Annotated in this window: 95 protein-coding genes and 1 riboswitch (2 of these 96 cut by a window edge); of the genes, 41 read left to right on the top strand and 54 right to left on the bottom strand. The window is 72.4% G+C overall.

Features of this window, described 5'->3' with window-relative positions; genetic code table 11:
- Together mnmA and ACZ4UX_RS13785 are read right to left on the bottom strand one after the other, a co-directional pair.
- On the bottom strand, positions 1 to 850 hold the 5' portion of the coding sequence (mnmA, locus tag ACZ4UX_RS13790) for a tRNA 2-thiouridine(34) synthase MnmA (protein WP_329489701.1). 287 nt of this gene lie to the left of the window's left edge; the window shows 850 of its 1,137 coding nt (coding positions 1-850); its start codon is at positions 848 to 850; its stop codon lies beyond the left edge, outside the window.
- A gap of 44 nt (positions 851 to 894) precedes the next feature.
- Positions 895 to 2,082: a cysteine desulfurase family protein gene (locus ACZ4UX_RS13785; protein ID WP_465706734.1), complete on the bottom strand. Its 1,188-nt coding sequence runs from the start codon at positions 2,080 to 2,082 to the stop codon at positions 895 to 897.
- A gap of 275 nt (positions 2,083 to 2,357) precedes the next feature.
- Here ACZ4UX_RS13785 and ACZ4UX_RS13780 point away from each other — a divergent pair, with 275 nt between their 5' ends.
- Positions 2,358 to 3,116, top strand: a complete 759-nt coding sequence (locus ACZ4UX_RS13780; RefSeq protein ID WP_465706733.1) for an IclR family transcriptional regulator — start codon at positions 2,358 to 2,360, stop codon at positions 3,114 to 3,116.
- On the opposite strand, the gene ACZ4UX_RS13775 is transcribed toward ACZ4UX_RS13780, so the two are convergent.
- From ACZ4UX_RS13775 to ACZ4UX_RS13740, 8 genes are all read right to left on the bottom strand, one after another.
- Positions 3,052 to 3,711, bottom strand: a complete 660-nt coding sequence (locus tag ACZ4UX_RS13775) for a trimeric intracellular cation channel family protein (RefSeq protein ID WP_329489698.1) — start codon at positions 3,709 to 3,711, stop codon at positions 3,052 to 3,054. The two genes, ACZ4UX_RS13780 and ACZ4UX_RS13775, sit on opposite strands and share 65 nt — an antisense overlap.
- A 133-nt stretch (positions 3,712 to 3,844) precedes the next feature.
- Positions 3,845 to 4,924: an ABC transporter ATP-binding protein gene (locus tag ACZ4UX_RS13770; RefSeq protein WP_465706732.1), complete on the bottom strand. Its 1,080-nt coding sequence runs from the start codon at positions 4,922 to 4,924 to the stop codon at positions 3,845 to 3,847.
- Positions 4,925 to 4,958: 34 nt separating this feature from the next.
- Positions 4,959 to 6,026 carry an ABC transporter ATP-binding protein gene (locus tag ACZ4UX_RS13765; RefSeq protein ID WP_352295271.1) on the bottom strand — a complete coding sequence of 356 codons (1,068 nt, stop codon included), beginning with the start codon at positions 6,024 to 6,026 and terminating at the stop codon, positions 4,959 to 4,961.
- A complete protein-coding gene (locus ACZ4UX_RS13760; protein WP_329489696.1) occupies positions 6,023 to 7,033 on the bottom strand; it encodes an ABC transporter permease in 1,011 nt (336 codons plus the stop codon). Before ACZ4UX_RS13760 ends, ACZ4UX_RS13765 begins: the two co-directional genes overlap by 4 nt.
- 98 nt (positions 7,034 to 7,131) lie before the next feature.
- The gene (locus ACZ4UX_RS13755; RefSeq protein WP_329489695.1) at positions 7,132 to 8,901 is read right to left on the bottom strand and encodes an ABC transporter substrate-binding protein; all 1,770 of its coding nucleotides are present in this window, start codon (positions 8,899 to 8,901) and stop codon (positions 7,132 to 7,134) included.
- A 55-nt stretch (positions 8,902 to 8,956) separates the two neighbouring features.
- Complete coding sequence (locus ACZ4UX_RS13750) at positions 8,957 to 9,946, bottom strand: ABC transporter permease (RefSeq protein WP_352289530.1); 990 nt, start codon at positions 9,944 to 9,946, stop codon at positions 8,957 to 8,959.
- A 708-nt stretch (positions 9,947 to 10,654) separates the two neighbouring features.
- The gene (locus tag ACZ4UX_RS13745) at positions 10,655 to 11,596 is read right to left on the bottom strand and encodes an enhanced serine sensitivity protein SseB C-terminal domain-containing protein (RefSeq protein ID WP_352289527.1); all 942 of its coding nucleotides are present in this window, start codon (positions 11,594 to 11,596) and stop codon (positions 10,655 to 10,657) included.
- 146 nt (positions 11,597 to 11,742) lie between these two features.
- A complete protein-coding gene (locus ACZ4UX_RS13740; protein WP_465706731.1) occupies positions 11,743 to 12,537 on the bottom strand; it encodes an enhanced serine sensitivity protein SseB C-terminal domain-containing protein in 795 nt (264 codons plus the stop codon).
- Between the two features lie 252 nt (positions 12,538 to 12,789).
- A riboswitch (glycine riboswitch) is annotated at positions 12,790 to 12,896 on the top strand.
- Between the two features lie 229 nt (positions 12,897 to 13,125).
- Here ACZ4UX_RS13740 and gcvT point away from each other — a divergent pair.
- The 4 genes from gcvT to ACZ4UX_RS13720 all read left to right on the top strand — a co-directional run bounded on the left by gcvT (position 13,126) and on the right by ACZ4UX_RS13720 (position 17,680).
- Positions 13,126 to 14,247, top strand: a complete 1,122-nt coding sequence (gcvT, locus tag ACZ4UX_RS13735) for a glycine cleavage system aminomethyltransferase GcvT (protein ID WP_329489691.1) — start codon at positions 13,126 to 13,128, stop codon at positions 14,245 to 14,247.
- Positions 14,248 to 14,380: 133 nt separating this feature from the next.
- The gene (gcvH, locus tag ACZ4UX_RS13730) at positions 14,381 to 14,758 is read left to right on the top strand and encodes a glycine cleavage system protein GcvH (protein WP_329489690.1); all 378 of its coding nucleotides are present in this window, start codon (positions 14,381 to 14,383) and stop codon (positions 14,756 to 14,758) included.
- 140 nt (positions 14,759 to 14,898) lie between these two features.
- Positions 14,899 to 16,167 carry a serine hydroxymethyltransferase gene (glyA, locus tag ACZ4UX_RS13725; protein ID WP_465706730.1) on the top strand — a complete coding sequence of 423 codons (1,269 nt, stop codon included), beginning with the start codon at positions 14,899 to 14,901 and terminating at the stop codon, positions 16,165 to 16,167.
- A gap of 145 nt (positions 16,168 to 16,312) precedes the next feature.
- Positions 16,313 to 17,680: an L-serine ammonia-lyase gene (locus ACZ4UX_RS13720; protein WP_329489688.1), complete on the top strand. Its 1,368-nt coding sequence runs from the start codon at positions 16,313 to 16,315 to the stop codon at positions 17,678 to 17,680.
- Positions 17,681 to 17,934: 254 nt separating this feature from the next.
- Here the strand turns inward: ACZ4UX_RS13720 and ACZ4UX_RS13715 are convergent, their stop codons facing one another.
- From ACZ4UX_RS13715 to ACZ4UX_RS13705, 3 genes are all read right to left on the bottom strand, one after another.
- Positions 17,935 to 19,245 carry a cytochrome P450 family protein gene (locus ACZ4UX_RS13715; protein WP_465706729.1) on the bottom strand — a complete coding sequence of 437 codons (1,311 nt, stop codon included), beginning with the start codon at positions 19,243 to 19,245 and terminating at the stop codon, positions 17,935 to 17,937.
- Between the two features lie 96 nt (positions 19,246 to 19,341).
- Entirely contained in the window at positions 19,342 to 19,512 is a 171-nt protein-coding gene (locus ACZ4UX_RS13710) for a hypothetical protein (RefSeq protein WP_465706728.1), read from the bottom strand.
- Positions 19,509 to 21,443, bottom strand: a complete 1,935-nt coding sequence (locus ACZ4UX_RS13705) for an alpha/beta hydrolase family protein (RefSeq protein ID WP_465706727.1) — start codon at positions 21,441 to 21,443, stop codon at positions 19,509 to 19,511. Before ACZ4UX_RS13705 ends, ACZ4UX_RS13710 begins: the two co-directional genes overlap by 4 nt.
- Before the next feature lie 231 nt (positions 21,444 to 21,674).
- On the opposite strand from ACZ4UX_RS13705, the gene ACZ4UX_RS13700 reads away from it, so the two are divergent.
- Positions 21,675 to 22,952, top strand: a complete 1,278-nt coding sequence (locus tag ACZ4UX_RS13700; protein WP_465706726.1) for an MFS transporter — start codon at positions 21,675 to 21,677, stop codon at positions 22,950 to 22,952.
- Positions 22,953 to 23,168: 216 nt separating this feature from the next.
- On the opposite strand, the gene ACZ4UX_RS13695 is transcribed toward ACZ4UX_RS13700, so the two are convergent.
- Positions 23,169 to 23,789, bottom strand: a complete 621-nt coding sequence (locus ACZ4UX_RS13695; protein ID WP_465706725.1) for a MerR family transcriptional regulator — start codon at positions 23,787 to 23,789, stop codon at positions 23,169 to 23,171.
- 85 nt (positions 23,790 to 23,874) lie between these two features.
- Here ACZ4UX_RS13695 and ACZ4UX_RS13690 point away from each other — a divergent pair, with 85 nt between their 5' ends.
- Complete coding sequence (locus tag ACZ4UX_RS13690) at positions 23,875 to 24,282, top strand: DUF3291 domain-containing protein (RefSeq protein ID WP_465706724.1); 408 nt, start codon at positions 23,875 to 23,877, stop codon at positions 24,280 to 24,282.
- Positions 24,283 to 24,331: 49 nt separating this feature from the next.
- On the opposite strand, the gene ACZ4UX_RS13685 is transcribed toward ACZ4UX_RS13690, so the two are convergent.
- The gene (locus tag ACZ4UX_RS13685) at positions 24,332 to 25,087 is read right to left on the bottom strand and encodes a S1 family peptidase (protein ID WP_465706723.1); all 756 of its coding nucleotides are present in this window, start codon (positions 25,085 to 25,087) and stop codon (positions 24,332 to 24,334) included.
- Between the two features lie 759 nt (positions 25,088 to 25,846).
- Here ACZ4UX_RS13685 and ACZ4UX_RS13680 point away from each other — a divergent pair.
- The gene (locus ACZ4UX_RS13680; protein ID WP_465706722.1) at positions 25,847 to 27,139 is read left to right on the top strand and encodes a helix-turn-helix domain-containing protein; all 1,293 of its coding nucleotides are present in this window, start codon (positions 25,847 to 25,849) and stop codon (positions 27,137 to 27,139) included.
- 78 nt (positions 27,140 to 27,217) lie between these two features.
- Here the strand turns inward: ACZ4UX_RS13680 and ACZ4UX_RS13675 are convergent, their stop codons facing one another.
- Positions 27,218 to 28,717, bottom strand: a complete 1,500-nt coding sequence (locus ACZ4UX_RS13675; protein WP_465706721.1) for an MFS transporter — start codon at positions 28,715 to 28,717, stop codon at positions 27,218 to 27,220.
- 137 nt (positions 28,718 to 28,854) lie between these two features.
- On the opposite strand from ACZ4UX_RS13675, the gene ACZ4UX_RS13670 reads away from it, so the two are divergent.
- Positions 28,855 to 29,580 (top strand): TetR/AcrR family transcriptional regulator C-terminal domain-containing protein, encoded by a 726-nt coding sequence (locus ACZ4UX_RS13670; protein ID WP_465706720.1) that lies wholly within the window; start codon positions 28,855 to 28,857, stop codon positions 29,578 to 29,580.
- Positions 29,581 to 29,613: 33 nt separating this feature from the next.
- On the opposite strand, the gene ACZ4UX_RS13665 is transcribed toward ACZ4UX_RS13670, so the two are convergent.
- Positions 29,614 to 30,912, bottom strand: coding sequence for a glycosyltransferase 87 family protein (locus ACZ4UX_RS13665; RefSeq protein ID WP_465706719.1), 1,299 nt, complete (start codon positions 30,910 to 30,912; stop codon positions 29,614 to 29,616).
- Between the two features lie 195 nt (positions 30,913 to 31,107).
- Positions 31,108 to 31,518: an ATP-binding protein gene (locus tag ACZ4UX_RS13660; protein ID WP_465706718.1), complete on the bottom strand. Its 411-nt coding sequence runs from the start codon at positions 31,516 to 31,518 to the stop codon at positions 31,108 to 31,110.
- A 162-nt stretch (positions 31,519 to 31,680) separates the two neighbouring features.
- Between ACZ4UX_RS13660 and ACZ4UX_RS13655 the strand changes: the two genes are divergently transcribed.
- The 6 genes from ACZ4UX_RS13655 (at position 31,681) to ACZ4UX_RS13630 (ending at position 35,179) form a co-directional block, all read left to right on the top strand.
- A complete protein-coding gene (locus ACZ4UX_RS13655) occupies positions 31,681 to 32,493 on the top strand; it encodes a helix-turn-helix domain-containing protein (protein ID WP_465706717.1) in 813 nt (270 codons plus the stop codon).
- The gene (locus ACZ4UX_RS13650; protein ID WP_465706716.1) at positions 32,490 to 32,750 is read left to right on the top strand and encodes a DUF397 domain-containing protein; all 261 of its coding nucleotides are present in this window, start codon (positions 32,490 to 32,492) and stop codon (positions 32,748 to 32,750) included. The genes ACZ4UX_RS13655 and ACZ4UX_RS13650 overlap by 4 nt, the downstream gene beginning before the upstream one ends.
- A gap of 231 nt (positions 32,751 to 32,981) precedes the next feature.
- Positions 32,982 to 33,842 (top strand): hypothetical protein, encoded by an 861-nt coding sequence (locus ACZ4UX_RS13645; protein WP_465706715.1) that lies wholly within the window; start codon positions 32,982 to 32,984, stop codon positions 33,840 to 33,842.
- A 61-nt stretch (positions 33,843 to 33,903) separates the two neighbouring features.
- Positions 33,904 to 34,263 carry a type II toxin-antitoxin system RelE/ParE family toxin gene (locus ACZ4UX_RS13640; RefSeq protein WP_359803073.1) on the top strand — a complete coding sequence of 120 codons (360 nt, stop codon included), beginning with the start codon at positions 33,904 to 33,906 and terminating at the stop codon, positions 34,261 to 34,263.
- Positions 34,264 to 34,325: 62 nt separating this feature from the next.
- Positions 34,326 to 34,736 carry a helix-turn-helix domain-containing protein gene (locus ACZ4UX_RS13635; RefSeq protein ID WP_329489670.1) on the top strand — a complete coding sequence of 137 codons (411 nt, stop codon included), beginning with the start codon at positions 34,326 to 34,328 and terminating at the stop codon, positions 34,734 to 34,736.
- The gene (locus ACZ4UX_RS13630; protein ID WP_352289468.1) at positions 34,736 to 35,179 is read left to right on the top strand and encodes a hypothetical protein; all 444 of its coding nucleotides are present in this window, start codon (positions 34,736 to 34,738) and stop codon (positions 35,177 to 35,179) included. Before ACZ4UX_RS13635 ends, ACZ4UX_RS13630 begins: the two co-directional genes overlap by 1 nt.
- A 384-nt stretch (positions 35,180 to 35,563) precedes the next feature.
- Here ACZ4UX_RS13630 and ACZ4UX_RS13625 read toward each other — a convergent pair whose 3' ends face one another.
- The 4 genes from ACZ4UX_RS13625 to ACZ4UX_RS13610 all read right to left on the bottom strand — a co-directional run bounded on the left by ACZ4UX_RS13625 (position 35,564) and on the right by ACZ4UX_RS13610 (position 40,446).
- Positions 35,564 to 36,040, bottom strand: coding sequence for an ATP-binding protein (locus ACZ4UX_RS13625; protein ID WP_465706714.1), 477 nt, complete (start codon positions 36,038 to 36,040; stop codon positions 35,564 to 35,566).
- 198 nt (positions 36,041 to 36,238) lie between these two features.
- Positions 36,239 to 37,516 carry a L,D-transpeptidase gene (locus tag ACZ4UX_RS13620; RefSeq protein ID WP_465706713.1) on the bottom strand — a complete coding sequence of 426 codons (1,278 nt, stop codon included), beginning with the start codon at positions 37,514 to 37,516 and terminating at the stop codon, positions 36,239 to 36,241.
- Between the two features lie 202 nt (positions 37,517 to 37,718).
- Positions 37,719 to 38,942, bottom strand: coding sequence for a L,D-transpeptidase (locus ACZ4UX_RS13615; protein WP_465706712.1), 1,224 nt, complete (start codon positions 38,940 to 38,942; stop codon positions 37,719 to 37,721).
- 268 nt (positions 38,943 to 39,210) lie between these two features.
- Positions 39,211 to 40,446, bottom strand: a complete 1,236-nt coding sequence (locus ACZ4UX_RS13610) for a L,D-transpeptidase (protein WP_396488493.1) — start codon at positions 40,444 to 40,446, stop codon at positions 39,211 to 39,213.
- Between the two features lie 289 nt (positions 40,447 to 40,735).
- Between ACZ4UX_RS13610 and glgX the strand changes: the two genes are divergently transcribed.
- The 4 genes from glgX (at position 40,736) to ACZ4UX_RS13590 (ending at position 47,632) form a co-directional block, all read left to right on the top strand.
- Entirely contained in the window at positions 40,736 to 42,940 is a 2,205-nt protein-coding gene (glgX, locus tag ACZ4UX_RS13605; RefSeq protein ID WP_465706711.1) for a glycogen debranching protein GlgX, read from the top strand.
- Between the two features lie 101 nt (positions 42,941 to 43,041).
- On the top strand, positions 43,042 to 44,877 hold the full coding sequence (locus ACZ4UX_RS13600) for an ABC transporter ATP-binding protein (protein WP_465706710.1): 1,836 nt from the start codon (positions 43,042 to 43,044) through the stop codon (positions 44,875 to 44,877).
- A complete protein-coding gene (locus ACZ4UX_RS13595; protein ID WP_465706709.1) occupies positions 44,874 to 46,751 on the top strand; it encodes an ABC transporter ATP-binding protein in 1,878 nt (625 codons plus the stop codon). Before ACZ4UX_RS13600 ends, ACZ4UX_RS13595 begins: the two co-directional genes overlap by 4 nt.
- 128 nt (positions 46,752 to 46,879) lie before the next feature.
- Positions 46,880 to 47,632 (top strand): class I SAM-dependent methyltransferase, encoded by a 753-nt coding sequence (locus tag ACZ4UX_RS13590; protein WP_465706708.1) that lies wholly within the window; start codon positions 46,880 to 46,882, stop codon positions 47,630 to 47,632.
- A gap of 57 nt (positions 47,633 to 47,689) precedes the next feature.
- Here the strand turns inward: ACZ4UX_RS13590 and glgP are convergent, their stop codons facing one another.
- Positions 47,690 to 50,401 (bottom strand): alpha-glucan family phosphorylase, encoded by a 2,712-nt coding sequence (gene glgP / locus ACZ4UX_RS13585; RefSeq protein ID WP_359803090.1) that lies wholly within the window; start codon positions 50,399 to 50,401, stop codon positions 47,690 to 47,692.
- Between the two features lie 1,098 nt (positions 50,402 to 51,499).
- Between glgP and ACZ4UX_RS13580 the strand changes: the two genes are divergently transcribed.
- The 7 genes from ACZ4UX_RS13580 (at position 51,500) to pyk (ending at position 64,676) form a co-directional block, all read left to right on the top strand.
- Positions 51,500 to 53,455: an alpha-1,4-glucan--maltose-1-phosphate maltosyltransferase gene (locus ACZ4UX_RS13580; protein ID WP_380387466.1), complete on the top strand. Its 1,956-nt coding sequence runs from the start codon at positions 51,500 to 51,502 to the stop codon at positions 53,453 to 53,455.
- Positions 53,452 to 55,176: a maltose alpha-D-glucosyltransferase gene (treS, locus tag ACZ4UX_RS13575; RefSeq protein WP_329489659.1), complete on the top strand. Its 1,725-nt coding sequence runs from the start codon at positions 53,452 to 53,454 to the stop codon at positions 55,174 to 55,176. Before ACZ4UX_RS13580 ends, treS begins: the two co-directional genes overlap by 4 nt.
- 239 nt (positions 55,177 to 55,415) lie before the next feature.
- Positions 55,416 to 56,903, top strand: a complete 1,488-nt coding sequence (locus tag ACZ4UX_RS13570) for a maltokinase N-terminal cap-like domain-containing protein (protein WP_329489658.1) — start codon at positions 55,416 to 55,418, stop codon at positions 56,901 to 56,903.
- A 105-nt stretch (positions 56,904 to 57,008) separates the two neighbouring features.
- Positions 57,009 to 59,537 (top strand): 1,4-alpha-glucan branching protein GlgB, encoded by a 2,529-nt coding sequence (gene glgB, locus ACZ4UX_RS13565; RefSeq protein WP_465706707.1) that lies wholly within the window; start codon positions 57,009 to 57,011, stop codon positions 59,535 to 59,537.
- Between the two features lie 234 nt (positions 59,538 to 59,771).
- On the top strand, positions 59,772 to 61,943 hold the full coding sequence (gene pta / locus ACZ4UX_RS13560) for a phosphate acetyltransferase (protein ID WP_465706706.1): 2,172 nt from the start codon (positions 59,772 to 59,774) through the stop codon (positions 61,941 to 61,943).
- Positions 61,940 to 63,154: an acetate kinase gene (locus ACZ4UX_RS13555; RefSeq protein WP_465706705.1), complete on the top strand. Its 1,215-nt coding sequence runs from the start codon at positions 61,940 to 61,942 to the stop codon at positions 63,152 to 63,154. The genes pta and ACZ4UX_RS13555 overlap by 4 nt, the downstream gene beginning before the upstream one ends.
- A 94-nt stretch (positions 63,155 to 63,248) precedes the next feature.
- On the top strand, positions 63,249 to 64,676 hold the full coding sequence (gene pyk, locus ACZ4UX_RS13550; RefSeq protein ID WP_329489654.1) for a pyruvate kinase: 1,428 nt from the start codon (positions 63,249 to 63,251) through the stop codon (positions 64,674 to 64,676).
- A gap of 75 nt (positions 64,677 to 64,751) precedes the next feature.
- On the opposite strand, the gene ACZ4UX_RS13545 is transcribed toward pyk, so the two are convergent.
- The 4 genes from ACZ4UX_RS13545 to ACZ4UX_RS13530 all read right to left on the bottom strand — a co-directional run bounded on the left by ACZ4UX_RS13545 (position 64,752) and on the right by ACZ4UX_RS13530 (position 69,257).
- Positions 64,752 to 66,143 carry a hypothetical protein gene (locus ACZ4UX_RS13545; RefSeq protein ID WP_465706704.1) on the bottom strand — a complete coding sequence of 464 codons (1,392 nt, stop codon included), beginning with the start codon at positions 66,141 to 66,143 and terminating at the stop codon, positions 64,752 to 64,754.
- Complete coding sequence (locus ACZ4UX_RS13540) at positions 66,140 to 66,766, bottom strand: DUF6114 domain-containing protein (protein WP_465706703.1); 627 nt, start codon at positions 66,764 to 66,766, stop codon at positions 66,140 to 66,142. The genes ACZ4UX_RS13545 and ACZ4UX_RS13540 overlap by 4 nt, the downstream gene beginning before the upstream one ends.
- A 131-nt stretch (positions 66,767 to 66,897) precedes the next feature.
- A complete protein-coding gene (locus tag ACZ4UX_RS13535; protein WP_359803105.1) occupies positions 66,898 to 67,563 on the bottom strand; it encodes a DUF6230 family protein in 666 nt (221 codons plus the stop codon).
- Between the two features lie 698 nt (positions 67,564 to 68,261).
- Positions 68,262 to 69,257, bottom strand: a complete 996-nt coding sequence (locus ACZ4UX_RS13530) for a tetratricopeptide repeat protein (RefSeq protein WP_465706702.1) — start codon at positions 69,255 to 69,257, stop codon at positions 68,262 to 68,264.
- A 367-nt stretch (positions 69,258 to 69,624) separates the two neighbouring features.
- On the opposite strand from ACZ4UX_RS13530, the gene ACZ4UX_RS13525 reads away from it, so the two are divergent.
- Positions 69,625 to 70,320 carry a TetR/AcrR family transcriptional regulator gene (locus ACZ4UX_RS13525; RefSeq protein ID WP_465706701.1) on the top strand — a complete coding sequence of 232 codons (696 nt, stop codon included), beginning with the start codon at positions 69,625 to 69,627 and terminating at the stop codon, positions 70,318 to 70,320.
- A 70-nt stretch (positions 70,321 to 70,390) separates the two neighbouring features.
- Here ACZ4UX_RS13525 and ACZ4UX_RS13520 read toward each other — a convergent pair whose 3' ends face one another.
- The 3 genes from ACZ4UX_RS13520 to ACZ4UX_RS13510 form a co-directional block, all read right to left on the bottom strand.
- A complete protein-coding gene (locus ACZ4UX_RS13520) occupies positions 70,391 to 72,076 on the bottom strand; it encodes an acyl-CoA mutase large subunit family protein (RefSeq protein WP_329489648.1) in 1,686 nt (561 codons plus the stop codon).
- Between the two features lie 254 nt (positions 72,077 to 72,330).
- A complete protein-coding gene (locus tag ACZ4UX_RS13515; RefSeq protein ID WP_329489647.1) occupies positions 72,331 to 72,672 on the bottom strand; it encodes a DUF3817 domain-containing protein in 342 nt (113 codons plus the stop codon).
- A 101-nt stretch (positions 72,673 to 72,773) separates the two neighbouring features.
- The gene (locus ACZ4UX_RS13510; protein WP_329489646.1) at positions 72,774 to 73,301 is read right to left on the bottom strand and encodes a MarR family winged helix-turn-helix transcriptional regulator; all 528 of its coding nucleotides are present in this window, start codon (positions 73,299 to 73,301) and stop codon (positions 72,774 to 72,776) included.
- 499 nt (positions 73,302 to 73,800) lie between these two features.
- Between ACZ4UX_RS13510 and ACZ4UX_RS13505 the strand changes: the two genes are divergently transcribed.
- On the top strand, positions 73,801 to 75,441 hold the full coding sequence (locus ACZ4UX_RS13505; RefSeq protein WP_465706700.1) for a M4 family metallopeptidase: 1,641 nt from the start codon (positions 73,801 to 73,803) through the stop codon (positions 75,439 to 75,441).
- A 443-nt stretch (positions 75,442 to 75,884) separates the two neighbouring features.
- Entirely contained in the window at positions 75,885 to 77,498 is a 1,614-nt protein-coding gene (locus ACZ4UX_RS13500) for a M4 family metallopeptidase (protein WP_465706699.1), read from the top strand.
- Between the two features lie 104 nt (positions 77,499 to 77,602).
- Here ACZ4UX_RS13500 and ACZ4UX_RS13495 read toward each other — a convergent pair whose 3' ends face one another.
- Complete coding sequence (locus tag ACZ4UX_RS13495; RefSeq protein ID WP_329489643.1) at positions 77,603 to 77,935, bottom strand: DUF3817 domain-containing protein; 333 nt, start codon at positions 77,933 to 77,935, stop codon at positions 77,603 to 77,605.
- Between the two features lie 242 nt (positions 77,936 to 78,177).
- Here ACZ4UX_RS13495 and ACZ4UX_RS13490 point away from each other — a divergent pair, with 242 nt between their 5' ends.
- The 4 genes from ACZ4UX_RS13490 (at position 78,178) to ACZ4UX_RS13475 (ending at position 81,088) form a co-directional block, all read left to right on the top strand.
- Positions 78,178 to 78,816: an AIM24 family protein gene (locus ACZ4UX_RS13490; protein WP_329489642.1), complete on the top strand. Its 639-nt coding sequence runs from the start codon at positions 78,178 to 78,180 to the stop codon at positions 78,814 to 78,816.
- Complete coding sequence (locus ACZ4UX_RS13485) at positions 78,816 to 79,466, top strand: AIM24 family protein (RefSeq protein ID WP_329489641.1); 651 nt, start codon at positions 78,816 to 78,818, stop codon at positions 79,464 to 79,466. Before ACZ4UX_RS13490 ends, ACZ4UX_RS13485 begins: the two co-directional genes overlap by 1 nt.
- A 257-nt stretch (positions 79,467 to 79,723) precedes the next feature.
- Positions 79,724 to 80,533: an AIM24 family protein gene (locus ACZ4UX_RS13480; RefSeq protein WP_465706752.1), complete on the top strand. Its 810-nt coding sequence runs from the start codon at positions 79,724 to 79,726 to the stop codon at positions 80,531 to 80,533.
- Positions 80,534 to 80,572: 39 nt separating this feature from the next.
- Positions 80,573 to 81,088, top strand: coding sequence for a MarR family winged helix-turn-helix transcriptional regulator (locus tag ACZ4UX_RS13475; protein WP_465706698.1), 516 nt, complete (start codon positions 80,573 to 80,575; stop codon positions 81,086 to 81,088).
- 207 nt (positions 81,089 to 81,295) lie between these two features.
- Here ACZ4UX_RS13475 and meaB read toward each other — a convergent pair whose 3' ends face one another.
- Positions 81,296 to 82,252, bottom strand: coding sequence for a methylmalonyl Co-A mutase-associated GTPase MeaB (gene meaB / locus ACZ4UX_RS13470; RefSeq protein ID WP_329489639.1), 957 nt, complete (start codon positions 82,250 to 82,252; stop codon positions 81,296 to 81,298).
- Positions 82,253 to 82,323: 71 nt separating this feature from the next.
- A complete protein-coding gene (locus ACZ4UX_RS13465; protein ID WP_465706697.1) occupies positions 82,324 to 83,532 on the bottom strand; it encodes an acetyl-CoA C-acetyltransferase in 1,209 nt (402 codons plus the stop codon).
- A 245-nt stretch (positions 83,533 to 83,777) separates the two neighbouring features.
- Between ACZ4UX_RS13465 and mce the strand changes: the two genes are divergently transcribed.
- The 3 genes from mce to ACZ4UX_RS13450 all read left to right on the top strand — a co-directional run bounded on the left by mce (position 83,778) and on the right by ACZ4UX_RS13450 (position 90,368).
- A complete protein-coding gene (gene mce / locus ACZ4UX_RS13460; RefSeq protein WP_329489637.1) occupies positions 83,778 to 84,221 on the top strand; it encodes a methylmalonyl-CoA epimerase in 444 nt (147 codons plus the stop codon).
- A gap of 526 nt (positions 84,222 to 84,747) precedes the next feature.
- Positions 84,748 to 89,331 (top strand): hypothetical protein, encoded by a 4,584-nt coding sequence (locus ACZ4UX_RS13455; RefSeq protein ID WP_465706696.1) that lies wholly within the window; start codon positions 84,748 to 84,750, stop codon positions 89,329 to 89,331.
- A 107-nt stretch (positions 89,332 to 89,438) separates the two neighbouring features.
- Entirely contained in the window at positions 89,439 to 90,368 is a 930-nt protein-coding gene (locus ACZ4UX_RS13450; protein WP_218201876.1) for a coiled-coil domain-containing protein, read from the top strand.
- A gap of 144 nt (positions 90,369 to 90,512) precedes the next feature.
- Here the strand turns inward: ACZ4UX_RS13450 and ACZ4UX_RS13445 are convergent, their stop codons facing one another.
- On the bottom strand, positions 90,513 to 90,833 hold the full coding sequence (locus ACZ4UX_RS13445) for a hypothetical protein (protein WP_329489635.1): 321 nt from the start codon (positions 90,831 to 90,833) through the stop codon (positions 90,513 to 90,515).
- A complete protein-coding gene (locus ACZ4UX_RS13440) occupies positions 90,830 to 91,624 on the bottom strand; it encodes an alpha/beta fold hydrolase (protein WP_352289403.1) in 795 nt (264 codons plus the stop codon). The genes ACZ4UX_RS13445 and ACZ4UX_RS13440 overlap by 4 nt, the downstream gene beginning before the upstream one ends.
- A 92-nt stretch (positions 91,625 to 91,716) precedes the next feature.
- Here ACZ4UX_RS13440 and ACZ4UX_RS13435 point away from each other — a divergent pair, with 92 nt between their 5' ends.
- Both ACZ4UX_RS13435 and ACZ4UX_RS13430 read left to right on the top strand, forming a co-directional pair.
- Positions 91,717 to 92,724 carry an ABC transporter ATP-binding protein gene (locus ACZ4UX_RS13435; RefSeq protein WP_465706695.1) on the top strand — a complete coding sequence of 336 codons (1,008 nt, stop codon included), beginning with the start codon at positions 91,717 to 91,719 and terminating at the stop codon, positions 92,722 to 92,724.
- A gap of 1 nt (position 92,725) precedes the next feature.
- Complete coding sequence (locus ACZ4UX_RS13430) at positions 92,726 to 93,493, top strand: ABC transporter permease (RefSeq protein ID WP_352289397.1); 768 nt, start codon at positions 92,726 to 92,728, stop codon at positions 93,491 to 93,493.
- 28 nt (positions 93,494 to 93,521) lie between these two features.
- On the opposite strand, the gene ACZ4UX_RS13425 is transcribed toward ACZ4UX_RS13430, so the two are convergent.
- The gene (locus tag ACZ4UX_RS13425) at positions 93,522 to 93,845 is read right to left on the bottom strand and encodes an ATP/GTP-binding protein (protein ID WP_465706694.1); all 324 of its coding nucleotides are present in this window, start codon (positions 93,843 to 93,845) and stop codon (positions 93,522 to 93,524) included.
- Positions 93,846 to 94,072: 227 nt separating this feature from the next.
- Between ACZ4UX_RS13425 and ACZ4UX_RS13420 the strand changes: the two genes are divergently transcribed.
- On the top strand, positions 94,073 to 95,380 hold the full coding sequence (locus ACZ4UX_RS13420) for an LLM class flavin-dependent oxidoreductase (RefSeq protein WP_465706693.1): 1,308 nt from the start codon (positions 94,073 to 94,075) through the stop codon (positions 95,378 to 95,380).
- A 117-nt stretch (positions 95,381 to 95,497) separates the two neighbouring features.
- Here the strand turns inward: ACZ4UX_RS13420 and ACZ4UX_RS13415 are convergent, their stop codons facing one another.
- Complete coding sequence (locus tag ACZ4UX_RS13415; protein ID WP_329489629.1) at positions 95,498 to 95,890, bottom strand: SCO5389 family protein; 393 nt, start codon at positions 95,888 to 95,890, stop codon at positions 95,498 to 95,500.
- 486 nt (positions 95,891 to 96,376) lie between these two features.
- Here ACZ4UX_RS13415 and nucS point away from each other — a divergent pair, with 486 nt between their 5' ends.
- Positions 96,377 to 97,036, top strand: coding sequence for an endonuclease NucS (gene nucS / locus ACZ4UX_RS13410; RefSeq protein WP_465706692.1), 660 nt, complete (start codon positions 96,377 to 96,379; stop codon positions 97,034 to 97,036).
- Between the two features lie 18 nt (positions 97,037 to 97,054).
- Here nucS and ACZ4UX_RS13405 read toward each other — a convergent pair whose 3' ends face one another.
- The 5 genes from ACZ4UX_RS13405 to ACZ4UX_RS13385 form a co-directional block, all read right to left on the bottom strand.
- On the bottom strand, positions 97,055 to 99,373 hold the full coding sequence (locus ACZ4UX_RS13405; RefSeq protein WP_465706691.1) for a P-loop NTPase family protein: 2,319 nt from the start codon (positions 99,371 to 99,373) through the stop codon (positions 97,055 to 97,057).
- Between the two features lie 207 nt (positions 99,374 to 99,580).
- Positions 99,581 to 99,925 (bottom strand): STAS domain-containing protein, encoded by a 345-nt coding sequence (locus ACZ4UX_RS13400; RefSeq protein WP_329489626.1) that lies wholly within the window; start codon positions 99,923 to 99,925, stop codon positions 99,581 to 99,583.
- Positions 99,926 to 100,289: 364 nt separating this feature from the next.
- Entirely contained in the window at positions 100,290 to 101,159 is an 870-nt protein-coding gene (locus ACZ4UX_RS13395; RefSeq protein ID WP_359803136.1) for a 3-hydroxyacyl-CoA dehydrogenase family protein, read from the bottom strand.
- A 183-nt stretch (positions 101,160 to 101,342) separates the two neighbouring features.
- Positions 101,343 to 101,993: a response regulator transcription factor gene (locus ACZ4UX_RS13390; RefSeq protein WP_329489624.1), complete on the bottom strand. Its 651-nt coding sequence runs from the start codon at positions 101,991 to 101,993 to the stop codon at positions 101,343 to 101,345.
- Positions 101,990 to 103,201, bottom strand: a complete 1,212-nt coding sequence (locus ACZ4UX_RS13385; protein ID WP_465706690.1) for a sensor histidine kinase — start codon at positions 103,199 to 103,201, stop codon at positions 101,990 to 101,992. The genes ACZ4UX_RS13390 and ACZ4UX_RS13385 overlap by 4 nt, the downstream gene beginning before the upstream one ends.
- A 157-nt stretch (positions 103,202 to 103,358) precedes the next feature.
- Here ACZ4UX_RS13385 and ACZ4UX_RS13380 point away from each other — a divergent pair, with 157 nt between their 5' ends.
- Positions 103,359 to 103,949, top strand: a complete 591-nt coding sequence (locus ACZ4UX_RS13380) for a hypothetical protein (protein ID WP_352289382.1) — start codon at positions 103,359 to 103,361, stop codon at positions 103,947 to 103,949.
- 43 nt (positions 103,950 to 103,992) lie between these two features.
- Here ACZ4UX_RS13380 and ACZ4UX_RS13375 read toward each other — a convergent pair whose 3' ends face one another.
- The 12 genes from ACZ4UX_RS13375 to ACZ4UX_RS13320 form a co-directional block, all read right to left on the bottom strand.
- Positions 103,993 to 104,565: a cob(I)yrinic acid a,c-diamide adenosyltransferase gene (locus ACZ4UX_RS13375; RefSeq protein ID WP_352289379.1), complete on the bottom strand. Its 573-nt coding sequence runs from the start codon at positions 104,563 to 104,565 to the stop codon at positions 103,993 to 103,995.
- Positions 104,566 to 104,749: 184 nt separating this feature from the next.
- The gene (locus ACZ4UX_RS13370) at positions 104,750 to 105,250 is read right to left on the bottom strand and encodes a DUF2550 domain-containing protein (RefSeq protein WP_329489620.1); all 501 of its coding nucleotides are present in this window, start codon (positions 105,248 to 105,250) and stop codon (positions 104,750 to 104,752) included.
- 148 nt (positions 105,251 to 105,398) lie between these two features.
- Positions 105,399 to 105,782, bottom strand: a complete 384-nt coding sequence (locus ACZ4UX_RS13365) for a F0F1 ATP synthase subunit epsilon (protein WP_148642910.1) — start codon at positions 105,780 to 105,782, stop codon at positions 105,399 to 105,401.
- A gap of 186 nt (positions 105,783 to 105,968) precedes the next feature.
- Positions 105,969 to 107,414, bottom strand: coding sequence for a F0F1 ATP synthase subunit beta (atpD, locus tag ACZ4UX_RS13360; protein ID WP_329489619.1), 1,446 nt, complete (start codon positions 107,412 to 107,414; stop codon positions 105,969 to 105,971).
- Between the two features lie 2 nt (positions 107,415 to 107,416).
- Positions 107,417 to 108,331 carry a F0F1 ATP synthase subunit gamma gene (locus ACZ4UX_RS13355; RefSeq protein WP_465706689.1) on the bottom strand — a complete coding sequence of 305 codons (915 nt, stop codon included), beginning with the start codon at positions 108,329 to 108,331 and terminating at the stop codon, positions 107,417 to 107,419.
- A gap of 32 nt (positions 108,332 to 108,363) precedes the next feature.
- Complete coding sequence (atpA, locus tag ACZ4UX_RS13350) at positions 108,364 to 109,938, bottom strand: F0F1 ATP synthase subunit alpha (protein WP_329489617.1); 1,575 nt, start codon at positions 109,936 to 109,938, stop codon at positions 108,364 to 108,366.
- Between the two features lie 151 nt (positions 109,939 to 110,089).
- On the bottom strand, positions 110,090 to 110,905 hold the full coding sequence (locus ACZ4UX_RS13345) for a F0F1 ATP synthase subunit delta (protein ID WP_329489616.1): 816 nt from the start codon (positions 110,903 to 110,905) through the stop codon (positions 110,090 to 110,092).
- Entirely contained in the window at positions 110,902 to 111,459 is a 558-nt protein-coding gene (locus tag ACZ4UX_RS13340; RefSeq protein ID WP_329489615.1) for a F0F1 ATP synthase subunit B, read from the bottom strand. Before ACZ4UX_RS13340 ends, ACZ4UX_RS13345 begins: the two co-directional genes overlap by 4 nt.
- A 34-nt stretch (positions 111,460 to 111,493) precedes the next feature.
- A complete protein-coding gene (atpE, locus tag ACZ4UX_RS13335) occupies positions 111,494 to 111,730 on the bottom strand; it encodes an ATP synthase F0 subunit C (protein WP_030235786.1) in 237 nt (78 codons plus the stop codon).
- Between the two features lie 91 nt (positions 111,731 to 111,821).
- Positions 111,822 to 112,637, bottom strand: coding sequence for a F0F1 ATP synthase subunit A (gene atpB / locus ACZ4UX_RS13330; RefSeq protein ID WP_329489614.1), 816 nt, complete (start codon positions 112,635 to 112,637; stop codon positions 111,822 to 111,824).
- 285 nt (positions 112,638 to 112,922) lie between these two features.
- The gene (locus ACZ4UX_RS13325) at positions 112,923 to 113,297 is read right to left on the bottom strand and encodes a hypothetical protein (protein ID WP_465706688.1); all 375 of its coding nucleotides are present in this window, start codon (positions 113,295 to 113,297) and stop codon (positions 112,923 to 112,925) included.
- Between the two features lie 378 nt (positions 113,298 to 113,675).
- On the bottom strand, positions 113,676 to 114,075 hold the end of the coding sequence (locus ACZ4UX_RS13320) for an MraY family glycosyltransferase (protein ID WP_352289373.1). The gene runs 944 nt beyond the window's last position; 400 of the gene's 1,344 nt are visible here — the last part of the coding sequence; the start codon falls outside the window, past its right edge; its stop codon occupies positions 113,676 to 113,678.

Raw genomic sequence — 114,075 nt, 5'->3', positions numbered from 1 at the left:
CGGTGTTGTTCACCGGGGAGATGTCGAGCACGTAGCGGGGCTTGCCGTCGGCGGCCGGGCGGCCGATCCGCAGGCCCTTGCGCTGGCCGATGGTGAAGCCGTAGGCGCCGTCGTGCTCGCCGAGCTTGGTGCCGTCCGCGTCGACGATGTCGCCGGGGGCCCGGCCGAGGTGCTTGGCCAGGAAGCCCTGGGTGTCGCCGTCCGCGATGAAGCAGATGTCGTGGCTGTCCGGCTTCTTCGCGACGGCCAGGCCGCGGCGCTCGGCCTCCTCGCGGATGACGTCCTTGGTGGTGTCGCCCAGCGGGAAGAGCGAGTGGGCGAGCTGGTCGGCGTCGAGCACGCCCAGCACGTAGGACTGGTCCTTGGCGGCGTCGACGGCGCGGTGCAGCTCGCGGCGGCCGTCCGGGAGGTCGACGATCCGGGCGTAGTGGCCGGTGCAGACGGCGTCGAAGCCGAGCGCGATCGCCTTGTCCAGCAGCGCGGCGAACTTGATCTTCTCGTTGCAGCGCAGGCAGGGGTTGGGGGTGCGGCCGGCCGCGTACTCGGCGACGAAGTCGTCGATGACGTCCTCGCGGAACCGCTCGGCGAGGTCCCAGACGTAGAACGGGATGCCGATCACGTCGGCCGCCCGGCGGGCGTCGCGGGAGTCCTCGATGGTGCAGCAGCCGCGGGCGCCGGTGCGGAAGGACTGCGGGTTGGCGGAGAGCGCCAGGTGCACGCCGGTCACCTCGTGCCCCGCTTCGGCCGCGCGGGCGGCGGCGACGGCGGAGTCCACCCCGCCGGACATCGCCGCGAGCACACGCAGGCGGCCAGTGGACGGGGCGGTCGGGGCACCGGGGAAGTCAGTCATGATGCCCACAAGAGTACGTGGTCGCGGCGGAGTCCCGGCCGGGTTTACCGGGCGCGCGCGGCCGCCGCCAGCCCCGCGTTGCGGGCCCGCTGCACGACCGGGGCGATGGCTCCGGCGAGCGCGGTGACGTCCTCCCGGGTGGAGGTGTGGCCGAGCGAGAACCGCAGTGAGGCGCGGGCCAGCAGCGGGTCCACGCCCATCGCCAGCAGGACGTGGCTGGGCTGCGGCACCCCCGCCGAGCAGGCCGAGCCGGTCGAGCACTCGATGCCCTGGGCGTCGAGCAGCATCAGCAGCGCGTCGCCCTCGCAGCCGGGGAAGGAGAAGTGCGCGTTGGCGGGCAGCCGCCCCTGCGTCGTCGGGTCGCCGTTGAGGACCGCGTCCGGGACGCCGGCCAGCACCGAGGCGACCAGTTCGTCGCGCAGCGTGCCGAGCACCGCCGCGTGCTCGTCCCGCCGCTCGACGGCGAGCGCGGCGGCGGCCGCGAAGCCCGCGGTGGCCGGCGCGTCCAGCGTGCCGGAGCGGACGTCCCGCTCCTGGCCGCCGCCGTGCAGCAGCGGGACGGGCGTGGCCCCGCGCGACAGCAGCAGGGCGCCGACGCCGTACGGACCGCCGACCTTGTGACCGGTGACGGTGAGTGCGGTCAGCCCGGACTCCGCGAAGGAGACCGGCACCTGACCGAGCGCCTGGACCGCGTCGGCGTGCATCGGAATGCCGAACTCGGCGGCGACCGCGGCGAGTTCGGTGACCGGTTGGATGGTGCCGACCTCGTTGTTGGCCCACATCACGGTGACCAGCGCGACGGAGGCCGGATCCCGCTCGATCGCCTCGCGCAACGCCGCCGGGTGGACCCGGCCGTAGCCGTCCACCGGGAGGTAGTCGACCCGGGCGCCCTCGTGCTCGGAGAGCCAGTGCACCGCGTCGAGCACCGCATGGTGCTCGACCGGGCTGCACAACACCCGGGTCCGGGCCGGGTCGGCCCCCCGCCGGGCCCAGTACAGGCCCTTGACGGCCAGGTTGTCGGACTCGGTGCCGCCGCCGGTGAGGACGATCTCGCTGGGGCGGGCGCCGAGCGACTCCGCCAGCGACTCGCGGGACTCCTCGACCACGCGGCGGGCCCGGCGGCCGGACGCGTGCAGGGAGGAGGCGTTGCCGACGACCCCCAGGTGCGCGGTCATCGCGGCGATCGCCTCGGGCAGCATCGGCGTGGTCGCCGCATGGTCCAGGTATGGCATAACCATCCGATTGTAGAGGGCCACCGCGCGACGCTCGGGCCACCCGGCGGATCCGGCCGCCGCGCAGCGCGCGCAAACGCCCCGATCCGGCCAACCGTCCGCCACCCGCCCGCCATCCGGCCGCCGCTCCCCCGCCACCCGCGGCGCCGGGCACCGGCCCGGCCCCCGACGGCCAAGCCGGGACGGCCGGGGGCTCGTTGGTCTCCCGCCCGGCCGAACGGTTAGCCTGTCGGGCACCGCAAATCGGCCGGACCGGATCAGGACTGGGGGGCGCCATGTCGCAGTCGGTCGACCGCGCCCTCACCCTCCTCGGGTCCCTCGGCGACGGGCCGGTCACCCTCGACCAGGCCGCCACCAGCATCGGGGTGCACAAGTCCACGGCCCTGCGGCTGCTGCGCACGCTGGAGGAGCACGGCTTCGTCCACCGCCAGTCCGACCGGCGCTACCGGCTCGGCGGCCGCGTCCTCTCGCTCGCCCACCGGGCGCTGGAGGAGATCGACGTCCGCCAGATCGCCGCGCCCTACCTGGCCGCCCTCCACCGGCGCTGGGGACTGACCGTCCAGCTGGCCGTGCTCCAGGACGGCGAGGTCCTCTACCTGGACGAGCTGGCCGGCCGCTGGCCGGGGAGCGACACCGCCCGGCCGACCCGGATCGGGCGGCGCGCCCCGGCGGCCGGCACCGCGATCGGCCGGGTCCTGCTGGCCGGTCTGCCCGACGACGGGGCCGGCGAGGACGAGCTGCCTCCCGAGCTGGCCGCCGTCCGCCGCCAGGGCTGGGCGGCCGAGTCGGCCGAGCACCGGGAGGCGGTGGCCTGCGTGGCGGCCCCGGTGGCCGGCAGCGCCGGGCGGCCGGTCGCCGCCTGCGCGGTCAGCGCCCCGACCGACCGGGTCCCGCCGGCCGAACTGGTCCGGCTGCTGCCCGAGCTGCTCTGCACCGCCGAGGCGATCTCGCTGGCGTACGGGGGCTCGCCTACTCCTCGCTGGTGCGAGAACCGTTGCGGTGCCAGGCCCGCGGTGCGCGCCAGCCGTACTTGAGGGCGAGCATCCGCAGACCGAAGGCGGTCAGCGCGGCCGCCGTCCCGGTGAGCGCGGTGAGCCGGTCGAGGCCGATCAGGATCACCACGAGGGCCGAGCCGACCAGGGCCGGGACGGCGTAGATCTCGCGGTCCCAGCGCAGCAGCGAGGGGATCTCCCCGGCGAGCATGTCGCGCATCACGCCGCCGCCGGCCGCCGTCACCATGCCGAGCGCCATCGCGGCCACCGCGCCGAGGCCGTAGTCGTGCGCCTTGGCCGTACCGGTGACGCAGAACAGCCCGAGGCCGAGCGCGTCCAGGGTCTGCACCGCGCGGTTGATCCGCTCGACCTCCGGGTGCAGGAAGAAGACCACCAGGCCGGCCGCCAGCGGCGTGCTGAAGTAGCCGAGGTTGGAGAAGGCCGCCACCGGGGTGGCCCCGATGACGAGGTCGCGCATGACCCCGCCACCCAGCGCGGTCACCTCCGCCAGCACACAGATCCCGAAGATGTCCATGTTCTTGCGCACGGCCAGCAGCCCTCCGGAGAGGGCGAAGACGAAGATGCCGACCAGGTCCAGGCTCTGCTGCACGTCGGAGGGGAAGATCTGCGATGTCACCGGACAACTATGGACCCCCCGGGCGCCGCGCCCGGACGACCGTCACGGTCGCGCCATCGGCCGTCACAGCATGTGACGGCCGATGGCGCGCAGAGGGGATGCGGCCGCGAGCCGGCGACCGCACCCCGGCCCGTCACGCGGTGGCGAGCACCTTCTCGCCACCGGCAGGACTGTTCTCAGGGAAGTGACACGCCACCTGGTGCCCGGTCTTCAGCGCCGCCAGCGGCGGCTCCTGGGCCGCGCAGACCTCCTGCGCCTTCCAGCAGCGGGTGCGGAACCGGCAGCCGGACGGCGGGTTGATCGGCGAGGGCACGTCGCCCTTGAGCAGGATCCGCTCCCGGCGCTGCCGGCGGCGCGGGTCCGGCACCGGCACCGCGGACATCAGCGCGGTGGTGTACGGGTGCATCGGGGACGCGTAGAGCGAGTCCCGGTCGGCGATCTCGACGATCTTGCCGAGGTACATCACCGCGACCCGGTCGGAGACGTGCCGGACCACCGAGAGGTCGTGCGCGATGATCAGGTAGGTCAGGCCCAGCTCGCGCTGGAGGTCGTCCAGCAGGTTGACCACCTGCGCCTGGATGGAGACGTCGAGGGCGGAGACGGGCTCGTCCGCGATGACCATCTTGGGCCGCAGGGCGAGCGCCCGGGCGATGCCGATGCGCTGGCGCTGGCCGCCGGAGAACTCGTGCGGGTAGCGGTTGTAGTGCTCGGGGCTGAGCCCGCACAGCTCCAGCAGCTCCTGGACGGCCTTCTTGACGCCGCCCTCGGTCTGCACCTTCTGCAGCCGGAACGGCGCGCCGACGATGGTGCCGACGGTGTGCCGGGGGTTCAGCGAGGAGTACGGGTCCTGGAAGATCATCTGGATGTCGCGCCGGAGCGGCCGCATCGCACCCGTGCCCAGGTGGGTGATGTCGGTGCCCTCGAACTCGATCTTCCCGCCGGTGGGCTCGTCGAGACGGGTGACCAGCCGGCCCATCGTCGACTTGCCGCAGCCGGACTCGCCGACGACACCCAGGGTCTCCCCTGCGTTGACGGTGAAGTCGATGCCGTCGACGGCCCGGACCGCCCCGGCGTTGCGGCGCAGCAGGCCGCCCGTGATCGGGAAGTGCCGGGTCAGGCCGGTCACCCGGAGCAGCGGCTCGCGGTCGGGGGCGGGCGCGGGCGCGGGCACCTTCTTCATGGGCTCGGGGGCCGCCGCCTGAGTGTCCGTCATCGGTTCTCTCCAGAATGGTGATACGAAACCGGGCTCACAGCCGGGGCGCGATCTCTTCGGTGAAGATGCGGCGCCGGTCGGCGGCGGCGAGGTGGCAGGCCGCGTGGTGCCCGGGCGCTGCCTCGGTCAGGACGGGGACCTCGTCGGCCGAGCGCCCGCCGGTCAGCCCGGCGTACGGGCAGCGCGGGTGGAAGGCGCAGCCGGACGGCACGTTGATCAGGCTGGGCGGGGTGCCCTTCACCGGGACGAGCCGCTCCTGGAGCTCACGGTCGAGACGCGGCATCGAGCCCAGCAGGCCCCAGGTGTAGGGGTGCTGGGGCGCGTCGAAGAGGGTCTCGGCGGGGCCGCGCTCGACGCACTTGCCGCCGTACATGACCAGGATGTCGTCGGCGAGTTCGGCGACCACCCCGAGGTCGTGGGTGATGACGATGACGGCCGAGCCGAACTCCTCCTGGAGGTCCCGGATGAGGTCCAGGATCTGCGCCTGGACGGTGACGTCCAGCGCGGTGGTGGGCTCGTCGGCGATCAGCAGCGACGGGTCGTTGACCAGGGCCATCGCGATCATGGCGCGCTGGCGCATGCCGCCGGAGAACTGGTGCGGGTAGTCGTCCACCCGGCGGTCGGGCTGCGGGATGCCGACCCGGTCGAGCATCTCGACCGCGCGGGCCCGGGCCTGCTTCTTGGTCGCCTGCGGGTGGTGCACCCGGTAGGCCTCGATGATCTGCGCCCCGACGGTGTAGTAGGGGTGCATCGCGGTCAGCGGGTCCTGGAAGATCATCGCCATCTCGCGGCCGCGCAGCTGGCGGACCCGCTCGGGGCCGGCCGCGACCAGCTCCTCGCCGTCCAGGTGGATCTCGCCGCTGATCCGGGCCCGCTTGGAGCGGTGCAGGCCCATGATGCCGAGCGAGGTGACCGACTTGCCGGAGCCGGACTCGCCGACGATCCCGAGGGTCTTCCCCTTGTGCAGGTCGAAGCTGACCCCGTCCACCGAGCGGACCAGGCCGTCGTCGGTGTCGAAGTGGATCCGCAGGTCCCGGACCGAGAGGAACGGGTCCCCGGTCGCGGCGGCCACCGGCGCCGGGGTCTTCTGGAGCTCGGTCACGACAGCCTCACCCGGGGGTCGACAGCGGCGTACAGGAGGTCAACCACGAGGTTGCAGAGGACGATGAAGAACGCGGCGAGCAGCGTGACGCCGAGGATCTTCGGCAGGTCGTTGTCGGAGATCGCCGAGACGGCGAAGGCGCCGACGCCCTGGAGCGAGAAGACCTGTTCGGTGATCAGCGCACCGCCGAGCAGCAGACCGAGGTCCATGCCGAAGATGGTGACGACCGGGGTGAGCGCGGAGCGCAGCCCGTGCTTCACGACCACCTTGCGCTCGGCCAGGCCCTTGGCCCGGGCGGTGCGGATGTAGTCCTCGCTCATCGTCTCCAGCATGCCGGCGCGGGTGAGCCGGGCGTAGAGCGCGGAGTAGAGGAAGGCCAGCGAGATCCACGGGAGGATCAGGTTGCGGGCCCACATCAGCGGGTCGTCGGTGAAGTTGACGTACTGGAGGTTGTCGAGGATCGGCCACTCGTAGCTGAAGAGCGTGAGTAGCAGCGCACCGGTGAAGAAGACCGGCAGCGAGACACCGGCCAGCGCGACGCCCATGGAGAGCCGGTCGAAGATCGACTTCGGCTTGAGCGCGGAGATGACACCGGTGGTGACGCCGGAGACCAGCCAGAGCACGGCGGCGCCGATGGCCAGCGACAGCGTGATCGGGATGCGCTTGGTCAGCTCGGGCCAGACCTCCAGGTGGTTCTTGAAGGAGTAGCCGAAGCAGGGCACGTGGCAGGTGGCGGCGTCCGGGCCGAACTTGTACTCGGCCCCGGTGACGAGCGCCTTCAGGAAGCGCCCGTACTGGACGTAGATCGGCTGGTCGAAGCCGAGGTTCTTCTTGACCGCCGCGACCGCCTCGGGGGACGGGTTCTTCCCGATGTACTGCGTGGCCAGCTGGTCGGTCGTCTCACCGGCCAGGCGCGGCAGCAGGAAGAAGATCGCGAAGGTGACCGCGCTGACCACCAGCAGCAGCACCACGGCCGCGAGCGTCCTGCGGAGGATGTAGGCAAACACAGTTGGTCGGCTCCGGCGGCCCGCCGCCGTCCGGGATCTTCCGGACGGCGGCGGGCGCCGCTGCCTTCACCTGCCTTCAGGGATACGGAGCCAGGCTCTTACTTGGTCGTACCGATGTTCAGGTAGTCGTACTCACCCGAGAAGGCCGAGGTGGAGACGACGTTGGTGGCGGTGTCCGAGCGGTACAGGAACACCTTGAAGTAGGTCAGCGGGACGTAGACCGCCTGCTCCATGACCTTCTTGTCGATCTCCGCGTAGATCTTCTCGCGGGCCGCCTTGTCGGTGTTGACGGCGGCGTCGTCGAGCAGCTTGTTGATCGCCGGGTCGTTCAGCGAGGCCAGGTTGCTGTTACCGGCCTCCTTGATGGCGCGGCCGTCGACGATCTGCTGCAGGAAGCCGTAGCCGGTCGGCCAGTCGGCGCCCCACTGCATCATCATCAGGCCGATGTTCTTCTCCTTGTTCTTCGCCGGCACGCCGACGTTGTCGGAGAGGTACTTGCCCTGCGGGTACTGCTGGATCTCGGCGTTGATGCCGACCTTCTTCAGCGCGGCCTGGATCGAGGTCGCGGCGGCGATCTCGGTGGCGCGCTCGGTCCGGGCGCTCAGGACGGTGTTGAAGCCGCCCTCCTTGCCGCAGGCCTTGAGGGCTTCCTTGGCCTTGGCCTCGTCGCCCTTGTTGTCCTTGGTCTCGTACAGGTTGATGTCCTGGTGACCGGGGATGTCCGCCGGCAGGACGGAGTTGGCGATCTGGCCGCGGATCGGGCCGCCGACCGCGGTCTGCACCGAGACCTTGTCGATCGCGTACTGCACGGCCTTGCGGCACTCGACGTTGTCGAACGGCGCGACCTGGCTGTCGATCGCGGTGTAGACCAGGCGGCCGCCGTAGGCGTTGTCCGTCTTGGCCTTCAGCTTCGGGTTCTGCAGGATCTGCGCCTGGGTCTGCGGGTCGACGCCGCCGCCGACGAGGTCCACCTGGGCGTTGCCGGCCAGCAGGTCCTTGTCGATGGTGGACTGCTCGATGTTCATCTTGAGCACGATCTTGTCCGCGAGCTGCTTGCGGATCGTGTCGGTGCTCGCGTCCCAGCTGGTGTTCGGCACCAGGGTGAGCTGCTTGCCGTCCTCGTAGGACTCGAACTTGTAGGAGCCCGAGGCCATCGGGTGCTTGACGTAGTCGGCGCCCTTGTCCTTGTCCTTGGGGACCGGGACGGTCTGCGGGGCCGAGACCAGGTAGTCGAAGTCCGCGAAGGCGTGCTTCAGGTGGAAGACGACGGTCAGGTCGTCCGGCGTCTCGATGGACTTGAGGTCGCCGGCCGCGTCCTTGTACGGGCCCGCGTACGGGGTCGGGTTGTCGACCAGGAGGTCCTTGAAGTACGTCGGACCGTTGGAGAACACGTCCGGCGCGAAGTTGGAGCGCTCCACCGCGTACTTCACGTCCTTGGACGTGATCGCGCTGCCGTCCTCGTACTTCAGACCGGCGCGCAGCTTGTACGTCCAGGTCAGGCCGTCCGCGCTGGGCTGGCCCATGGACTCGGCGAGGTCCGGGACGAGCTTGTTGCCCTCGTCGCCGGGGCCCGGCGCGAAGGTGGTCAGCGGACGCCCGTACAGGCGCGAGAAGTTGTAGATGTAGGCGTAGTACGTGTTGCCGGGGTCGAGCGAGTCCGGCGTGCCCTTCATCTCGTAGGTGACCGTCCCGCCCTTCTTGTCCGAGGCGTTGACGATGCCCTTGGTGGCCGCGTCGGCGCCGCCGCCGGACGCGGCGGAGGACGACGAGTCGCCCCCGCTCTTGGATGAACCGGAGGTACACCCGGTGACGACCAGGACAGCGGCGGCGGCCACTGCGGTCAGTCCGACGGTACGGGACCTACGCATGGTGAGATCAACCCCTTGAGGAAGTGGTGGCGGATCGGAGGGTCCTGACGGAATGTCAGTTGCTCTTGGGATCGAGGGCGTCACGCAGCCCGTCGCCGAGCAGGTTGAAGGCGAGCACCGTGAGGAAGATCGCCATACCGGGGACCACCATGTACTGGGGGTCCACCTGGTAGTACTTGATCGCGTCGTTGAGCATCCCGCCCCAGGAGGCCTGCGGGGCCTGGATGCCGACGCCGAGGAAGCTGAGGCCCGCCTCGAAGAGGATGTTGGTCGGGATCAGCAGGGTCGAGTAGACCAGGATCGGACCGACCAGGTTGGGCAGCAGCTCCTTGAACAGGATGAACGGCCCCCGGGCGCCCAGGCTGCGGGCCGCGTAGACGAACTCGCGCTCACGCAGTGAGAGGGTCTGGCCGCGCACGATCCGGCCCATGTAGGGCCAGTTGAAGAAGCCGATCACGAAGATCAGCACGCCGATGTGCAGCGGGAGGCCGTGCAGGCCGAACGCGCCGCCCTGGAGCGAGGCGGAGATCGCGATGGCGAAGAGCAGCAGCGGGAACGCCAGGAAGACGTCCATCACCCGGCTGATCAGGGCGTCCACCCAGCCGCCGTAGTAGCCGGCCATCACGCCGAGCACGGTGCCGAGGGTGTTGGAGAGCAGGGTCGCCCCGAAGGCGACGAGCAGCGAGACCCAGGAGCCCTCGATGACCCGGGAGAGCAGGTCACGGCCCTGCAGGGGGTCCACGCCGAGCGGGTGGTCGAGGCTCATGCCGCCCCAGTCGCCGAACGGCAGACCACCGAGGTTGGCGTCCAGGAGGTCCTGGTTGAGGGCGTCGGGGTCCAGGCCGAACATCGACTCGATCGGCTTGGCCAGCACGGCCAGCAGGACGAGCAGGATCACCACGACGGCGCCGGCGACGGCGGCCTTGTCCCGTTTGAAACGGGTCCAGGCGATCCGGCCGAGCGAGCGGCCCTCGATCTTCGTGGCCGGGCTCGCGGCGGCGGCTGCCTCCGGCGTGTTCCCGGCGGTCTTGATGGGTGCGGTCATGGTCAGTTCGGTCCCCTCGCCGACGGTGGCCGGCCCACGGGTGCCGGTCGCCGGTTCGGCGGTACGGCTGGTGCGGACGTGCGGAGGTTCAGGTGCGGGTGTTCAGCGGTGCGACGTGCTCGGGTACTGCGGCCGCGCGGGATGGGCGTCGCGAGGCTCAAGCGGTCCGCCAGCGCGTTCACCCTCGTGGGGCACCCAGTACGCGCGGTGCGTTGCGCAGAACTCTCTGCCATCCGAACTGGCTTGCGCCAGCCCTGACAACCGAGAGATGCCCAACTGTGATCTGTCGGCATGCACCTCTGGATCTTCGGCATATCCCTCTTCACACAGCTGTTACATGCATGTCAAGAGGCTGCACCGAACCAGCCGGAAATCCGACCGGAAATGCCAGGACCGACATGACGGATCGTCATGTCGGTCCTGGTGGAGGGCTTTGGGTGCATACACCCGGACTACCCGTTACCGCGCCGAGAACACCCGAACATCCGTGCTTGCGACAGGTGTCCGAAGTGCCCGTAGTTGGGACACGAACACCGGGTCTGCCCGGAGTTGCGGCACGGTCGCCGGAATGCCCGGCGTGCGGTGCCGGCGCCCGAATGCCCGGCGTGCGCTGCCGACACCGCCATGCCCGGAGCCCCGGCACGGGCGCCGGAACGCCCGGCGTGCGGCGCGGGCACCGCGGCGCCCGCCGCGTCGTCCGTGCGGGCGTCAGCGCCCCGGGTAGCCGGGCCAGGGCTGCTGCGGCGGCGGCTGCTGCCCCGGCCACACCGGGCCGGGCGCCTGGGTGCCGTAGCCGTACGCCGGGCCCGCCTGCGAGGCGTAGGGCGGCGGCGGCACCGGCGGGTACGGCGCGGCCTGCGAGCGGCCGTGGCCGCCCGCCTCGCGGTCGTAGAACGGCCGCGCGTTGGCCCGCATCCAGAGCGCCACCGGGTCGTACTCGTCCCCCATGGCGACGGTGGAGACCGCGAGCCCCTCCGGCGCGACCGCGATCGCGCGCTGCATCAGCGCCCGGACGGCCTCCACCGTGGGCGGCGAACTCTCGTACAGCTCAAGCCCGATGGCCAGGTACGGTTCGCCCACGGAGGGCTGCACCCAGGCCCGGCGCAACGCCTTGACCGCCCGCACCTCGACCGCCTGCCGCTCCAGCAGCGCGAAGAACTGCTGGGCCTGCACCTGCGGTTCGCTCAGCTTCAGCGGCCCGGCCGGCAGCCGGTCCAGGCCGGCCGCGATCCGGCGCAGGTCCGCCCAGGGCACCCCGACGCCGCCGCCGGGGGCGTGCGGGTTCAGCCAGAGGCCCCAGCGGGTGCGATAGAGCGAGGCGGCGATCTCACGCCCCGAGATCACCTCGTGCGCCCGCGCCCAGCCGGACGCCGCCAGCTGCTCGGGCGAGGTGACGGCCGGCGCGTAGCCGTGACCGCTGATCTCCATGTTCCCGTACTGGGCGTCCGGACTGCCCGGCGTGCCGTGCCAGAGCAGCATCCAGACCTGCCCCGCGGCCAGCGCGTGCAGCAGTGCCTCGTACGCCTCCCAGCGTTCCGGCGCGACCTCGCGCAGGGCGTGCTCCAGCGCTCTCGGATCCGCGCCGGGGCGCCCGGCGGGTGCCTGGCCCCAGGGCCCCGGTGCACCGCCCGCTACCGCTCCCGCACTCATGCGCCCACCTCGCTGCGCCTCTTCTTCTCTCACCTGCCGCCGGCCCGGCGGTCATCTGCAGGCACCCTATGGGGCGCCACCCGCCACCGCCACGCCGACGTGCCCGGCGGTGGCCTCCGGCCCGGTGCCGGGCGAGGAGGAACGCGTCACATCCGTGCGTAGAACGGCTGGACCCGGTTGAGCAGCCACTCGACCACGGGGTCCTCCGCGAGGTCGAGCAGTACGAGGTGGACGCCGCCGGGCAGCGGCGCGGTTCCCAGCGCACGGCCCAGGGCCTCGTTCACGGCCGCCGGTTCGGCCGGGGCCGCCGGATCGAGCTGGACGCCGACGAACATCACCGTCGGCTCGCCCTCCACGCTGGCCAGCGCCCGCCTGGCGGTCAGGACGCCGGGCAGGCCCGAGAGCTCGTACCGGCAGGCGGCCAGGAAGGCCTCCGGGTCCTCGCCCGGTACCGGTTCGCGCAGCGCCACCCGGCCGCCGGTCGGCGCCTCCGGGGCGTCCCAGCGGTCCTCGCGCGGCCCGCGCCGCAGCTCGGCGACGCCCTGCGGCGGCACCGGGATGCCCACCGGCGCCTCCGGGTTCACCGCGATGCCCACGCCCAGCGGCAGCCCGCGGGCGAACTCCCAGACCGGCGCGATCGCGAAGGCCATCCCGGGCGCCTGCTGGAGGAGCACCTCCTGCGAGGAGAAGACCGGGACGTAGGGGTCGCCGGCCAGCTCGATGGTCGGCAGGTCCAGGGCCTGGCCCTGGGGGTCGCCGCCGGCCGGCAGCGGGATCCACACCTGGCTGCGGGCGAGCACCTCGAACACCCGGGGGGTCGCGCCGGGATCGCCGAGCGCGGCCGTGAGCACCTGCTCCAGCTCGTTCGCGGGCCATCCACCGCCGGGCAATGCCGCCTCCGGGCCGCCCCACCCCTGCTGCTGCTCCACCGGGTACCCCATCCGCCGCTGTACCGTCCTCTGTTCGCCGACGCCGAGCAGCCTAGCGGGCCCGCGGCCGGGGCCGCGGTGCGCGCCGGTACCGGTCGGTACGGGGCCGGGGCGGTACCGGTGGGCTGGCGGTGGCGGGTGCGGGCCGAGCCCGCCGGGCGGGGCCGGGCCCGGGGCCCCTCTCCCGTCTTCCGCCGGGACGTGCCATGATGTCCGCGTCTGCGGGTGTTCCCCGCCGAGAACCTCAACTCCATACCGGCCGCTCGAACCCGCGCGGGAGAGTCCGGAGTACCCCCGAGAGGCGGTACAGCCGGCGCCGAAGGAGCAAGTCCTCCCCGGAATCTCTCAGGCCCCCCTACCGCACGGGTTAGGCACATCTGGAAAGCGGCGCACGGCCCTGTCGCGCGCCCACCCACGGTGCAAGCCGCCATGCTGTCCTGTTAGCTGTGAAGCGCTGCGGGCCCGCGTGCGGTGAAGCTCTCAGGTTCGACGACAGATGGGGAGACCCAGCCGCCGCATGCCCGCGCGCAGGCTCGGTCCCCGAGCGGGTCCGGTCCGGCGTGCGCACACCTGAGTGCCCAGACCGAGGAGTTCCAGGCCATGTCGTCCCTCCGCCTCACCGCGCTCGACGCGCTGCACCGCGCCCTCGGCGCGACCATGACCGACTTCGCCGGCTGGGACATGCCGCTGCGTTACGGCAGCGAGCGCGAGGAGCACCTCGCCGTCCGCACCAAGGCCGGTCTGTTCGACCTCTCCCACATGGGCGAGATCACCGTGACCGGCCCGCAGGCCGGTGCGATGCTGGACCACGCGCTGGTCGGCTTCGTCTCCGCGCTCGGCGAGCTGCGGGCCCGCTACACCATGATCTGCGCCGAGGACGGCGGCATCCTGGACGACCTGATCGTCTACCGCCTGCGCGAGGACGCCTTCCTGGTCGTCGCCAACGCCTCCAACGCCCAGCTGGTGCTGGACGAGCTGATCGCCCGCGCCAAGGGCTACGACGCCGTCGTCACCGACGACCGCGACACCTACTCGCTGATCGCCGTCCAGGGCCCGGAGTCCACCGCGATCCTGGCCGACACCACCGAGGCCGACCTGCCCGGCCTGAAGTACTACGCGATCCTCCCGGCCCAGGTGGCCGGCCGCGACGTGCTGCTCGCCCGCACCGGTTACACCGGCGAGGACGGCTTCGAGATCTTCTGCAACCCGGGCGACGCCGCGCACATCTGGACGGCGCTGACCGAGGCCGGCACCGGCCGCGGGCTCGTCCCCTGCGGCCTCTCCTGCCGCGACACGCTGCGCCTGGAGGCCGGCATGCCGCTCTACGGGCACGAGCTCTCCACCGACCTGACCCCCTTCGACGCCGGCCTCGGCCGGGTGGTCCGCTTCGACAAGACCACCAACGAGGGCGCGTTCGTCGGCCGCAAGGCCCTGGAGCAGGCCGCCGCCGCGGCCGAGGCCAACCCGCCGCGGGTGCTGGTCGGCCTGGTCTCCGAGGGCAAGCGCGTGCCGCGCGCCGAGTACACCGTGGTGACCGCCGACGGCGAGCCGATCGGCCGGATCACCTCGGGCGCGCCCTCCCCCACCCTGGGCAAGCCGATCGCGATCGCCTACGTGGACGCGGCGCACGCCGCCCCGGGCACCACCGTCGCGGTGGACGTGCGCGGCAAGCACGAGCCGGTGCAGGTCGTGGCGCTGCCGTTCTACAAGCGCGCCCGCTGACGCCGTTCGGGCGCGCCCGCCGAGGCCTCACGAGCGCGCCCGCCCGGGCCTGACCCTCCGAAGATCCACGTCGAAGCCGTCCGTCCGGCGGCCCGCTTCGTCGTACCCGCTTCCCATCCTGGAGAATGACGCCATGAGCAACCCCCAGCACCTGCAGTACACCAAGGAGCACGAGTGGCTGACCGCCGTCGAGGACGGTGTCTCCACGGTCGGCATCACCGCCCACGCCGCCGACGCGCTCGGTGACATCGTCTACGTGCAGCTGCCCGAGGTCGGCGAGACCGTGACCGCCGGTGAGACCTGTGGCGAGCTGGAGTCCACCAAGTCGGTCAGCGACCTGTACTCGCCGGTCACCGGCGAGATCACCGAGGTCAACCAGGACGTCCTGGACGACAACTCCCTGGTCAACAGCGCCCCGTTCGAGGGTGGCTGGCTGTTCAAGGTGCGCGTCGAGTCGACCGACGAGCTGCTCAGCGCCGACGAGTACAACGCCCTGACCAACCCGGCCTGAGCCGGCCGTTCGGGGTGGCCGCAGTGCGGCGGCCGCCCCGGCCACCGGGCCTCCTCCGCCCTCCGGTCGCCCGCCGCCACCCTTCCGTGGGGCGTGCCAGGCGCGGCACCTCCTTCTCTCCTCCCTGGGAAGACCACACCATGACGGTTCTCAACCAGTCCCTGCACTCGCTCGACCCGGAGATCGCCGCCGCAGTCGACGCCGAGCTGCACCGCCAGCAGACCACCCTGGAAATGATCGCCTCCGAGAACTTCGCCCCGGTGGCGGTCATGGAGGCCCAGGGCTCGGTGCTGACCAACAAGTACGCCGAGGGCTACCCGGGCCGCCGCTACTACGGTGGCTGCGAGCACGTCGACGTGGTCGAGCAGATCGCGATCGACCGGATCAAGGCCCTGTTCGGCGCCGAGCACGCCAACGTCCAGCCGCACTCCGGCGCGCAGGCCAACGCCGCCGCGATGTTCGCGCTGATCCAGCCGGGTGACACCATCCTGGGCCTGAGCCTGGCCCACGGCGGTCACCTGACCCACGGCATGAAGATCAACTTCTCCGGCAAGCTCTACAACGTCGCCGCGTACCACGTGGACGACAAGACCGGCCAGGTCGACATGGCCGAGGTCGAGCGCCTCGCCAAGGAGCACCAGCCGAAGCTGATCATCGCCGGCTGGTCCGCCTACCCCCGTCAGCTGGACTTCGCCGCGTTCCGCCGGATCGCCGACGAGGTCGGCGCCCTGCTGATGGTCGACATGGCGCACTTCGCCGGTCTGGTCGCCGCGGGCCTGCACCCCAACCCGGTGCCGTACGCGGACGTGGTCACCACCACCACGCACAAGACCCTGGGCGGCCCGCGCGGCGGCGTCATCCTCTCCAAGGCCGAGTGGGCCAAGAAGATCAACTCCGCGGTCTTCCCCGGCCAGCAGGGCGGCCCGCTGGAGCACGTGATCGCCGGCAAGGCCGTCGCCTTCAAGGTCGCCGCCTCCGAGGAGTTCAAGGAGCGCCAGCAGCGCACCCTGGACGGTGCCCGGATCCTGGCCGAGCGCCTGCTGCAGGCCGACGTCGCCGAGGCCGGTGCCTCGGTGCTGTCCGGCGGCACCGACGTCCACCTGGTCCTGGTCGACCTGCGCAACAGCCAGCTCGACGGCCAGCAGGCCGAGGACCGGCTGCACGAGGTCGGCATCACGGTCAACCGCAACGCCATCCCGAACGACCCGCGCCCGCCGATGGTCACCTCCGGCCTGCGGATCGGCACCCCGGCCCTGGCCACCCGCGGCTTCCAGGCCGAGGACTTCCGCGAGGTCGCCGACATCATCGCCGAGGCGCTGAAGCCCGCCTTCGACGAGAACGTCGCCACCGCGCTGAAGGCCCGGGTCACCGCCCTCGCCGACAAGTACCCGCTCTACCCGAACCTGTAGTTCGGACACGGGTGACCGGGCTCACCTCGCCTGGTCACCTGGGATTCCGGGGCACCGCGCACACTGGACAGTGCGCGCGGTGCCCCGTTCCGTGTCAGCACCCCGCCTGCAAGTCCTTCCACGAGACCAGACAAGGACGTCCTCCGTGGCCATCAGCGTCTTCGACCTCTTCTCCATCGGCATCGGCCCGTCGAGTTCCCACACCGTCGGCCCGATGCGCGCCGCCCGGATGTTCGCCCGCCGCCTGAAGTCCGAGGACCTGCTGACCGGGGTGGCGAGCGTCCGCGCCGAGCTCTTCGGCTCGCTGGGCGCCACCGGCCACGGCCACGGCACCCCGAAGGCCGTCCTGCTGGGCCTGGAGGGCAACTCCCCCCGCACGGTCGACGTCGACCAGGCCGACCGGGACGTCGAGCGGATCACCGCCGAGAAGCGGCTCGACCTGCTCGGCGCCCACCCGATCGACTTCGACCCCGGCACCCAGCTGATCCTGCACCGGCGCCGCTCGCTGCCGTACCACGCCAACGGGATGACCCTCTGGGCCTTCGACGCCGACGGCGGCCTGCTGCTGGAGAAGACCTACTACTCGGTCGGCGGCGGCTTCGTCGTCGACGAGGACGCGCTGGGCGCGGACCGCGTGAAGCCGGACGACACCGTGCTGAAGTACCCCTTCCGCACCGGCGACGAGCTGCTCCGCCTCAGCCGCGAGACCGGCCTGTCCATCTCCGGCCTGATGCTGGAGAACGAGAAGGCCTGGCGCAGCGAGGAGGAGATCCGGGCCGGGCTGCTGGAGATCTGGCGCGTCATGCAGGAGTGCGTGCGGGCCGGGATGTCCCGCGAGGGCATCCTCCCCGGCGGCCTCAAGGTGCGCCGCCGCGCCGCCTCGGGCGCCCGCGCCCTGCGTGCCGAGGGCATCGGCCCGGCCAACGCCATGGAGTGGGTGACCCTCTACGCGATGGCCGTCAACGAGGAGAACGCCTCCGGCCGCCGGGTCGTCACCGCTCCCACCAACGGCGCGGCCGGGATCATCCCCGCCGTGCTGCACTACTACCTGAACTTCATCCCGGGCGCGGACGAGGACGGCATCGTCCGCTTCCTGCTCGCCGCCGGTGCGATCGGCATGCTCTTCAAGGAGAACGCCTCGATCTCCGGCGCCGAGGTCGGCTGCCAGGGCGAGGTCGGCTCCGCCTGCTCGATGGCGGCCGGCGGCCTCGCCGAGGTCCTCGGCGGCTCCCCCGAGCAGGTCGAGAACGCCGCCGAGATCGGCATCGAGCACAACCTGGGCCTCACCTGCGACCCGGTCGGCGGCCTGGTCCAGATCCCCTGCATCGAGCGCAACGGCATGGCCTCGGTCAAGGCCGTCACCGCCGCCCGGATGGCCCTGCGCGGCGACGGCCGCCACCACGTCTCCCTCGACAAGGCGATCAAGACCATGAAGGAGACCGGCGCCGACATGAAGATCAAGTACAAGGAGACCTCGCGCGGCGGCCTCGCCGTCAACGTCATCGAGTGCTAGGCAAGCGTGCTGACCTGCATGATTTCTCCGTCAAAGCTGCCAGGCCCTGCTCCGCTCACACGGCCCGAAGTGCCTGAAAGGCCCCTCGGACAGCTCTGAACCTCCCTGAGGACTCCCTGGCAGATCCCTGGTCCGCACCATGCCGGCCAGGGATTTCCAGTCTCGCGGCGGACGGAGCCGGCGCCTGGCGTACCGCGGCCTCCCGCTTCCCCCGGTAGGCCTCCTTCCGCGCACCGGGTCGGGGCGGGGCGGGGTCAGCGGCGCAGGGTGAGGGGCAGCGCCTCCAAGCCGCGCAGCATCATCGTGTTGCGCCAACGCAGGTCGCGCTCCTGGCAGGCCAGGGTCGTTCCGGGGAAGCGGGCGAGGAGCGCGGTGAGCGCGATCTCGGTCTCCAGCTTGCCGAGCAGGGCCCCGAGGCAGCGGTGGATGCCACCGCCGAAGGCGAGATGGCCGGCGTCCCGGCGGTCGAGGATGAGGCGGTCGGGGTCCTGGAAGCGCGCCGGGTCGCGGTTGGCCGCGCCGAGGGACAGCAGCACGAACTCGTCCTGCGGGATCTCCACCCCTCCGACGTCCACCGGCTCGGTGGTGAAGCGGGTGGTGGCCATGCAGATGGGGGAGTCGTAGCGCAGGAACTCCTCGACGGCCCTGGGCACCCGGGTGAGATCGGCGCGCAGCCAGGCGGCCTGGCCGGGATCGCGCAGCAGCGCGAGGCAGGAGGTGCCCAGCAGGTTCACGGTGGTCTCATGCCCGCCGATCAGCAGCAGGGCGACCATGCCCACGATCTCGTCGTCCGTCAGCTCTCCGCGCTCGCGGGCTTCCAGCAGCTCGGTGAGCAGATCGGCGGGACGGTCATTGCGGCGGATCCGCCGGTCGGCGATGGCCAGGACGTACGAGCCCATCTCCTGGACGGCTTGTTGGAACGCCGCGTGGTCGCCCTCCTGGGTGACGATGGCGGTCGACCACTTCCGGTAGAGGTCGCGGTCCTCGGGCGGGAAGCCGAGCAGTTCGCAGACGACGAGGATCGGCAGCGGGAAGGCGAAGTCACGTACCAGGTCCACGGTGACGGTGGTGGTGGTGCGGGTCGAGTGGCGCGCGGCTGCCGCGTCCAGCCCGTCGAGGAGTTCGAGGGTGATGCGCTCGACCATCGGCCGCATCGCCTCGACGCGCTTGCGGCTGAACGCCGCCTGGACCACGCGGCGGAGGCGGGTGTGGTCGGGCGGATCGCTGCTGAGCATGTGGGTGATCTCGCTGCCCAGGTTGACGCCCTCGACCCGGCTGTCGGCCAGGGCCTGGGCGCGCCGCACATCCTGCGCGAAGCGGGGGTCGAAGAGCGCGGCCCGGACATCGTCGTAGCGCGGAATGATCCACAGGCGCAGGCCGCCGTCGCTGTGCAGCACGGAGACCGGGGCCGATTGCCGCATCCTGGCCAGGGTCGGGTACGGGTCGCTGAGGAACGTCGGCGGGTTCTGGCGCGGTGCTGTCGTCTCGGGCTTGTCCGGCTGGTGCTTGTCCGGCCGGGGACCGTTCGTCCGGGGTGCTGCCGTCGCTGCCGTAGCTGTGGTCATGATGTTCTCCTGTCCTCACCGGCACTGCCGGCGCCGCGGCGGGGTGCCGGGCATGGCACCCCGCTACGGCGCAGCTCGGGCTCACTGCAGAGGCGACTACTTCTCCGCGTTCTTCTCCGTGCGGGTGGGGGTGCAGGTCCGCGCCTGGCCGTTCGGCCGGACCGGGACCGCCTTGTCCAGGGTGAGCTGGTGGTCCGGCGGAATGATGATCCCGCGCTCCCGCTCGGTGGCGCTGATGGGGTCGACGCGCAGTCCGTGACGCTTCATGGGATTGACCTTTCTTCGGTGTGGTGGTGGACGGGGTGGTGCGAGCCGGTCCGCCCGATGGTGCGGCGGTCGGCGGTTCTGGGGGAGGCGCGCAGCGCGTCGTCGGCGTAGCGCACCATGGCGGCCCAGGCGGCGGCGTGTCCGGCTGGGTCACGGCCCACGTCGTGTCCGCCGCCGAGCCATCGGACGCGATGCGGGACGTCGCGGCGCCGCAGCGCGGCGAGATAGCGCTCGATCTGTTCCGGAGGGCACTTCTCGTCGTCCGCCGAGGCGGCGAGGAAGAGCGGGCCGCGTACGCGGCCCACATAGGTCATCGGGCAGGCCGCGCGATAGCGGTGCGGCACCTGCTCGGGGGTACCGCCGAAGAGGCGGTCGTCGACCTCCCGCAGCGCCGGCGTCGTCGCCCGGTACGCCGCCGTGTAGTCGGCCACCGGGGCGACGGCCAGCCCGACGTCCCACAGCCGGGGCTGGACGCCCATCGCCAGCAGCGTCAGATAGCCGCCCCAGGAGTAGCCGCACAGGCCGGTACGGCCCGGCTCCGAGACTCCCGCGTCGATGAGGTGGCTGCGCACCGCGGCGAGGTCTTCGAGCTGGGCGAGGCCGACCCGGTGGCCGAAGTCGTCCCGCCAGCGGGGGCCGTAGCCCGTCGAGCCGCGGTAGTTGGTGCGCACCACGGCGAATCCGGCCCGGACCAGGGCCTCGGTCCGGGCGTCATAGGCGTCCCGGTCGTGGGTGTGGGGTCCGCCGTGGACGAGGAAGACCGTCGGCCAGGGGCGGTGGCCCGCCCTGCGGCCGGGCGGGGTGGCCACGAAGCTGTGGATCTGCCCGTACGGCCGGCGCGTCCACAGCTCGCGGCGCCCGGATCCGGTCGTTCCGCCGGGCGGCGTGCCGCGTGACGCCGTCGTGGAGCGGCCGGCGTGGCCGGAGCGGTCGGGACGTTCCGGGGGTTCCGGGTGCTCCGGGCTCTCCGGGCTCTCCGGGTGGCAGATCAGTGGCCGGGGCGGTTCGCCGTCGCGGCTCCACAGGCAGTGGACCGTGCGGTCGGGTGCGCAGGAGAAGTCGATGATCGTGCCCTCGGGCGTGGGAAGCACCGTCGTCGTACCGCGGTCGAGGTCGGCGCGGAGCAGGCGGCTGCGTCCCGCCCGGTCCTGCTGGACCAGCGCCGTGCGGCCGGGCCCGTACCAGCAGGCGGTGATCTCCGTATCGAAGTCGAGGGCGGAGCCGGGACCGTGCGTACGGATCCCCTCGCCCTGGCGCCAGAAGGCCAGGGTGTAGCGGCCCGCGCGTTCGAGGACGAGCAGCAGTTCCGGCCGTGCGGTGGTGAGGTCCGGGCGGAAGCCCAGCGCCCACACCGCGCCGCCGTCGCCGTCCCCCGCTGGGCCGGGAATGGCGTCCACGAGGACGCCGGAGGCCGGTGACCACAGCCGGACCGCGGGCGGTCCGGCCGGGCACCCCGCGGTGGCCAGCAGTCCGCCGCCGGGGGCCAGGCCCACCACTGCCGCATAGCCGGGCTCCTCGGCCACCAGGCGGGCGCGCTCGCCCGGTCGGCCGAGGTAGTACCGCGAGCCGTCCGCGACCCCGACGCCGACGGCGGCGAGGCCGCCGCGGGGGTCGAAGGCCAGGCCGTGCATCCGCCCGGCGGGTACGCCGTCGAGCGCCGGGCGCGGGTGCCCGCCCTCGAACGGCCCGCGCAGCCAGCGGCCTTGACCGCCGGGAGCGGCGTCGAACCACCACAGGCCGTGGCCGTCCGGCTCGATGGCGGCGGTCTCCACACCCAGCGGTGCGGTGGTCGCCTGCCGGCGCCGACCCGTCGTCAGGTCCCAGGCCACGATCTGCGGGAGACCGTCCACATACCGGGTCTCGACCGCTCGCCGTCCGTCGCGGGCCGCGAAGGACGGGACGTGCACCGCCGTTCCGATACCGCCGCTCATCGCCGTCCCTCCCTTCGTCGGTGTCCGCTTCCGCTGCCGGTGGCCTTGGCTGTGGTGGGCTCCGACGGCCCTCACACTGCCGGTCGGGCGGGCTGCGTGGCAGGGAAGAAGGCGCAGCGGCGCCGACAGTGAGCCGCTGCCGGTCCTTCCCTGGCACCGGACGGCGGGCGGGCGACAGGGTGCGGGGGCGACCACATGGCCCGGACCCACCGAGGAGAGAGGCGCGACCCGATGACGATCGCGGCGACCCGGCCCGACGCAGCCCCCGTCCCACCCGGCGGAGCGCCGAACGGCACAGCGGGTGGCAGGCCGAGCCGTGCGCTGACGGCGGTCTACGTCGCGGGCGCGGTGACGGCGTTGGGCACCCAGATGACCATGCTCGCGCTGCCCTGGCTGGTGCTGGAGAGCACCGGCTCGGCCACCCGGGCGGGCCTGGTCTTCGCGGCCCAGGTGCTGCCCATGGCGCTGCTCGGCTTCGCGGGCGGAGAGGTCATCCAGCGCCTGGGCGCCCGCCGGACCATGGTCGTCTCCGATCTCGCCCGCGCTCCGGTGGTGGCGCTGATCCCGCTGCTGCAGACCCTGGGCGCGCTCAATCTGGCCGTCATCGTGGCGATCGTCGTGGCGCTCGGGGCGCTGGCCGTTCCGTACCACGCGGCACAGCGGGTGCTGGCCCTGGAACTGCTGAGCCCGCACGCCCGCTCTCTGGCCCGTGCCAACAGCGCGCTGGCAGGTGTGCAGAACGGCTCGGCGTTCGCCGGACCGGCGCTCGCGGGCGCGCTGATCCCGCTGGTGGGGACCACATCGGTGGTGTGGCTGGACGCGGCCTCGTTCGCCTTCTCCGGGTTGCTGCTGCTGCGCCGCGTCCCGGCAGGGGGTGGCGGGGCCGGAGGGTCCGCGGCCGGGCCCCAAGGCCTGTGGGCGGGGGTGCGGCACCTGTGCGGCGACTGGTTCCTGAGCCGGGCGATGCTGTCCACCGTGGTGTTCGGGCTGATGCTGCGAACCCTGATGATCACCATGCCGGTGCTGGCGTTCGCCCGGTTCGAGGGGGACGCCAGGGTCGGCGGCCTGCTGGTCGCCGCCCATGGCGCCGGTGGCCTGGTGGGCTCGGTGGCCGCCTATGTGCTGGCGGCACGGGTCGCCCCCGTACGACTCGCTTGTACGGCCCTGGTCTGCGTCGCGCTGCCCCTGTGGACGCTCCTGGTGCCCGTGTCGGCCGGCGTGCTCGTCGTCGCCGTCGGCCTGTCAGCGGCCGCCGCGCCCCTGGCGAACGCGCCGCTGATGGGACTGCTCTCCGCCCGGCTGCCGGACGGCTTCGGGCCCAAGGTGTTGCAGGCCGTGGTCACGATCAGCGCCCTGGCCGGGCCGCTGGGCTTCCTGGCCGCGGGCGCCGTGCTGGACCGAGCCGGTGTCGCGGCGACCCTGTGGGGCGTCGCCGCGCTCGCGACGTTCGGCAGCGGCAATCTGATCCTGGCCCTGCGCCGCCTCCAGGCCACCGGGGACGCGGACTGACCTGGTCTTCCGAGAAGACCCCGGTGGACGAGGGTCACGCGGTGGCGGAGTTCACCGGAAGTCCTCCTCGCGGTACTCCGCGTCCGAGCCCGCCGCGGTGGCCTCGCGCAGCTCGATGCGGCGGATCTGGCGGCCGCTGGTGATGGCCGGCGACAAGCTCGCCTGCGCCTACGCGCGTGAACGCCGGCCCCCTGCCTCGCCCGCGACCTGATCGGCTCAGGCGTTTCGGCGGGCGGACTCGTTCTCCTGGGCCAGCCGGCGCAGGGCGAGCAGGGCGGGCTCCAGCAGGACGGTCAGGAGCAGGGCGCGTTCGGCCTGTTCGAGGGGGTCGTCGCTGGTCCGCAGCTGGTCGAGGTCGAGGACGGCGGTGCGCGCGGCGAGTTCCGCGTACGGGAGCAGGGTGTGCCGGTCGACGGGTTCGCCGAGCGAGCGCAGGCTCTCCAGGGTCTCCCCCAGCACTGCCCGGGCCGGCGCGTACGGCGAGACCTCCCAGCCCAGCTCCGCGATCAGCGCGTCGACCTCCGCCGCGCCCGGGGCGGTGGCCGGCCGGGCCGCGTCCTCGTCGGCCGGCCGGGCGCCGACCGCCAGGCCGAGCACCTGGTGCTGCTCGCCGCCGTGCGCGGCGATCGCGCCCAGCACATCTTTGGTGGCGCTCACACTGAGCCCCCGCACCCCGATCAGCGCCCGGACCAGCCGCAGCCTGCGCAGATGGGTCTCGTCGTACTCGGCCTGGGTCGCGGAGGTGGAGCGGCCGGGCGGCAGCAGGCCCTCCCGCAGGTAGTACTTGATCGTCGCGATCGGGACCTCGCTACGACGGCTCAACTCCGAGATGCGCACGGTGCTCCGCTTTCCCCTAGCTATTGGATACCACTACTGTCTAACATAGATAGTGCCACTACCCAATAACGGAGGCGCGTCAGCCATGCCCACGATTCCCTGGATCACCCCGCACCCGGCCACTCCCGGCACGCAGGCCGTCGTGATGGCCTCCCGGTTCGAGGTCCGCTCGCTCGGCGACGTCCCGCGCTTCCTCCTGAAGTCCTACGCCGTCTGGCGCCAGATCCGGTCCGCGCCCGGCGCCCTCGGCGCCTCGCTGATCGCCCGGCCGACCAAGCGGATCTTCTACACGCTGTCGGCCTGGGAGAGCCAGCAGGCGCTCCAGGACTTCGCCCGCGCCGAGCCGCACCGCTCGATCATGACCGGCCTGCGCTCGACCATGCGGGAGTCCGTGTTCACCTACTGGCAGACCCCGGTCGAGCAGCTCCCCGCCGGCTGGCCCGAGGCGCACCGCCGGCTGGCCGAGCAGCAGGCCACCCGACCGGCGGGCTGACCTGCGGGGCGGCCGTAGGGGGATGCGGCCGAAGGGGGCGCGGCCGGAGCTAGCGGAGGATCTGCGGCGGTACGTCGGTGGCGCGGGTGAAGACCGAGACGGGGTACTGGGTGTCGCAGTACTTGTTGCCCGTCGAGACGATGCCGATCACCACGCCGTCGACCACGAGCGGCCCGCCGGAGTCGCCCTTGCAGATGCTGTCGGCCGTCCCGGGCCGGGGGCTGCCGCAGACCTTCAGCCGCGGGGAGTCGCCGGGGCCGGTGTAGGGCTCGCAGCCGGACAGCGGCGAGAGCGTGAGCGCGGCCTTCTTCAGGTGGGTGCCCGGGCCGCCGTCGCCCGTCCGGCCGAAGCCGTAGACGGTCGCCGTGCGGCCGTACCGGTACAGCGCCTCGTCCCGCTGCGTCGCGACCCGGACGGTCCGTGCGTTCAGCGGCCGGTCCAGGGTGAGGACGGCCGAGTCGTGGTCCAGGGCGGAGGTGTACCGGGGGTCGACCGCGGCGCTCCGCACCCGCCGCACCTGCCCGCCGTGGCCGGTCAGGTCGGTCCGGCCGGCGATCACCCGCAGCGTGGTCGGGTCGTCGGCCTCGGCCACGCAGTGGCCGGCGGTGAGCACCTTGGTGGGGGCGATCAGGGCACCCGTGCACCACTGCTCGCCGCCGGCCGTCTCCAGGGCCACGACGAACGGGTTGGCGGCGGTGGTGGTGTCGGCGCCCCCGTGCACGGCGGCGGCCGGGGTGGCGGCGACGGCCACCAGGGCGGCGGAGGCCAGCAGGACGGTCAACGGGCGTCGGTACGGCTTGCGCATCGGGCGGGCTCGCTTCTCTCTCGGGCGGATCGCTCAGGTCGGACGTCGTCGGGGCGAAGGCGGTCACGGCAAAGGGGCGGAGGGGCAGAGGGTCGAAAGGGGCACCGGCACTCGCGGTTCCGGTACCCACGATCGGGTCCCACCGCGGATCCCGGGCCGGCGGACCGGGCACCGGCGGCGGGTGGGCGGGCAGAAGCCCTGACGGGGGCGGCCGGCACGGCGCCCGGACCCGAAAGTGGCGCAGGGAGCCACCGCGTTGACGCCCCGGCCGACGGGCGGTCGCCCGTCAGTGCCGCACGGCCCCCGGCCCGGAGAGCCGGCAGCGGCGGGGCACCGGACGGACCGGGCCGCGGCAGTTGCCCCCGGTCCGCGCCACCCGACCGGAGCAGCGCCGGGCGCCACCGCTCGGCTCCGGCCGATCGGCCACCGGCCGGCCCCCGTCCGCACCGGCCCGACGCGGGCTCGGCCGCCGGAGCAGCACCCGGAGGACGCCCGCCCCGAGCAGGAGCAGCGCGCAGGTGATCAGGATTCGGTGGAGGTGGACGGACACGGGGCTGCTCTTCTCCGCTGAGGACTCGGTCGGTACGGGCGGGCCCCCTCGGCCGAAGGGCGGACCGCCGCTGCACCGCACAGTGGCCCGGAAGGCGTCCCGTCCGCCAGACCCCCCGGGGAGTTCGGGACGCTGGAACGGCGACAGGTACCGTGATCTGCGGATTCGGTGCCGCCTGGAACGCCGGACCGGAACGAGGGGGGCGCCGGATGAGCGTGGAGACCGACGAGTTCGCGTCGATGCTGAGGGAGCTGAAGGACCGTTCGGGCCGCAGCTACGGCACGCTCGCCACCCGGCTGCACGTCAGCACGTCCACGCTGCACCGCTACTGCAACGGCGCCGCCGTCCCCAACGAGTACGCGCCGGTGGAGCGGTTCGCCCGGGTCTGCGGGGCGGGCGCGGACGAGCTCGTCGAACTGCACCGCCGCTGGATCCTGGCGGACGCGGCCCGGCGCCGTGAGCCCGCCCGCGAACCGGTCCGGCCGGAGTCCCCTGCGGCCCCCGCCGCCCCGGCCCCGGCCCCGGCCCCGGCCCCGCTTCCGGCGACCGCCCCGGAGGCGACGCTGCCCCCCGTCGACGCCCTGCACTCGGCGCGCAGCCCCCAGGGCGACCCCGTCGACGGCGAGACCCGGCGCCGCAGGCTCCCGTACCCGCGGATCCTGCTGAGCGCGGCGGCCGTGGCCCTCGTCGCCGCCGCGATCCCGCTCCTCGTCCCGAGCGGGCACGGCGGCACCCCGTCGGCGGGTCCCCCTTCCCCGACCGCCGCCGGCGCCCCCTCCACCCCGGCGGCCCCGGTCGCCGGGCAGCCGTCCGCTCCGACCTCCGACACGACCCCTGCCGCGACCGCCACCGCGACGAGCGCGGCCACCCCGGCCCCGTTCCAGGTCACCGTCCTGACCGACAACTGGGGCAGCCCCTGCGGCCAGTGGTTCCTGAGCGCCAAGGCGCCGCGCTCGGTGCCCGCGCCCCCGAGCCCCAAGCGGACGGCCTCCTGGGCGGCCGCCCAGGAGGCCGTCCCCGCCGGGCACCTGCGGCTGCAGGTGACGGCGCAGGGCGACTCCGCCGTCCCGGTCGTCCTGCACGCCCTCTACGTGCACGTGGTCAGCACCCGCCCGGCCCCGAAGTGGAACGCGTACATGATGGGCTCCGGCTGCGGGGGCAGCATCACCCCGGCGGCCTTCTCGGTCGACCTCGACGCGGCGGCCCCCCGGCCGGTGGCCGTCCCGGCCCAGGAGGGCGAGGTGAAGGCCAAGACCGTCTCGGACTTCCCCTACCGGGTCTCGGCCACCGACCCCCAGGTGCTGAACGTCGAGGCCGGGACCGCCGGGCAGGACGTCAGCTGGTACCTGGAGCTGGAGTGGAGCAGCGGCAGCAGCCACGGCACCCAGACCGTCAAGGACGCCGACGACAAGCCCTTCCGCACCATGGGCCTGAAGGGCGCGCCGGGCTACTTCTACCAGGACGACCGCACGGGCTGGACCCCCACCTCGACCGAGGACTGACCCCGGGGCGCGCCCCCACGCCGGGAAGGCCGGCCACCCGGAGCGGGTGGCCGGCCTTCCCGGCGGACGGGCGGGGCGTCAGGCGGCCAGCGTGGCGTCCTCCGCCTGGGCGTCGGCCGGCGCGGCCTTCTTGTCCCGCATGACCAGGGTGGCGAGCAGGGCCGCGGCGAGGACGCCGACCGCGCTGATCGTGAAGGTGGTCGACATCGAGGAGGTGAAGGCCTCCCGGGCGGAGTGGACCAGTCCGGCGTCCTCGCCGGCGGCGGCCAGGGCGTCGCCGATTGAGCGCTTGGCCTGCGCGGAGCTGTCGGCGGGCATCTCCCGGGCGAACCGGCTGGAGAGCAGGGAGCCGAGGATGGCGATGCCGAGCGCGCTGCCGGCCTGCTGGATGGTGTCGTTCAGGGCGGAGCCGACGCCCGCCTTCTCGGCGGGGATGGTGCCCATCAGGGCGCCGATGGCGGCCGGCATCGCCAGCCCGGCGCCGAGGCCGAGCAGGCCGAGGGCGACGGCCGGGAGGGTGAACCCGGCGTCGGCGGAGACCGTGCTCAGGAGGCCGAAGGCGGCGGCCATGAGCAGCATGCCGACCAGGACGAGCAGGCGGTTGCCGATCTTCGCGGCGAGCCCGGCACCGGAGCCGTTGCCGATCAGCGCGGCCACGGCCAGCGGCACGAAGGCGAGGCCCGCCTTGACCGGGGAGTACCCGAGCACGAACTGCAGGTACTGGGTGAGGACGAGCAGCAGACCGCCGTTGCCGATCTGGACGAGGGTCAGCGAGAGCGAGCCGCCGCTGAAGTTGCGGTGCTTGAACAGGGCGAGCGGGACCATCGGCTCGGAGGTGACGTTCTCCCAGACCACGAACCCGCCGAGGGCGACCACGGCGACGATCAGGGTGACGGCGGAGCGGCCCTCGAAGGCGCCGTGCTGCGGGATCTCGATGATCCACCAGATCATGGCGGTCATGCCGACGGCGGAGAGCACCGCGCCCAGCGGGTCGGCCTTCTGCCAGGGGCCCTTCGACTCCGGCATGAGGGTCAGGGCGGCGACGACGGCGAGCACGACGACCGGGACGTTGATGAAGAAGATCGAGTGCCAGGAGAAGTGGTCGATCAGGACGCCGCCGAGCACCGGGCTGCCGACCAGGCCGAGCATCGACACCGAGCCCCAGGCCGCCATCGCCTTGCCGCGCTCGTCCTCGTCGAAGACGGTGATCAGGATGGAGAGGGTGGACGGCATGATCAGCGCACCGCCGACACCCATCGCGACGCGGGCCGCGATGACCTCGCCGGGGCTGGTGCAGTAGGTCGCGGCCAGTGAGGCGGCGCCGAACAGCAGCAGGCCGATGATCATCACCTTGCGGCGGCCGAACCGGTCCCCGAGGCTGCCCGAGGTGAGCAGCAGCCCGGCGAAGACCAGGATGTAGGAGTCGAGGATCCACTGGGTGTCCTGGGCGCTCGCCCCGATGGACTCCGTCATCGACGGCACCGCCACCGTGAGCGCCATGCCGTCGATCACCAGGACGAGCGTGCTGAGGCAGAGCACGACGAGGATCCACCAACGACGTGGGTTGCGGGTTTCCATGGGTTGTCCCTCCGAGTTGCGCACGCTGTTCCTTCGCTGCGCACACTGTACGCAGAGCGGAACAGTGTGCGCAACACACGGCGCCTGTACGCTGGATGCGCACGGCGTACGCAGGAAGATGTGAAGAGGAGAACCTCATGGCCATTAAGGCGAACCCGGTCCCGTCCGTCTGGGCACGGCAGCAGCGGGAGGCGGAGCAGCCGGCGCTCAACCGGGCCGCCATCGTCCGTGAGGCGATCGCCGTGCTGGACGCCGACGGCATCGACGCGCTCAGCATGCGCAAGCTCGGCGCCCGTCTGAACGCGGGCGCGACGTCCCTCTACCGGCACGTGGCCACCAAGGACGAGCTGATGGAGCTCGCGGTGGACGAGGTCTTCGGCGAGAGCACCGTCCCGCCCGCCGACAGCCCCGACTGGCGGGAGGCCGTCGCCGAGGCCGCCGAGTCCTTCCGCGCGACCGCGTTGCGGCACCCGTGGCTCGCCTCGGTCCTCGGCCAGGCGGGGCTCGCCTACCTCGGCCCCAACCTGAAGGCCTACTCCGAGCGCGTGGCCGCCCTGTTCGTCACCGCCGGGTTCCCCGAGCCGGAGCGCGCGATCGAGACCGTGATCACCTACGTGATCGGGATGAGCACGACGGAGACGGCCTGGCTGACCACGGTGGCCCGCTCCGGCCAGACCGAGGCCGAGTTCATCGCGGGCCTGATCCCCGCCGCCCAGGAGGCGGCGGCCGACACCGAGCACCTCTCCGCCGCGTACGCGGCGGCGATCGGCGTCGACCCGGTGGCCCTGCGCAACGAGAAGTTCACCTACGGCCTGAACGTCATCCTCGACGGCCTGGCCCTACGCCTCCCCGCCCCGCGCTGACCGCCGGTGCGGCTGGGCCGCCGGGGGCGGGGGTCAGGTGGCCGGGGTGGCTCGGGGGATCTGCGTCGGGGTGGGCGGGGTCCCGTCCCCGTCGGCCTGGTGCGGCAGCGGGACGGTGGGCCGGTCGCGGAGGTCGGCGACCGTGGCCCGCAGGACGGCGATCAGGGCGAACAGCATCAGGACGCCGTGGGCCGGCATCGACAGGTACGGGTCCACGTCGCGGTTGATGAACTTGAGGTAGCTGCCGAACGAGGACAGCTGCACCAGCACCGGCAGGTACCAGAGCTGCCGGGGCAGTTGGAAGGCCGCGATCACGCTGAGCACGTCGGCTATGTAGAAGTAGCGCTCGTGCATCGACGGCAGCAGGAAGGGCACCGCGATCGCGGAGGCGGTGGCCAGCAGCAGGATCCGGGTGTCCGTGAGCACCCGCCGCCCCGCCTGGCCGGCCGCGGCGGCCCCCGCCTGCCGCAGGGCCCACACCGCGAGCCCCACCAGCGCCAGGACCACCACGCCGGCGACCACGACGCCGATGCCCCGCGCGGTGTCCCGGTCGTCCTGCGGGACGGAGACGAACTGGTACACCGACGGCGCGTAGAGCGTGAGGTCCTTGTACGTGTCGGGCTGCCGGGTGTAGACGGTCAGCAGCTGCCACGGGTCCGCGCCGAGCAGGAAGGCGGGGATGTCGAGGGCCACGTACGCGGCCACGGCGGCGAACAGGCTCCGCCAGGGGATCCGGTTCGCCAGGACGAGCACGAGCAGGGCGGGGAACAGGAAGACGGCCTGGAGCTTGAACGCCAGCGCGATCCCGAAGAACGCGCACGCCCAGGTGGGCCGGTCCCGGAGCAGGTGGTAGACGCCGCCCACCAGGAAGGTCGTGAAGATCGCGTCGGCCTGGCCCCACCAGCCGCTGTTGGTGACGACCGTGGGCAGGAAGAGCACGACCACCGCGGCGCCGAGGGCGCGCCACGGCCGCTGCGGCCACCGCAGCTCCACGATGCGGAACACGTAGGACGCCAGGGCGAGGTCGAAGAGGATCGAGACCCACTTGATCCCGGCGAGCGCCGTCACCGGGAGGTAGGTGAGCGCGGCCATGAGGTAGAGGTACGGGACGTTGTAGTCCGAGAAGTCCGCATGGCTGAGAGCGTTGAAGCCGCCGTTCTCGGCGATGTACCGGTACCACGGACCGAGGAAGTAGTAGTAGTCCGACGACTCACTGTCCAGCAGGAGGATCCTGACAGCCAGCGCGGCCAGCACCGCGGCTGCCGCGGCCAGCGCCAGGACGATCGGATCGACGCCGTCACGGCGCGACTCCTCGGTGGTGATGTCGGACATCGCACTCCGTTCGGTTGTCCACGGCGCCCCCGAAGCCGTGCACCGAAAATCATATATACAGACACAAGTGCGCTGAGCGAAGGGCTATCAGGGCACGAACCAGGGCAGGTCACAGCGCTGAAGTGGCCGAAGTGAGGAAAGAGACGGGAGTCGCGGAAGGGACCGGAGCAGGAAGTCGGACCGGTCGACTTCCCACTACTCCGGCTTGAGCTCGAACCAGACGATCTTGCCCACCCGGCCCGGCCCCCGGAGCTGAGCGCCCCAGGAGGCGGCGAGCGCCTCGACGAGTTCGAGCCCGCGACCGCCCTCGTCCTCGGGCCCGGCCTGACGGGGCTCGGGCAGGTCCGGATGGGCGTCGGCGACCTCGACCCGGAGCGCACCGCATTCCGTGACGGCGAACCGGACGCCGATGAGGCGGTCGCGCGGGCCACGGGCGTGGCGGCAGGCGTTGGTGACCAGTTCGCTGAGGAGGAGCAGGGCCGTCTCGGTCGTCTCGTCGGGCACCCGCCAGGCGTAGGCCTGCCGGAGGAGTTGCACGCGGGCATGGCCGACACTGCGGGGGTGGCGGGGAAACATCCACTCGATGTCGACGGGCTGAGTGATCATCAGGGTCCTTGGTGAGACGAGGCCTTGGCGTCACCCACAGGAGCGGAGATCGGCCATTTCACGTCCCAGGATTCGGCCTTCAGGCATAGCCTCAGTAGTGACGCCGGCGGTTCAGCGAGGGAATGACCCGCAGGTCGACCGCGTGAGGATTGGGGTCCGGTGATGAGCGCGCCCGCACAGCCGCCGATGGCTTGGAAGTACTGTGGCGATCAGATCAAGCGCTGGCGCGAGCAATCCGGCGTGACGAGGGAGCAGTTGAGCCTGGCGGCCAGCTACGACATCGAGAGCGTGCGCTCGATGGAGGCGGGCCGAAGGAAGCCGTCGATGCAGCTGCTCTCCGCAGCCGACGAGTTGTGCAATGCGCGAGGGATGCTGCTCGGGGCCCAGGACTTCTTGAAGCCAGAGAAGTTCCCCTCCTACTCGCGGGGATACACGCAGGCCGAACGCGAGGCCATCGCAATCCATTGGTACGAAGGCCTGCTCATCCCTGGACTTCTCCAGACCGAGGATTACGCCAAAGAGCTGATCAGTCACAGCTGTCCACCACTGGATGACGAGACAGTCGAGGCTCGTGTCACAGCACGGATTCAGCGCCAGGAGAAGTTGAGGAACTCTCCGACCGTGCTCTTCAGCTTTGTGATCTACGAAGCTGCTCTGCGAGCCGTGGTGGGCGATGCGGATCTGATGCGACGGCAGCTGCAACACATCGTTGAGGTCAACAATCTGCGCAACGTCTCCATCCAGGTTCTGCCCATCGATCGGGCCGCATACGCAGGGCTCAGTGGACCACTGGTACTGCTGGAAGGACCTGATCACGAACAGCTCGCCTATGTCGAAGCCCAGGACACCGGAGCGCTCTACAGCGACCCGAACAAGGTGAGCACACTCACCCAGCGCTATGGAATGATCCGCATGCAGGCCCTCGGAGCCGATGAGTCTGTCGCGTTCGTCCGAAGAATGGCGGGAGAGCTATGAGCGCCGAACTCGCATGGGTCAAGTCCAGCTACAGCAACGACCAAGGTGGCGCCTGCATTGAGGTCGCCACCGCCTGGATGAAGTCCAGTTACAGCGGGACCGAGGGCGGCAACTGCGTCGAGGTCGCCTCCTCCAGCCTCACCGTCCACGTCCGGGACTCCAAGGACAAGGCCGGGCCCCAGCTCTCCTTCTCGCCCGCCGCCTGGGGGGACTTCCTCGTCTTCGCGGCCGAAGCTCAGGTGTCGGGGGTCGAGTGACTTCCTAGTGGAACGGGTGGGTGAACACTCCCCACCACCCTCCCAACCACCGCCGTAGCCAGCCCGTATGACTAATCGTCACCGGTCGCCACTGGCTGCGCACGCCGTGTAGCGTGCGCACCAACGAATCAACCCCCGCCGGTGCACCAACACCGAACGGGGGTCTGACCGACACGATCGAAAGCAGTCGATCCTGTGGCTACCCACGACTTTAGCGCTGCCCTGCCCCCGATGGCGTCCCCCGGCTACGGAAAGCGTTCCGCGCCCGGTCAAAATCCCCCTCGCGCCGACGACTTCGCGCACCTGCCCGCCCGTGAGGCCTACCTGGCGCGGCTGGTCGACCGGCTGCCCGAGGGCGCCGCGATGGACACCAAGACCCTCGCCCGCGAGCAGCCGCACTACGGCCAGCAGGCCGTCCGCAGCGCGCTCAACCGGCTCTCCGTCGCCGGTCACCTGCGCCGCGTCCGCGAGCGGGTCGACGGCGACCGTACGCAGTGGGTGTTTCGCACCTACTTCTCCCGGACGCCCCGGGACGACGCCTGGTGGTCCCGCTTCCTGACCGTCGGCGACACCGACGACAGCGCCGACACCGGCCGCGCGCAGGTTCACCCGGACGAGCGGCCCCACCCCCGCGTGGACCGGTCACCCGCCTACCGGGCCCTCGCCGCCCTCGGGCTCGCCGACCCCCGGCTGGCGCTCTCGGCGCGCGACTGCGACTCCCTCGAACCGCTCGCCGCCCAGTGGCTCGCGCGCGGGGCCGGTACGGCGTACCTCACCACCGCGCTGACCGCCGGGCTCCCGCCGGCCGTCCACAGCCCGGCCGCCTTCGTCCACCGCCGCCTGGCCGACAAGATGCCGCCCGAACGCACCGGGGAGCCGACAGCGCCGGCCACCCGCGTCCTGGAGTGCACCGACTGCCGCACCCCGAGCCGGCCGCAGGCCCTCCTCGGCGGCCTCTGCCGGGCCTGCCGGGCGGGCGCCTCCGACACCCCGCCACCGCGCGCCCGGCTCTCGCCCCAGGCCGTGCACCGGCACGCCGCCCGGGTGCGCGCCTCGGTCCGCCCCAACCCGTCCGCACGGCAGCCGCATTGATCTCCCCTTCACCCCCTCCCCCCTAGACTGCCGACCGGCGCACGGGCCGAGGGGGTGGGCGTTGAACACACGGGAGTGGTCCTTCTACGAGGGTGCGGACGGTTCGACGCCCCTGGTCAAGGACCTGCAGAAGGCCCGGCTGGCCACCCACGAGCGGGCCCGGCTGTTCGTCCTGATGAACCGGGTCAAGGAGCGGCAGACCCTGCCGGGCGACGTCAAGGACCTCGGCAACGACCTCCTGGAGGTGCGGCTCACCGGCGATCACCGCACCTTCCGGCTGCTCTTCGCGGAGGAGGGCGAGGGCCTGGTCCTGCTCGCCCTGTCGTTCTTCCAGAAGAAGTCCCAGAAGACCCCGCCGAACGAGCGCGGCGCCGCGGAGCGGCGGCTCAGGGAGTGGCGGAACCGGCCGTCGGCGGGCTGAGTTCCCGGTTCTCGATATCGGCTTCGGGCGATAATGTTGAAGCACTCTGAGGGGAGGCGGCCATGGCACCCACGCTGCACGATCTACTCGACCTCGACCCGGACGATCCCCGCGTCGCCGCGAGCCTGGCCGACGCGCAGGCCTACGCCGAACTCGTGGAGACCCTGGTGGTGGCCCGCAAGAAGCGCGGTCTGACCCAGCGCGACGTGGCGGACCTGATGGGGACGTCGCAGTCGACGATCTCCGAGTTCGAGCGGGTGGGCGGCGACGCCCGCTACTCCACGCTCCAGCGGTACGCCCGCGCGGTCGACGCCCGGCTGTACAGCCTGGTCGACCACACCGCCGCGGACCTGACCCCCGCCTGGAAGCCCGCGCCCGTCGAGGTGCAGGTCCGGGTGGCCGTCCGCGAGCGCGGGGCGCGGTCCCGGCCGACCGCCTGGGGCGACGACGCGCAGCGGTCGGTGACCGTCTGATGGCCGGTTCGCCCGCCCGCCGGGGGGTCCGGCGCTTCGCCACCCTCGACGAGCTCTCCGCCGCCACCGAGCTGGAGGACGTCACCTTCCTGGAGGTCTCCGGCCGGCGCCTCTTCGACCAGCAGGAGCCGCGCAGCGAGGCGGAGAACCGGACCACGCTCGCGGTCTGGCTCCGCGAGGGCGACGACGGGACCACCCTGGAGGTCCGCTGCCGGCTGGAACTGGGGAGCGCCCAGGCCGACTTCGTGGTGGACGCGGCGGCGGCCTTCTCGCTGGGGGCGCCGTTCGAGCTTCCCGCCGAACTGCAGCAGCTGTTCGTCGACCGGATCGGCGTGACGGTGCTCTACCCGTACCTGCGGGAGGCTCTCCAGGGCAGCGCCACCAAGCTCGGCGTCGACACCCCGCTGCTCTCGCTGCGCGGCCCGGGGCAGGGCGTCCGCTAGCGCTCGGACCGCCGGCCCCGACAGGGCCTCGTCACAGGGCCTCGTCACAGGGTCTACACGGCTCGCTCATGAATAATCTCAGGCGACAGCGTTAACCTATGCAAAATCCAAAGGTGAACTAGGTTACAAACCTTGAAATCAAAGCCAGCCGGTTTGCCCACATGCTGAGATCCGTGCGATAGTCGAGATGTCCGGCGGCGGACGACGACGACCCGCCGAGGACACCGAGACTACGGCCCGCCCGACCTGGCACGGCCGTCGCCCATCGTGTCGGCACGCACCCCCTTGGCCGCGCGATGACTTGCAGGGGCCCCCACGCACCGGAACACGGTGGATCGGGGGCCCTGCGCGTTTTCCGGCCACGGCGGGGGCCGCCGCGACGCCTCAGTGGCGCTCGCGCACCTTGAGCTCGAACCAGACGCCCTTGCCGCGCGGCAGCAGATCGGCGCCCCAGCGGTCGGCGAGGTCGTCGACGACCTTGAGCCCGCGCCCGTACTCGTTGATCGGCAGCGGCTCGGCCATGATCAGACAGGGCAGCGCCCGCGAGGAGTCCCGCACCTCGACCCGCAGCCAGCCGGGCTTGCGCGACACCTGGACGCCGATGGTCCGCCCGGCCGCGTGCCGCACCGCGTTGGCCACCAGCTCGCTGGTGAGCAGCTCGCCGATCTCCAACTGCTGGTGCAGCTCCCAGGACTCCAGCACCGAGAGCACCAGCCGGCGGGCCAGCGGCCCGGACTCCGGCCTCGACGGCAACCGCATCTCGCCCGGTGCCGACTGGTCGCACAGCCTGCCGAAGTACATCCGCTCCAGCTCCTCGGAGCTGAGCCGCTCCAGGGCCGCCAGCGCGTCCTGGAAGCACATCCACGATGCCTCAGCGACCAAGCTCGACCCAGGAAGTGATGACTGATCTGTTTCGCCCCAACCCGCCATGCGGTCCATCATTGCGGAACGCAAGCGGCCGCGTACGGACAATGAGCAAACGATCACTACCCGCTCGGCATATGCCGGGTGCAACCCGGGCCGGGTGCGCGTCAAGCCCGGGTTGCCGCAAACCGCCTCCTACCAGGCACTCCAGGCCAGGTTCCAGCCGCTGAGGCCGTTGTCCGGAGCCACCGTGCCGCGCGAGGAATTCTGCACCGTCACGATGTCGCCGATCAGCGAGCCGTCGTAGAAGGTGCCCGCCGAGGTGCCGTCGCCGCCGCCCTTGACGTCCTTGAGGCCGACGCAGCCGTGGCTGACGTTGTCCTTGCCGAAGGCGCTGCTCCAGTAGTTGCCGTGTACGTACGTGCCGGACGTGGTCAGCCGCATCGAGTGCGGCACCTGGAGGTCGTACGGGTCCCCGGTCATCCCGGGCATGCTGCTGGACTGCATCCGCACCACACCCTCCTTGGACATCACCACCATGGTGCCGTTCCAGGTGGGGTGCTCCGTGGAGCCGGAGGTGATGTCGACGACGGAGCTCCTGCCGTCGTTGACCACCGTCATCCTGTGCGTCTTCGCGTCAACCGTCGAGACCTGCGATCGCCCGATCGTGAAGGGCTCGTCCCGGTCCACGCCGCCGTAGACGCCGGGGGCGAGCTCCACGTTCTTCAGCCGGTAGTGGACGGTGACCTTCGTCCCCGGCTTCCAGTACGCCTCGGGGCGGAAGTCCAGCCGGCGGTTACCGAACCAGTGGCCCTTCACCACGGTGCCGTTGTCGGACTCGAAGGTGATGCCCTTGGCGACCGCCTCCTTGTTCTTCACGTCCTTGTCGAAGTCGACCGAGACGATCATGCCGACCCCGTAGGTGGCGTTGTCCTCGACGTTGTCGCTCGCCTTCGCCTCGCGCTCGGGCGTCAGCGTGGTGAAGCCGCTGTCCGCCGAGGCGACCACGCCGTTGGCGTCCGCCGCCATCGCGCTCACCTGGTAGGCGGTGCCGACCGCCAGGCCGGCCGTCGGCGTCCAGCTGCCGCCGTCGGCGGCGATCGTCCCGGCGACCTCCTTGCCGGTCCGGTCGCTCACCTTGACCGTGGTGAGCTTGCCGCCCGCCACCGCGACCTTGAGCGCGCCGCTCGGGGCCACGTCCACCGCGCCGTTCTTCGGCTGGATGTCCAGCACCGCCGCCGACACCTTCGGCGCCGCCGGGGTCGACGCGGGGGCATCGGCCGGCGCCGCCCCGGAGGCCGGTGCCGCTCCGGACGCCGGCCCGGAGGCGGTCGCCGCGACGCCCGCCGCGCCCCCCAGGTCCGCCTTGGCCGCGCTCCCCCCGGCCGCGCCGTCGCCCCCGCCGCACGCGCTGGTCAGCACCAGCGCGCCGCCCATCAGACCGGCGGCCACCACTGTCCGTATCGACCTCATGTCGACTCCTCCCGTTGATCCCGCTCGACCACGAGGGGACTCGACAGATACACGCGCCATCCACCGGAAAGGTTGCGCCATCCGGGCGACGATCACGCCACGAACGACGACCGGCCCGACCCCAACGAGTGAGGATCGGGCCGGTCGTCGTCGAACCGGGACTACCGGGGCTGCCGCCGGGGTAGAGCGTGTGTCGCCGGACCTACCAGTTGGCCCAGCCGATGTTCCAGCCGCCGAGGCCGTTGTCGGGCGCGACGGTCTTCTCCTTGGTGTTCACGATCTTCACCACGTCGCCGACCAGCGAGTCGTTGAAGAACTTGCCCGCCACCGAGGTGTCGCTGCCGCCCTTCTCGTCGGCCATCGAGACGCAGCCGTGGCTCGCGTTGGACTTGCCGAAGGGGTTGGCCCAGTAGTTGCCGTGCACGAAGGTGCCGGAGGTGGTGAGCCGCATCGCGTGCGGGACGTCCTGGATGTCGTACTCGCCGCCGAGACCGACGGTCTGCGAGTTCATCCGGGTGACCTTCTCCTTGGACATGATCACCATGGTGCCGCCCCACGAGGGGGTCGCGTCGGCGCCGAGGGTGACCGGCACCGTGGTGCTCTTGCCGTCCCGGACGGTCGTCATCGTGTGGGCGGCCGAGTCGGCCGTCGAGACCTGGGAGCGGCCGATGGTGAACGGCTCGTCCTTGTCCACGTCGCCGTAGATGCCGGGGGCGACCTCGACGTTCTTCAGCCGGTAGTGGATGGTGACCTTCGTCCCCGGCTTCCAGTACTCGGCCGGGCGGAAGTCCAGCCGCTTGGTGCCGAACCAGTGGCCCTTCACCTCGGTGGCGGCGCCGTCGCTGGTCTCGAAGGTGATCCCCTTCGCCACGGCCTCCTTGTTCTTCACGTCCTTGTTGAAGACCACCGAGACGATCATGCCGACGCCGTAGGTGGCGTTGTCGGCGATGTTGTCGTTCGTGGAGATCGTCTTCGCCGGGGTCAGCGTGGTGAACGAGGTCGTCGACGCCGTCACCAGGCCCTCGGCGTCCTGGGCCTGCGCGCTCACCTTGTAGACCATGCCGACGGCCAGGGGCGCGCTGGGCTTCCAGCCGGAGCCGTCCGGCGTGATCGCCCCGGCGACCGGCTTGCCCTCCTTGTCGGTGACCTCGACGGTGGTGAGCTTGCCGCTCGCGACCGAGACGGCCAGCGCGTTGGTCGGCGAGACGTCCTGGGCACCGTCCTTCGGCTCGACGGTCAGCACCGCGGCCGAGGTCTTCGGCGCCGCCGAACTCTGGCCGGGCGCCGGAGCGCCCCCACCGTTGGCACCCGCCGTGGCGGCCGCGTCACCCCCGCCGCTGCCCCCGTCACTGCCCTTGTCGTCCCCACATGCCGCAGTGAGCAGCAGTACCCCGCCCATCGCGAGCGCCACTGCGCCGCGGCGCATCCGACGGCTGGTGGTTCCTATCGCGGCGTCGTCCGCCAAAACCGGCTTCACGGTTTCTCCCCTCCCGGTGTCCATCCAGATGGACGCGTGTTCGCCCGGACGGGTTGCACCGGACCGGCGATCTTCCGCGCCGGTCTTCGGCGCGGCAAGCAGGATAGCTGGGCCGAATGAGTGAACCCCGGGGGGAGTGCGGTGAATCACAGGTGGAACAGCGGTGAAGACCGGCGGGAGGGTCACCGCCCCGCAGCCGGGGCCGGGGGCCGGTGGCTCAGCGCTCGATCGCGCTGCCCGCGACCCACTGGGCCCAGGGCAGGTTCCAGCCGTTGAACCCGTTGCTCGGCGGGACGGCGTCCCCGGTGGCCGCCTTCACCTCGATCACGTCCCCGGGGATGGTGTGCTCGAACAGCCAGCCCGCCGGGGTGTCCTTGCTCGTCCCGCCCTTGGCGTCGGCCAGGCCGATGCAGCCGTGGCTGGTGTTGGCCGCGCCGAACACCGCCGGGTCGGCCCAGTAGTTCCCGTGGATGAAGGTGCCGGAGGTGGTCAGCCGCATCGCGTGCGGGACGTCCTTGATGTCGTACTCGTCGCCCATCCCGACGGTCTGCGAGTTCATCCTGGTCGTGCGGTACTTCTCGGAGACCACCAGCACGCCCCGGTAGGTGGTGTGCTTCGGGTCCCCGCCGGACACCTTGAGCGTGCGCACCACCTTGCCGCCCGCCCCGGCCCGCACGGTCAGGGTGTGGGCGTCCAGGTCCACCGTGGAGACCTGGGCCCGGCCGACGGTGAACCGGACGTCCTTGGTCTGGGTGCCGAACGCGCCCGGCGCCCCCTGCACGTCCTTGAGCCGCAGCGCCACCGCGACCTTGGTGCCGGCCGCCCAGTAGGCCTTCGGCCGGACGTCCAGCCGCTGGGTGCCGAACCAGTGCGCGGCCAGCTCCACCGGCGGGTCGGCCGTCACCGTCACCGCCCGCTCGACGGCCGCCCGGTCGGTGATCGGGCGGCTGAAGCGCAGCGAGACGGGCATGCCGACGCCGACCGTGGAGCCGTCCTCCGGGGTGAAGAAGGCGACGAAGGTGTGCGCCCGGGCCACCGTCGAGAAGTCCGTGTGCTGGTTCGCCTTCTGGCCCTGGTCGTCCTCGGCCACCGAGTCCAGGGTGTACGCGGTGCCGAGCGGCAGCGGGCCGTTCGGCGCCCAGCTCGCACCGTCCGGGGAGAGCGTCCCGGCCACCTCGGTGCCCTTCGCGTCGGCCAGCCGGACGGAGACCAGCCGGCCCTGGGCCACCGAGACCCGGACCGCGCCGTCCGGCGGGACGTCCTCGGCGCCGTCGGCGGGCAGAGCGGTGATCGCCGCCCGGGAGGGGGCCGGCGGGGCCGTGTGCCCCGGGGCCGCCGCGTCCTGGGCCGGGCCGGCCGCCGGACCGCCCCCGCCGGCGCACCCCGTCAGCACCGCCAGGCTCCACCCCAGCGCTGCCGCACGGCGCGCCCACACCAGTACTCGGGGCCGCATTCCGGGGCCTCCCGCCGTTTCCGTCCGATACCCCGGACAACGAGGGCAATCCCGGCAGGACACGCGGACCGCCGGGTGAACCTCACTCCGGCGGCCCACCACCGGGCGGCCGGCGACCCGGTGGTGGCCGCGGCGCGGGCCCGGGCGGCGTGCCCGAACCGCCCCCGCGGCGCGCGGCCCCCGGCCGCCATCCGCCGGTAAGCCACCGTTCAGCGGCTTCCGATCAGCAGGATCAGGGAAAGAGAAGGTGAACGGGGTCCGGGACACCCCGCCCAGGGAGGGTAGGGCCATGGCGTCAGGGCAGGAGCTGGAAGCCGGAGTGCGGCCGCGCGGCGGTACCGGCACCGAGCCACCGTGGCCCGGCAGCTGGCAGCCGCTCGGCGCCCGTTTCCGCACCGATGCCCAGGGCCGCCAGGGCACCAACTTCGCGCTCTGGGCGGCCGGCGCCGAGGCGGTCGACCTCTGCCTCTTCGACGAGGACGGCCAGGAGAGCAGACACCGCCTCACCGAGCAGAACTTCCAGACCTGGCACGGCTTCCTGCCCGGCGTCCGCCCGGGCACCCGCTACGGCTTCCGGGTCCACGGCCGCTGGGACCCGTGGACCGGCGCCCGGTGGAACCCGGCCAAGCTGCTGCTCGACCCCTACGCCCGGGCCGTCGACGGCTGTTACACCTCCCATGACGCGGTCTGCTCCGCCGTCCGCAACTGGCCCGAGGCCGACGTCGCCGACACCGTCCGGGACAACCGCGACTCGGCCCGCTACGTGCCCAGGTCCGTCGTGGTCCACGACGACGACGACTGGTACGACGACCACCGCCCGAAGACCCCCTGGGCCGAGACCGTGCTGTACGAGCTGCACGTGCGCGGCTTCACCATGCGCCACCCCGAGGTGCCGCCGGAGCTGCGCGGCACCTACGCGGGCCTCGCCCACCCCGCCGCGATCGCCCACCTCACCGGGCTCGGCGTCACCGCCGTCGAGCTGCTGCCGGTGCACCAGTACGCCAGCGAGGACCACCTCCAGGCCCGCGGCCTGAGCAACTACTGGGGGTACAACACCGTCGGCTTCTTCGCCCCGCACGCCGGCTACTCCTCCTCCGGCAGCCGCGGCGGCCAGGTCGGCGAGTTCAAGCGGATGGTGCGCGCGCTGCACGCCGCCGGCATCGAGGTCGTCCTCGACGTGGTCTACAACCACACCGCCGAGGGCGCCGAGCTGGGCCCCGCCCTCTCGCTGCGGGGCATCGACAACGCCGGGTACTACCGGCTGCCGCTGAACCGCCCGCGCGGCTACGCCGACTACACCGGCTGCGGCAACACCCTGGACACCCGGCGGCCGCAGGTGATCCGGCTGATCACCGACTCGCTGCGGTACTGGGTGACCGAGATGGGCGTGGACGGCTTCCGCTTCGACCTCGCCGCCGCGCTCGCCCGCGGCAGCGACGGCGTCGAGATGGACCACCCCTTCCTCGCCGCCGTCTCCCAGGACCCGGTGCTGAGCCGGGTCAAGCTGATCGCCGAGCCCTGGGACGTCGGCGCGGGCGGCTACCAGGTCGGTGGCTTCCCCCCGCTGTGGGCCGAGTGGAACGACAAGTACCGGGACACCGTGCGGGACTTCTGGCGCGGCGCCCGCCCGGACGTCCGCGAGCTCGGCTACCGGCTCTCCGGCTCCTCCGACCTCTACCAGCGCGGCGGCCGGCGCCCCTACGCCTCGGTCAACTTCATCACCGCGCACGACGGCTTCACCCTGCGCGACCTGGTCTCCTACGACCGCAAGCACAACGAGGCCAACGGCGAGGCCAACCGGGACGGCACCGACGACAACCGGTCCTGGAACCACGGCGCCGAGGGGGAGACCACCGATCCGGCCGTCCACGCCCTGCGCCTGCGCCAGTTGCGCAACCTGATGGCCACCCTGCTGCTCTCCACCGGCGTCCCGATGATCACCGCCGGGGACGAGTTCGGCCGCACCCAGCGCGGCAACAACAACGCGTACTGCCAGGACAACGAGATCAGCTGGCTGGACTGGTCCCTGCTGGCCGACCGCGACTGGGCCGGGCTGCGCGACCTCACCGCCCGCCTCGTCCGGCTGCGCCGCGCCCACCCGGTGCTGCGGCAGCGGGCGTTCTTCTCCGGCCGGGCCGCCACCCCCGGCGGCCAGCCGGACCTGGCCTGGTTCACCCCCCGCGGCAAGGAGATGACCGAGGCCGACTGGTTCGCCCCCACGGCCTGCCTCGGGATGCTGCTCTCCGGCACCGCGATGTCCGAACGCGACCAGCACGGACGCCCGTTGCGCGACGACAGCTTCCTGCTGCTGCTCAACACCGGCCCCGACCCGGTGGCCTTCACGCTGCCCGGCGAACCCTGGGCCGCGCCGGACGCGCGGTACGAGACGGTGCTGGACACCGCGAGCGAGGAGAACGGCCCGCTCCCCTCCCCGGACACCGCCCTGCTCGGCGGGCACTCGCTGCGCCTGCTGCGCGCACCCGCCCCTCGCTGACCCCCGCACCCCACGCGTCCCGGCCACCGGTGGCCGGTTCTCGACGACAGGTGCGAAAAACCTGATGAGAAATGACGCGGGCCCGACCTACGCTCACGGCGATGGCCGAGAACCAAGCCCCCGCCCCCACGTCCGCCCACCGGTCGACGGTCCGCTCGCTGCTGCGCCTGTGGCCCTACGCCCGCGCGATCCGCTGGCGGCTGACCGCCTCGGTCGCCGCCGCGCTGTTCGCCGCGCTCAGCGTGCTGCTCGTCCCGATCGTTCTCGGCCGAATCGTCGACGGACCGATCACCGACCACGACGTCGGCGCGCTCTGGCCGCTGATCGGCCTGCTCCTGGCGCTCGGGCTCTTCGAGGCGGCCCTGTTCTACGCCCGCCGGGTCATCCTCGCCAAACCCCTGGCCGGGGTGGAGACGGCGATGCGCGGCGACCTCTTCGCCCGGCTGCAGCGGCTGCCGATCTCCTTCCACGACCGCTGGGGCTCCGGCCAGTTGCTCTCCCGGGCGACCTCCGACATGTACACCATGCGGCTGTTCCTGGCCTTCCCGCTGGTCTTCCTGATCGTCAACACCGCGACCTTCCTCGCGGGCACCGCCCTGATGTTCACCCAGGACTGGCGGCTGGCCCTGATCGTGCTGGCGCCCTCCGTCCCGCTGATGGTGCTGACCCGGCGGTTCGAGGCCGGCTACTCCGGCGCCGCCCGGCTCGCCCAGGACCAGAACGGCGACCTCGCCACCGTGATCGAGGAGTCCATCCTCGGCATCCGCATCCTCAAGGCCTTCGGCCGCCACCGGTCGATGGCCGACCGCTTCCGGGCCCGGACGCACGACCTGCGCCGGACCGAGCTGCGCAAGGCCGGCCTGCTCGCCAACCTCTGGGCGGTCATCGTCGGCCTGCCCGAGCTGGCCCTCGGCTGCGCCCTCGCGGTCGGCTGCTACCTGGTCGCGCACGACGAGCTGAGCACCGGCACCCTGGTCGCCTTCCTCTCCACCGCGCTCGCGCTGCGCTGGCCGGTCGAGTCGCTGGGCTGGCTGCTCGCCTACGCCAACGAGGCCGCCACCGCCGCCGACCGCTTCTTCGAGGTGCTGGACGAGCCGCTGCCGGACGACGACACCGAGCCGGCCCCGGCCGACGCCGCCGACACCACGGCCACCGCCACGACGCCGGGCGCCGCCCCCGACGGCATCCGGCTCACCGGCGTCCGCTTCCGCTACCCGGACGCCCCGCCCGACACCCCCGACCTGCTCCGGGGCATCGACCTGCACATCCGCAGCGGCGAGACGATGGCCCTGGTCGGTGCCACCGGCAGCGGCAAGACCACGCTCACCGCGCTGCTCCCCCGGCTGTACGACGCCACCGCCGGCACCATCACGCTGGACGGCCGCCCGATCCGCGAGCTGTCCCGCGAGCGGCTGCGCGAGCTGGTCTCGGTCGCCTTCGAGGAGCCGACCCTGTTCTCCGCCACCGTCCGGGAGAACGTGCTGATGGGCGCGCCCGGCGCCGGCCCCGAGCAGCTCGCCGCCGCACTGGCCACCGCCCAGGCCGGCTTCGTCGAGAAGCTGCCCGACGGCGCCGGGACGGAGGTCGGCGAGCAGGGCCTCAGCCTCTCCGGCGGCCAGCGCCAGCGGCTGGCGCTGGCCCGCGCGGTGGTCGGCGCCCCGGCCTTCCTCGTCCTGGACGACCCGCTCTCCGCGCTGGACGTGCACACCGAGGCGCTCGTCGAGCGGGCCCTGCGGCAGGTGCTCGGCTCCACCACCGCGCTGGTGGTGGCCCACCGGCCGAGCACCGTGCTGCTCGCCGACCGCGTCGCGGTGCTCTCGGACGGCCGGATCGAGGCCGTCGGCACCCACCAGGAGCTGCTGCGCAGCTCGGCGCGCTACCGCGAACTGATGTCGGGCGACGCCGCCCTGGTACCGGAGAGGGGCGCCGCCCGATGACCACCACGCTCGAACCCGCCGAGAAGTCGGCGAAGTCCACGGAGGCGGCGAAGGCCGCGCCGGAGGAGGAGCTGCCCGCGCCCCCGGCCGACGAGGAGGACATCCCCGTCCCGCCCGGCGCGCCCCGGGCGCTGCTGCGCGCGCTGCTCGGCCCGCACCGGGCCCGGATCACCGTCGCGATGGTGGTGATCCTGCTCCAGCAGGCGGCGCTGCAGTCCGGTCCGCTGCTGGTGGCGATCGCCATGGACCGGGGCATCCCGGCACTGCGCGACCACGACGCCGGCCCGCTGGTCGCGGTGATCACCGCCTACCTCTCCTGCGCGCTGATCAGCACCGTGCTGCAGTGGGCGTTCATCAAGATCAGCGCCCGGATCAACCAGGACATCCTGCTGGAGCTGCGCGGCCGGATCTTCCGGCACGCCCAGCGGCTCAGCCTGGACTTCCACGAGCGGTACACCTCGGGCCGGATCATCTCCCGCGCCACCTCCGACGTGGACGCGCTGCGCGAGCTGCTCTCCGAGGGCCTCCAGGAGCTGCTGACCGTCTTCCTCTCGGTCTTCTACATCTCGGTGCTGCTGCTGGTGATGGACTGGCGGCTCGGCCTGGTCTCGCTGGCCTCGTTCGTCCCGCTGTTCCTGATCGCCCGCTCGTTCCGGAGCCGCTCCCGCCGGGTCTACCGCCGCTCGCGCACCTCGGCCGCCTCGCTGATCGTGCGCTTCACCGAGACCATGAACGGCATCCGCCCCGTCCAGGCCTTCCGCCGCGAGCGGGCCAACGACGCCGCGTTCTCCGTGGTCAACCGGCAGTCGGCCGCCGCCACGGCGGACGGCCTGCTGGAGATCGCCCGCTACGTCGGCCTCTCCCGCGCCACCGCGAACGTCTGGAGCGCCGGTGTGGTGCTGCTCGGCGCCTTCCTGGTCACCGACGGCGCGGTCGAGCTCGGCGTGCTCACCGGTTTCGTGCTCTACCTGCGCCGCCTGTTCGACCCGATCGACCAGCTCGCGATGTTCCTGAACAGCTACCAGTCGGCCGCCGCCGCCCTGGAGAAGATCGCCGGCCTGCTCGCCCACGAGCCGACCGTCGCGGAGCCCGCCGAGCCGAAGGAGCTCCCGGCCCAGCGGTCCACCGCCGCGGCCAAGGGGCGCGAGGTGCACTTCGAGAAGACCGCCTTCGGCTACCGCTCCGGCAAGGAGGTGCTGCCCGCCTTCGACCTGGTCCTGCCGGCCGGCCAGACCGTGGCCGTGGTCGGGGCGACCGGCGCGGGCAAGTCGACGGTCGCCAAGCTGCTGGCCCGCTTCTACGACCCGACCGACGGCCGGATCAGCCTCGACGGGGTGGACCTGCGCGACCTCGCCACGCCGGAACTGCGGCGCGGGGTGGTCATGGTGACGCAGGAGTCGTTCCTGTTCTCCGGCACCGTCGCCGAGAACATCGCGATCGGCCGTCCGGGTGCCTCCCGCGCGGAGGTCGAGCAGGCCGCCCGGGACATCGGCGCGTACGAGTTCGTCGCCGCGCTGCCGGAGGGCTTCGACACCGATGTGCGCAAGCGCGGCGGCCGGATCTCGGCCGGCCAGCGCCAGCTGGTCGCCTTCGCCCGAGCGCTGCTGGCCGACCCGGCGGTGCTGATCCTGGACGAGGCGACCAGCTCGCTGGACGTGCCCGGCGAGCAGGCCGTCCAGCGGGCGATGCGCACCGTGCTGGCCGGGCGGACGGCCGTGATCATCGCCCACCGGCTCTCCACCGTCGAGATCGCCGACCGCGTCCTGGTGATGGACCAGGGCCGGATCGTCGAGGACGGCACCCCGCAGGAGCTGATCGACGGCTCCGGCCGCTTCGCCGAGCTGCATCAGGCCTGGCGGGACAGCCTGGTCTGACCGCGCCGCGCGGGTAATAGCCTCTAGGCCCTTTCATCCATTACCGAAAGGGCCTAGAGTCGTTCCCGGGACCGACCGGGCCGCACCGGCCCGCACCGGTCCGCAGGCCGACGACCTAGGGAGCGGACGTGACCGACCGGACGCACTGGCAGGACTGGCAGCGCAGCTGGGACCGCCAGCAGGAGTGGTACCTGCCCGACCGCGAGGAGCGGTTTCGCGCCATGCTGGACGTCGTCGAGGCGGTCGCCGGCCCCGAGCCGCGCGTCCTCGACCTGGCCTGCGGCACCGGCAGCATCAGCGAACGACTGCTCGCCCGGCTGCCCGGCGCGGTCAGCGTCGGCGTCGACCAGGACCCGGCGCTGATGGCCATCGCCCGCGGCATCTTCGCCGACGAGCCCCGGTTCACCCTGGTGACCGCCGACCTCAAGGACCCGGACTGGGCCACCCGGCTCCCGCCCGGCCCGTTCGACGCCGTGGTGACCGCCACCGCCCTGCACTGGCTGCCCACCGACGACCTCGTCCGGCTGTACGGGGACCTCGCCGAGCTGGTCCGCCCCGGGGGCGTCTTCCTCAACGCCGACCACACACCCGAGTCGACGATCCCGCTGCTCACCGCGGCCGACGAGGCCTTCCAGCAGCGGCGCCAGGAACGCGAGCGGGCCGACGGCGTGCTCGACTGGGCCGGCTGGTGGGCGGCGGCCGCGGCCGACCCGCTGCTCGCCGAGGAGGTCGCCGCCCGCAACGCGCTCTACGGCTCGCACGCCCAGGGCGACGTGCACCCCGCCGACTGGCACACCGCCCGGCTCGTCGAGACCGGGTTCCGCGAGGCCGGGGTGGCCTGGCGCTCCGTCACCGACTCCCTGGTCGCCGCCGTCCGCTAGGCCCCGCCCGGCCGGGCGGGGTGGGGAGAGCCGGACCGACCGGCCCTCCCCACCCGTTCAGCGCAGCAGCCCCGCGTCCATTCCGGTGGATTCCGGCGGCAGCGCCACCAGGCCCAGCTCGGCCGGCGAGGCCAGCCGCGGATGGGCAGGCAGCACCCGGACGGTGTACCCGAACGGGCCCGTCCGGCAGAGCTCCAGCGAGCCCTCGTAGCGGGTGCGCCCGTCGAGGTCCGGCCCGCCGACCGGCTTGAGGGCGAGCAGGCAGGCGTCCGAGATGCCGTCCGACTCGTCCACCCGGCCGGAGACCACCTGCACCTCCACGTCACCGGGCTCCAGCGCGCCGAGCGCGACCTGCACCCGCAGCGCCAGCGAGCTGCCCAGCTCCTGCGCCTCGTCCGGGCACTCCGCCTCGACGTGCTCGACCCGGACGGCCGGCCAGGCCTCCCGGACCTTGGCCTTCCAGCCGGCCAGCTCGCGGGCCCCCGCGTACGGGCCGGTCACCGGCCCGCCGGGCACCGCCGCCGCCAGCTCCCGCTGGGCCAGCGCCGCCGGGGTGTACAGCCGCTCGACGTACTCGCGGACCATCCGCCCCGCCAGCACCTTGGGCCCGAGGGTGACCAGGGTGTGCCGGACCATGGCGATCCAGCGGTGCGGCAGCCCGTCCGCGCCCCGGTCGTAGAACCGGGCGGCCACCTGGTGCTCGATCAGGTCGTACAGTGCGGCGGCCTCGATGTCGTCCCGCCGCTCGGCCTCGCCGCTCTCCGGGTCGAGGACGCCGGCGCTCTCGTCGGCGGTGGGGATCGCCCAGCCGTTCTGGCCGTCGTACCACTCGTCCCACCAGCCGTCCAGGACGGACAGGTTGAGGCAGCCGTTCAGCGCGGCCTTCATCCCCGAGGTGCCGCAGGCCTCCAGCGGGCGCAGCGGGTTGTTCAGCCAGACGTCGCACCCCGGGTAGAGGTGGCGGGCCATCGCCATGTCGTAGTCCGGCAGGAAGACGATCCGGTGCCGGACGGCCGGGTCGTCGGCGAAGGCGACCATCTGCTGGATCAGCCGCTTGCCGCCGTCGTCGGCCGGGTGGGCCTTGCCGGCGACCACGATCTGCACCGGCCTGGTCGGGCTCAGCAGCAGGGCGCGCAGCCGCTCCTGGTCGCGCAGCATCAGGGTGAGCCGCTTGTAGGAGGGCACCCGGCGGGCGAAGCCGATGGTGAGCACGTCCGGGTCGAGCACCGAGGAGACCCAGCCGAGCTCGGCCTCGCCGGCGCCGCGCTGGCGCCAGGAGGCGCGCAGCCGGTGGCGGGCCTCGTCGACGAGCTGGGCGCGCAGGCTGCGGCGCAGCTCCCAGATCTCGCTGTTGCCGATCCGCTCCAGGCCCGTCCAGCGCTTGGCGTCCCCGGTGGTCATGGCGTCCTCGGCGCGGTCGGCGCCGATCTCGGCGGCGCCGAGCCGGACGACCGCCGGGTCGATCCAGGTCGCCGCGTGGACGCCGTTGGTGACCGAGGTGATCGGGACGTCCGCGGCGTCGAATCCCGGCCAGAGTCCGTTGAACATGGACCGGCTGACCTCGCCGTGCAGGGTCGAGACGCCGTTGGCGCGCTGGGCGAGCCGCAGGCCCATCGCCGCCATGTTGAACAGCTTCGGATCCCCGCCGCGCCAGGTCTCGGCGCCGAGCGCGAGCACCTGGTCGGCCGGGACGCCGGGCAGTGCCGCGTCGCCGCCGAAGTGGCGGGCGACCAGGTCCCGGTCGAAGCGGTCGATGCCGGCCGGGACGGGCGTGTGGGTGGTGAACAGGGTGCCGGCCCGGACGGCCTCCAGGGCGGCGGCGAAGTCCAGACCGGGCTCGGCCGGACCGTCGGTGATCAGCTCGCGGATCCGCTCGATCCCGAGGAAGCCGGCGTGGCCCTCGTTGGTGTGGAAGACCTCGGGCGCGGGGTGGCCGGTGAGCCGGCAGTAGGCGCGCACCGCACGGACGCCGCCGATGCCGAGCAGCATCTCCTGGAGCAGCCGGTGCTCGCTGCCGCCGCCGTACAGGCGGTCGGTGACGTCGCGCTCGGCGGCCGAGTTGGCCTCGATGTCGGAGTCGAGCAGCAGCAGCGGCACCCGCCCGACCTGGGCCCGCCAGACGTGCGCGGCGAGGGTGCGGCCGCCGGGCAGCGCGAGGTCGATCCGGCAGGGGGTGCCGTCACTCTCCCGGAGCAGCGTGACGGCGAGTTCGTCCGGGTCGAGGAGCGGGTAGCGCTCCTGCTGCCAGCCGTCCCGGTTGAGGGACTGCCGGAAGTAGCCGTGCCGGTAGAACAGCCCGACGCCGATGATCGGCACGCCGAGGTCGCTGGCCGCCTTGAGGTGGTCGCCGGCCAGGATGCCGAGGCCGCCGGAGTACTGGGGCAGCGCCGCGGCGATGCCGTACTCGGGCGAGAAGTAGGCGATGGCGGTGGGCTGCGCGGCATCGGCGACCGGTTGGTCGAGGCCGTGCTGGGCGGCCTGGTACCAACGCGGTCCTGCCAGGTACTCCCGCAGGTCGTCGGCGAGGTCGCCGAGTCTGCGCAGGAACCGGCGGTCGGTGGCCAGCGCGGCGAGCCGCGCGGCCGGGACCTCGCCCAGCAGGCGCACCGGGTCCTCCCCCGTGGCCGCCCAGACCTCCGGGTCCACGGACCGGAAGAGGTCCCTGGTCTCGGGATGCCAGGACCAGCGCAGGTTGAGGGCCAGCTCGTGCAACGGCTGGAGTTGTTCGGGCAGGACAGTGCGGACGGTGAATCTGCGGATTGCCTTCACGGCGTGAAGCGTAGCCCCGGCGGCTGTCATGAGGGTGCGTCAAGTGGACTATTGAGCCTCCGTTCGGGCTATTGATGAGATCGCATTCGGCGCATTGGGCTGCACAGGGGGCGCGCGCGGCGCACGTTCCGGCGGATCGCGCTACCAATGCGTGAACATTGCGGAACAGATCCATTTCCACCGGCGGAGCCGCCCCGGACAAAGCCCGAAACTACTGTCGTACCGCTGCAAAAGTCCGGTCGCCGGTGCGACTATGAACCAAGGTCGTGGATGCTGCGGGGAGTGCGGCGACGGGTGGCGCCCTCCTTGAAGCAGCACGTCCGAATCCTTTTCGCGTTGATCGATTCCCAACCTCCTTAGCCCATTCGGCGCTCACCGCGCGCCGCCGCGTGTCCTGGGACTCGGCCTGCTCGTTCACGGGTGGGTTGGGTCGCCCAGGGGCGTGCCCCGAGAGGCGTGCGCCGGGACGCGCGCGGGCTCTCGGGCGCCCCGCCAGGGGCTCGGCGGGAGCGGGGCAGGTTGCCGGGGACGGCGGCGCGGGCAGGCTTCCGGTCGCACGTCCTCCCCACCCAGCAGTCCTCCCGGTACTCCCCCCGGCCGGCCCGGCCCGCGGGAGCTGCCGCCGATCTCGGGCAGGAGTTTGGCATGCACGGCGACACGCGGGACCAGTCCACACCGGTGGCCGAAAGCCACGACGCAGCGGTCGCGGAATCCGCCGGACGGATGGATTCTGACACTCGGACAGACGCGGCGATGCCGGGACCCCGGGGCGCCGCGGCCGACCGTCCGGAGCAGCCGTCCGAACCGGCCCGACAACCCGGGACCGAGGAGAGCCGGCCGGCGGCACCCCGCAGGCGCACCACCACGCGTCGCACCGCCGCCACCGGCGCCGAGGTCACCACCGCCGGCACCGGGACGATCGCCGGCTCCGGAACGGGCGCCGCCGCGAAGGCCGGCCCGGCGCCCCGGCGGGCACCCGCCCGCACCACGGCCGCCGGCGGGTCCGCGACCGGACCCGCCGCCAAGCCGGCCGCCAAGACCGCCGCCAAGACCCCAGCCCGCAAGCCAGCCGCCCGCAAGACGACAGAGAGCGACACCGTGATCGGCCGCATCCCCGTCCTGGACGTCAGCCCCCTCGTCGACGCCGGCCGTCGCCCGGCCAAGGCGGTGGTCGGCGAGACCTTCGCGGTCACCGCCACCGTGTTCCGCGAGGGCCACGACGCGGTGAACGCCAACGTCGTCCTGCGCGACCCGCGCGGCCGCAGCGGCCCGTGGACGCCGATGCGCGAACTCGCCGAGGGCACCGACCGCTGGGGCGCGCAGGTCACCCCGACCGCGCCCGGCCGCTGGTCCTACCTGGTGGAGGCGTGGAGCGACCCGCTGGCCACCTGGCGCAAGGTGGCCGCGGTGAAGCTGCCCGCCGGGATCGACACCGCGCTGGTGCTGGAGGAGGGCGCGCTGCTGCTGGAGCGGGCCGCGGGCGGCGTGCCGAAGAAGGAGGGCCGGGCACACATCCTGGCCGCGGTGGACGCCCTGCGCGACGCCGGTCTGCCGCCGCTGTCCCGACTGGCCGCGGCGCTCGCCCCCGAGGTGCTCGACCTGCTGGCCCGCTACCCGCTGCGCGAATTGGTGAGCGCCTCCCGCCCGCTGCCGCTCCAGGTGGACCGCGAGCGCGCGCTGTACGGCTCCTGGTACGAGTTCTTCCCCCGCTCGGAGGGCGCGGTGGTCGACCCCTCCGGCGTCGAGCCGCCGCGCTCGGGCACCCTGCGCACCGCCGCCGAGCGGCTGCCCGCCGTCGCCGCGATGGGCTTCGACGTGGTCTACCTGCCGCCGGTCCACCCGATCGGGCGAGCCTTCCGCAAGGGGCCGGACAACAGCCTGACGGCCGGTCCGCACGACGTCGGCTCACCCTGGGCGATCGGCTCGCCGGAGGGCGGCCACGACGCCGTCCACCCGGACCTCGGCACCATCGAGGACTTCGACCACTTCGTCGCCGAGGCGGCGGCGCTGCACCTGGAGGTGGCCCTGGACTTCGCGCTGCAGTGCTCGCCGGACCACCCCTGGGTCAACAAGCACCCGGAGTGGTTCAGCCACCGCGCCGACGGCACCATCGCCTATGCCGAAAACCCCCCGAAGAAGTACCAGGACATTTATCCGATCAACTTCGATCAGGACATGGACGGAATCGTCAAGGAAACCCTCCGGGTCCTGCGGTTCTGGATGAGCCACGGCGTGCGGATCTTCCGGGTCGACAACCCGCACACCAAGCCGGTGCTGTTCTGGGAGAAGGTGCTCGCCGACATCGCCCGCACCGATCCGGACGTGGTCTTCCTGGCCGAGGCCTTCACCCGGCCGGCGATGATGCACACCCTCGGGAAGATCGGCTTCCACCAGTCGTACACGTACTTCACCTGGCGCACCACCAAACAGGAGCTCACCGAATACCTCACCGAGCTCGCCGGCGACGCCGCCTCCTACATGCGGCCCAACTTCTTCGCCAACACCCCGGACATCCTGCACGAGTACCTGCAGACCGGCGGCCGGGCGGCGTTCGCGATCCGTGCCGTACTGGCCGCCACCCTCTCCCCCAGCTACGGCGTCTACGCCGGCTTCGAGCTGTACGAGAACGAGCCGGCCCACCCGGGTTCGGAGGAGTACCTGCACTCCGAGAAGTACGAACTGCGACCCCGCGACTGGACCCGCACCGACTCCCTGGCCCCGCTGCTCACCGTGCTGAACCGGCTGCGCCGCCGGCACCCCTCGCTCCAGCAGCTGCGCGGCCTGCGCTTCCACCCGACCGACAACGACCAGGTACTCGCCTTCTCCAAGACCGCCACCACGACCGAGGGCCTGACGGACCACGTCATCACGGTCGTCAACCTCGACCCGCACCACGCCCAGGAGGCCACCGTCACCCTCGACGGGGACGGCCCGTTCGCGGTGCACGACGAGCTCACCGGCGCCGCCTACACCTGGGGCCGGCACAACTACGTCCGGCTCGATCCCTCAGCCGAGCCGGCTCACCTCCTCACGGTTCGGAGGAACCCAGCGTGACAGTGAACGAGCCCGTCCCCGACACCTTCCCCGAGACCTCGAAGAAGAACCTGGACCCCGAGTGGTTCAAACGTGCGGTCTTCTACGAGGTGCTGGTGCGGTCCTTCCAGGACAGCAACGGCGACGGGATCGGGGACCTCAGGGGGCTCACGTCCAAGCTCGACTACCTCCAGTGGCTCGGGGTCGACTGCCTCTGGCTGCCGCCGTTCTTCGCCTCGCCGCTGCGCGACGGCGGGTACGACGTCGCGGACTACAAGTCGGTCCTGCCGGAGTTCGGCGACCTCGCCGACTTCATGGAGTTCGTCGACGCCGCGCACCTGCGCGGCATGCGCGTGGTCATCGACTTCGTGATGAACCACACCAGCGACCAGCACCCCTGGTTCCAGGCCTCCCGGGAGGACCCGGACGGCCCGTACGGCGACTTCTACATGTGGGCCGACGACGACAAGCAGTACCCGGACGCCCGGATCATCTTCGTCGACACCGAGACCTCCAACTGGACCTACGACCCGGTGCGCAAGCAGTACTTCTGGCACCGGTTCTTCTCCCACCAGCCGGACCTCAACTACGACAACCCCCGCGTCCAGGACGAGATGATCGCCGGGCTGCGGTTCTGGCTCGACCTCGGCATCGACGGCTTCCGGCTGGACGCCGTGCCGTACCTGTTCGCCCGCGAGGGCACCAACTGCGAGAACCTGCCGGAGACGCACGAGTTCCTCCAGCGGGTCCGCAAGGAGATCGACGCCGACTACCCCGACACCGTGCTGCTCGCCGAGGCCAACCAGTGGCCGGAGGACGTCGTCGACTACTTCGGCGACTTCGCCTCCGGCGGCGACGAGTGCCACATGGCGTTCCACTTCCCGGTGATGCCGCGCATCTTCATGGCGGTCCGCCGGGAGTCCCGCTACCCGGTGTCGGAGATCCTCGCCAAGACCCCGCGCATCCCGCACGGCTGCCAGTGGGGCATCTTCCTGCGCAACCACGACGAGCTGACCCTGGAGATGGTCACCGACGAGGAGCGCGACTACATGTACGCGGAGTACGCCAAGGACCCCCGGATGCGCGCCAACGTGGGCATCCGCCGCCGGCTCGCCCCGCTGCTGGAGAACGACCGCAACCAGATCGAACTGTTCACCGCCCTGCTGCTCTCCCTGCCGGGCTCCCCGGTGCTCTACTACGGGGACGAGATCGGCATGGGCGACAACATCTGGCTGGGGGACCGGGACGGCGTGCGCACGCCGATGCAGTGGACCCCGGACCGCAACGCGGGTTTCTCGTCCGCCGACCCGGGCAGGCTCAGTCTGCCGCCCATCATGGATCCGGTGTACGGCTACCAGGTGACCAACGTCGAGGCGCAGCAGAGCAGTTCGAGTTCACTGCTGCACTGGACGCGTCGCATGATCGAGATCCGCAAGCTCAACTCGGCGTTCGGCCTCGGCACCTACACCGAGCTGCCCTCCAGCAATCCCGCGGTACTGGCCTTCGTGCGGGAGCACGAGGGCGACCTGGTCATGTGCGTGAACAACTTCTCGCGGTTCGCGCAGCCGACCGAACTCGACCTGCGGCAGTTCGGAGGGCGGTACCCGGTCGAGCTGATCGGCGGGGTGCGCTTCCCCTCGATCGGTGAGTGGCCGTACCTGCTCACCCTCGCCGGGCACGGCTTCTACTGGTTCCAGCTCCGGCAGCCCCCGCGCCTCAGCAGCGCCAGGCGATCGAAGTAACGATCCGTCAGGAGCACCCGTTCCACCAAACCCTCCGGGGGCGCGAGAGTTGAACACCCCGCGCCCCCGGAGGTCTCTGCACCACCGCGTACGGAGAACAGCCCAACGGCCACTTACACGAAGGCGTGACACCTGAGCACCGCTCGCGTGCCGTCGCCGCCGCGCCGCCGAAATCCGGAAGACTGACGGACCCGGCCAGACCCGTCGGGCAGTCCGCCCGCTTCCGGGGAAAGGGAGTCATGTCCGAAACCTCCCGTTCTCAAGCCGATCTGCACCGCGACACCCCCACCGGCCCCGCGCCGGTGGGCTCCCGCGGCGCCGCGGCCCGGAGAACCGCTCTGGGGGTCAGCGAACTCGTCCAGGCGGCCCTGCCCCTGATCGCCGAGTGGCTCCCCACCCAGCGCTGGTACGCCGGCAAGGGACGGCCCATCACCGGCCTCACCCCCGTGGTCGGCACCCCGCTCCAGGTCGGCGACCCGGCCCTGCTGCACCTGCTGCTGCGGGTCGAGCACGCCACCACCGCGGGCGCGCCGCACGGGGACATCTACCAGCTGCTGCTCGGCATCCGCTCCGCGGGGACGGCCGACATCGAGCCGAGCGCCGTCCTGGGCCGGCTCAACCAGGGCCCGTACGACGGCGCGGCGCTCTACGACGCGGTGCACGATCCCGAGCTGACCGGGCGGCTGCTGGAGCACCTGGCCACCGGCGACCGGTTCGGCTCGCTGTCGTTCCGCCGCACCCCCGGCTCCGGGCTGCCCACCAACCTGCCCGGTCGCGCCTCCACCGCGGAGCAGTCCAACAGCTCGGTCATCTACGGCACCGCGTACATCCTCAAGCTCTTCCGCCGCATCCACCCCGGCACCAACCCCGACCTGGAGCTGTCGCTGGCGCTCTCGCGGGCCGGCTCCACCCGCATCCCCCGGGTCGCGGCCTGGTTCGAGAGCCGGCTGGAGCGCGCGGAACCGGCCACTCTCGGCCTGCTCCAGCGCTACCTGCCGGAGGCCGAGGACGGCTGGGAGCTGGCCCTGGACCAGGTCGGACGGCTCAAGGGCGACCCGTCCCCCGGCAACTTCGCGATCGAGGCGCACCGGCTCGGCCGGGCCACCGCCGAGGTCCACCGGGTCCTGGCCCGCTCGATGCCGGTCGCCCGGCTGGACCGCACCCAGACCCGGCAGCTGGCGACCGCGATGGCCGACCGGCTGGACAGCGCGGTGGCCGCCGTGCCCGGGCTGCTCCGCTACCGGTCCGCCCTGCGCGCCGCCTTCCAGCAGCTCGCCGACGCCCACCCGGACGGCATGCCGGTCCAGCGGATCCACGGCGACCTCCACCTCGGACAGGCCATGCGGACCCCGCACGGCTGGGTGCTGCTGGACTTCGAGGGCGAGCCGGCCAAGTCCGTCGCCGAGCGGCGCGAACCGCAGACCGCGCTGCGCGACGTCGCCGCGATGCTCCGCTCCTTCGACTACGCGGCCGCCCACCTGCTGGCCGGCGCACCGCCCGACCCGGAGCTGGCCCACCTCGCCGCCGCCTGGGCCCAGCGCAACCGCACCGCCTTCTGCGCCGGCTACACCGCCGGCGGCGGCACCGACCCGGCCGCCTCGCCCGAGCTGATGCGCGCCCTGGAGATCGACAAGGCGGTGTACGAGGTGGTCTACGAGGCCCGCCACCGGCCCGGCTGGCTGCCGATCCCGCTGGCCGCGATCAACCGGCTGGCCCTGACCGTCTGAGGGCCCCGCCAGACCGGCTCCGCACCCGCCCCCGCCCCCGCCCCCGAGAACGCCCGCCCGCCACCGACGCCCCCGGCCACCCCGATTCCGCAGGAGGACCACGCCGTGACGCCGCTCGACCCGCCCGGCCGCACCCCCCGTACCGTGCCTGCCACCTTCCTGGCGGGCCCGGACTCCGCCCAGCGCGAGCCCTCGGCGGCCCGGCGGGCCGAACCGCGCCGCCCGGCGCCCGACGGCGGCCCGGACGGCGCCGCCGCCCGCGCGGCCACGAACGCGGCCACGGACCCGGCCGGCAACACCGCCGGCCACGCGGCCGGAGACGCCGCGGGGAGCGCCCCCGACGGAACCCCCGCCGCCGCTGCCGCCCCTGCCGCCTCCATCGCCCCCGTCGCCACTCCGGAGGGCCTCCCCGACGGACCGGCCGCCCCGCCCGGGGCGCTGCGGCTGCCCGAGGCACCGCTGCCGCCGAGCGAGGTGGACCGGCTGGTCGGCGGCATGCACCACGACCCGCACGGCCTGCTCGGCGCCCACCCGGTGCACGGCGGCACCGCGATCCGGGTGCTGCGCCCGTTCGCCGAGCGGGTGGTGGTGGAGACCGCGCACGGCCCCGCCGAACTCACCCACCAGCAGAACGGCCTCTTCACCGGCCTGCTGGCCGGCACCGAGGTGCCCGACTACCGGCTGCTGGTCAGCTACCCCGGCAGCGAGCCGCTCAGCCAGCACGACGGCTACCGCATCGCGCCCACCCTCGGCGAGCTGGACCTGCACCTGATCTCCGAGGGCCGGCACGAGCAGCTCTGGCGGGCGCTCGGCTCGCACGTGCGCACCGTCGACGGGGTGCCCGGCACCGCCTTCGCGGTCTGGGCGCCGAACGCGGCGGGCGTCCGGCTGATCGGGGACTTCAACCACTGGGACGGCACCGCGCACCCGATGCGCTCGCTCGGCTCCTCCGGCGTCTGGGAGCTGTTCGTCCCGGGCCTGGCCGAGGGCACCCAGTACAAGTACGAGATCCACACCCGGCAGGGCTGGGTGCTCGACAAGGCCGACCCGCTGGCCCGGGCCGCGCAGTGCCCGCCGGGCACCGCCTCGGTCGTCACCTCCTCCTCCTACCGCTGGCAGGACGACGAGTGGATGGAGCGCCGGGCCCGCGCCGCGCACCACCGGGCGCCGATGTCGGTCTACGAGCTGCACCTGCCGTCCTGGCGGCCCGACCTCACCAGCTACCGGGCGATCGCCGACGAACTGCCCGGCTACCTCAAGGAGTTGAACTTCACCCATGTGGAGTTCATGCCGGTGATGGAACACCCCTTCGGCGGCTCCTGGGGCTACCAGGTCTCCGGCTACTACGCCCCCACCGCCCGGCTCGGCAGCCCCGACGACTTCCGCCACCTGGTCGACACCCTGCACCGGCACGGCATCGGCGTGATCGTCGACTGGGTGCCCGCGCACTTCCCCAAGGACGACTTCGCCCTCGCCCGCTTCGACGGCGAGCCGCTGTACGAGCCGGCCGACCCGCTGCGCGCGGAGCACCCCGACTGGGGCACCCTGGAGTTCGACTACGGCCGCACCGAGGTGCGCAACTTCCTGGTCGCCAACGCGGTGTACTGGTGCGAGGAGTTCCACATCGACGGCCTGCGGGTGGACGCCGTCGCCTCGATGCTCTACCTCGACTACTCCCGCGAGGGCGGCGCCTGGACACCCAACCAGTACGGCGGCCGGGAGAACCTGGACGCGGCCGCCTTCCTCCAGGAGATGAACGCCACCGTCTACCGGCGCTGCCCCGGCGTGCTCACCATCGCCGAGGAGTCGACCGCCTGGGAGGGCGTCACCCGGCCCACCGACAGCGGCGGCCTGGGCTTCGGCCTGAAGTGGAACATGGGCTGGATGCACGACTCGCTGGTCTACATGTCCAAGGAGCCGGTGCACCGCAAGTACCACCACAACGAGATCACCTTCTCGATGGTGTACGCCTACTCCGAGAACTACGTGCTGCCGATCTCGCACGACGAGGTGGTGCACGGCAAGCAGGCGCTGGTCTCCAAGATGCCCGGCGACTGGTGGCAGCAGCGCGCCAACCAGCGTGCCTACCTGGGCTTCATGTGGGCCCACCCGGGCAAGCAACTCCTCTTCATGGGGCAGGAGTTCGCCCAGGGGTCGGAGTGGGACCACGAGCAGGGCCCGCAGTGGTGGGTGCTCGACGAGCAGTCCTGGCCGGCCGCCGGGGAGCACCTCGGGATGCGCCGGCTGGTCCGCGACCTCAACCGCCGCTACCTCGACGCCCCGGCGCTCTGGGAGCAGGACACCACGCCGGACGGCTTCCGCTGGCTGGACGGCGGCGCGGCCGAGGACAACCTGCTCTCCTTCGTCCGGTACGCCGCCGACGGCTCCCCGCTCGTCGCGGTCTGCAACTTCTCCCCCGTCGTGCGGCACGGCCACCGGGTCGGCCTGCCCGCCCTCGACGGCCGCGAGCAGCTCTGGGAGGAGGTGCTGAACACCGACGCCGAGACCTACGGCGGCGCCGGCGTCGGCAACTCCCACCCGGTGAAGACCGAGTCCGTCCCCTGGAACGACCAGCCCCGCAGCGCCGAACTCGTCCTGCCGCCCCTCGCCACCGTCTGGCTCCGCCCGGTCTGAGCACGCCCGGTCGGTGCCGGGCCGTCGGACCCGGCACCGACCGGCCCCCGGGCTCCCCGCCGGAGGCCGAGGGCCACCGCGCTCCAACCCGTCGCGGGCTGACCCCCGGCCCGTCCCGACGTGACCTTCGTCCCTTGCCCCGGCCGGGGGCCCTCTGCTCGCGGACGTCCGTTCCCGGTGCGAAGGTATGGTCGATATGACCATCCTCTGAGACGACGGGACGGAGAGACCCACGTGGCGCGCAGCGTGTACGTGACCGGGATCGACCGAGGGGACGGCCGGCAGGCCGTCGAACTCGGGGTCATGGAACTGCTCACCCGCCAGGTGGACCGGGTCGGGGTGTTCCGGCCGCTGGTGCACGCGCACGCGCCCGGCGAGCGGGGCTCCGACCACGTCGTCGAACTGCTGCGCACCCGCTACCGGGTCGACCTGCCCACCGCCGAGCTGTACGGGCTCACCTACGAGGAGGCGGCCGCCCTGCAGGCCGCCCAGGGCCAGGACGAGCTGGTCTCCACCCTCGTCGACCGGTTCCGAGCGCTGGAGCGGCGCTGCCAGGCGGTGCTGGTGCTGGGCACCGACTTCGCGGACACCAACATCCCCGACGAGCTGGCCTTCAACGCCCGCCTCGCCAACGAGTTCGGCGCCGCCGTGCTGCCGGTGGTCGGCGGCCACTCCGAGGACCCGGCGGCGGTGATCGCCGAGGTCCGCAACGCCCACCGCGCCTACACCGACCTCGGCTGCGAGACCCTCGCGATGGTCGCCAACCGGGTCGCGCCCGGCGCCAAGCAGCGGATCCAGCGCACCCTCGGCGAGAAGCTGCCGATCCCCGCGTACGTCATTCCCGAGGAGCCGGCGCTGGCCGCGCCGACCGTCGCCCAGCTGGTCGAGGCCACCGGCGCCGAGGTCCTGACCGGGGACGCGGCCGGGCTGGCCCGGGACGTCCGCGGCTTCGTCTTCGGCGGCGCCATGCTGCCGACCTTCCTGGACGCGCTGACCGAGGGCGCCCTGGTGGTCACCCCCGGGGACCGCGCCGACCTGCTGATCGGCTCGCTGGCCGCGCACGCCGCCGGCGCCCCGCCGATCGCCGGCGTGCTGCTGACGCTCGGCCAGCACCCCGGCCCGAACGTGATGGCGCTGGCCGCCCGGCTGGCCCCCGGCACTCCGGTCGCCGTCGTCCCCGAGGGCAGCTGGATCACCGCCGCCGCCCTGACCCATCTGGAGGGCAAGCTCACCTCGGCCAGCCCGCGGAAGGCCGAGATCGCCCTGGGCCTCTTCGAACTCCACGTGGACACGGCCGAGTTGACCAACCGGATCGAGGTCGGCCGGTCCGAGCGGGTCACCCCGATGATGTTCGAGCACGCGCTGCTGGAGCGGGCCCGGGGCGCCCGCCGGCACGTGGTCCTCCCGGAGGGCGCCGAGGAACGGGTGCTGCGCGCCGCCGAGGTGCTGCTCCGCCGCAACATCTGCGACCTCACCCTCCTCGGCGACCCCGACACCGTCCGCCGCAAGGCCGCCGCCCTCGGCATCGACCTCCCGCAGGAGGACCCGGCGGCCGACCGCGCCCAGGTCCGGATCGTCGACCCGGCGACCAGCCCGCTGCGCCGCCAGTTCGCCGAGCTGTACGCCCGGCTGCGCGCCCACAAGGGCATGACCGTGGAGCTGGCGCTGGACGTCGTCACGGACGTCAGCTACTTCGGCACCCTGATGGTCCAGGAGGGCATCGCCGACGGCATGGTCTCCGGCGCGGTGCACTCCACCGCGGCCACCATCCGGCCCGCCTTCGAGGTGATCAAGACCGCGCCGGGCGCCGCGATCGTCTCCTCGGTCTTCTTCATGTGCCTCGCCGACAAGGTGCTGGTCTACGGCGACTGCGCGGTCAATCCCGACCCGGACGCCCAGCAGCTGGCCGACATCGCCATCCAGTCCGCCGCCACCGCCGCCCAGTTCGGCGTGGAGCCCCGGGTCGCGATGCTCTCCTACTCCACCGGCACCTCCGGCTCCGGCGCCGACGTCGACAAGGTCCGCAAGGCGACCGAGCTGGTCCGCGCGCTGCGCCCGGACATCCTGGTCGAGGGCCCGATCCAGTACGACGCGGCGGTGGACGCCCATGTCGCGGCCACCAAGCTGCCCGGCTCGCCGGTGGCCGGCCGGGCCACCGTGCTGATCTTCCCGGACCTCAACACCGGCAACAACACCTACAAGGCGGTCCAGCGCTCGGCCGGCGCGGTGGCGGTCGGCCCGGTCCTCCAGGGGCTGCGCAAGCCCGTCAACGACCTCTCGCGCGGCGCGCTGGTCGAGGACATCGTCAACACCGTCGCGATCACCGCCATCCAGTCGCAGGAACACGGCGGGCCGCAGGACCCGGCCACCCCCTCGCAGGACCGCACCGAAGGAGTCCGGGCATGAGTGAAGGCACCCGCGTCCTGGTCCTGAACGCCGGCTCCTCGTCGGTCAAGTACCAGCTGATCGACATGCTGGACGGCGCCCGGCTGGCCTCCGGCCTGGTCGAGCGGATCGGCGAGGCGAACGGCCGGCTGGTGCACACCCCGCGCTCCGGCGAGCGGCGCGAGGCGCTCCAGGTCTTCCCCGACCACTCCGCCGCCCTCAAGGCCGTCGCCGAGGAGCTGGCCGCCGACGGCACCGGGCTGGACTCCCCCGAGCTGGCCGCGATCGGCCACCGGGTGGTCCACGGCGGGCTGCGGTTCACCGAGCCGACGGTGATCACCGAGGAGGTGCTGACCGAGATCCGCCGGCTGATCCCGGTCGCGCCGCTGCACAACCCGGCCAACATCACCGGCATCGAGGTGGCCCGGGCGCTGCGCCCGGACCTGCCGCAGGTCGCCGTCTTCGACACCGCCTTCCACGCCTCGATGCCCGAGTACGCGGCCCGGTACGCGGTGGACAAGGCCGTCGCGGACGAGCACCGGGTGCGCCGCTACGGCTTCCACGGCACCTCGCACCAGTACGTCTCGCGGGCGACCGCCCGGCTGCTCGGCAAGGACCCGGCCGAGGTGAACGTGATCGTCCTGCACCTGGGCAACGGCGCCTCCGCCTCGGCCGTCTCCGGGGGCCGCTGCGTGGACACCTCGATGGGACTGACCCCCCTGGAGGGCCTGGTGATGGGCACTCGTTCGGGTGATATCGACGCGGGCGTGGTGTTCCACCTGCACCGGGTCGGCGGTCTCTCGATCGACGAGATCGACGACCTGCTGAACCGCCGCAGCGGCCTGCTGGGGCTGTGCGGCGACAACGACATGCGCGAGATCATGCGGCGGGCCGAGGGCGGGGACGCCGACGCCGAGCTGGCGTTCCGGGCCTACGTCCACCGGCTGCGCAAGTACATCGGCGGCTACTACGCGGTGCTCGGCCGGGTGGACGCGATCGCGTTCACGGCCGGGGTCGGCGAGAATGCGGCTCCGGTGCGGGCCGCGGCCACCGCCGGCCTGGAGGAGCTGGGCATCGCGGTGGACCCCGAGCTGAACTCGGTCCGCTCCGGCGAGGCCCGGATCATCTCGCCCGCGTACGGCCGGGTCGCGGTCGCCGTGGTCCCCACCGACGAGGAACTGGAGATCGCGCGTCAGGCCTTCGCCCTGGTGCACCGGCGGTCCGGGGGCTGAGCCGTCGTCGTCTCGCCCCTCGGGATCCTTCGTCGACGATTCCTCACGTTTCGTGCCGAATGCACCTATAACACGAACGGATAGACTGATCCATATGCGCCGAGCGAAAATTGTCTGCACCCTGGGTCCGGCGACGGACTCCTACGAACAGCTGAAGGCCATCGTCGAGGCGGGCATGAACGTCGCCCGACTGAACATGAGCCACGGCACCCACGCGGATCACGAGGAGCGGTACCACAAGGTCCGCCAGGTCTCGGAGGACACCGGCAAGGCCATCGGCGTCCTTGCCGACCTCCAGGGCCCCAAGATCCGTCTGGCCACCTTCGCCAACGGTCCGGTGACCGTCGACAACGGTGACGAGTTCATCATCACCACCGAGGACGTCCCCGGTGACCAGCACATCTGCGGGACGACCTACAAGGGCCTGCCGGGCGACGTGAAGCCCGGCGACCCGATCCTGATCAACGACGGCGTCATCGCCCTGGAGGTCGTCAGCGTCGACGGCCCGCAGGTGAAGACCGTGGTCGTCGAGGGCGGTGTGCTCTCGAACAACAAGGGCATCAACCTGCCCGGCACGGCCGTGAACGTGCCCGCGCTGTCCGAGAAGGACAAGGACGACCTGCGCTTCGCCCTGGAGCTGGGCGTCGACATGGTCGCCCTCTCCTTCGTCCGCAACGCGGACGACATCAAGGACGTCCACGAGGTCATGGACGCGGTCGGCATCCGGGTGCCGGTCATCGCCAAGATCGAGAAGCCGCAGGCCGTCGAGGCCATGGAGGAGATCGTCCTCGCCTTCGACGCCATCATGGTCGCCCGTGGCGACCTGGCCGTCGAGTACCCGCTGGAGCGGGTGCCGCTGGTCCAGAAGCGGCTCATCACGCTGGCCCGCCGCAACGCCAAGCCGGTGATCGTCGCGACCCAGATGATGGAGTCGATGATCCACGCCTCGCGGCCGACCCGCGCCGAGGTCTCCGACGTCGCCAACGCGATCCTGGACGGCACCGACGCGGTCATGCTCTCCGCCGAGTCCAGCGTCGGCAAGTACCCGGTCGAGACGGTCCGCACCATGAGCCGGATCGCCGAGAAGGCCGAGGAGGAGTTGCTCTCGCAGGGCCTCCAGCCGCTGAACCCGGGCCGCAAGCCGCGCACCCAGGGCGGTTCGATCGCCCGCGCCGCGTGCGAGCTGGGCGACTTCCTCAACGGCAAGGCGCTGGTCGCGTTCACCAAGTCCGGTGACACCGCGCGCCGGCTCTCCCGCTACCGCTCGCCGATCCCGGTGATCGCGTTCACCCCGGACAACGCCACCCGCAACCAGCTCTCGCTGAGCTGGGGCGTCGAGGCGCACGTCACCGAGCAGGTCGGCTCCACCGACGAGATGGTGGCCCAGGTCGACCGCGAGATGCTCAAGATCGGCCAGCTGGACGAGGGCGACACCGTCATCGTCACCGCCGGCTCGCCCCCCGGCGTCCCCGGCAACACCAACATGGTCCAGGTGCACCACCTGGGCACCCGGAGCGCGTAGCACCCGCCCGCGAACACGCCCGTGGGGCGGTCCCTCCTCGTCGGAGGGGCCGCCCCACGGGCGTTCTCGCCGCCGCTACTGGTTGCCGACGTACGGCTTGTCGTCGTTGTAGAGCTGCATGCCGGGGATCTTCAGCGTGCCGCCGAACTGGCCGGACTGGACCGCGGTGACACCGGTCATCTCCAGCCAGAGCGGCAGTTCGAGCTTGCCGATCAGGTCGTACAGCCACTGCGGCAGCGGCCCGTCCGGGGTCAGCGTGAGCTCGCCCAGGTCGATCGGGATCGGCAGGCCGAGCACCTTGGACAGGTGGCCGGAGAGCTTCTCCACGTACATGGTGACCGGGCCCTTGCGCATCGTGGAGACCGAGCCGGGGGCGCCCTTGACGTGGAAGGTCTTGCCGTTGCCCTCAAGGGTCGACATGTCGAGGTTCTCGATGTCCACGCTGTCGACCACGAACTTCAGCACCCGCTTGGTGCCGGTCGGCGTCTGGACCTTGACCACGCCCATCAGGACGGCGTGGTTGAGGGTCAGCCGGCTGGTCTGCAGGGTCCAGTTCTGGTCGGGGACGAGGATCGCGTTGTCCGTCTTCTCCCCGGCGGCCAGGCCCTTCATCGGGACCAGGCAGTTCGGGTCCTTGGTCGGCGTGCCCGAGGCGGACGGCGTGGCCGGGTCCGACGGCGTGGCCGACCCGGTGGCCTTCGCACCCGCGGACGGCTTGCCGCTCGCCTTGGCACCCGGCGTGCTCGCCTTGGCGCCCGGCGTGGTGGCCGCCGGGCTCGGCGTCCCCGACCCGGCGGCCGGGGGCGTCGTGGCAGCGGACGGCGCGGGCGCGGCGGGCGCCTGGGTGGCGGCGGCCGGGGCCACCGCGCGGTTGCCCGCGGCGGGCGCGGTGACCGGGGCCTGGGTCTGCGCCGGGGCGGCCGTGGTGGCGGAGGCGGACGGGCTCGCCGACGCGCTCGGGTGGATCAGGTTGGTGATCCCGCCGACGATGTCGTCGATCAGCCCGGCCTGGACGACGCCGCCGGACCCGCCGGTGGTCGCGGACCGGACCGGGGCCGAGGCCGGCGAGGACGAGGGGGCCGGGGTGCCGGGCACCGTGGTGGGCGTGCTCGTCGGAGCACCGGTCGGCGCGCTGGTCGGCGCACCGGTCGGCGTGCCCGCCGGGGTGGTCGCCGGGCTCTCCGGGAGCGGCACCGACGGACCGGGCAGCGGCGGGGGCAGCTCGCTCTTGGGCACCGGGGTCTCCGCCACCACCGGCGGCGCGGTGTCCGGCGCGGTGGCGCAGGGCTTGCCCGCCGAGGTCTCGGCGATCGCGGCGTTCGGCGTGTAGGCGGCGGCCATCAGCAGCGCGGTCGGCACCGCGGCCATCGCCAGCGCGCGGCCTCTGAGCCGGACCCGGACGGGCGTGCGGGGCGCCGCGTGCCGCCCGGAGCGCTGCTCCGCCCGCGGCTCCTGGGACCCGCTCACCGTGCCTCCTTCTGGTCACCGGTGTGCTGCGACGGGACGCCGGCCCCGGCGGTACCGTCGTCGGCCGGGGCGGCCTGCGCGGGGACGGCCGGCAGCGGCGCGGTGGCGGGCTCCTCGGCGGCGAACTCCGCGGTGCCGGGCTCCTCGGACGCCGTCGACGGCAGGGTCTTGGTGCCGCCGGCGCCGGCGGCGACCGCCTCGGTCGTCGGCGCGGCCGGGTTCGGCGCCCAGGAGAGCATCAGCCCGCCGCCGATCAGACCGGGCAGCAGCGCCATGCCGAAACCGGAGAGGTTGGAGACCGGGATCGAGATCAGGGTCAGCAGCGTGGTGGCGATGCCGGCGAAGAACCGGACGGCCGGCTGGAACCAGGCGGTCAGGCCCAGCACGATCAGCAGGACCCCGATGATCAGTGACCCGGCACCGGCCGTGGTCGCCATGGTGACGGTCATGCCGTTCAACGCCAGCTTGGCGTACGGGAAGTACATGATCGGGACGCCGGCGATCATGGCCAGCAAGCCGCCGTAGAACGGCCGGGACCGGCGGAAGTTACGGAACACCCGACGCACCCACTGGGCGGGGTTCTCGTGCTCGGCGGGCCGGAACTCGGCAAGGGCGCTGGACACGATGCAGCTCCTCGATGGTGTGAACGAGGCGAAAAACGGGAGGGGGAGGGCCCGGGACGGCGCACGCACCGCCCCCGACCCCCCGGGTACCGCGGTCGGCGGCGGGCCGGGGCCCGCCGCCGGTCAACGGCCTAGTAGCACTCGTGCCCGCCGTCGGTGTGCAGGTTGAGCTTCAGGCCCTGGAGCTTGAAGGTGCCGGCCGAGGTGGCCCAGGCGGTCTGCTGCACGTTGGACAGGTCGGCCTTGTCGGCGGCCTGGGCGAAGCCCGTGGCGCCGGAGGGCAGGCCGGTACCGAGCTTGGACTTCCAGCCCTGGGTGGCGGTGCCCTTCAGGGTGGACGCGTCCTGGCCGATGTTGATGTTGGTGAACTCGGCGTCCGCGTTCAGCTGCTCCAGGTCGATCAGCAGGTTCTTGGCAGTGACCTGCTTCGCCGGGTCGTCACTCTGGCCGGCCTCCAGGCGCAGGGTGATCTTCGGCAGCTTCCACGGCAGGCCGGGGATGACGTTGGGGTCGGTCACCACGGACTGGCAGAGGCTCTTGATGGTGGCCGAGTCGAACGCCGAGATGGCCACCGGGTGCGGCGTGCCGTTGGTCTCCGCGTCGATCGAGCCGAACTGCGCGAAGTTGGTGCCGTGCAGCTCGGCCGTGGTGACCTTGAAGCTCTGGCCGGAGACGCTGAACGAAGCCGCAAGCGCGTTGTTCGCCAGTGCGACACCCACCGCGGCGGTGGCCGCGAGGCTGGGCACCATCACCAGGGCGAAGCGCTTCCAGCGGGTCTTGCCGTAGGTCTGGGACATGCGAGTCCTCCTTCTAGGACGTACATCTCCGGCTCCCCGGCGGTGCGTCGCGCACCGGTGGGGGCCTGGGATGGGAGAGAGCTACGTCCTCGGTAGCGGAGAGCGCCGTTGGCGTCGTCGGACGCGGGAGCGGCCGGCACACAGCGGCACTCCCGTCCCTTCACCGACCGCCCTTGCGGGGCGGCGGGCAGGACCGACGACATCGGCGATCACCCCCGAGCGACAACCAGCGACCGCGCGGGCCGCGCGGCCGGTTCGAAGGACAGGAACCGCCGTGGGACCGCGGATACCCCCCTGCCCTCCCACCACCGGCCTCGGCCGGCGGCTCACCCGGTGGGGATCCCTGGCTCCGCCCACCGACCGGCTGTCGGGGGGCTGAACGCTGGGACCGGGCGTCGCCGATGCTGCTTGAATCCCGGGCGAAGCACAAGGGGTTCATTACTGACGGGTAATCCAACATCGGACGGCGGCGATCATGGAAATGGCCGCCCGCACACCCAGAGTGATGAATTGAAGGAACGGTGAGGACGAAATCCGCCGGAAACACCAGCGAAACACCCGTGGGCGGTCACCTGAAGTGACCGCCCACGGGTGTTGTCAAGATTTGGTAAACCTCTGGACCGATGACCGGATTGTCGCCAAATCGTCAGCGACACCGCAGGTCATCCGCCGTGCCAGAACCGACCGTCGGACGGCCCTCAGAACAGCACGCGGGCCAGCGCGCCGCGCGCCGCCGTCACTCTCGGGTCGTCGGTGCCGATCACCTCGAACAGTTCCAGCAGCCGGAGCCGGACGGTGTCCCGGTCCTCGCCGAAGGTCCGCCCGACGGTGGCCACCAGGCGCCCGAAGGCGTCCTCGACGTGACCGCCCACCAGGTCCAGGTCGGCCGCGTCCAGCTGGGCCGCGACGTCCTTCGGGTCGGCCGCGGCCGCCGCGCGGACGCCCGCCAGGTCCAGACCCTCCACCCGGCGCAGCAGCTCCGCCTGGGCCAGGCCGAGCCGGGCCTCGGTGTTGCCCGGCTCGTCGACCAGCACGTTCCGGTACGCCTGGACGGCGCCGCCGAGGTCCCCCCGGTCCAGCGCCTCGTGCGCGGCCGCCAGGGCCGGGTCCTCCGGCAGGTACGCCTCGGCCTCGCCCGACGCCTCGGCCGGTGCCCCGGCCCCGCCGACCACGCCGAAGCGCTGCTCGGCCACCAGGATCAACTGGTCCAGCACCTTGCGGACGTTGGCCTCGCTCTCGGCACCCTGGAACAGCGGCACCAGCTGGCCGGCCACCACGGCCATCACGGCCGGGACGCCCTGGATGCCGAACTGCTGGGTGAGCAGCTGGTTGGCCTCGACGTCGATCTTGGCGAGCACGATCCGGCCGGCGTACTCCTCGGCCAGCCGCTCCAGCATCGGGCTGAGCTGCTTGCACGGACCGCACCACTCGGCCCAGAAGTCGATGACCACCGGCACTTCGGTGGAGCGCTGGACGACCTCGGTCTCGAAGGTGTCCTCGGTGACATCGATGACGAGCGGGTACGCGGGCTGGGCCGGGGCGACCCCGGCCGCCTCGGCGGCCGCCGCCTGGCGGGCCCGCTCGGCCCTGGCCTGCTCGGCCTTCTGGGCGGCCTCACCGGCTGCCTTCACTGCGGCGAGGTCGACCGCACCGCGCAGAGCGGAGCTGTTGAGACGCGAATTCCGTGGCTGCATGGCACTATCCTCCCCCGTCCGCGCCGCTGACGGGCACCAACCTCCGGAAAGTCGCACCGCGCGGGCTGCGCGGCGGCGATTCCCCAGGTGGACGGCCCGTCCCCCGGTAACCTGAACCGTTCGGCGCGGATCCCCATCCGCGCCCGCGCCGTCCCCGTCCCACGGGATCACGGCGCCTGGTCGTCACTGCTTTCGCTACGAGTCGTAGCGTAACTGGATCGAGGCCCCCCGCCGCAACCCCATCCCGGCGTCCCGGGACGTGAGCTGCCCCACTTTCCCGCCCGCATCCGCTGACCCCGACGGGGAACAGTCGCTACCGTTACCTGCCCCACCCATGTTACTTACCAGTACATCGCAAGGAGGCCCGGTGCCGGCCCCCCAGCCCCCCGCGACCCCGGCGTGCCCGGCGGGCCGTGAAGACCCCCCACAGGCCCCGGAGGGCCCCGAGAGCACCACCGCCCGGGCCAAGGGCCGCCCGCGCAGCGCGGCCGCCGACACCGCCATCCTCGACGCCACCCGCGAGGCACTGGCCGAACTCGGCTGGGGCGGGCTGACCATGGGCCACGTGGCCACCCGCGCCAAGGTCGCCAAGACCACCCTGTACCGCCGCTGGCCCTCCAAGAACGAGCTGGTGGTGGACGCCGTCGCGAGCCTCTTCGACGAGCTGGTGATGCACGACCTCGGCAGCCTGCGGGCCGACATCGAGGCCGTGGTCGCCCAGTTCGCCGGTCTGCTGGTCCGCCCGGAGACGCAGGCCGCGCTGCTCGCGCTGTTCGCCGAGGGCACCCGGGACCGGCAGCTGCGGCGGCGGATCCGGGAGGCGATCGTGGACCCGCAGAAGCGCCTGGTCCGCCAGGGCCGGGCCGCCGCCCAGGCGCGCGGCGAACTCGCCCCGGACGGCGACCCGGCGGCGGCCGCCGAGGAGATCGACATCATCTTCGACATCATCGCCGGGACGGTCGAGCACCGGGTGCTGGTCAGCGGCGAGCCGATCACCGCCGAGTGGATCCGCCGCTTCACCGAGCTGCTGCTCGGACCGTTCCCGCGGCTCCTCGCCGGCTGAGCGGACGCCGAGAACCGCCCCGCGCGACTGCGCGGGGCGGTTCTCGGCGTCCAGGGGGCTGCCCCGTTCGTCAGAAGGAGGCGGTCTCCCGGTAGATGCCCCACTCGTCGCGCAGCGCGTTGCAGATCTCGCCCAGGGTCGCCTCGGCCCGGACGGCGTCCAGCATCGGCGGGATCATCGACGCGCCCGAGCGGGCCGCCGCCAGCATCGCGTCCAGCCCGGCCCGCACCGCCGCCTCGTCCCGGCCGGCCTTGCGCGCGGCCAGCACGCGCACCTGCTCGCGCTCGACCTCGTGGCTGACCCGGAGGATCTCCAGCTCGGGGGTGACGCTGCGCGGGTGGCAGTTGACGCCGACGACCCGCTTCTCGCCCTTCTCGACGCCCTGCTGGTACTGGAAGGCCGCCTCGGCGATCTCGCCGGTGAAGAAGCCGTCCTCGATCCCGCGCAGGATGCCGGAGGTGATCGGGCCGATCTCGTGGTCCTCGCGGCCCTTGTCCAGGATCCGCTGGAAGATCGCCTCGGCCTGCTCCTCGATCCGGTCGGTGAGCGCCTCGACGTACCAGGAACCGCCCAGCGGGTCGGCCACGTTGGTGATGCCGGTCTCCTCCATCAGCACCTGCTGGGTGCGCAGGGCGATCTCGGCGGCCTGCTCCGAGGGCAGCGCCAGCGTCTCGTCCAGCGCGTTGGTGTGCAGCGAGTTGGTGCCGCCGAGCACCGCCGAGAGGGCCTCGACCGCGGTGCGGACCACGTTGTTGTACGGCTGCTGGGCGGTCAGCGAGACCCCGGCGGTCTGGGTGTGGAAGCGCAGCCACTGCGCCTTGTCCGTCCGGGCGCCGAAGCGGTCGCGCATCCAGCGGGCCCAGATCCGGCGCGCGGCGCGGAACTTGGCGATCTCCTCGAAGAAGTCGAGGTGCGCGTCGAAGAAGAAGGAGAGGCCGGGCGCGAAGACGTCCACGTCCAGGCCCCGGGAGAGGCCGAGTTCGACGTAGGCGAAGCCGTCCGCCAGCGTGTACGCCAGCTCCTGCGCGGCCGTCGAGCCGGCCTCGCGGATGTGGTAGCCGGAGACCGAGAGCGGCTTGTACGCCGGGATGCCCTCGGCGCAGTAGGCCATCAGGTCGCCGATCAGGCGCAGGTGCGGCTCGGGCGCGAAGAGCCACTCCTTCTGTGCGATGTACTCCTTGAAGATGTCCGTCTGCAGGGTGCCGTTGAGCACCGCCGGGTCGACGCCCTGGCGCTCGGCGGCGACCAGGTACATGCAGAAGACCGGGACGGCCGGGCCGCTGATGGTCATCGAGGTGGTGACGTCGCCGAGCGGGATCCCCTTGAAGAGGACCTCCATGTCGGCGGCCGAGTCGATCGCCACGCCGCAGTGGCCGACCTCGCCGAGCGACTTGGGGTCGTCGGAGTCGTACCCCATCAGGGTGGGCATGTCGAAGGCGACCGAGAGGCCGCCGCCGCCCGAGTCCAGGATCATCCGGTAGCGCTCGTTGGTCTGCTCGGCGTTGCCGAAGCCGGCGAACTGGCGGATGGTCCACGTCCGCCCCCGGTAGCCGGTGGCGTGCAGCCCCCGGGTGTACGGGTACTCGCCGGGCCAGCCGATCCGCTCGAAGCCCTCGACCGGCTGGCCCGCGGGCGGGCCGTAGACCGGCTCGACCTCGTCACCGGAGAGGGTGGTGAAGTCCGCGTCCCGCTTGCGGGAGCTGTCGTACCGCTGCTGCCAGCGCTGCCGTCCGCGCTCGATCTCCTCGGCGTCCATGACCCCGAACTCCGCTCCGTACGGCCGCCACGGCACGTGGACGGCACAACTGTTAGGACGTCCTATCAATTTACTCGGACGTCCTAGTAATTGTCGATGGAGCCGGGGCCCGGCCGGGGGCGAACGCGCCGGAAAACGCCGAAAAGGGCCGGTTCGGGCACGAGAAGGGCCGGTTCGCGGCCCCGGAAAGCGAAGGGCGCCCCTCCCCGGTACGGGGAGGGGCGCCCTCGAAGGCGCGGTGGACGGCGCGTGGCTCAGACGCCGGCGGCCTGCCGGGCGGCGCCGGCGGCGGGGAGCCGCTCGCCGGCCTCGCGGACCACCCGGCGCTCGGCGACGAAGGAGGCGAACGGGATGCAGCCGGCGGCCAGGGTGAGGAGCATCCGGCCCAGCGGCCACTTGAGCTTCTGGCCGAGCAGGAAGGTCACCACGAAGTACCCGACGTAGAGGTAGCCGTGCAGCATCGCGACGTAGGTGGTCAGGTCCTCGGCCGTGTCGAAGCCGTACTTCGCGACCATGAAGCCGCAGAACACGAGCAGGGCCACACCGGTCGCAATGGCCAGGGCCCGGTACCAGCCCAGCAGGGGGTTCGCCTTCATACTCTTCATCGCCTCGCTCGCCGGAATGGGCCGGTACGCCCGGATCCGCGCACCGCTCCCCACGAGGGTAGCCGCCGCTTACGGGTGGGCCGTGCAGCGCCCTACTCCGCGGGCTCCGCGCCCGGCTCGGTGAAGTCCCCGGCGGCCACCCGCAGCGGCCTCAGCAGGTCGAACACCTGACGGCACTGGTCGGGGCCGTACTCCTCCAGGCCGAACTCCATCGCCATCAGCTCCCGGGTGGCCTCCTCCACGACCTCGCGGCCGCGGGCGGTGATCGCCGCGAGCACCCCGCGGCCGTCCAGCGGGTTGGGCCGGCGGCCGACCAGACCGGCCCGCTCCAGGCGGTCGACGGTGTTGGTCACGCTGGTCGGGTGGACCATCAGCCGCTCGCCGATCTTGGACAGCGAGAGCTCGCCGGTCCGACTGAAGGTGAGCAGCACCAGCGCCTCGTACCGGGCGAACGTCAGCCCGTACGGCTTGAGCACGGCGTCCACCCGCGCGAGCAGGATCTGGTGGGCGCGCATGATCGAGGTGATCGCCGCCATCGAGGGGACGCCGCCCCAGCGGCGGGTCCAGAGCTCGTCGGCGCGGGCGATCGGGTCGAAGTCGAGTGCGAGGGGCTTGGCCACGCCCCTTACCGTACCGGCGGGCGGCCGGGGTGTTACCAGGCGTCCTGATGGTGGACAAGCGCGACACGTGGCGGGATCACGCCAGTGGGACGCACAGGTCCGTACCAGCACATTGCGGGGGTGTGAACCACCGCCAATCGCCCGCCGCCGGCCGCCCGTTGGCCGCCGATCCGGCGTTCGGCCCGTAGTCAGGCCTCGGTTCGGGCGGTAACCCGCTGCAAGGCGGGGTGGTTCGACCGGATTTGTCGCCCCGTTTACCTTCCGCCGGGCTGGCGAGACCTGGCCAATCGATGAACAAGACCTGTCATTTCACTTGTTGGATTGTCATGCTTTCGCCCAGCCCCGTTCGGCAGCCACCGCCCCACTCACCGGTGGCACCGCCGCTCGACCGCACGGAGCAGTAGCACGTCAGCGCCCGTCCCGCCCCTCAGGTGCCAACCCCGGCACCCCGGGACGCGGCGCAACCGCACATCCGCGGTTTCCCTGGAAGGACCTGTACGTGAAGCGAAAGCTCGCAGCCGGCGCCGTACTCTCCGCCACCGCCCTCCTCACCGGCGTCATCCAGGTGGGCACCACCGCCGCCCAGGCCGCCCCGACCCCGGCCGCGCAGGCGCAGGCCGCGCAGCAGCGCGAGGCGGCGATCGCCCTGGCGAGCGGTCAGACCGGCCCGCTGGCGCAGGCCTTGGCCCTGGGCGGCCAGGAGCAACTGGTCGCCAAGGACGCCGTGGTGGACGCCGACGGCACCCGCCACCTCCGCTTCGAGCGCACCTTCGCCGGCCTGCCCGTCCTCGGCGGCGACCTGGTGGTGCACGAGGCCGCGAACGGCGCGGTCGAGGCCGTGGACAAGGCCGTCGCCGCGACCATCGACCTGCCGAGCCTCACCCCGCAGATCCCGGCCGACAAGGCCGCCGCGCAGGCCTCCGGCGCGGTCCAGTCGACCGTCGGCATCGCCGCCGACAAGGACGAGTCGCCGCTGCGGGAGGTGCGCCAGGCCGGCGCCGCCAAGCTCGTGGTCTGGGCCGCCGACGGCAACCCGCGACTGGCGTACCAGACGGTCGTCCAGGGCCTGCGCGCCGACTCCACCCCGAGCAGCCAGCTGCTGGTCACCGACGCGGCCACCGGCGAGGTGCTCTCCACCCACGAGCAGGTGCAGACCGCGACCGGCACCGGCAAGGGCGTCTTCGTCGGCAGCGTCCCGCTGACCACCACCCAGAGCGGCTCGACCTACCAGCTCAAGGACGCCTCCCGCGGCAACCAGTCCACCAGCGACCTCAAGGGCCGCACCTCCGGCTCGGGCACGCTGTACACCGACGCGGACAACGCCTGGGGCACCGGCCTCGCCTCCAACACCCAGTCTGCGGCGGTGGACGCGCAGTTCGGCGCGGCGGCCACCTGGGACTTCTACAAGAACGCGTTCGGCCGCAACGGCATCAAGAACAACGGCGTCGGCGCCACCAGCCGGGTCCACTACGGCAAGAACTACGTCAACGCGTTCTGGGACGACTCCTGCTTCTGCATGACGTACGGCGACGGTGACGCCAACACCCACCCGCTGACCGAGATCGACGTGGCCGGCCACGAGATGACGCACGGCGTCACCTCCGCCACCGCGGGCCTCAACTACTCGGGCGAGTCCGGCGGCCTCAACGAGGCCACCTCGGACATCTTCGGCACCATGGTCGAGTTCTCCGCCAACCTCGCGACCGACAAGCCGGACTACCTGATCGGCGAGGAGATCAACATCAACGGCGACGGGACGCCGCTGCGCTACATGGACAAGCCCTCCAAGGACGGCGGCTCGGCCGACTCCTGGTCCTCCGGCGTGGGCAACCTGGACGTCCACTACTCCTCGGGCGTGGCCAACCACTTCTTCTACCTGCTGGCCGAGGGCAGCGGCGCCAAGACCATCAACGGCGTCAGCTACAACAGCCCCACCTCCAACGGCTCCACCGTCACCGGCATCGGCCGGGACAAGGCCGCCGCGATCTGGTACCGCGCGCTGACCGTCTACTTCACCTCCACCACCAACTACAAGGCCGCCCGCACGGCGACCCTGAAGGCGGCCGGTGACCTCTACGGCACCACCAGCACCCAGTACGCGGCGGTGGCCGCGGCCTGGAGCGGCGTCAACGTCAGCTGACGTCCGCTCGACAGCGCCCGGGGCCTCACTGGGAGGGGAGGCCCCGGGCGTTCGCGCGTCCGCGCCCGGGCCGGGGAGGGCCGGAGCGGCGCCCGGCCCGGCGCCGTAGCAAGGGCCGCGGCGGGCGACAAGGGTGGCCGCTGGCGGGATCCCGCCAGCGGGACGAAGCACCCCGAACCGGTCACCCGGCCCACCGGAACCACCCGTACCCGACGACTGGCGAGACCTGGCCAATCGCCGGCGGCGCCCTGTCCTTTCACGACCTGTGCTTGTCATGCTTCTGACCAAAGCCCCGTTCGACGGCTGTCGCCCCACCCACCGACCGGCCGTCGGAACCGCACGGGAGCAGCACGTCAGCGCCCTACCGCCCCACGGCGCCAACCCCGGCGCCCCGGTACGCGGCGTGACCGCGCACACGCGGTTTCGTGGAAGGAACCCCGTACGTGAAGCGAAAGCTGACAGCCGGAGCCGTACTCTCCGCCACCGCCCTGCTCGCCGGCGCCATCCAGGTCGCCGCCGCCCCCGCCCAGGCCGCCGCGCCCTCGGTGGTGCAGCAGCACGACGCGCTGATCTCGCTGGCCGGCAGCGAGGCCGCGCCGGTGGCGCAGGCGCTCGCCCTCGGCGGCCAGGAACGGCTGGTCGCCAAGGACGCCGTGGTGGACGCCAACGGCACCCGTCACCTGCGCTACGAGCGGACCCTGGGCGGCCTGCCGGTCCTCGGCGGCGACCTGGTGGTGCACCAGAAGGCCAACGGCGCGATCACCTCGGTGGACCGGGCGTTCGGCGGGCAGCTCTCACTGCCGAGCCTCACCCCGGCGCTCTCCGCCGACAAGGCCGGCGCCCAGGCGCTCGGCGCCGTCCGGGCCACCGTCGGCATCGCCGCGGACAAGGACGAGTCGGCGATCAGCCGGGTCGACGGCGCGGGCACGGCCACCCTGGTGGTCTGGGCCGCCGACGGCAACCCGCGGCTGGCGTACCAGACCGTCGTCAAGGGCGAGCGGGCCGACGGCACGCCGAGCAGCCAGCGGCTGGTCACCGACGCGGCCACCGGCGAGGTGCTCTCCACGCACGAGGAGTTCCAGACCGCGAACGGCAGCGGCAAGGGCGTCTTCGTCGGCAGCGTCCCGCTGACCACCACCCAGAGCGGCTCGACCTACCAGCTCAAGGACGCCTCCCGCGGCAACCAGTGGACGGGCAACGCCGCCAGCGGGAACGCGCTGTACACCGACGCGGACAACGTCTGGGGCAACGGGCTCGCCTCCGACACCCAGTCCGCCGCGGTGGACGCCCAGTACGGCGCCGGCGCGACCTGGGACTACTACAAGAACACCTTCGGCCGCAGCGGCATCAAGAACAACGGCGTCGGCGCGAGCAGCCGGGTGCACTACGGCTCCAACTACGTCAACGCGTTCTGGAACGACTCCTGCTTCTGCATGACGTACGGCGACGGCTCGGGCAACACCCACCCGCTGACCGCGATCGACGTGGCCGGCCACGAGATGACCCACGGCGTCACCTCCGCCACCGCCGGGCTGGTCTACTCCGGCGAGTCCGGCGGCCTCAACGAGGCCACCTCGGACATCTTCGGCACCATGGTCGAGTGGTACGCCAACCTGCCCTCGGACGTGCCGGACTACCTGATCGGCGAGCGGCTCAACCTGAACGGCAACGGCACCCCGCTGCGCTACATGGACAAGCCCTCGAAGGACGGCGCGTCCAAGGACTCCTGGTACTCCGGGGTCGGCAACGTGGACGTCCACTACTCCTCGGGCGTGGCCAACCACTTCTTCTACCTGCTGGCCGAGGGCAGCGGCGCCAAGACCATCAACGGCGTCAGCTACAACAGCCCCACCTCCAACGGCTCCACCGTCACCGGCATCGGCCGGGACAAGGCCGCCGCGATCTGGTACCGCGCGCTGACCGTCTACTTCACCTCCACCACCAACTACAAGGCCGCCCGCACGGCGACCCTGAAGGCGGCCGGTGACCTCTACGGCACCACCAGCACCCAGTACGCGGCGGTGGCCGCGGCCTGGAGCGCGGTGAACGTCAACTAGTCACCACCGGAACCACACCTGGAAACGGCGACAGGCTGCCGGGGCCCACTGGGAGAGGAGGCCCCGGCAGCCTGTCGGCCTGCCCGCGGTCGTTCGGGCGGCGATCAGGCGGTGGCGGGCTCGCGGGCGGGTGCGAGCTCGCCGCGCTCCTCCTTGGCGAGGGTCCGCTCGGCGAAGAAGCCGCCGGTGGGCAGCACCGAGAGGACGAACAGCAGGATGCCGCGCTTGGCGTCCCACTTCTGCGCCTGCCAGGCCATGATCCAGAACACCACGTACAGGACGAACAGGATCCCGTGGATCATGCCCATCACCGGCACCGCGTCGAAGCTGGTGGTGCGCTTGAGCACCGAGCAGACCAGCAGCAGGAGGAACGAGAGGCCCTCGGGGCCGGAGACCAGACGCAGGCGGTGGACGGCACTGCTGTTCACGATGGGCACCTCAGTCAGGAGTCGAAGATCGCTTGTGAACCGGCTCACAAGCATCCCCGCCATTATCACCGAGCACATGTCCGACCCCGCTCCCGGGGTGCGGCGCCGGCCGGCCCGGGGTCCGGCGGCGGACACGCAGGGGATACGGAGCCGGTACAGCCGGTGTCCGACGGGCCGGTTTTGTCGCAGACAGGTACCAGAACGACCCCGCCCCCTCCCCCCGAGCTGCCGGATCCCGCTACATTGCGGCGGTGGCACAGTTTCGACTCCAAGGGTCCAAGACGCTCGCCGTCGACATGACGGGCGATGGCGTGAAAGCCAGAAACGGCTCGATGGTCGCGTACACCGGCCAGATGAACTTCAAGAAGCTCAGCGGCGGCGGTGACGGGCTGCGCGGCGTCGTGACCCGACGGCTGACCGGTGAGCAGATGACGGTCATGGAGGTGAAGGGGCAGGGCACCTGCTACTTCGCCGACCGAGCCACCGAAATCAACCTGGTCCGGCTGAACGGCGAGACGCTCTACGTCGAGTCGGACAACCTCCTCTGCACCGAGGGCACGCTGAAGACCGGCACCAGCTTCACCGGGCTCAACGGCATCTCCTCCGGGAACGGCCTGTTCACCACCAAGGTGGAGGGCCACGGCTGGGCCGCGCTCACCTCCAAGGGGCCGGCGATCATCCTGCGGGTCTCCCAGGGCATGCCGCTGCGGGTGGACCCGGGGGCGTACGTCGCGCACACCGGCAACCTCAGCCGCAGCCTCAAGTCGGGCGCCGGCTGGTCGACCTTCATCGGCGAGGGCGGCGGCGAGGCGGTCCAGGTGGAGTTCTCCGGCGAGGGCCTGGTCTACGTTCAGCCGTCCGAGAAGATCACCATCGGGGGCGACGTCTGATGCCGTTCACCAGGATCAACAACAAGATGATCGAGGCCCGGGTCGTCCCCGGGCAGCGGATGTTCAGCCAGCGCGGCGCGATGCTCGCGTACACCGGCGAGGTCCGGTTCACGCCGAACCTCACCGGCGGCCAGGGCGGCGTCATGTCGATGATCGGCCGCCGGGTGGCCAACGAGGACACCCCGCTGATGACCGTCGAGGGCCAGGGCACCGTGATGTTCGGCCACGGCGGCCACCACGTGCACGTGATCGACCTGGCCGGCGACACCCTGTACGTCGAGGCGGACCGGCTGCTGGCCTTCGAGGGCTCGCTGCAGCAGTCCACGATGTTCATGGGGTCGCAGGGCGGCGTGATGGGCATGGTCCGCGGCCAGGTGACCGGGCAGGGCCTGTTCACCACCAAGCTGGACGGCCACGGCGCGGTGGCGGTGATGGCGCACGGCGGCGTCTTCGAACTGCCGATCACCCCGCACCAGCCGGTCCACGTCGACCCCCAGGCCTACGTCGCGCACCGCGGCCAGGTCCAGAACAAGCTGTCCACCGCGCTGGGGTGGCGCGACATGATCGGACGCGGCTCCGGCGAGGCCTTCCAGCTGGAGCTGTCCGGGAACGGCACGGTGTTCGTGCAGGCGAGCGAGGAGAAGCTCTGATGTCCTACCCGCCGCAGCCCCCCTACGGGCAGCCGCACGACCCGTACGGCCAGCCGCAGCCGTACGGCCAGCCGTCGCCGTACAACCAGCCCACCCAGCCCGGCTACCCGGCCGCCCCGCCGCCGCCCGGCTACGGCCCGCCGCCCGGGCAGGGCTACCCGCAGCAGGGCTACCCGCCACCTCCGCAGCAGCAGGGTTACCCGCAGCAGCAGCCGCAGCAGTACGCCCAGGAGCAGTACGGCGGCGCCCAGGCCCCGCTGCCGAAGGCACCGGACGGCTCCGGCCCGGTGGTGCACGACGTGCACAGCCTGCCGGCGAACGACAACGTCAACCCGTACGCCTTCTCGGTCGACCTGAACGGGTCGTACTTCCTGCAGAAGGGCAAGATGATCGCCTACTACGGCGACATCTCCTTCAAGGGCGTCGGCGCCGGGGCGATCGACCGGATGCTCGGCCAGCACTTCAACTCGCCGATGCACGCGGCGGACTGGGTGGTCGCCGAGGGCCGGGGCAAGCTGCTGCTGGCCGACCGCGCCTTCGACCTCAACTCCTACGACCTGGAGGAGGGGAACCTGACCGTCCGCTCGGGCAACCTCCTGGCGTACGAGCCCACGCTGCGGCTCAAGCAGTCGATCATCCCCGGGTTCCTCACGCTGATCGGCAGCGGCAAGTTCGTGGCCGCGTCCAACGGGCCGGTGCACTTCGTCGAGCCGCCGATCCGGGTGGACCCGCAGGCGCTGGTCGGCTGGGCGGACTGCCCGGCGCCGTGCCACCACTACGACCACGACTACATGCACGGGGTGCTCGGCGGGATCCGCCGCCTGACCGGCCTGGGCGGGGCGTCCGGCGAGGAGCACCAGTTCGAGTTCATCGGCGCCGGCCAGGTGCTGCTGCAGTCGACCGAGGTGCTGATGGCCGACCGCAACGTCGGCCAGGTGCACGCCGAGGCGGGCGTGCCGATGGGCGGGGTGCCGTCGCAGCCCGCGGCCGCGGGCCACGGCGGGGGCAACCTCAACGTGCCCGGGCTCGGTAACCTGGGCGACCTCGGGCGGCGTTTCGGCCTGTAAAGTCGTACAAGATTGAACTAAATGCGGTATGCTCGCACCATGGATACGCGCACGATCGACGCCGCCGACGTCCCCCCCTCGCAGCCGGAGGAGGGGACTCCGTGGCTCAGCGCCCGGGAGCAGCGGCTGTGGCGCGCCCACCTGGAGGTCTCCAAGCTGCTGGACTACCAGCTCAGCCGCGAACTCCAGCCGCACAACCTCGCGATCAACGACTACGAGATCCTGGTCGTGCTCTCCGAGGCACCCGAGCGGCGGATGCGGATGACCGACCTGGCCACCGCGACCCTGCAGTCCAAGAGCCGGCTCTCGCACCAGATCACGCGGATGGAGACGGCCGGGCTGGTCCTGCGGCAGGAGTGTCCGGGCGACCGGCGCGGCCTCTACGCCCACCTCACCGAGCAGGGCTGGGAAACCATGCAGAAGGTCGCCCCGGACCACGTGCGCAGCGTCCGGACGCACTTCATCGACCGCTTCAGCCCCGAGCAGCTGGACGCGATGTACCAGGCCCTGGCCCCCATCGCCGAACACCTGCGGGACCTCCGCGGCCGGGCGTAACTTCGCCCGCTCGCCTCCGGGGCGCTCGACCCGGCGCCGACACTCGTCGCTCCAACGCCCTCGTACCTCGGTCGTCCTCGCTCCTCCCTTTCGGCACCGGCGCACCCCTTCGGCTCGGGGCGGGTCGGGTGGGTGGCAGGGCGGGTTCGGTTGTGCCGGGGCCCGGTCGGCCGTCGGTGCGGCGGGTGACCGGGCCCCTCGTCGTGTTCAGCCCTGGGTGAGTCCGGCGACCAGTTCGTCGGCGGCGCCGTAGGGGTCCAGCTCGCCGGCCACCACCCGCTCGGCCAGGGTGGCCAGGTGGCGGTCGCCGTGCAGGTCGCCGATCCGGGAGCGCAGCGCGGCCAGCGCGATCGCCTCGATCTCGTCGCCGGCCCGGCGGCGGCGGCGCACGGCCAGCTCGCCGTGCTCCTCCAGCCAGGCGCGGTGCTTCTCCAGCGCCTCGACCACCTCGTCGACGCCCTCACCGCGGGCCGCCACGGTCTTCACGATCGGGGGCCGCCAGTCCCCCGCCTCGCGGGTCTCGCCGAGGCCGAGCATGTGGTTCAGCTCCCGGGCGGTCGCGTCGGCGCCGTCCCGGTCCGCCTTGTTCACCACGAAGACGTCGCCGATCTCCAGGATCCCGGCCTTGGCGGCCTGGATCCCGTCGCCCATCCCGGGGGCGAGCAGCACCACGGTGGTGTCCGCCTGGGCGGCGATCTCCACCTCGGACTGGCCGACGCCGACGGTCTCCACCAGGATCACGTCGCAGCCGGCCCCGTCCAGCACCCGCAGCGCCTGCGGGGCCGACCAGGAGAGGCCGCCGAGGTGGCCGCGGGTGGCCATCGAGCGGATGAACACCTCGGGGTCGGTGGCGTGGTCCTGCATCCGGACCCGGTCGCCGAGCAGCGCGCCGCCGGAGAACGGCGAGGACGGGTCCACCGCCAGCACCCCGACCCGCTTGCCGAGCCGCCGGTAGGCGGTGACCAGGGCGGAGGTCGAGGTGGACTTGCCCACGCCGGGCGAGCCGGTCAGCCCGACGGTGTAGGCCCGGCCGGTGTAGGGGGCCAGCGCCGCCATCGCCTCGCGCAGCTGCGGGGCGGCGTTCTCGACCAGCGAGATCAGCCGGGCCACCGCACGCGGCCGGCCCGCGCGGGCCTGCTCGACCAGGGTCGCGACATCGATCATCAGGAGCTCCTAGCGCCGAAGGGCCGCGGACCGCTGGTGGCGGTCCGCAGCCCCTGAGGTAAGTCGGATGATCAGGCCTTCGCGGCCTGCTCCTTCGGGACGCGGACGATCAGCGCGTCGCCCTGGCCGCCGCCGCCGCAGAGCGCGGCCGCGCCGATGCCGCCGCCGCGCCGCTGGAGCTCCAGCGCCAGGTGCAGCACCACGCGGGCACCGGACATGCCGATCGGGTGGCCGAGCGCGATCGCGCCGCCGTTGACGTTGACGATGTCGGCGGAGACGCCCAGGTCCTTGGTCGACTGGTGGGCGACGGCCGCGAACGCCTCGTTGATCTCGATCAGGTCGAGGTCGCCGACCTCCAGGCCCTCCTTGGCCAGCGCGTGCTTGATCGCGTTGGACGGCTGCGACTGCAGCGAGTTGTCCGGGCCCGCGACGTTGCCGTGCGCGCCGATCTCGGCGATCCAGCTCAGGCCCAGCTCCTCGGCCTTGGCCTTGCTCATCACGACCACCGCGGCGGCGCCGTCGGAGATCTGCGAGGAGGTGCCGGCGGTGATCGTGCCGTCCTTGGTGAAGGCCGGGCGCAGCTTGGCCAGGCCCTCGACGGTGGTGTCCGCCCGGATGCCCTCGTCCTGGCTGAAGACCAGCGGCTCGCCCCTGCGCTGCGGGATCTCCACCGGGGCGATCTCGGCCTCGAAGACGCCGTTCTGCTGGGCCTTGGCGGCCCGCTGGTGGGACGCGGCGGCGATCTCGTCCTGGACGTCGCGCGGGATGCCCAGGCGGGTGTTGTGCTTCTCGGTGGACTCGCCCATCGGGATGTTCTCGTAGGCGTCCGTGAGGCCGTCGTGCGCCATCGCGTCCAGCAGCTCGATCGCGCCGTACTTGTAGCCCTCGCGGGACTTCGGCAGCAGGTGCGGGGCGTTGGTCATGGACTCCTGGCCGCCGGCCACCACGATGTCGAACTCGCCGGCCCGGATCAGCTGGTCGGCCAGCGCGATGGCGTCCAGGCCGGAGAGGCAGACCTTGTTGATGGTGAGCGCCGGGACGTTCATCGGGATGCCCGCCTTGACGGCGGCCTGGCGGGCCGGGATCTGGCCGGCGCCGGCCTGCAGCACCTGGCCCATGATCACGTACTGGACCTGGTCCCCCGCGACGCCGGCCCGCTCCAGGGCGGCCTTGATCGCGACGGCCCCGAGGTCGGCGCCGGAGAAGCCCTTGAGCGAACCGAGCAGGCGACCCATCGGGGTCCGCGCACCGGCAACGATCACAGAGGTGGTGTTGGTCATGGGACGAGCCCCTTCGCACGTCGTGGCCAGGTGAGGATTCCGCTCAATGTACTGACCTGCTACCCGCCCGTCACCGGACCGACGGTGTGATCGAGCGCACTGGCACGATCCAGTCAACACCGTGTCAACCCGGTCCGGGTGAACCCTGCCCGTGTGAGCAGGCTCGCACCCGGATCGCTGGCGCACCCCGGCCGCATGCGCTGCACTGTTGCCGTCCCGTAGCCCGCCCAGACCCGGAGGCCACCGTGCTCACCCGCATCGACCACATCGGCATCGCCTGCCGAGACCTCGACAAGACGGTCGAGTTCTACCGCGCCACCTACGGCTTCGAGGTGTTCCACAGCGAGGTCAACGAGGAGCAGGGGGTGCGCGAGGCCATGCTCAAGATCAACGACACCGGTGACGGCGGCGCCTCCTACCTCCAGCTGCTGGAGCCCACCCGGCCCGACTCCGCCGTCGGCAAGTGGATGGAGAAGAACGGCGAGGGCGTCCACCACATCGCGTTCGGCACCGCCGACGTGGACGGCGACTCCGAGTCCATCCGCGCCAAGGGCATCCGGGTCCTCTACGAGCAGCCCCGGATCGGCTCGATGGGCTCCCGGATCACCTTCCTGCACCCCAAGGACTGCGGCGGTGTGCTGACCGAGCTGGTCACCGCCGCCGAGCCCGGCGAGCACGACGAGCACTGACCCGCACCCGGGTGCCGTCGGAGTCCGACGGCACCCGCCGGGGGTCCGCCCGAGGCCCGCCGAGGGGCCCGCGGCCCTCATGACCCGTCAGTAATGTCGCCCGATGCCCGGAAAACCCCTACGCGGCCATTCCCCCGTGGGACGCTCCCACTACAATGCCCAGGTGCGCGAAGACTCCGGGGGACGGAGGCGACGGGCACGGCCGATGACAGGCCTGTCCGCCCAGCGGTGGACCGGCCCGTCGCAGGGGAGTCCATTACGCGGGCACGGCTGAACAGTCGCAGTTCGGATCTGTCACCATTCTCCACAAGGCAAGAGTTCGCCCAGGAGTCCACCCGGACGGGGGAACGCGGCACGACCGCGCTCCGACGCCCAGGACTTCGACAACCGTGGCGGACGCCCCCGACCAGAACAGGGGCCGTCCACCGGCTGCGGATGCAAGGACCAGTCGGACCGGGGCCCCGGACACGGGAGCCGGGGTGCGGCCGGGTCGAGGACGCGACCAGGAGATGGATGGGACCGCGGAGTGCGGGGCTACGACCGCTACGAGGTTGACGATCACCTCTCCCAGTTCGAGGCCGAGATGGATCGGACTCGCAAGGAGCGGGACAAGACCGTCGAGCATGCCGAGGACCTCGCCTACCAGGTGGAGGTGCTCCGGGCCAAGCTGCACGAGTCCCGTCGCATGCTCGCCCAGCCGCGTGCTTTCGACGCCGTCTCCGGCCAGGCCGAGCAGCTGCTCCGCACCGCCGAGATGCAGGCCCAGCAGCTGCGTGCCGACGCCGAGCGGCAGCTGCGCGACTCCCAGCAGGCCACCCAGCGCCTGATGGCCGAGGCCGCCGAGCGCACCGCCCGGCTGGAGGCCGAGCTGGCCGCCCGCCGCCGCCAGCTGGAGGACGAGCTCGCCGAGCTGCGGCGCAGCGCCGAACAGCACGTCAACGAGAACGTCAACTGGGCCGAGCAGACCCGGGCCGGCACCGAGCAGGAGGCCCAGCGCCTGCTCCAGGAGGCCCGCGCCGAGGCCGAGCGGATGATGGCCGCGGCCCGCGCCGAGGCCGCCGCGCTGTCCGACCACGCCCGCGCCCAGACCGCCGCCGACGTCGACGCCGCCCGCGGTGAGGCCCAGGCCGCCGCCGAGGCCGCCCTCCACCGCGCCCAGACCGACGCCGAGCGCCTGCTGCGCGCCGCCTCCGAGCAGGCCCAGCAGGCCGGCGCCCAGGCCGCCGCCGACGTGAACGCCGCCCGCGGCGAGGCCCAGCAGCAGCTGGCCGCCGCGCACGCCGCCGCCGAACAGCAGCTCGCCGCCGCACAGGCCGAGATCGGCCGGCTCAAGGAGCACGCCAGCGCCGAGCAGGCCCGTGCCGAGGAGGCGCTCGCCCACGCCCAGGCCGAGATCGAGCGGCTGCGCGCCGAGGCGATCGCCGAGGCCGAGCGCACCCGTCGGGAGTCCGCCGAGCTCCGCGCCCAGGCCGAGGCCGCCGCCGAGCAGCTCCAGGCCGATGCCGAGGCCGCCGCCGTCCGCAAGGTCGCCGACGGCGAGGCCGCCAGCGAGCAGCGCTCGCAGACCGCCCGCGCCGAGGTCGCCAGGATGGTCGCCCAGGCGACCAAGCAGGCCGAGGCCATCCGGGCCGAGGCCGCCACCAAGCAGGCCGAGGCGGAGGCCGCCAAGGCGGCCGCCGCCGAGGAGAGCGAACGGCTGCGCGCCACCGCCGAGTCGGTCGCCGGCCAGCTGCGGTCCGAGGCCGAGGCCGCCATCGCGGAGCTGCGCTCGCAGGCCGAGCGCGACGTCGCCGAGCTGCGGGCCCAGGCCGAGGCCGCCGCCGAGCAGCTGCGCAGCGAGGCCGAGGAGGCCGGCCGGGCGGCCGGCGCCAAGGACGCCACCGTCCACCTCGCCAAGGCCGCCAAGACGGCCGAGGAGATGCTGGGCCGGGCCAACCAGGACGCCGAGACCGCCAGGGCCGAGGCCACCACGGAGGCCGAGCGGATCCGCGCCGAGGCCGCCGCCGAGGCGGAGCGGCTGCGCGAGCAGGCGCAGGCCGCCGTCGAGCAGGCCCAGAACGCCGCCCTGGACGACGCGGCCGGCATCCGCGAGCGGGTCCGGCAGATGCAGGACGAGGCCGCCCGGCTGCGGGCCGAGGCCGAGGAGCTGCGCGCCCAGGCCGCCGCCGAGGCCGACCGGGTCCGCGGCGAGGCCCGCCGGCAGGCCGTCGTGCAGATCGAGGAGTCGGCGAAGAACGCCGAGGAGCTGCTGACCAGGGCCAAGACGGACGCGGACGAGCTGCGCGCCGGCGCGGCCGCCGAGATCGAGCGGCTGCGCGAGCAGACCAAGCAGCAGGCCGCCGAGACCCAGGGCCGCGCCGAGCAGACCCTCGACCGGGCCCGCGCCGAGGCCGAGAAGATCGTCGCCGGTGCCGAGCAGCAGGGCCAGGACGCGCTCGCCGCGGCCAAGGCCGCGGCCGCCGAGAACCGCTCCGCCGCCGAGCGTGAGACCGCCGAACTGCGCCGCGAGGCAACCGAGTTCGACCAGCGGGTGCGGGCCGGGGCGAACGCCGACGCGCAGGCCGTCCGGGCCGACGCGCAGGCCGAGGCCACCGCCGTGCTGGACGCCGCGGTCGCCGACGCCGAGCGGCTGCGCGCCGAGGCCGACGCCGAGCTGGCCCGGACCCGGGCCGAGGCCGACGCCGCCGCCGAGGCGCTGCGCGAGGAGAGCCGGCGCGAGCGCGAGGAGGCCGCCGCCGGTCTGCTCCGCGAGCGCGAGGAGACCGCCGAGCAGCTGGCCGCCGCCCGAACCGCCCGCGAGCAGGCCGAGACGGCCGCCGCCGAACTCACCGAGCGAACCGCCGCCGAGACCACCGCGCTCCGCGAAGCCGCCGAGGCCCACGCCGACCGACTCCGCACCGAAGCCGAACAGAGCGCCACCGAACTCACCGAGCGCACCGCCGCCGAGACCACCGCGCTCCGCGAAGCCGCCGAGGCCCACGCCGACCGGCTCCGCACCGAAGCCGAACGGACCGCCACCGAACTCACCGAGTACACCGCCGCCGAGACGGCCCGTCTGCGGGCGGAGGCCGAGGAGGCGCTGGAGGCCGCCCGGGCCGCCGCCGAGCAGCGGACGGCCGAGGCCGAGGCCGCCGCTTCGGCGCTGCGCGAGCGGGCCGAGGCCGACCTGGCCCTGGCCTCCGAGCAGGCCGAGACCGTCCGGGCCGAGGCCGGCCGGGAGCTGTCCGAGGCGCGTGCCACCGCCGAGTCGATCCGCGCCGAGGCGCGGGCGGTGCTGGAGCAGGCCGGCCTCGACGGCGAGCAGCTGACGGCCGCGGCCAGGGCCGAGGCCGCCGAGCTGGTCGCCAACGCCGAGGACGAGGCCGCCGAGGTCCGCCAGTCGGTGGCCGGGATGCACGAGGCCGCGTCCCTGCAGATCGCCGAGCTGCGGGCCACCGCCGAGCGCGAGGCCGCCGAGGTCCGCCGGGAGGCCGAGCAGGCCGCCGCCGAGCTGCGCGACACCGCCGAGCGGGAGACCACCGAGCAGCGCGCGCTGGCCGACCGGGAGACCGCCGAACTGCGCGAGCGCACCGCCCGCGCGGTCGCCGAGCAGCACGAGACCGCCGACCGGGAGACCGCCGAACAGCGGGCCCTGGCCGACCGGGAGACCGCGGACCTGCGGGCCCGGACCGCCGCCGAGACGACCGCGCTGCGCGAGCAGACCGAGCTGGAGCTGGCCGGCGAGCGCCAGGCCGCCGAGGCCGAGCTGGCCCGCCGCCGCGCCGAGGCGCAGGCCTACGACGAGCAGCTGCGCGCCGAGGCCGAGGCCGAACTGCACGCCGCCCGGGAGAACGCCGAGCAGCAGCGCGCCGCCGCCGAGGACCGGGCCGCCCGGACGGTGGCCGCCGGCGAGGAGCGGGCCGCCGCCACGATCGCCGAGGCCGAGGAGTTCGCCGCCGCGCTGCGGGCCGAGGCCGAGGAGTACGCGCTGGCCACCCGGTCCCTCGCGGACGACTACGACGCGGACACCCACGCCCGCGCCGACGCCTTCGACGCGGAGATCCGCGAGGCCGCCGAGCATTTCGACAAGGCCACCCGCGAGCAGGCCAAGTCCGTCCTGGAGCGGGCCTTCGCCGACGCCGAGGCGCTCGGCGAGGACGCCCAGACCACCGCGCTGGCCACCACCGCCGCCGCCGAGGAGCAGGCGGACGCGATGGTCGCGGCCGCCCGCAAGGAGGCCGACCGGCTGGTCGCGGCCGGCGAGGCGGCCGGGCAGGCCGCGGTCGAGAAGGCCCGGGCCGACGCCGACGCCCTGCTCTCCGAGGCCCGCCGGGACGCCACCGCGATCCGCGAGCGCGCCGAGGAGCTGCGCGAGCGCACCGACGCCGAGGTGGAGGCCCTGCACGAGCGCGCCCGCAAGGAGAACGCGCAGGCGATGAAGTCGGCCGGCGAGCGGGTGGACGCGCTGGTGACGGCCGCCCAGGAGCAGCTGACCGAGGCCGAGGAGCAGGCGGTGGCCGCCGTCGCCGAGGCCGAGGAGCGGGCGGCGGCGCTGATCGCGGCCGCCGAGGAGCACGCCAACGAGCTGAACTCGCAGGCGTCCGCCGAGGCCAGCAAGGTCCGGATCTCGGCCGTCCGCAAGGCCGAGGGCCTGCTGAAGGAGGCCGAGACCAAGCTGGCCGACTCGACCGACCGCGCCGAGGCCCTGATCATCAAGGCCGAGGCCAAGCTGAAGTCCGCCCAGGAGGAGTCCGAGGAGCGGATCGAGACGGCGGCGGCCGAGGCGGAGAAGCGCCTGCGGACCGCCGACGAGGCCGCCGACGAGCAGATCGGGCTGGCGAAGGCGGAGGCCGAGCGGGTGCTCGCCGAGGCACGGACCGAGGCGAAGCGGGTCACCGACGAGGGCCGGCGCGAGCTGGACGAGCTGGTGCGCCGCCGCAAGGACATCAACACCGAGATCTCCAGGGTGCAGGACGTGCTGTCCGCGCTGGAGGCGTTCGAAGCACCGTCACCGGTCGTGCAGGCAAACGGGGGAAGTACCAGCAAGAAAGACGGGGGGGCCAAGGCGGGTGCCGGAGTCGGCTCCCCCCGGTCGGGTGGCAATCGTTCCGGCAGCGCACCACCCGATTGAGCGGACATTCTCCGCAAGACAACGGCATTTCGCCGACGACACTCCGGTACCGTGTCAGGATTCCCTCAACCACCTCAGCGGTTTGACGACAGGAAGCCCAGAACCCCATGAGCGACAGTCACTCCCCTCACGGCTTCGACCTGGTGCGCCGTGGGTACGAGCGCGCCCAGGTCGACGAGCGGATCACCAAGCTGGTGGCCGACCGTGACAGTGCCCTGACCCGGATCAGCGCGCTGGAGAAGCGCATCGAGGAGCTCCACCTGGAGACCCAGACCGCGCAGGCGGCGGTCACCGAGGCGGAGCCCTCCTACGCCGGTCTCGGCGCCCGGGTCGAGAAGATCCTGCGACTCGCCGAGGAGGAGGCCAAGGACCTGCGCGACGAGGCGCACCGCGCCGCCGAGCAGCACCGCGAGCTCGCCGAGGCCGCCGCCCAGCAGGTCCGCACCGAGGCCGAGAACTACGCCAAGGACCGCAAGGCCAAGGCCGAGGACGAGGGTCTGCGGATCGTCGACAAGGCCAAGAGCGACAGCGCCCAGCTGCGCGCCGAGGCCAACAAGGACGCCCAGAACAAGCGCGAGGAGGCGGACGCCCTCTTCGAGGAGACCCGCACCAAGGCCGCCCAGGCCGCGCTGGAGTTCGAGACCAACCTGGCCAAGCGCCGCGAGCAGTCCGAGCGCGACCTGGCCGCCCGTCAGGCCAAGGCCGAGAAGCGCCTGGCCGAGATCGAGCACCGGGCCGAGCAGCTGCGCCTGGAGGCCGAGAAGCTGCGCACCGACGCCGAGCGCCGCGCCCGCCAGACGGTGGAGACGGCCCAGCGCCAGTCCGAGGACATCGTGGCCGACGCCAACGCCAAGGCCGACCGGATCCGCAGCGAGTCCGAGCGCGAGCTGGCGGCGCTCACCAACCGCCGCGACAGCATCAACGCCCAGCTGACCAACGTCCGCGAGATGCTGGCGACGCTGACCGGCGCGGCCGTGGCCGCCGCCTCGCTGCCGAACGACGACACCATGGGCGTGCCCGCCCAGCAGTCGCGCTGACGCCGCGGCAGGACGGGCCCCCACCCTTGCGGGTGGGGGCCCGTCCTGCTTCTGTCCCCCGGCGACGGCCCCGGGGCGGCTCCCTGGCGGCCCCTGGCGGCCCGGAGCGGGAAGTCGGCCGGCCCGACTCCCCACTCCGCCGGTTCACCGCGGATAGGCCCCGTCGGGCCGCTGGTGGCCACAGCTCAGCTGATTGCCGTCGTCGTCCGAGACGGTGCCGAACCACGAGGTGCACCAGACCGAGACCGAGTCCCGCCAGTACTGCACCTCGAAGGGGTGTCCGGAGCCGTAGTCGCCGTACGAGGTGACGATGAAGGTCTCCCCCGGACGCATCCAGTAGTCCTCGCCGAGCGGCTCCAGGGTCAGTTCGAGCAGCCCCTCCCCGCGGTTGGTGACCGGTACCCGGCCGGTCACCTCCAGCGCCGAGAAGTCCCAGCCGCCGGTCTCCGCCCGCTCCTCCTTCATCGCGTCACCCGCGCCAGCAGCCCGCGCACCGCCGCGTCGAACGCCTCCGGCGCCTCCAGCGCGCTCAGGTGCCCCACGCCGGGGATGACGGTCAACTCGGCGTCGGGCCGCGCCCGCACCATCAGCTCGGCCTCTTCGAGCGGCATCAGGCCGTCCAGCTCCCCCGCCACGACGGCGGTCGGCACCCGTACCCCGGCGAGCACGTCCAGGGTCTGCGGCCGGGCCGCCATCGCCCGCTGCGCCCAGGCCACCGCCGCCGGCGACGCGGCGGCGATCATGCCCTGGACCCGGTCGACCAGGTGCCCGGAGTCCGGCCCGAGCTGGCCCGCCGCCATCCGCTCGTCGAGCAGCAGCTGGACGCTGTCCCGGGCCAGGACGGCGGCCGCGATCCGCTCGCGGTTGGCCCGGGCGGCGTCCGTGTCGGCGGTCGCCTTGGTGTTGGCCAGCAGCAGACCGGCCATCCGCCGCGGGTGGCGGCGGGCGAAGGCGAGCGCCACGTACCCGCCCATCGAGAGACCGCCGATCACCGCCCGGTCGATACCGGCCGCGTCCAGCAGCAGGGCGACGTCGTCGGCCACCGCGTCCAGCGAGGGCTCGTCCGTGCCCAGCTCGGTACTGCCGAAGCCGCGCTGGTCGGGCGCGAGCACCCGGGCCTCGTGGCCGGTCGTCCCGGGCAGCCCGTCCAGTTGGGCGGACCACATCGAGGCATCGAGCGGGAAGGCGTGCAGGAGCACGAGGGGCATTCCGGTACCACTCTCGCGGACCGACAATGCGGAGGGGAGCTGGGTCATGCGCCCACCGTAGTTCGGTGCGCCCGGCGGGCCCACTCAGCGGGCCGCCCTGTCCGGTTTGTCATAGCCTGACGGAGAGTGAGGGAGCGCGAATGATCGAGTTGCACGAACTGACCAAGCGTTACGGCAAGACGCTCGCGGTGGACCGGCTCAGCTTCCAGGTGCCGCAGGGTGTGGTCACCGGGTTCCTCGGCCCCAACGGCGCCGGCAAGTCCACCACCATGCGGATGATCCTGGACCTCGACCGGCCCTCCGGCGGCCGCGTCACCATCGACGGCAAGAGATACGGGCAGCTCAGCGAGCCGCTGAAGTACATCGGGGCACTGCTGGAGGCCAAGGCCGTCCACCCCGGCCGGACCGCCCGCGACCACCTGCTCTGGCTCGCCCAGAGCAACCGCATCCCCACCGGGCGGGTGGACGAGGTGCTCGCCCTGGTCGGCCTCACCCCGGTCGCCCGCAAGCGCGCCCGCGGCTTCTCGCTCGGCATGGGCCAGCGGCTCGGCATCGCCTCCGCCCTGCTCGGGGACCCGGAGATCGTGATGTTCGACGAGCCGGTCAACGGGCTGGACCCGGAGGGCATCCTCTGGATCCGCAACCTGATGAAGCGCCTCGCCGCCGAGGGCCGGACCGTCTTCGTCTCCTCCCACCTGATGAGCGAGATGGCCGTCACCGCCGACCACCTGGTCGTCATCGGCCGGGGCCGGCTCCTCGCCGACCTGCCGATGGCCGAGTTCATCCGGCGCAACTCCCGCACCGCCGTCCGCCTGCGCAGCCCCCAGCCCGAGCGGCTGCTGGACGTCCTGGCCGGTGCCGGGCTGCGCGGCGAACCGGGCCCGGACGGCTCCTACGAGGTGGTCGACGGCGAGCTCGCCGCGCTCGGCGACCTGGCCGCCGCCCACGGGGTGGTGCTGCACGAGCTGAGCCCCCAGCAGGCCTCGCTGGAGGAGGCCTTCATGCAGATGACCGCCGACTCGGTGGAGTACCACGCCGGGAGCGGCGAGGGCCGCGACGCGGCCGGGGCGCCCGGCACCTGGGGCGCGAACTGGCAGGGCGCGGCGGCGCAGCAGAAGCCGGCGGCCGTACAGCAGAAGGAGAACTGAGATGGCGTCCTTCCCCGCGGTGCTGCGCTCCGAGTGGACGAAGATCCGCAGTGTCCGGTCGACGGTCTGGACGCTCGCGCTGGCCTTCGTGGTCACCCTCGGTATCGGCGCCCTGCTGTCGCTGCTCACCAACAACAACTTCGAGGAGTTTCGGGGCGACGCGGACAGCCCGTTCGACGCCACCGGGACGGCCTTCTCCGGCATCATCCTCGGCGAACTGGCCATCATCGTCTTCGGCGTGCTGGCGGTCGGCAACGAGTACAGCAGCGGGATGATCAGGGTCACCCTGGCGGCCGTCCCGCAGCGCGGGACCCTGCTCACCGGCAAGATGGTGGTGCTCGGCGCGCTGGCCTTCGCGGTCTCCCTGGTCACCGCGTTCATCACGTTCTTCGTCGGCCAGGCGCTGCTCGGCGACCACTCCACCAGCCTCGGCGAGCCGCACGTGCTGCGCGCGGTGTTCGGCGCGGCGATGTACCTGACGCTGCTCTGCCTCTTCTCGGCCGGCGTCACCGCGATGCTGCACAACCAGACGCTGGCGCTGGGCGTGCTGGTGCCGTTCTTCTTCCTGCTCTCGCCGATCCTCTCGGCGGTGCCGAAGGTCAAGACGCTGGCGCACTACTTCCCCGACTACGCGGGCTCGCGGATGATGCTCGTCTACGAGCAGCACAACCAGCCGTACGGGCCGTGGGCCGGCTTCGCGATCTGCCTGGCCTGGACGGTGGCCGCGCTGGTCGGCGGCGCGCTGGTGCTGAAGAACCGCGACGCCTGACCGGCTCGCCGACGCGGCCGCGGCGCCCTCAGTACCGGGGGGCGCCGCGGCCGCGCTGGATGTTCGAGGCCCGGCGGTCGCGGGCGCCCCAGCAGGCCCGGTGCCAGTGCCGGCGGTCGTCCACCCCGGCGCCGTACATCGGCCACGCCACCACGTGGCCCACGCCCGGCGGGATCTCCTGGTCGCAGCCCGGGCAGCGGTAGTGCCGGCCGGCGGTGCCGGCCACCGTCTGCACCACCCACTCGTCCCCCCGGTAGCTCTCGGTGCGGCGCAGCGCGCCGCCGAGCGGGGCGGCCGGCGACGAGTCCTCGTGATCGGCTGCGCTCTTGATCCGGTTGCGGCGGGGCGACACGTCTGGCTACCTCTCTACGGGGGCTCGTGACCGTTCCAGGTTACGGCCGGCGCGTACCCCTCGAAGCCACTATCACGGCGCCGCCCGGCGCTTCGGTGTTTCCCGTGATATCCACCCGTTCTTCTGTGAAATTCGTGGTTCGGCGTGCCATTGGCACATGACATCGGTTACTCACAAGGGGAGAGGCGGGGCCCGCAGACCCTGCGCGCACCCGAGGAGGCCCAAGGATGACCAAGACCAGCGCCCGCGCCGAGACCCGCCGACCCGTCGGAGTCCGGCCGCCCACCGTCGGCCCGGCACCCACGACCGCCGGCCCGGCCACCGCCACCGGCACCCCCCTGCCGGCGCCCCAGCGCTCCGCCGCACGCCCCGCGGACACCGCACCGGTCAAGGTCGGTGCCTTCCTGCTCTCGGCCCAGTTCCCCGGACAGACCCACGGCGAGGCGCTGGACCGGACGGTCCGGGCCACCGTCGAGGCCGAACGGGCCGGCCTGGACAGCGTCTGGCTCGCCGAGCACCACTTCGTCCCCTACGGCGTCTGCCCGAACGCGGCCACGCTCGCCGCGATGCTGCTCGGCCGCACCCGCCGGATCGGGATCGGCACGGCGGTCAGCGTGCTCTCCACCGCGCACCCGGTGGCCCTCGGCGAGCAGGCCGCGATGCTGCACCTGGTCTCCGGCGGGCGCTTCACGCTCGGGGTGGGGCGCGGCGGTCCGTGGATCGACCTCGACGTCTTCGGCAGCGGGGTGGAGGCCTTCGAGCAGGGCTTCCCGGAGCGGCTGGACCTGCTGCTGCGCTGGCTGCGCGGCTCCCGGGTGGGCGCGGACGGCCCGCAGTTCAGCTTCCCCGAGGTGCCCGTGGTGCCGCGTGCCACCGAACCGCCCCGCCGGCCCGACCTCGGCGCCTGGCTCGGGCTCGGCGACCAGTCAGGGCTGCTGCGCTTCCCCCGCCAGCGGGTGGAGGCGGACGCGCCCGTCGACGAACTCACCGCCTCGGGGCGCCCGGTGGCCGGCCCGCCGCTGGTGGTGGCCTGCACCTCACCCGGCGGGGTCCGGCTCGCCGCCGAACGCGGCCTGCCGATGCTGCTCGGCATGCACTCCGGGGACGACGACAAGCTGCGGATGCTGGAGCTCTACCGCACCGCCTGGCTGGCCGCCGGGCGCGGCGAGGAGCAGCTGCGCCGGATCGGCCGCCAGCACGTCGCGGCCGGGGTGGCGCAGGTCGACGACCGGACCTCGACGGCCCGGGCCACGCTGCTGCGCGCGATGCCCGGCTGGTTCGAGTACGGGCTCGGCGCCCACCGCACGGTGGACGGCCGGGAGCGCAAGATGCGCGACCCGCACGCGTACACCGAACTGCTCTGCGACCTGCACGCGGTGGGAACGCCGAAGCAGTGTGCCGACCGGCTGCTGGCCACCGCTGAGCGCACCGGCCTCCGGCGCTTCGCCCTCCTCGCCGAGGGCAGCGGCGACCGTGAGGCCACCCTGCGGAACATCGCCCGGCTCGGCTCCGAGGTGCTGCCGCAACTGGGCTGACGTCGCCGGGCCGCCCCTCCCCTGAGCGGAGTGGGGCGGCCCGGTGGCGGTTCCGGCGCCGCGGCGGCGGCACCGGCGTTCCCCGCGCCGTCGAACCGGCGCGGTCGGCCCGCGCGATCAGCAGTCCCGGAGTTCCTCGGACTGGTTGAGCAGCTGCTCCCGGACGGACGTGAAGCGATCGAACCGCGCCTCGTTGGAGTCCGACGGCAGGAACACCGCCACCCGGTGACAGTTCTGGAAGGCGAGCCGGACGCCGAAGTGGCGCTGCAGCGCACCCCGGATGGCGTCGCTGGCGAGGGCCCGGAGGAGCTGGCCGCGGGCCTGCTCGCTGGGCGGCGGAACGTGGTTGTCGGCGAAGTCGGTGCCGTCGACCTTCGCCTGGGCGACCAGCGAACTGATCAGCTCCCAGGCGTACGGCAGGGAGACGCGGACGCAGTCGACGAATTCCCGCTCGTCGACCTCGCCCCGCTCGGCCTTTTCCAGCAGGGCCGGTGAGACGTCGAGCGACATGGATTCTCCTCTCGCGGTCCACCCGCGCGGCGCCCGGGTGGTGATGCGTAGTCCAAGCTGAGGGTGAGGGTGGGCGAAACGCGCGTGATGTCCGGAACGCCGTCGGACGGCTGTTTCCGGCACCGCGCGGAGGCGGCGGCGCCGAGGCCGCGTCGGAGGACGCGTCGGGGGCACCGGCCGCTCAGAACAGCGTGGCAGCCGATCGGGGGCGAGGCCGGGGATTCCTGTGGATTGCTCCGTAAATACGCCTTGCTGCACCAGATTGGCCGGATCCTGCTGGATCGTTCATCTGAAGTCTCCGTCCCCGTTGACAGCTCCGCTGCAAGCAAGCCGTCACACACCGTAGCTGCCCGTGGGAATGGGCGCCAGAGGGCCGACAGGCATTCGCGGGATCGCCGAACTTCCATGGTCGCGGGGTTCGCGGATTCTTCACCCGGCCGTCGCGGAATCGCATCAACTGGCCCCGGTGGGCTAGCGTGGTCGACCGTGCGTCTCGTAATTGCCCGCTGCTCAGTCGACTATGCCGGTCGGCTCTCCGCCCATCTGCCCTCCGCCACCAGGCTCATCCTGGTCAAGGCCGACGGCAGCGTCAGCATCCACGCCGACGACCGCGCCTACAAGCCGCTCAACTGGATGTCCCCGCCGTGCACCCTCAAGGTGGGCGACGGGGTCTGGACAGTGATCAACAAGGCCGGCGAGAAGCTCATCATCACGCTGGAGGAGGTGCTCCACGACTCCTCCCACGAACTCGGGGTGGACCCCGGCCTGATCAAGGACGGTGTCGAAGCACACCTCCAGGAGCTGCTGGCCGACCGGATGGAGGTGCTCGGCGCCGGCTGGTCGCTCATCCGCCGCGAGTACCCGACCGCGATCGGCCCGGTCGACATCCTCTGCCGCGACTCCGACGGCACGACCATCGCCGTCGAGATCAAGCGCCGCGGTGAGATCGACGGCGTCGAGCAGCTCACCCGCTACCTGGAGCTGCTCAACCGCGACCCGCTGCTCGCCCCGGTGAAGGGCGTGTTCGCCGCGCAGGAGATCAAGCCGCAGGCCCGCGTCCTCGCCACCGACCGCGGCATCGGCTGCGTGGTGCTCGACTACGACGGGCTGCGCGGCATCGACGACGACAAGCTCAAGCTGTTCTGACCGCCGCGCCCTGATCCGTCAGGACGACGACGGAGGCGCCGTCGGGCTCGTCGAGCCCGACGGCGTCGCGCTGTTCGAGGGGCTGACGGTCGCCGAGGGCGAGGCCGAGGCGGTGGTCGGGGCCGGGGCCGTCGGGCTGTTCCCGCCGGGCTGGGTACTGCCACCCCCCGGCCCCGAACCGCCGGGCGGCGGCACGGACGGGACCACCGGCGGTTGCGACTGGCCCGGGGACGGCGACTGCGAGCCGGTCGCGGTCGGCGACTTGCTCGGCTTCTTGGACGCCGACCCGGACGCCGAGGGCGAGTGCGAAGTCCCGCCGCCCGCCGACGACTCCGGGCCCGCCGGGTCCTGCGCGGGCGGGGTCTCCGGGCCCTGCGAGCCCGACGCGTCGTCGGACAGCGTCGGTTCGGGGCTCAGGCTCGGCCGGGGCGCCGGCCGCCCCGCCGGCAGGCCGGTGCCGTCGTCCGTACTGCTGAGCGGGTCGTTGCCGCGGTGCTCGTCCGGCCCGGTGACGCTCAGCCCGACCGCCGTCCCCAGCACGCCGAGCGCGAGGACGGCCGCCGAGGCGGCGATCACCGTGCGCCGGGTGCCGCCGGCCGTGCCGGGGGTGGTCTTGAACCGCCACGGCACCTGCGCGATGGCCCGGATGACGGGACGTCGGACGGGCGCCGGGGCGGTCGTCGCCGCGGCGGGCAGCTGCCGGCCGTCGGCGCGCAGCAGATCGAGCATCCGGCGGGCGCCGGCGGCCCCGCGCGGCTCGCCGAGCGCGGCCCGCAGGGTGAGGGCGGACTCCAGTTCGGCGACGGCCCGCCCGGGCTCCCGGACGCAGATCGCGTAGACGCCCAACTCGTGGTGGAACCAGGCCTCGTCGGCCCGGGAGCCGGTGTTGCGGGCGGCCTCCAGGCCGAGCAGCAGGGCGCGCTCCCAGGCGCCCCAGCGCAGCGCCAGGGCCAGCGCGGGGCCGGCCGCCCGGGCCAGCCGCAGGACGGCCGCGTGCCGGCCGGCGGCCCGGTCGGCCAGCAGCACCCCGATCACCACCTCCGCCTCGGCGGCGATCTGCTCCGTGGAGACCGAGCTGTGCCCGACCCACCAGGCGAAGTGCTGGGCGGCGCCGTCGATGCTGCGGCGGGCCGGCCAGTGCGGGGCGAGCAGGTCCAGCGCGCCCGCGGTGAGCCGGTGGTGGCCGCCGATGGACACCGCCAGCCCGGCGTCGGCGAGTTCGTGCAGCGCGCTCTCGCCCTGGCCGACGTCGATCAGCGCGGGCAGGTGCGGCGCGGTCGGGCACTCGCCGCCGAGCGCCACCGCGAGCCTCAGCACGGCCTGGGCCGGCTCGCTGAGGCCCTCGGCGAGCCGGACGGCGGGCGAGGCGCTCTCGGCCACCGACGGCAGCGGGACGGCCCCGCGCAGCTCGCTCTCACGGACCGCCGGGTCGGGGTGCCGGTCGGGCTCCTCGACCGCGCCGAAGACGTCCAGCCGGTCCTCCTCGGCGGCGACCAGCGCGTCCACGGCGACGTCCCGCTGACGCAGCAGCGCGGCGGCCTGGACGAAGCGCAGCGGCAGCCCCTCGGACTCGAACCAGAGGTCGACCGCCCAGGCCTTCTCGGCCGCGTCCAGGGGCCGGCCGGCCAGCCGGGCGGCGAGCGCGAGACAGGCGGACCGGGAGAGCCCGGCCACCAGGTGGTCCCGCAGCCGGGAGTCGGCGGACAGCGGCGGGCTGTCGGGCGCGACGGAGATCAGGAAGGCGCAGTCGGGGGCGGCGGCGAGCACCTGCTCCAGCTCCGCGCCGACCGGTTCGACCTCGTCGACGACCACGACCGCGCCGACCTGCGCGAGGTGCTCGGCGAGCTGCCCCGGGTCGGGCCGGAAGCCGGGGGCCCGGTGGGTGGCGGCGAAGAGGTCCTGGAGCAGGTCGTCGCCGGTGCGGCGGTGACCGCAGAGCTGGACGACGCCGCCGGGCGCGAGGTCGCCCGCCGCCTCGGCGACCGCCGAGAGCAGGGCGCTGCGACCCGAGCCGGCCTGGCCGACCAGGCGTATCGAACGCCCCTCGGCGAGCAGGCCGAGCAGTTGGGCGATGTCGGCCTCGCGGTCGAGCAGCGGCAGGTCGGCCGGCCCGGCGCCGAGGGCGAGCGGTCCGACCGCGCGGCCGGGGCCGCCGACCGGTCCGCGGGCGGGTTCGGTGCGCCCGATCCGGCGCGGGCGGGGCCGCCACTCCTCGGGGCAGGGCCGGACCTCGGACCCCTCCGGGGTGCCGACGGTCACCAGCAGGGCCCCGGAGACCAGCTCACCGCCCCGGGTGCGGACGGCTTCCTGCCGGAACTCACCGGATGGCTGTCCCACGATCTGCTCCGCCCCTGGTCGGCCGACGACTCGGTACGGCCGTTCCGGACCGGGGGTGGGCCCCTGCCTCCGGCCGGGGGGACCCCCACCCCGCCGGGGCGGGAAGGAGCCGGTCCTGTCCCCGGCGGCCGTCTTCTGACGGCAGACTCTTGCACATCCGGTCCGGACCGCGCAGGGCGGTCCCTCTCCGGAGGGCGCGCGGGAGCGCTAGAGCACCGGGCCGAGGGCGGGCAGCGTGGCACCGTAGGGCTCGGGGACGACGCCCTCGACGGCGAGGATGCGGTGCAGCCGGGTGGCCACCAGCAGGCGCTGGAGCTGGGCCGGGACGGAGCGCAGCACCAGCCGGCGGCCGATCCGGCCGGCCCGGCGGTGGGTCCCCATGATCACACCGAGGCCGGTGGCGTCCCAGAACTCCAGCCGGGTGAGGTCCAGTACGAGGTCGCCCCGACCGCCGTCGACGGCCTGGTGCAGCCGGACCCGCGCGTCGGCGGCGGTGCGCACGTCGAGGCGGCCCTCGATGGCCAGCGCCGTCTGGTCGCCCGTGATGCGCATGGTCTCCTCCTCCGCCTGGCGGTCACTGGTACGGGTCGTTCCGCCCCGGCCGCGCGGGCCCGGATCGGGTGTCCACCGGGCGGGCGTGGAGCCCCGCGCCCGGGCCGGCCGCAGCATCGTCGGCGTGGGCCGGGTCCCCCTCATCTGACGGTGAACCAGGTCCGCAGGTTGCTGGTTCCGGCCAGATCTGAAGCAACTTCACTCGTCCGAGGGAATATACGCAGGAAGTCTCCACACCTACGCTCGATTACCGCCCAAATCACCCGTCTGCGGCACCCGGCGTGAGGAAACTCACCCGCCCCCGGCGAGGTGGGCCGTACGGTGCTGCGACCGCACGGCCCGGTCGGTCAGCGGCCCCGGCGGGTCACTTGGCCGGGTACGGGTAGAAGCCCTGCCCGCTCTTGCGGCCCAGGTCACCGGCGGTGACCATGCGGGCCATGATCTCCGGCGCGGCGAACTTCTCGTCCTTGGTCTCGGCGTAGATGTTCCGGGCGGCGTGCAGCAGGATGTCGACGCCGGTCAGGTCGGCGGTCTCCAGCGGGCCCATGGCGTGTCCGAAACCGAGCCGGCAGGCGGTGTCGATGTCCTCGGCGCTGGCGACGCCCGACTCGTACAGCTTGGCGGCCTCGACCACCAGCGCCATGATCAGGCGGGTGGTGACGAAGCCGGCCACGTCGCGGTTGACCACCACGACCTCCTTGCCGACCCCCTCGGCGAAGGCGCGCGCGGTGGCGAGCGTCTCGTCGCTGGTCTTGTAGCCGCGCACCAGCTCGACCAGGCGCATCAGCGGCACCGGCGAGAAGAAGTGCACGCCGACGACCGACTCGGGGCGCCCGGTGGCGGCGGCGATCCGGGTGATCGGGATGGCCGAGGTGTTGGAGGCCAGCACCGCGCCGTCCTTGGCGAGCTTGTCGAGCTCCTTGAAGACGGCTTCCTTGACGTCCAGCTGCTCGAAGACCGCCTCGACCACGATGTCGGCCTCGGCGACCGCGCCCAGGTCCGTCGTGGTGGTGATCCGGCCGAGCGCCGCCTCGGCGTCCTCGGCGGTCAGCCGGCCCTTGGCGACGAACTTCTCGTACGAGGCCCGGATACCGGCCACACCGCGCTGCAGCGCGGCCTCGGTGACGTCCCGCAGCACCACCGGGTGTCCGGCCTGGGCGGAGACCTGGGCGATACCGGCACCCATCAGGCCGGCACCGATCACGGCGATCTGCTTGCTGGACGCGTTGCTCATGGCTGGGTCTCCCGGATGCCGTCGCCGCCCTGCGGGCGGGCCCTGAAGGCGGCTCAGCGCAGGGGTCACCCGCTCATGAGCCGCGCCGCTCATGCGCCGGACTCTAATGCCCTTCCGGCCGCCGTGGTGTCATCCGGGAGTGTGATCTGCGACTGACCTGGCCCGATACCGGAAGGCCGTTGTTCAGATCGTCAGACCGAGGTCCTGCGCGAGGATCGCCGCCTGCACCCGGCTGCGCATCCGCAGCTTGGCGAGGATCCGGCTGACGTGCGTCTTGGTGGTCGCCTCGGCCATCTCCAGCCGCTCGGCGATCTCGCCGTTCGACATCCCCGCGCCGATGCAGGCCAGCACCTCCCGCTCGCGCGGGGTGAGCCCCGACACCGACTCCCGCGTCTCGGGTCCGACCGCGCGGCCGGGGCGGGCGAACGTGCCGATCAGCCGCCTGGTCACCGAGGGCGCCAGCATGCCGTCCCCGCGCGCCACCGTGCGGATGCCCTCGACCAGGGTGTCCGCCTCCAGGTCCTTCAGCAGGAAGCCGGCCGCGCCGGCCCGCAGCGCGCCGTAGACGTACTCGTCCAGGTCGAAGGTGGTCAGCACCAGCACCTGGGCGGCCCCCGCGGCCACCACCCGGCCGGTCGCCGAGACGCCGTCCAGCCGGGGCATCTGCACGTCCATCAGGACGACGTCGGGCCGCAGTTCCAGGGCCAGCCGCACCGCCTCCTCGCCGTCCGCGGCCTCCCCGACCACCTCCAGGTCCGGCTCCGCCCGCAGGATCATCACCAGCGCCGCCCGGACGGCCGCCTGGTCCTCGGCCACCAGCACCCGAATCGTCATGCCCGCCGCTCCCCTTCCGCCGCCACCGGCTCCCGCGGCAGCACCGCCCGTACCGTCCAGCGGTCCCCGACCGGACCGGCCTCGAAGCTGCCGCCGAGCAGCCCGGCCCGTTCCCGCATGCCCACCATCCCCGCCCGGGCGCCGGGCAGCTCCCGGCCCACGTCGGTGCGGTACGGGCTGTCCACGGTGATCCGCAGCTCCTGCGGAAGGTACTCCAGCAGGACGTGCACCCGGCCCGGGCCGGCGTGCTTGAGCGCGTTGGTGAGCGACTCCTGCACGATCCGGTACGCCGCCAGCCCGACCGGCACCGCCGGCTCCCCGCGCTCGCCGTGCTCCGCGAGCTCGAACTCCAGCCCCACGGCCCGCCCGGCGTCCCCGGCCTTGGCCAGCAGCGCGTCCACCGCACCCAGGTCGGGCGCGGCATACGACGCGTCGGCCTCGCCGCCGCCACTGTCGCGCAGCAGCCCGATCATGCGGCGCATTTCGGCCAATCCCTGCACGCTGTTCTCCCGGATCACCCCCAGCGCCGCCACCAGCGGATCCTCCGCCGTCCGGTGCTGGCGCCGGGCCACCGACTGGGCGCCGGTGGCGTGGATCGCGATGGCCGACAGGTGGTTGGCCACCACGTCGTGCAACTCCCTCGCCATCCGCGCCCGTTCGGCGACCACCGCCTCGCGCCGGTCCATCTCGGAGAGCAGCGCGGTCTGCTCGGCGCGCAGCCGCTGGCTCTCCGCCTCCTCCCGGTGCCTGCGCACCAGGTCCCCGGTCCACACCGGTCCGAGGAAGATCAGCGAGGTGAGCACCACGACGGCCAGCGCCGTCGGGGCATCGCTGTACAGGAAGGACAGGCTGCTCAGGACGAGCACCGAGGCGGCGCCGGACAGGTGCAGGAAGCGGGACATCCGCGGGCGCCCGTAGACCACCGCCGCGTAGAGCAGGTCGGTGTACATGATGGTGGTCGCGATCAGCGCACCGCTGAAGATGCTCGCCGCGAAGACCGCCCCGCCGAGCGTCACCGTCAGGATCGGGCGGGTGCGCCGGAACAGCTCCAGCGCGGCCGTGACCAGCAGCGGCGGCAGCACCAGCCAGCGCGGCACGGCCGAGGAGTGGTCGTAGACCTTGGACGCGATCAGCACCAGCCCGCCGACCAGCCCGAAGAGGGCGATCGCCCGGTCCTCCTGCCGCGGGGTGAGTGTCGGTCTGCGCACTCCCCCATCAGATCATCCCCGGCCGGCCCCCGGCTCCCGTCCAGGGAGGAGCCGCCGTACATCGAAAGGTGCAGGCCCGGCTCGGCGTCGGCGACGACGACGGGGGTGCCCCGGGCGGCAAGGCTGGGAGGTACCGCCGAGAAGTCCGGGAGTCACCATGATCGTCACCCTCGTCATCGGGGCCGAGGTCGCCTTCTGGGTGCTCCTCGCCCTGGGGCTCGCCACCCGCTACCTGCTGCGGCTGCGCGGGGTGAGCACCGCGCTGCTGGTCGGCCTGCCGGTGGTGGACCTCACGCTCTTCGTGCTCACCGTGCTCGACCTGCGCGGCGGCGCCACCGCGAGCTGGACGCACGCGCTGGCCGCGAGCTACGCGGGCTTCTCGATCGGCTTCGGGCCGTCCCTGGTCCGCTGGGCCGACCGGCACTTCCAGTACCGCTTCGCCGGCGGCCCCAAGCCCAAGGGCGCCCCCAAGTACGGGCCCGCGCGGACCCGCCACGAGTGGGAGTTCTGCCGCCGCACCGTGGTCTCGGCCGCCATCACCCTGGCGCTGATCACCGCGCTCGTCCCGCTCTCCGACGGCGCCGCCGGCTTCGGCACCTTCACCGGCTGGTACCTGCGGCTGGGCATGGCGGCCGGGATCAACGTGATCGTGGCCGGCTGCTACTCGCTCTGGCCCAAGGAGGCGCCGGCCGGCGCGATCGTCGAGGACGGGCACGTGGTCGGCTGGAGGATCCCCCAGCAGCAGTAGCGGCCCGCCGCCGGGCGCCCCGCCGACCGGCGGGGCGGTCGGCTCAGCGGTTCTCGCCCGGCACCCAGAGCACGTCGCCACGCTCCTTGTTGGCCGCCCGGGCCAGGATGAACAGCAGGTCGGACAGCCGGTTGAGGTACTTGGCGGTCAGCGGGTTCACGGTGTCCCCGTGCTCCTCGATCGCCGCCCAGGTGGCCCGTTCGGCCCGCCGCACCACCGTGCAGGCCAGGTGCAGGTGGGCCGCGCCGACGGTGCCGCCAGGGAGGATGAAGCTGCGCAGCTTCTCCAGCGACTCCAGGTAGTGGTCGCAGTCCGTCTCCAGCTTGTCGATGTAGGACTGCAGCACCCGCAGCGGCGGGTACTTCGGGTCCTCCACCACCGGGGTGGCCAGGTCCGCGCCGACGTCGAAGAGGTCGTTCTGCACCCGGACGAGCACCGCGGTGACGTCCTCGGCGAGGCCTCCGGCTGCGATCGCCACGCCGATCGCGGCGTTGGCCTCGTTGGTGTCGGCGTACGCGATCAGGCGCGGGTCGGTCTTGGTCGTGCGGCTCATGTCACCGAGCGCGGTGGTGCCGTCGTCGCCGGTACGGGTGTAGATGCGCGTCAGATTGACCATGCCGCCCAGCCTAGCGAGCCGGGTTAGGCCGCGTTAACCCCCAGCCCGAGGGTCTCGTCGCTACGCGACGTTCACCCTCCCCCAGCCTCCGGCCGGGAGGTACCCCCACCCCAGCCTCCGGCCGGGAGGTACCCCCACCCCAGCCTCCGGCCGGGAGGTACCCCCAAGCCCGAGGGTCTCGTCGCTACGCGACGTTCACCCTCTGCCCGGGCGGGGCGGCTTCGAGCCAGGCGAGGAAGCCGGTCAGGGCGTCGTCGCTCATCGCCAGCTCCAGCGGGGCGCCGTTGTGCAGGCAGCGGAGCACGACCGAGCCGGAGAGCAGCGCCAGCTCCTCCTGGCCCTCGGGGTAGCGCCGGCCGAGCACCTCGATCTCCCGGCGCGGGAGCACCCGGCGCGGGCGCGGGGCGTACGAGAAGACCCGGAACCACTCGATCGAGTCACCGCTGTAGCGCCCGATACCAAAAACCCACCCCTTGCCATCGGTCTGGGGGACCGGGGCCGAGGTGGGTTTGCCGTTCTCGTCGAGGTCGGGCTGCGTCGAGGCGTCGGCGGGCATTTTGAGCCGGTAACTGCAGTCGAACGTTCCGCCGACCCGCTGGATCACACGGCGCCGTACCGCGAACGCCACCAGGCCGATCACACCCAGCGCAACGACCGCCGCGCACACCACAAGGGCGAGGACCATGCTCACCTACCTCCTCGCTACCCGCGTTCCCCGTATCGGTCGTATCAGGCGACCGCGTTGACCTACCAACTGAGACGACAGTCCCGGGGTCACGCTCACGCGTCCCCGGGACCGTCGGTCGACCCCGCCAAGCGAGGGTCCGGCGCACTCAGGCGTGGGCCTTGAGACCGCGCGCCGCGAACAGACGCACCTCGGCGCGTCGCTCGGCGTGCTCGTCCAGGTCCGACTGTGCCTTCTCCAGTGCACGCTCGGCGCGCGCGACGTCGATCTCGTCCGCCAGCTCGGCGATCTCCGCGAGCAGAGACAGCTTGTTGTCGGCGAAGGAGATGAAGCCGCCGTGCACAGCGGCGATCACGGTGCCGCCGTCCACGGTGCGGATGGTGACCGGACCGGTCTCCAGCACGCTCAGCACCGGGGTGTGACCCGGCATGATGCCGGTGTCACCGGAGGCCGTACGGGCGACGACGATGGTGGCCGCACCGGACCACACCTTGCGGTCGGCTGCGACCAGCTCGACGTGCAGCTCAGCCAACGTGGGCTCCTAGGCTCATGCAACCCTCGATTACTCGGGAGTTTCGGTAAGAATAACGGGCCCGCGCCCCCGGCATGAAACCGGCGGCACGGATTTGACCGGAATCACAGCCGGTGCGACGTGAGGGGTGGGTCCCAGGGCTGGGGCCCACCCCTCACGATCACACTCGGCTGCTACCGGACGCGACTACTTCTTCGCGAGCTCGGCGGCGTTCTTCTCGAGGTCCTCGATGCCACCGCACATGAAGAAGGCCTGCTCGGGGACGGAGTCGTACTTGCCGTCCGCGATCGCGTTGAAGGCCTCGATGGTCTCCGACAGCGGCACGGTCGAACCGTCGACGCCGGTGAACTGCTTCGCCACGTAGGTGTTCTGCGAGAGGAAGCGCTCGATGCGACGGGCACGGTGGACCGTGATCTTGTCCTCCTCCGACAGCTCGTCCATACCGAGGATGGCGATGATGTCCTGGAGGTCCTTGTACTTCTGCAGGATCCCCTTGATACGGATGGCCGTCTCGTAGTGGGTCTGCGCGATGTACCGCGGGTCGAGGATGCGGGACGTGGAGTCCAGCGGGTCGACGGCCGGGTAGATGCCCTTCTCCGAGATCGGGCGCGACAGAACGGTCGTCGCGTCCAGGTGGGCGAAGGTGGTGGCCGGGGCCGGGTCGGTCAGGTCGTCCGCGGGGACGTAGATCGCCTGCATCGAGGTGATCGAGTGACCGCGGGTCGAGGTGATGCGCTCCTGGAGGAGGCCCATCTCGTCGGCCAGGTTCGGCTGGTAACCCACCGCGGAGGGCATCCGGCCGAGCAGGGTCGACACCTCGGAACCGGCCTGGGTGAACCGGAAGATGTTGTCGATGAAGAGGAGCACGTCCTGCTTCTCGACGTCACGGAAGTACTCCGCCATGGTCAGCGCGGAGAGCGCGACGCGAAGACGGGTGCCCGGCGGCTCGTCCATCTGGCCGAAGACCAGCGCGGTCTTGTCCAGAACGCCCGAGTCCACCATCTCGTGGATGAGGTCGTTGCCCTCACGAGTGCGCTCGCCGACGCCGGCGAAGACCGACACACCACCGAAGTTCTCGGCGACGCGGTAGATCATCTCCTGGATCAGAACGGTCTTGCCGACACCGGCACCACCGAACAGACCGATCTTGCCACCGGTGACGTACGGGGTGAGCAGGTCGATGACCTTGATGCCGGTCTCGAACATCTCGGTCTTGGACTCGAGGTCCTTGAAGGCCGGCGCCTTGCGGTGGATCGGCCAGCGGACCTTGACCTCGGCCTCGAACTCGGCCTTGTCGACGTTCAGCACCTCACCGAGGGCGTTGAAGACCTTGCCCTTGGTGATCTGGCCGACCGGCACCGAGATGGCGGAGCCGGTGTCGGAGACCTGCGCGCCACGGACCAGGCCGTCGGTCGGCTGCATCGAGATGCCGCGGACCATGCCGTCGCCGAGGTGCTGCGCGACCTCGAGGGTCAGGACCTTCTTGCCCGAGCCGTCGGGGTTGTCCACCTCGACGTGCAGGGCGTTGAACATCTCCGGAATCGCGTCGACGGGGAACTCCACGTCGACGACCGGGCCGATGACCCGCGCGACGCGGCCCGTCGCCGTGGTCGGCTCAACAGTGGTGGTCATTCTCATTCGCTCCCGCGGCTAGCGTCGGCGAGGGCGTTGGCACCGCCGACGATCTCGCTGATTTCCTGGGTGATCTCGGCCTGACGGGCCGAGTTGGCAAGCCGCGTAAGCGACTTGATGAGCTCTCCGGCGTTGTCCGTCGCGCTCTTCATCGCGCGCCGGCGAGCGGCGTGCTCCGATGCGGCGGACTGCAGCAGCGCGTTGTAGATCCGGCTCTCGACGTACCGCGGCAGCAGTGCGTCGAGGACGCCCTCCGCCGACGGCTCGAAGTCGTACAGCGGGAAGATCTCGTGCGTGGCCTTCGACTCGTCGCTGAGCTCGACCTCGTCGAGCTTCAGCGGCAGCAGCCGGGCGTCCACCGCGGTCTGGGTCAGCATGGACTCGAACCGCGTCGAGATCACGTGGACCTCGTCGACACCGTCCGTCTCGGCCGTGAAGGCCGAGATCAGAGCGGCCGAGACCGCCTTGGCGTCGCCGTACGTCGGCTTGTCCGAGAAGCCCGTCCACGACTCCGCGACCGCGAGGTCGCGGAAGCCGTAGTACGAGACGCCCTTGCGGCCGACGACGTACGTCACCACGTCCTTGCCCTCGCGGCGCAGGCGCTCGGCGAGCACCAGCGAGGCCTTGATGGCGTTGGACGAGTAGCCGCCCGCCAGACCGCGGTCCGCCGTGATCAGCAGTACCGCGGCGCGCGTGGCGGCCGGGTTCTCGCTGGTGAGCGGGTGCTTGGCGTTGGACCGGGTGGCCACCGCCGTCACCGCCCGGGTGAGCTCATCGGCGTACGGAGTGGAGGCGGCCACCGCGCGCTGCGCCTTACCGATGCGCGCCGCGGAGATCATCTCCATCGCCTTGGTGATCTTCTTCGTCGCGGTGACAGAGCGGATCCGGCGCTTGTAGACCCGAAGCTGTGCTCCCATGGGTCGTTACGTCCTTTCCCTCGCTACCGGACTCAGGCCTGCTCGGAGAGCAGCTTGCCGTCAGCCGTGGTGTAGCCCTGCTTGAAGGCCTCGATCGCGGAGGTCAGCGCGTCGATGGTGCCGTCCTCCAGCTTGGAGGTCTCGACGATGCCGGCCAGCAGGTTCTTGTGCTGAAGGCGCAGGTGGTCCAGGAACTCGCGCTCGAAGCGGCGGATCTCCGCGACCGGGACGTCGTCCAGCTTGCCGGTGGTGCCGGCCCAGATGGAGACGACCTGCTCCTCGACCGGGAACGGCTGGTACTGGCCCTGCTTGAGCAGCTCGACCATGCGCGCACCGCGCTCCAGCTGGGCCTTGGAGGCCGCGTCCAGGTCGGAACCGAAGCCGGCGAAGGCCTCCAGCTCACGGTACTGGGCGAGGTCCAGACGCAGACGGCCGGCGACCGACTTCATGGCCTTGATCTGGGCCGAACCACCGACGCGGGAGACCGAGATACCGACGTTCACGGCCGGGCGGATGCCGGCGTTGAACAGGTCGGACTCCAGGAAGCACTGGCCGTCGGTGATCGAGATGACGTTGGTCGGGATGTACGCCGAGACGTCGTTGGCCTTGGTCTCGATGATCGGCAGACCGGTCATCGAGCCCGCGCCCAGCTCGTCGGAGAGCTTCGCACAGCGCTCCAGCAGGCGGGAGTGCAGGTAGAAGACGTCACCCGGGTAGGCCTCGCGGCCCGGCGGACGACGGAGCAGCAGCGACACGGAGCGGTACGCCTCGGCCTGCTTCGACAGGTCGTCGAAGATGATGAGGACGTGCTTGCCGTCGTACATCCACTCCTGGCCGATGGCCGAACCGGTGTACGGGGCGAGGTACTTGAAGCCGGCCGGGTCGGAGGCGGGAGCAGCCACGATCGTGGTGTACTCCAGCGCGCCGGCCTCCTCCAGGGCGCCACGCACGGACGCGATGGTGGAGCCCTTCTGGCCCACGGCGACGTAGATGCAGCGGACCTGCTTCTTCGGGTCGCCCGAGCGCCAGTTGTCGCGCTGGTTGATGATCGTGTCGATCGCCACCGCGGTCTTGCCGGTCTGGCGGTCGCCGATGATCAGCTGACGCTGGCCGCGGCCGATCGGGGTCATCGCGTCGATGGCCTTGATACCGGTCTGCATCGGCTCGTGGACCGACTTGCGGACCATGACGCCGGGGGCCTGCAGCTCCAGGGCGCGACGGCCGGTGGAGGCGATGTCGCCCAGACCGTCGATCGCGTTGCCCAGCGGGTCCACGACGCGGCCGAGGTAGCCGTCGCCGACCGGCACGGAGAGGACCTCGCCGGTGCGGCGCACCGTCTGGCCCTCCTCGATGCCGCCGAACTCACCGAGGATGACGACACCGATCTCACGGGTGTCGAGGTTCAGCGCGAGGCCGAGCGTGCCGTCCTCGAACTTCAGCAGCTCGTTCGCCATGACCGAGGGCAGACCCTCGACATGGGCGATGCCGTCCGCCGCGTCAGTGACCGTGCCGACCTCTTCACGCGAGGCGGCGTCCGGCTGGTACGACTGGACAAAGTCGGCCAGCGCGTCCCGGATTTCCTCCGGACGGATCGTAAGCTCCGCCATCAGGCTTCCCTGCTCTCCTAGTTTGCGATCCTCGGCCCGCCATTGAGGGCCGCAAGTATTCGACTCTCGGCCGGGTCTCTCGAACCGGCCGTACGATTTGCCGGCTCCGGTGGAGCCGGTTCCCGACCGAGGGTCGGATGTTCTTCGGTGCTCAGCCTTCGAGCGACTGGCGAGCGCCTTCGAGGCGGCTCGACACGGTGCCGTCGATGATCTCGTCGCCGATCTGGACCCGGACACCACCGACGACCTCGGGGTCGACGTCGATGTTCAGGTGGACCCGGCGGCTGTACAGCCGGCCGAGAGCGCCTTCCAGGCGATCCTTCTGGCTGTCGGACAGCGGCACCGCGGTGGTGACCAGGGCCACCACGCGCCCGCGCCGTGCGGCGGCGAGCCTCGAGTAGGACTCGAGGCCCTGCTCCAGGCTACGGCCACGCGGGTTGTTCACCAGGGCGGTGACCAGCCGGACGGTGCCCGCGTTGGCGCGGCCACCGAGCAGCTTCTTGATCAGCTCGGCCTTGGCGACGGCGCCGGCCTTGGGCTCGGTCAGCGCGGAGCGCAGCTCGGTGGAGCCGTTCACCACCCGGCCGAACCGGAACAGCTCGTCCTCGACGTCGTCCAGGACACCGGCCTTGTCGGCGGCGATGACCTCGGCGTACGCGGCCAGCTCCTCGACCGAGTCGACCAGGTCGCGCGACCCCGACCAGCGGGAGCGGACCAGGCCGGAGACCAGGTCGATGGTCTCGCCGGAGACCTGCCCGGTCAGCAGCGAGGAGACCAGCTGGGCCTTGTCCTGGCCGGACCGGGACGGGTCGGTCAGGACGCGGCGCAGCGACACCTCACGGTCCAGGAGGACCGTGACGGCGGTGAGCTCCTCGGCGACCTTGACCGCGTCCACCGAGGTGGAGTCGGTCAGGGCTTCGAGGTTCTGCCGCCCGGCGGCGAGGGCCTCGCGGCTAGCGCCGATCACTTGGCCGCACCCGGAGCAACGGTGGCCTTGGCCTCCAGCTCGTCCAGGAACCGGTCGATCACGCCGCTCTGCCGCGTGTGGTCCTCGAGGGACTCGCCCACGATGCGGGAGGCCAGCTGCGAAGCGAGCGAACCCACGTCCTGGCGCAGGGCGGTGGTCGCCTGCTTCTTGTCGGCCTCGATCTGCGCGTGGCCGGCGGCGACGATGGCCTCGCGCTGACGCTGGCCCTCCTCGCGCATCTCGGTGAGCTGGGCAGCGCCCTGCTCGCGAGCCTGCTCGACGATGCGGGCAGCCTCGTGACGCGCCTCGGCGAGCTCGGCGCGGTACTGCTCAAGCAGGGCCTGGGCCTCGGCCTGAGCGGCCTCGGCGCGCTCCATGCCGCCCTCGATGGCGTCCCGACGCTCCGACAGCACCTTCTCGATGCTGGGGAGGAGCTTCTTGCCGAGCAGCCCGAAGACGATGAAGAAGCAGAGCAGGCCGATGATGATCTCGGGCCACGCGGGGAGGAGCGGATTCATCTGCTCCTCGGCCGCGAGCGAAGCCGCGATGCTCATATCTGGACCTTCCTCAGAAAGGGCTACGCCGGAATTACTTGCCGGTGCCGAAGACGAACGGCATGACGATGCCGATCAGGGCGAGCGCCTCGGTCAGCGCGAAGCCGATGAACATGTTGGAACGGATCAGGCCGGCAGCCTCGGGCTGACGGGCCATGGCCTGGACACCGTTACCGAAGATGAGACCAACGCCGATGCCGGGGCCGATGGCCGCGAGACCGTAGCCGACGGAGGCGATGGAACCGACGACGCCCTCAGCGAGCATGCTCATTGCAATTGTCCTTTGCAGGGGTGGTGAACCGGTGGTGATTGGCCACCGGGCGATCCGGGAGGTTGGTTCGTGAGGGGCCGGGGCCCCAGGCTCAGTGCGCCTCTTCGAGGGCACCGGCGATGTAGCTGCTGGCCAGCATCACGAAGATGTAGGCCTGCAGGAACTGGACCAGCAGCTCGAAGGCGGTCAGGCCGATGGCGACGATGAACGACGCCGAGCCGTAGAGCGCGCCCAGGGTCGGGCTGAGCAGGTACCAGGAGGCGATGGAGAACATCACGATCAGCAGGTGGCCGGCGAACATGTTCGCGAAGGCTCGGACCGCGAGCGTGAACGGGCGCACGAAGATGTTCGAGAAGAACTCGATCGGCACCAGGATGAACATGACCCAGCCGGGGATGCCCGAGGGCCAGCAGAGGTTCTTCAGACCGCCGACGAAGCCGTGCTTCTTGAAGGTCAGGGTCATGTAGGTGATCCACACGACCCCCGCCAGGCCCGCCGGGAAGGCGATGGCCGCCGTCACCGGGAACTGGGCGAACGGGATGACCGACATGATGTTCATCAGCCAGACGAAGAAGAACATCGAGACGAGCATCGGGACGAACTTCTCGCCCTTCTTGCCGATCGTCTCCAGCACGATGGACCGCTTGACGAAGTCGTAGCCGATCTCACCGACCAGCTGCAGCTTGCCGGGCACCAGGCGCGGCTTGGCGAACGCGGCCCAGAAGAAGACGACCACCAGCACTGCGACGATCATCGACAGCAGCATCGGCTTGTTGAATTCGAAGCTGCCGATCGAGAAGATCGGCTTGAAGTCGAACTCGTTCAGGCCGGGGGCCGGGAAGCCGCAGCCAGCGTCCCCGAAGTGGCAACTGCCTGAGGCGAGCGAAGACGTGAGTTCAGCACTCACCACGGACTCCTTCGTCGTGACGCATGGTTACGGCAACCTCGGTGTGTCGGCGTGGCCCGAGGCCACGGTGCGGCACTGGAACTTGATGGGTTTCTCGCCGATCCCGCACGGCGGTGCGCTGCACCACAGCGGGATCATCGAAGACTGCAAGGATCCGGGGGGCGATCCGTCCATCGTGCGGACAGACCTGGCCTCTTCCCGTACTCCGTTGTTGCGACGGACGATAGCAGTCCGTCAGTGCGGCATAAACACTGCCCCCCTCGTTGGGGGGACAGCCGGGCCTCGTCACTGTTGACGCCCCGAGTCCGAGGGCTTGTCGCCCTTGTTTTCGGAGGCGTCGGCCTCGACGTAGAAGGTCTTGGCCTTGAGCGCACCGCGCACCTGGAAGCCCGTCCAGATCAGGGCGCAGCCCAGCAGGGTGAAGGCGAACGCCTGCCGGTTGAAGAGTTCGGTGTTCTTGAAGACCGCGAGGACGATGCCGACCAGCAGGATCTGCGTGGTGTAGACGAGCAACCCCGCAGCCATCATCATCTGCGGGTTCGACCTGGTCAGCCGGTCGAGGGCGACCTGGCCGAAGCTGAAGAACGCCACCACCAGCAGCGCGCCGAAGAGGGCGCCGAGCAGTCCCTTGCCACCTGCGACGGCGAATGAGATCGCCATGGCGATGACTCCGGCGACCGCAGTGGGGATCGCGGCGCCTCGGAGGATCCGGGCGTCGTTGGACGGCATGTCGGCAGCTCCGGCGGCATGTCGATGTGGCAGGGGGACGGGCACAGAACGTGGTGGTGGTACCGACCAAGGGACCGCCGTGGACCGGCCGCTCTGCGGCGAGTCCGTCGAGGGAGACCGACCGGGGACGGAAGTCCTCCACCTGTCAGGTCTTTCGGCGTGTTCTCGGTACTCGTGAACGGTATCACAAACTATTTGATGAGAGCTTTACCATGATTGTGTGGCACCTGTCACACTGACGGCCCAAGGGTGCCCCCGTACGAGTGAACCACCTTGACGGCGTGTCAGGTGTCGGCCCCGCCGTTCGGACTAGTGGCCGCGACCGCTGCCGTGACCCCGGCCGCCGACCGCCGACGAGCCCCCCTTGCCCAGGCCGCCGAGCAGCTCCTTGTCCTTCGCGGAGAGCTCGGCCATCGGCTCCGAGGCGGCCGCGGCGGCGGCCGGGGCCTCGCCCTCGGCGACCGGTGCGGCGGCGCGGACCGGCTTGCGGCGCCGGTAGCGCGGCGGCACGAAGGCCTGCACGGCCCGCGGCGCGCGCGGGCGGAAGCGCGGGGTGAGCAGCACCACCAGGCCGACCAGGCAGAGCCCGGCCAGCGTGAGGGCGACCGTGCGGCCGGTGTTGGTGACCGAGAAGGCCACGGTGCCGAAGGCGATCAGCGCGGCCCAGAAGTACATGATCAGGACGGCCCGGCTGTGCGAGTGGCCGACC

It is taken from the genome of Kitasatospora sp. NPDC028961, assembly GCF_055564815.1.
This window is presented reverse-complemented; position numbering and strand designations above follow the sequence as displayed.

What these genes read in the sequence shown, in the direction of transcription:
- ACZ4UX_RS13785 (WP_465706734.1), bottom strand. Translation starts at nt 2,082, where the DNA reads ATGCCATACCTGGACCATGCGGCGACCACGCCGATGCTGCCCGAGGCG.
- ACZ4UX_RS13780 (WP_465706733.1), top strand. Translation starts at nt 2,358, where the DNA reads ATGTCGCAGTCGGTCGACCGCGCCCTCACCCTCCTCGGGTCCCTCGGC.
- ACZ4UX_RS13770 (WP_465706732.1), bottom strand. Translation starts at nt 4,924, where the DNA reads ATGACGGACACTCAGGCGGCGGCCCCCGAGCCCATGAAGAAGGTGCCC.
- ACZ4UX_RS13755 (WP_329489695.1), bottom strand. Translation starts at nt 8,901, where the DNA reads ATGCGTAGGTCCCGTACCGTCGGACTGACCGCAGTGGCCGCCGCCGCT.
- ACZ4UX_RS13750 (WP_352289530.1), bottom strand. Translation starts at nt 9,946, where the DNA reads ATGACCGCACCCATCAAGACCGCCGGGAACACGCCGGAGGCAGCCGCC.
- ACZ4UX_RS13745 (WP_352289527.1), bottom strand. Translation starts at nt 11,596, where the DNA reads ATGAGTGCGGGAGCGGTAGCGGGCGGTGCACCGGGGCCCTGGGGCCAG.
- ACZ4UX_RS13740 (WP_465706731.1), bottom strand. Translation starts at nt 12,537, where the DNA reads ATGGGGTACCCGGTGGAGCAGCAGCAGGGGTGGGGCGGCCCGGAGGCG.
- gcvT (WP_329489691.1), top strand. Translation starts at nt 13,126, where the DNA reads ATGTCGTCCCTCCGCCTCACCGCGCTCGACGCGCTGCACCGCGCCCTC.
- gcvH (WP_329489690.1), top strand. Translation starts at nt 14,381, where the DNA reads ATGAGCAACCCCCAGCACCTGCAGTACACCAAGGAGCACGAGTGGCTG.
- glyA (WP_465706730.1), top strand. Translation starts at nt 14,899, where the DNA reads ATGACGGTTCTCAACCAGTCCCTGCACTCGCTCGACCCGGAGATCGCC.
- ACZ4UX_RS13715 (WP_465706729.1), bottom strand. Translation starts at nt 19,245, where the DNA reads ATGACCACAGCTACGGCAGCGACGGCAGCACCCCGGACGAACGGTCCC.
- ACZ4UX_RS13710 (WP_465706728.1), bottom strand. Translation starts at nt 19,512, where the DNA reads ATGAAGCGTCACGGACTGCGCGTCGACCCCATCAGCGCCACCGAGCGG.
- ACZ4UX_RS13705 (WP_465706727.1), bottom strand. Translation starts at nt 21,443, where the DNA reads ATGAGCGGCGGTATCGGAACGGCGGTGCACGTCCCGTCCTTCGCGGCC.
- ACZ4UX_RS13700 (WP_465706726.1), top strand. Translation starts at nt 21,675, where the DNA reads ATGACGATCGCGGCGACCCGGCCCGACGCAGCCCCCGTCCCACCCGGC.
- ACZ4UX_RS13690 (WP_465706724.1), top strand. Translation starts at nt 23,875, where the DNA reads ATGCCCACGATTCCCTGGATCACCCCGCACCCGGCCACTCCCGGCACG.
- ACZ4UX_RS13685 (WP_465706723.1), bottom strand. Translation starts at nt 25,087, where the DNA reads ATGCGCAAGCCGTACCGACGCCCGTTGACCGTCCTGCTGGCCTCCGCC.
- ACZ4UX_RS13680 (WP_465706722.1), top strand. Translation starts at nt 25,847, where the DNA reads ATGAGCGTGGAGACCGACGAGTTCGCGTCGATGCTGAGGGAGCTGAAG.
- ACZ4UX_RS13675 (WP_465706721.1), bottom strand. Translation starts at nt 28,717, where the DNA reads ATGGAAACCCGCAACCCACGTCGTTGGTGGATCCTCGTCGTGCTCTGC.
- ACZ4UX_RS13670 (WP_465706720.1), top strand. Translation starts at nt 28,855, where the DNA reads ATGGCCATTAAGGCGAACCCGGTCCCGTCCGTCTGGGCACGGCAGCAG.
- ACZ4UX_RS13665 (WP_465706719.1), bottom strand. Translation starts at nt 30,912, where the DNA reads ATGTCCGACATCACCACCGAGGAGTCGCGCCGTGACGGCGTCGATCCG.
- ACZ4UX_RS13660 (WP_465706718.1), bottom strand. Translation starts at nt 31,518, where the DNA reads ATGATCACTCAGCCCGTCGACATCGAGTGGATGTTTCCCCGCCACCCC.
- ACZ4UX_RS13655 (WP_465706717.1), top strand. Translation starts at nt 31,681, where the DNA reads ATGAGCGCGCCCGCACAGCCGCCGATGGCTTGGAAGTACTGTGGCGAT.
- ACZ4UX_RS13650 (WP_465706716.1), top strand. Translation starts at nt 32,490, where the DNA reads ATGAGCGCCGAACTCGCATGGGTCAAGTCCAGCTACAGCAACGACCAA.
- ACZ4UX_RS13645 (WP_465706715.1), top strand. Translation starts at nt 32,982, where the DNA reads ATGGCGTCCCCCGGCTACGGAAAGCGTTCCGCGCCCGGTCAAAATCCC.
- ACZ4UX_RS13635 (WP_329489670.1), top strand. Translation starts at nt 34,326, where the DNA reads ATGGCACCCACGCTGCACGATCTACTCGACCTCGACCCGGACGATCCC.
- ACZ4UX_RS13630 (WP_352289468.1), top strand. Translation starts at nt 34,736, where the DNA reads ATGGCCGGTTCGCCCGCCCGCCGGGGGGTCCGGCGCTTCGCCACCCTC.
- ACZ4UX_RS13625 (WP_465706714.1), bottom strand. Translation starts at nt 36,040, where the DNA reads ATGTGCTTCCAGGACGCGCTGGCGGCCCTGGAGCGGCTCAGCTCCGAG.
- ACZ4UX_RS13620 (WP_465706713.1), bottom strand. Translation starts at nt 37,516, where the DNA reads ATGAGGTCGATACGGACAGTGGTGGCCGCCGGTCTGATGGGCGGCGCG.
- ACZ4UX_RS13615 (WP_465706712.1), bottom strand. Translation starts at nt 38,942, where the DNA reads ATGCGCCGCGGCGCAGTGGCGCTCGCGATGGGCGGGGTACTGCTGCTC.
- ACZ4UX_RS13610 (WP_396488493.1), bottom strand. Translation starts at nt 40,446, where the DNA reads ATGCGGCCCCGAGTACTGGTGTGGGCGCGCCGTGCGGCAGCGCTGGGG.
- glgX (WP_465706711.1), top strand. Translation starts at nt 40,736, where the DNA reads ATGGCGTCAGGGCAGGAGCTGGAAGCCGGAGTGCGGCCGCGCGGCGGT.
- ACZ4UX_RS13600 (WP_465706710.1), top strand. Translation starts at nt 43,042, where the DNA reads ATGGCCGAGAACCAAGCCCCCGCCCCCACGTCCGCCCACCGGTCGACG.
- ACZ4UX_RS13595 (WP_465706709.1), top strand. Translation starts at nt 44,874, where the DNA reads ATGACCACCACGCTCGAACCCGCCGAGAAGTCGGCGAAGTCCACGGAG.
- ACZ4UX_RS13570 (WP_329489658.1), top strand. Translation starts at nt 55,416, where the DNA reads ATGTCCGAAACCTCCCGTTCTCAAGCCGATCTGCACCGCGACACCCCC.
- ACZ4UX_RS13555 (WP_465706705.1), top strand. Translation starts at nt 61,940, where the DNA reads ATGAGTGAAGGCACCCGCGTCCTGGTCCTGAACGCCGGCTCCTCGTCG.
- pyk (WP_329489654.1), top strand. Translation starts at nt 63,249, where the DNA reads ATGCGCCGAGCGAAAATTGTCTGCACCCTGGGTCCGGCGACGGACTCC.
- ACZ4UX_RS13535 (WP_359803105.1), bottom strand. Translation starts at nt 67,563, where the DNA reads ATGTCCCAGACCTACGGCAAGACCCGCTGGAAGCGCTTCGCCCTGGTG.
- ACZ4UX_RS13530 (WP_465706702.1), bottom strand. Translation starts at nt 69,257, where the DNA reads ATGCAGCCACGGAATTCGCGTCTCAACAGCTCCGCTCTGCGCGGTGCG.
- ACZ4UX_RS13520 (WP_329489648.1), bottom strand. Translation starts at nt 72,076, where the DNA reads ATGGACGCCGAGGAGATCGAGCGCGGACGGCAGCGCTGGCAGCAGCGG.
- ACZ4UX_RS13515 (WP_329489647.1), bottom strand. Translation starts at nt 72,672, where the DNA reads ATGAAGGCGAACCCCCTGCTGGGCTGGTACCGGGCCCTGGCCATTGCG.
- ACZ4UX_RS13485 (WP_329489641.1), top strand. Translation starts at nt 78,816, where the DNA reads ATGCCGTTCACCAGGATCAACAACAAGATGATCGAGGCCCGGGTCGTC.
- ACZ4UX_RS13475 (WP_465706698.1), top strand. Translation starts at nt 80,573, where the DNA reads ATGGATACGCGCACGATCGACGCCGCCGACGTCCCCCCCTCGCAGCCG.
- meaB (WP_329489639.1), bottom strand. Translation starts at nt 82,252, where the DNA reads ATGATCGATGTCGCGACCCTGGTCGAGCAGGCCCGCGCGGGCCGGCCG.
- ACZ4UX_RS13465 (WP_465706697.1), bottom strand. Translation starts at nt 83,532, where the DNA reads ATGACCAACACCACCTCTGTGATCGTTGCCGGTGCGCGGACCCCGATG.
- ACZ4UX_RS13450 (WP_218201876.1), top strand. Translation starts at nt 89,439, where the DNA reads ATGAGCGACAGTCACTCCCCTCACGGCTTCGACCTGGTGCGCCGTGGG.
- ACZ4UX_RS13445 (WP_329489635.1), bottom strand. Translation starts at nt 90,833, where the DNA reads ATGAAGGAGGAGCGGGCGGAGACCGGCGGCTGGGACTTCTCGGCGCTG.
- ACZ4UX_RS13440 (WP_352289403.1), bottom strand. Translation starts at nt 91,624, where the DNA reads ATGACCCAGCTCCCCTCCGCATTGTCGGTCCGCGAGAGTGGTACCGGA.
- ACZ4UX_RS13435 (WP_465706695.1), top strand. Translation starts at nt 91,717, where the DNA reads ATGATCGAGTTGCACGAACTGACCAAGCGTTACGGCAAGACGCTCGCG.
- ACZ4UX_RS13430 (WP_352289397.1), top strand. Translation starts at nt 92,726, where the DNA reads ATGGCGTCCTTCCCCGCGGTGCTGCGCTCCGAGTGGACGAAGATCCGC.
- ACZ4UX_RS13420 (WP_465706693.1), top strand. Translation starts at nt 94,073, where the DNA reads ATGACCAAGACCAGCGCCCGCGCCGAGACCCGCCGACCCGTCGGAGTC.
- ACZ4UX_RS13415 (WP_329489629.1), bottom strand. Translation starts at nt 95,890, where the DNA reads ATGTCGCTCGACGTCTCACCGGCCCTGCTGGAAAAGGCCGAGCGGGGC.
- ACZ4UX_RS13400 (WP_329489626.1), bottom strand. Translation starts at nt 99,925, where the DNA reads ATGCGCATCACGGGCGACCAGACGGCGCTGGCCATCGAGGGCCGCCTC.
- ACZ4UX_RS13395 (WP_359803136.1), bottom strand. Translation starts at nt 101,159, where the DNA reads ATGAGCAACGCGTCCAGCAAGCAGATCGCCGTGATCGGTGCCGGCCTG.
- ACZ4UX_RS13390 (WP_329489624.1), bottom strand. Translation starts at nt 101,993, where the DNA reads ATGACGATTCGGGTGCTGGTGGCCGAGGACCAGGCGGCCGTCCGGGCG.
- ACZ4UX_RS13380 (WP_352289382.1), top strand. Translation starts at nt 103,359, where the DNA reads ATGATCGTCACCCTCGTCATCGGGGCCGAGGTCGCCTTCTGGGTGCTC.
- ACZ4UX_RS13375 (WP_352289379.1), bottom strand. Translation starts at nt 104,565, where the DNA reads ATGGTCAATCTGACGCGCATCTACACCCGTACCGGCGACGACGGCACC.
- ACZ4UX_RS13370 (WP_329489620.1), bottom strand. Translation starts at nt 105,250, where the DNA reads ATGGTCCTCGCCCTTGTGGTGTGCGCGGCGGTCGTTGCGCTGGGTGTG.
- atpD (WP_329489619.1), bottom strand. Translation starts at nt 107,414, where the DNA reads ATGACCACCACTGTTGAGCCGACCACGGCGACGGGCCGCGTCGCGCGG.
- ACZ4UX_RS13355 (WP_465706689.1), bottom strand. Translation starts at nt 108,331, where the DNA reads ATGGGAGCACAGCTTCGGGTCTACAAGCGCCGGATCCGCTCTGTCACC.
- atpA (WP_329489617.1), bottom strand. Translation starts at nt 109,938, where the DNA reads ATGGCGGAGCTTACGATCCGTCCGGAGGAAATCCGGGACGCGCTGGCC.
- ACZ4UX_RS13340 (WP_329489615.1), bottom strand. Translation starts at nt 111,459, where the DNA reads ATGAGCATCGCGGCTTCGCTCGCGGCCGAGGAGCAGATGAATCCGCTC.
- atpE (WP_030235786.1), bottom strand. Translation starts at nt 111,730, where the DNA reads ATGAGCATGCTCGCTGAGGGCGTCGTCGGTTCCATCGCCTCCGTCGGC.
- ACZ4UX_RS13325 (WP_465706688.1), bottom strand. Translation starts at nt 113,297, where the DNA reads ATGGCGATCTCATTCGCCGTCGCAGGTGGCAAGGGACTGCTCGGCGCC.